This window comes from Ochrobactrum sp. MYb379 (assembly GCF_037479515.1).
Classification (GTDB): Bacteria; Pseudomonadota; Alphaproteobacteria; order Rhizobiales; family Rhizobiaceae; genus Brucella.
This window is the reverse complement of sequence record NZ_JBBGYW010000005.1, coordinates 230,687-346,029: the sequence shown is the minus strand read 5'-3', so window position 1 is coordinate 346,029 and position 115,343 is coordinate 230,687. Positions and strand designations below refer to the sequence as shown.

Below are 115,343 nucleotides of genomic sequence, written 5' to 3'. Positions count from 1 at the left end.
CATCACACTCATGCCGGGCGGCGTGGAACTGGTTCGGACTATGCGCAAGCACGGCGCTTATACGGCACTCGTATCCGGTGGCTTCACATCGTTCACAAAGCGCGTCGCTGAGATGATCGGTTTTAACGAAGACCGCGCCAACACCCTTTTGCACGACGGAAAACATCTAACCGGCACTGTGTCCGACCCAATTCTCGGCCGTGAAGCCAAGGTCGAAAAGCTAGTAGAAATTGCAGAGCGCCTTGGCCTCACAGCGCAAGATGCAATTGCTGTGGGTGATGGAGCTAATGATCTTGGCATGATCCAGCTTGCCGGAACCGGCGTCGCGCTTCATGCAAAACCTGCGGTCGCAGCACAGGCTAAAGTGCGCATCGACCATGGCGATCTGACCGCCCTCCTTTATATTCAAGGCTATCGCAAATCGGATTTTGTCGAATGATTATTCTGGAAACGCCTCGCCTCGTTATTCGCAACTGGGAAAACCGGGATCGCGAACTGCTTCACGAAATTAACTCAGATGCTGAGGTAATGCGTTTCTTCCCGTCTCGGCTTTCACGCGCAGAATCAGACGCATTGTTTGAGCGTCTGCAAAAAATGATCACAGACACAGGGTTTGGCTTTTACGCTATTGAGGAAAAACAAAGCGGGCAATCGATCGGCTTTGCTGGTCTCGCCCTCACAGATCTTGAACCGTGCCTCCCTGACGGCACAGTGGAAATCGGCTGGCGACTTGCACCGCCCTTCTGGGGCAAAGGTTATATGACCGAGGCAGGAAAAGCACTTCTGGCTTACGCCTTCGACAAGCTTAAACTTCCTGAAGTTGTTTCATTTGCTGTCTTCAATAACGACCGCTCCACATCGGTTATGCAGCGCATCGGAATGGTGCGGGATGAAGCCCGCGACTTCGACCACCCCAAGGTGCCTGACGACATGCCCCACCTCAAACGTCACGTCGTTTATTCCGCAGTAAACCCATCGAAAAACTGAATCAAATTCCGAACCAATTCCGGCAAGAGATTCTAAACACAAACAAAAAAGGCGTCGCAACAGTTGCGACGCCTTTCGCATTTCCAGTTTAGGAAGAAGCTAGTCGATACGGATCGTCACAAAGCGCAGCTCGCCAGAGCGCGAAGCCAACATCAAAAGCGCGTTCTTGCGGCCCTCGCGACGCAACGCATCAATCCGCTTTTTAACATCGGCAGGGGCTTTCACAGTAACCTGACCAACATCGACAATCACATCGCCAATTTCGATGCGCTTTTCAGCGGCAGCAGAACCCGGCACAACGTGAAGAACTGCTACGCCTTCAACATCTTCGGCAATGCCAAATTCGCCACGTACATCTTCATTGAGTTCTGATAGCTTCATGCCAAGCACCGTTGCGGCGGCCTGTTCCTGCTGATCTTTCTTCTTGGGATCAACCTTTGGAGCATCCGGAAGCTCCTGCCCCTCTTCGCCATCTTCCATGTCTGGCGGAGGCGCTTGGTCTTCTGTCGCTTCCTCGGTGCTCTTATCGTCTTCGATCAAACGACCGAGCTTAACCTTGACGGTCTGCTCTTTACCATCCCGCACGACAACGACCTCAACCTCATCGCCAACGGCACTCTCGGCAACCAAACGCGGCAGATCACGAGCACGTTCAACCGGTTTTCCGTCATAGCGGATAACAACGTCGCCCGCCTTGATGGCTTTATTATCAACTCCAGAATTCTCGATAATACCAGCGATCAGCGCACCCTTCGCATCTTTCAGGCCAAGGCTTTGCGCAATGTCATCGGTCACTGGCTGAATACGCACACCGAGCCAGCCGCGACGCACTTCGCCAAATTCTTTGAGCTGATCGATAACACCAACGGCCATTTCCGCAGGGATCGCAAAGCCAATACCAATCGAACCGCCCGATGGCGAATAGATCGCTGTATTGATGCCGATCACCTTGCCGTCCATGTCGAACAGCGGACCGCCGGAGTTACCACGGTTGATCGCAGCATCGGTCTGAATAAAATCGTCATAAGGGCCGGACTGAATATCGCGCTTACGGGCAGAAATGATGCCGGCAGTTACTGTGCCGCCAAGGCCAAACGGATTGCCGATTGCAAGCACCCAGTCGCCGATGCGCGCTTTATCAGAATTGCCGAACTCAACAGCTTTGAGCTTATGCTTGGTTGGATCGACTTTCAGCACGGCGAGATCGGTCTTGGTGTCCTTACCGACAAGTTCCGCTTTCAGCTTGGAACCATCGACAAAATTCACTTCTATCTCATCCGCATCAGCGATGACGTGATTATTGGTGACGATAAAACCCTTTTCGGCATCAATCACAAAACCAGAGCCAAGCGACTGTACTTTGCGCGAATCGCCTTTCTTATCGCCGCCTTTTTCATTGAAAAAATCGTTGAAGAATTCTTGAAACGGTGAACCTTCCGGCACCTGTGGCATCGGTACGCCACTGTCTTCTTCGCCGTCTTCTTTAACCGTCTGCGATGTCGAAATATTCACAACCGCATCAAGCAGACCTTCAGCCAAATCGGCAACGGACCCCGGCCCCTGCCTGATTGGAGCAGTTTGCTGAGCAAAAGAGGGAGATATGCCAATCGCAACTGTCCCTGTAAAACTCATCGCTCCGAGAGCAACGGTTGCTAAAAGGGTGCGGCCAAATCCCGCCTTGGATGCAATTGCCATGAAGCTCCGCTCCGTTTTTGTCTGCATGAAAAAGCGAAAAGATTAGATCGCTGCAAAATACGGCCTGTTTACGGCCCCGCATAGAGTGGAGAGCAGAAATATAATGAATGAACTGGCTTATCCCCTAACAAGCCAGACAATAAAGACACCAATCGCCAATGCGCAAAGCCCGGCAATCCGCAACATGCCTTCCGGCGCTTGAGATGCATCACGCGCCAGCTTTTTGGCAATCAAAGGAAAGCCGCCGTAGAGCAGCCCCTCGAATACGAAGAGAAGTCCTACGGCGGCTAGAAAATCGCTCATATGCGATAATCTCTCTTACTGCGCTGGCGCTGTTGCAGGTGCGGTAGTCGGCAACTGCCCAGCGGAATCACGGAAGAACTTGAAGAACTCCGAATCTGGCGAAATAACCAGTGTTGTATCAGGCGTTTCAAGTGCCTTACGATAAGCTGCCATTGAACGATAGAACGAATAGAAATCCGGGTCTTTCGATGCGGATTCAGCAAAGATCGCACTACGCTCTGCATCGCCTTCACCGCGGAGGATTTCCGAGTCCTTACGCGCTTCAGCGACAGTTTCTACAACCTGACGATCAGCAATAGCGCGAATACGCTGTGCTGCTTCACGACCACGCGCACGCAGACGTTCTGCTTCCGCAAGACGTTCGGCCTTCATACGCTCATAGGTCTGCTGTGAGACTTCAGCGGTCAAATCCGTACGACGAATGCGAACATCTTCGATGGTGATGCCAAGCGATGTCGCATCAGGGCGAAGCTGATTTGCAACTTCACGCATCATATCGCCACGTTCTTCGGAAAGTGCAGCTTCAAAGCCGCGCTGACCGTAAACGCCACGCAATGCAGCATCAAGACGCGTACGCAGACGCTGTTCTGCAAGCAAAACACTACCCGATACGGTTTCACGGAACTTGCGCGGATCAGTGATGCGGTAAACGAGGAATGCATCCACGTCGTAGAACTTGCCGCCCGAAACCTGAACGCGAATATCGTCAAGGTCAAAGCGCAGCAGGCGATCATCGATCAGCTGAACCGTATCGGCATCAAGGAAACCGAAAGGCATTTTGAAGTAAATGCCCGGATCGGTTTTCACATCAACGATCTGACCAAAGCGCAGAACGATTGCCTGCTGGCGTTCATTAACGATGAATACCGACGAATAAATTGCGAAAGCAACGATGGCGATAATGCCGAAAATAAACGGAAGCCTGTTATTGGCCATGATTAGTTACCTCCGCTATTCGTCGTTGCGTCAGCGGCACCCGGACGCGGCTGCTGGCGCATAAGTTCACTCAATGGCAGGTAGGGCACGACATCCTTACCAGCTTCCACGATAACCTTCTTGGTGCCAGCAAGCACTTCTTCCATGGTTTCGAGGAACAAGCGGTTGCGTGTTACTTCAGGAGCGTTTTTGTATTGATCGACAACGGAGCTGAAGCGCTGTGCTTCACCTGTTGCATCCTGAACAACACTGTTTTTGTAAGCCGCAGCTTCTTCACGCAGCTGTGCTGCCTGACCGCGTGCCTGACCAAGACGCTGGTTCGAATACTGATTGGACTCTTCTACGAAGCGGTCTTCATCCTGTTCAGCGCGCTGCACTTCATCAAACGCATCTGCCACTTCACGCGGCGGCGCGGCGTCTTCGATGGAAACGGCATTCACCTGAATACCGGTGTTATAGCGATCAAGCGTGGCCTGAATAATTTCGCGTACACTCTGCGCAATTTCAGCACGATTATCACGGAAGACATCCTGTGCAGGACGACGACCAACGATTTCACGAATCGCACTCTCAGAAACCTGCTGCACCATGGCATCCGGATTCTCAACGTTGAAAAGATAATCGCGCGGATTAGCAACACGATAAAGAACCGAGAACTGAACATTGACGATGTTCTGATCGCCAGTCAGCATCAGGCCCTGCGTCGCAGTCCGTGAACCCTGACCACCGATATTGATCTGCTTTTCGACGATCTGAGCCTTTTCAACGGTCTCAACAGGCCAGAAAAGGAAATGCAGGCCCGGCTCGGAAACTTCAGCCTTTGGTTTACCAAAAACGAGCTCAACAGCGAGTTCGTCTGGCTGCACCGTATAGACCGACTGGTAAAGCCAGAGGCCAAGCACTGCTGCACCAATCAGGAAAAATACACCACGATTGCTGCCGCCTTTACCGCCGCCGCCACCTGGGAAAACTTTTTTCAGACGATCCTGCCCTTTGCGAAGAATATCCTCAAGATCAGGAGGCGTGTTCTGGCCGCCATTGCGTGGCCCTTTCGGACCCTGACCCCAAGGGCCACCTTTATCGCCATTGCCGCCATTATTATTGTTGTCGCCGCCGCCACCCCATGGGCCTCCGCCGCCGCCATTCTGATTACTCCAGGGCATCCTCACCTCTCGTCCGGGAGACGGGAAAGCCTGTTCAACTTCCCGTCATCAACTAATGTTACCGTTTTATAGGCATCGCGAGGGCCGCTTTCAACGTGAAGCGGCAAATTTCCTGCGTTATAATTTATATAACGTGTCGGTCGTACCGAATATAACGCGTTGGATGGCTATCTTTCTCGCCCGCGGGCACTTCTTCGGAGCTGACTTCTTGCCAGATTTCCGAATCGATTTCCGGGAAAAATGTGTCACCATCAATGGTCGCGAGAACGCGCGTCAGATGCACACGATCAGCAAATGGCAATGCCTGTGCGTAAATCTTGCCGCCGCCAATGATACAAACCTCATCTACACCAAGTTCAGCCGCAAGCTCGCGCCCCAGTTCAATTGCCGCATCGAGCGAGCTAACAATGGTCGCTCCGTCCGCTTTGAAAGCTACATCCCGCGTCACAATAAGGTTGGGACGGCCCGGCAGCGGGCGACCGATGGATTCCCATGTCTTGCGACCCATAATAACGGGCTTGCCAAGCGTGATCGCCTTAAACCGCTTGAGGTCTGTGGAAAGCTTCCACGGCATATCATTGTCGCGGCCAATGACATTGTTTTCGGACGCTGCAACGACAATCGAAAGAACGGCTTTGCTCTTGGTCATATCTTAAACCGCAATCGGTGCTTTGATTGATGGATCAGCTTCATAACCCACCAGCTCAAAATCGTCGTAACGGAAAGCAAACAGATCTTTCACATCCGGGTTGATGCGCATGGTCGGCAAGGATTTCGGCGTGCGGGTCAGTTGCAGACGCGCCTGCTCGAAATGATTGGAATAAATATGCGCGTCACCCAGCGTATGCACAAAATCACCCGGCTCAAGGCCTGCAACCTGCGCAATCATCATGGTCAGCAACGCATAAGATGCAATATTGAACGGAACGCCTAAGAAAATATCTGCCGAACGCTGATAAAGCTGGCAAGACAGTTTGCCGTCCGAGACATAAAACTGAAACAGGCAATGACACGGCGGCAAAGCCATTTCATCGACCAGCGCCGGGTTCCATGCTGAAACGATCAAACGTCGTGAGTTAGGGTTTTCGCGCAACATCTTCAAAAGATTCGCAATCTGGTCGATATGGCGGCCATCAGGCGCTGGCCATGAGCGCCACTGATAGCCATAGACCGGGCCGAGATCACCGTTCTCATCGGCCCATTCATCCCAGATCGAAACGCCATTTTCTTTGAGATAAGCGATATTGGTATCGCCTTTCAGAAACCACAGCAGTTCATGGATGATCGATCGTAGATGCAGCTTCTTGGTGGTGAGAACGGGAAACCCTTCAGCCAGATTGTAGCGCATCTGATAGCCGAAAACTGAACGCGTGCCTGTCCCGGTGCGGTCGCCACGGTCTGAGCCATTGTCGAGCACATGCTGGAGAAGATCGAGATAGGTGCGCATAGGGGTACTTTCCGGGCCGATTCGTCTTAACCCAATATAAGAAAAACCCCGGCTTTTAACACCGGGGTTTTCAGTCTGGACTGTGGACGACGATTAAAGATCGCCGAGCTTACCAAGCTGCTTCGCAACCAGATAATAGAAGGTGACGCGACCCTTGTTACGATCGCCCTTCATCACTTCGGCCACATGGTCTACCACTTCGACGGCTTTGGCTTCATCAGCAACGCCGAGCTTCTTGTGAACCCAGCTGTCGCGGACGCGCTTGAGTTCTTCAGGATCGGTTGCAGAAACTAGGGAGGAATCGCGATTGCGCAGCGCAATGCCAAGATGCTTTACGATCTTCTCGACAACGGCTTCATCAGCAGCGGCATCATAACGACGGACATCCGCGAGATAGTCACTCATAGATTCACTCTCCTTCGATTGGCTTTAGCCCCGGTTAAACCTCCGCTACAGCCGGACAATGACAATCCCAATCCGGCATGCACCGATAGTCTTGTCAGGATTGACCAGCCTGCGATTGCTGTCAATGAAAAATGAACGCAAAAAGCGAAGACAAACGAGCGCCAACAACCTGTTAAATCATAACTCCCCTCTTCCAATCGCGAAGAAGGACGCCTATATACGTCGTGTCAGCGCAAGCTGACTATGGTGATAAACGGACGATGTAATAAACCTATTGGACCCGGGGGCGGTACCCGGCGCCTCCACCAGAACGCAAGAAGCAGTAAACGCGAGTTGCGCTGTGGCGGGGGCGAAATAGGATCGACAAGGGTGTAAAGATCGCTCTTTTGCTCGGCATGATACCACCGTTATCGGGTCAATTGAGTAGTTGCAAATGACAACAAAGCTCAGGGTTACGCTCTCGCTGCTTAATCGCGGTGCGAGAAACCCAACCTAAGTCCTTCTGGTTAGCACCTTGAGGCGGGGTTCGGAGGCACCTGGCAACAGAAGCCTCCACTTTTCCCATCTTTAGATTGTTGCCACTTCCGCTTCTGGCTGTGCTTTGCGCGCAAACACAACGCGACTAAGCAGGAATGCGATAAGCGCACAGATCGCAATACCACCAATCATCGGCTTCGCTGAACCGTCAAAGAATGCGCCGGTAACGCCGATTGCAATGCCGCCAATGACGAAATGCAATGTGCCCAGAAGTGCCGATGCTGTTCCGGCAATTGCTCCGTGATCTTCAAGCGCCAGCACTGCGGTCGTCGGAATGACAAGTCCGAGAAAACCGTAACCAACAAACAAAAATGCCGCGATCAGCCAAAGGCCGGTATGGCCCATGAGAACTGCGGCAAACATCGCAAGCATAACGGCGGCAAAGCCTGAAACGGCGACCTGCATCACGCGACGCAATCCAAAACGCGCACCCAAGACGCCATTCAGCTGCGAAACGCTGAAGAACGAAACGGCATTAATCGAAAACGCAATTGCATACTGGCTTGGGCTGAGGCCGTAATGATCAATTAGAATAAACGATGAGTTTGCCAGATAGACAAAGAAGGACGCGATGCCGAAGCCGCCAATACAGGCCAACCCCATAAAATAGCGATCTTTGAGCAAGCGGCCATAACCCGCAAGCGCGCTGCTGATATTGCTATCAAGCCGAGCTTCGCTACCCCGCGTCTCTTTAAGCGACGTTGCGATCAGCACAACGCCCACGATTGCTGCCACCAGAACTGCCCAGAAAACACCGCGCCAACCAAAGAAGTCGATAAGCACCGAACCACTCAGGGGTGCTAAAATAGGTGAAATCGAAAAGACGAGCATCAATAGCGACATCAGTTTTGCTGCATCAACACCCGTATGCAGATCACGCACAATCGCACGCGGAATAACCGAGCTTGCCGCAGCGCCCAAACCCTGAATGAAGCGGAACAGGACCAAAATATCGATATTGGTCGCGAGTGCTGAGCCGATACTGCCAACAGCAAACAGGATCAGTCCGCCATAAAGCGGAAGCTTGCGTCCAACCATGTCCGACAAAGGACCAACAAAAAGCTGCGCAATCGCGAGAGCGATGAAGAATGCCAAAAGACTCATCTGCACAGCACCGGTCTCGGCGTGGAGATCGGTAGCGATGGTTGGCAATGCGGGCAGATACATATCAATGGCAAATGGGCCGATTGCCGAAAGAAGACCAAGAATAATCGCGTTACGCACGAGACCTGAAGTGGGAGAGCCTGAACTCATTGGGGGCGTACTTTCATCAATGTTTCGTGAGTCGCCCGTTACGCGTTTGGTTCCGGCGCATCGCTTGGGAGGAAGGGCAAGCCGGGACCAAATAACGCAACTAAGCGACTATCCACATGCTTATGCTACATAATTTCGCGATATTTGCGATGTATCCAGCCCCCAACCGGGTATCGCAGTCTCTCAAAAGCGGGTAGCCATCCCCATAATGGACGAATTACAATAACTGTTTTGACACTACTGTAAAATTAGACACTATTGTCCAAACCGTCAAGCCGCATTATGTTATGAATATGAAACCTACTGACATGCTCGATAGTGCCGTTCTCGCAGACAGACGCCCACTCCTTTCTGAAGGGGCAAATTCTGCGTCCGCAAAATCGGGGTTAAAGCCCGGCCAATGTATGAAGCGCGACTTCATTCTTTGCGCGGCAGCACGCGTTTTTTATCGAGATGGGTTTCAGGGCGCCAGCATCGATCTGATAGCCAGCGAAGCTGGCGTATCACGCCAGACCATTTACAATCATTATAAAGATAAAGAAGCACTGCTGGCGGCTGTTGTTGACGATGCATTCGACAGAATGTCGTCTGGTCTTTTTGCTGTGCTCGCTACTTTTCCTCAGTCTGGCGAAAACCTCGAAGAAAATCTGGTCGCCTTCTCGATCAGGATGAGCCGCAATTGCGTGCATGATTCTTCGACTGTCTTCTTGCGCAAACTGTTTCAGTCCGATGAAGATGCCCTGCCCCTACATGGCAATATATGCAGCAACAAGGGGCCCGCACAGGCAGTTCCAGCCATTGCCGCCCATCTGGCGCGCTTAGCATTGGCCGGTGATCTGGTCATTGAAGACCCCGATTTGGCAGCACGTCATTATCTGGCGCTTATCAATGCGGATATTCATTACCATCTGCTAACCGGCCAGACAGTTGATGATTCAATTATTGAAAAAAGCGCGATCAACGGTGTGCGGACATTTTTAATGGCCTTTGGTGCGCGCGCTTAAGCATTTCCGCACCTCCCCGGGCTCACTTTTTTCTTGATATATTTTAGATTCGTCAGAGAACAAACTTGACATCAACCTGCGAATCCGTGGGATAAGCAATCTATGGTTCAGGATCTCATTCGTTACGATATTCTCGCTCAGGAAGCCCTCCGTGGCGTCATTCGCAAGGTTCTTGCGGAAGTGGCAGCGACTGGCTTGCCTGGCAATCATCATTTCTTCATCACGTTCCTAACAGGGGCGCCCGGTGTACGCATTTCATCGCGACTTAAGGAAAAGTATCCTGAGCAGATGACAGTGGTGTTGCAACATCAGTACTGGGACATGGTTGTCACTGATCAGCTGTTTGAAATCGGCTTGTCATTCGGTGACGTGCCAGAAAAGCTGACAATCCCATTTTCTGCTGTCCGCGGCTTCTACGATCCATCGGTCAACTTTGAACTTGAGTTCGATGTATCGGTTGTGCAGCCAACAAGCGACAATGATGAAGGTGGCAACGTCTCCTCTATCGAATTGATCTCGTCCGAAGATGCGCCTGAAAAGGCCAAGCCTAAATCCAAATCGCGCAAATCTGCTGCTGATAAAGGTGATAGCGCTGCAAAAGACGAACCGGCATCTGAGGATGACGATACAGAAGCCAAGCCATCGGCAGACGTGGTTTCCCTAGATTCTTTCCGTAAAAAATAAGTTTTAACTTCACTGAGAATACCAAACACCGGCTGAACATTCTGCCGGTGTTTTTTTATAGCAGTCGTGCCGCTCTTGACTTCGATCAAAGCATCTCAACAAATGCTCTGTAAAACTGAGATAAACAAAAACGCATCACAGGACAGGCCCCAACATGTTGCGAATTATTGCTCAGATCGTTCTTTGGTTCAGCGGTATCATTGCCGGTTTCTTCGTCGCTAAAGACGCCCCGAACTTTCCGATGTGGCAAATGACTTTCGGGTTGCTGCTCCTCGTGATACTTTCGCTGATCATCTGGTGGATAACCAATCCAAAATCGCCAAACAAATAAGGCGATGCCCACTGACATACTTGGCAGGCATTCATGAGTGAAATTATCAATCTGCGCCAGTTCAAAAAGAACAAGGCGCGTGCCTCGCGGGAAGAACAAGCCGATCAGAACCGCATTCTGTTTGGCCGGACAAAAGCCGAAAAAGGCTTTGCGAAAGAAGAAACGCGCAAAGCCAATAGCTTTCTCAAAAACAACAAGCTTGAGCCAATCAACAAGCCGAAAGCTGAAGAGTGAGCGGCTCCCTCAGCACTACAGGACGGCTTAAAAAGCGCTCTGTGAGTATTCGTGGACATGCAACGAGCTATACGCTCGAAGACCCATTCTTCGAGCTGCTTGAAGAGATCGCAAACACGCGGCAAGTATCTGTCGCATCGCTTGTGACGGAGATCGACGGGCAGCGCGAGCGCAGCGTCAACCTCTCTTCTGCTCTCAGGCTCTACATACTTGACTGGCTAAAATCAAAAATTCGGTCTCAAGGCTGAGAATTCGGCGCAACATTTGGCGCCTGCTCCAGATCTTTCAAAAACTCATTCAGCGACTGACCACCCTCACCATTCAGTTGTGCGGGCTGATTAGTGCCCTCAACGGGTTTCTGCGCTTCCAATGCATTTCTGGCAGCCTGTTCGCGAGCTTCTGCCTCTGCTCTTTTTCGAGCCTCTTCCTCGAGCTGCACACGCTCGCGCGCTTTGGCATCCGATGCTAGCAAGTCCAGCTGGCGTCTCAGCCGCTGCTTTTCCATGATGCTCGCCTGCATCGCTTCAACCCGTTCCTGCTCTCGCTCCAATGCGCGCTGCGTCAGAAACTGAACCAGCGGCTGGCGATCAAATTGAACTGTAGGGTCGTCATAGGTTCCGCCAATTGTATAGCGAAGACTTGCTGTGGTTGAAGGTTGCACATCGTCCGGTTGATCAAATGCGAAGCTGCCTTCACCACTGAGGCCCAGCGTAGAAAGATTAAGCTGCATATCGCCGCTCAATGTGGCGTCGCCCGATGCAAGACTGATCGGTGCAAGTCGTGCGATGCCTCCGGCAATCGTAAAATCAAAGCGCGGATTACCAAGCGCAAAGCGACCCTGACCAATTGCCTTATCGGTCAATGCGCTGAAAGCTTTAGCATCCAGCTGCGTGGCACCTACGGGCTGATCACCCAGACTATCAGCCTCAGTCAGCATTGCCGGAAAAGCCGTTTGATCAAAGCCATTGATTGCGAAATTCTCGACATCAACGCTGCCTGAACCAGCTAACGACGCAACCAGTTCGGCGACATTCGAGCCGCTACCATTCAAAGTCAGAGCAGCCTTAATCGTTCCATCCAATGGGCTGCTACCCGTCGAAGAATGATAGAAATCTTCGAGCCGTGCACCACTCCATTTAAGATCAGAAGACAGCAGCGCGGTTTTATCGTTGTTGCGTAGAGAAATATTGCCAACCAGATACCCGCCAGCCCAGTTTCCCGTCAGCTCATTAAGTGCCAGCCCATCCATATTCTTCTGAACGCGCGTAGAAAAATCGCTCACGGTTCCGAAGCCATCCATGTGTGCTTGCGCTGCAGTCAGCTTCATATCCATTAGCAGCGTCAAAGACGGACGCGTAGCAAATGGCGTATTTGGCCAGATAGAAGCCTTACGCGGCGAAGATGGCTCAAGCGCATCCTGACCAAGCATGATTGCTGCGAGGCTGCCAAGTTCAACAGAGGTCAGCTTTGCTTCACCTTTGATCTGCGGAAGTCCACTATCTGAAAAGTTCGCTTCAAGACGAGCGGAGATATCATCTCCGCCAAGCTTACCCGCAAAATTCGGGAACCGCAGCAAACCTTTGGCAAACTGAAAATCGCTCGATAGATCAGCGGACAGTCCTTCGCCAAATCCCGGAAGCGTGTAACCCGCTGTTGCGATAAAGGGTTGCAAATCGGCAGACTTCACCTGAGCCTTACCGCTCGCCGCAATATCTCCGCCAACCATCGACAAAATGCCATCCGCAACTGCAGATCCATCAGGTGCCGTCAGTTTGAGTTGCGTTCGCATGCCAGCACTTGGCGCGCCCTGCATGGTGAGATCAGCCGTCAATTCGCCAGCAAGTCCGAGCGGCAATGTTGGAACGCCCAATAAAGCCAGAACCGTTTCGCCATTCGTAGACGTTGCAGTTCCGTTGAGCTGCATCTGCATCGGATCGTTTTCAGCGCTTCCGCCGCTGGTCGTGCCGGACAGGTCAAGCTTCATACCGCCTGCTTTGCCCGTCACGCTAAACGACGCCTCGCCACCCTTTGCAGGTGTCTTTGCTGGCACTTCCTTGGCGCGTGATCCTTTGGCACTTCCCGCAACCGGCGCGGCGGTCACACCATTACCGGTGGGTGCCACGGCATTGGCGATGATATTAATCTCCGTGTCCTCAAAGAGACCCGGATAATTATCTGCGCGCGCAGAGAGCGAACGGAAAAATGGAACTTGCGGATGACGATGCGCAGCGAGTGTCAGAAAATGCGACAGATCAGCGGAAAGCAAAGTTGCATCAAGTTTGCCTGACGGCGTTGCTGCAAAAGGCTCATAAGTGCCGGTTGCAGTCAGCGTTGTTCCTGCAACATCATTGACCATCAAACGGTCAAAATCAAAACGGCCATTATGAATACGAACAGCAAGATCAACACTCGCTGCTTCCATATCCTCATATTGAACAGGGCCAGCGGTGAACCCAATATCAAGCGCTTGTCCATCAAGTGAAGCAACGCCATGACCGCCTGAGAAAAAGCCTGTAAATGCACGAAGTGCATTGCTATCAACTGCACCACCTTGCAACCGCAGCGTAATAGCTGGTTCGGCAGAACCTGCTACTTGCCGCAGGAATGTACCTTTCAGCGTCGTTTGGCCCATACCGACTTCAAGGTTATCAATGCTCTGCATGCCTTCACGCAAATTCACTTTGCCTGAAAAGCCCACGCTATCGAGTTTACGGATGGATTCATCAACAGTTTCATTCAGCCATGCTGCAAGACCGGATGGCTGGCGCGAAGCCACAAGCATATCGCCTTCAAAACCGAAATCGCGCCCGACCGAAAGTCTGCCTTTGGCCTCAATCTTTGTACGGCCCGGCAGATCAGCTTCAAACTGACCAATATTCCAGCCATTTCCATCAGGCTCTGCACTGATTGTCACGGAACGAATAGTCGTTCCACCGGCAATCACTGCCGGTAGCCGTAAATCGACATTGCCGGGGATTCCAGGGATCGGCAATTGCTCAAGTATCCGCCGTAATGTCTCAAGGCGCTCGCCATCAGCGACGGGTGTGGGTTGCTGATCCTGCGTTTCAACCGGACCCCAGAATATCTGCTGGCCGTCAGCACTGATTTCAAAATGTGGCTTATCACCGTAATCAATAAGAGCCTTGCCATTCACCACGTAAGGATTGTCGGCCGGTCCCTGCTCCATGCGAAACTCGCTGGCATCGAAATGGATTTTATTTGCAGAAAACTTGCCACTAACACGAAGGTCACTGAAAAATGGCTTCTCTACTGGCTCTTTCTGGTTCTTGGCGACTGACCCCATCGCATCAGCAGAACGGAGTGAAAAGCTGCCAGCATAGTTCAGACGACCATCATCAAGCGTAATGTCACCATCAGTCTCAAACGATGCGGGCACCGCTTCAGGCGATATGCGCGCTCGAAGGCGCAGAGAGCCGTCGGGCTTGGCTTCACCGCTGGTAAGATCAAGCGCCAGCTTCTGACCTTCAATTTCTAAAGTGCCGTTGGCCAGCCATGGCCCTGCAAGACTGTTGGCAGAGAGAACCGCATTTATATCGCTGGCATTGTGAACGCGTCCACTCGCCTCATCGATAAGGGTCGTAGTTCCGTCCGTGATTGAGAGGCGTTCAACCTTGATCTGCGCCGGATCAAGCGGTGTGGAAGGACGGATCGCCCAATCCACCTTGCCATCCTTATCGAGCGAAATAATCGTATTCGGGCGTTCGACACGCATATCGAAAATCAGCAACTGGCCGCGCAAAAATGGCATCAGTTCCGCATCCATCGAAAACGTATCGACCGTCATCACGGGATGCTCATTATCAGCGCCCACACGCACATCGGAAAATGCCACTGAAGGGAACGGCAGCAATCGCGCACTCACGTCGCCTGTCACATGCACTGGACGGCCAAGGATCTGGCTTGCCTCGCGCTCAAACTCGGCACGATAGCCGCTCCAGTCGACAAATGGCGGAACGACCAGCGCTGCGGTCAAAAGCAACACCAGCAATCCACCCACGATGACGAATATGCGGCCCAAGCGAAACTCCGATAATATGCAGAGCGCGAAACAATCCTTGAATCACGCGATTTTTATCGGTGCAACATAGCGGGATCGATCCGGCGATAACAAGGCAAATTGCCTGCGCAATCGCCGATTCAGCCGCGACATTGAATCGCCTTCTTAAAAAGACGATTCAAAGGACTGATTTGAATCAGGAAATCAGGATTTTTCCCGGATTCATAATGTTATCTGGATCGATCGCTTTCTTGATCATCCGCATGTAGTCAGTCGCGTCACCAAGCTCCATTGCAAGATATTTCATCTTGCCCTGCCCGATACCATGTTCTCCGGTACACGTACCCTCCATGGCAAGCGCACGCTTCACCAGGCGATCCATAAAATCTTCTGCGCGCTCCATTTCCGATGCATCGTCCGTATCAAGCAGAAGAAGCAGGTGGAAATTACCGTCGCCAACATGGCCAACAACGGGAGCAATCAATTCGCTTTCAGCCAGATCTTTTTCTGTCTCAGCAATGCAGTCCGCAAGCCGTGAAATCGGCACGCATACGTCAGTCGAAACACCCTTCGCACCAGGGCGCAAAAGGAAAGATGCCAGATAAGCGTCATGCCGCGCGCGCCACAAGCGGTCGCGTTCTTCCGGATCATTGGTCCAGCGGAACTCGCCGCCACCATTTTCCGCAGCAATCTCGCCAAAGATTTCCGCCTGTTCCGCAACGCCGGTTTCGGTGCCATGGAACTCGACAAACAAATAAGGCTGCGCCTCATAGGGCAGCTTGGAATGCATAATCAGTGCTTCCATCTGGAGCTTGTTCACGAGCTCAATACGCGCAACGGGTATGCCCATCTGGATGGTTTCAATAACCGCGCGGCAAGCTGATTCAACATCAGGGAACGGGCAAATCCCGCCCGACACCGCTTGCGGAATACCCTGCAATTTTAAAGTCAGTTCAGTGATAATACCGAGCGTGCCTTCAGAACCGATCAGCAGCCGTGTCAGATCATAGCCAGCCGCTGTCTTCTTCACACGTTTGGATGTTTCGATCAGGCGACCATCGGGCATCACGGCTTTCAGCGCCAATACGTTTTCACGCATTGTGCCATAGCGCACGGCATTGGTGCCAGACGCTCGTGTTGAGGCCATACCGCCAAGGGTCGCATTTGCACCCGGATCGATTGGGAAAAACAGTCCGGTATCACGCAAATATTCGTTCAGCTCTCGGCGCGTAATGCCCGGCTCAATAACGCAATCAAGATCTTCCGCATGAACTGCCAAAACACGGTTCATCTGTGTGAGATCAATCGACACGCCACCGGCAGGCGCATTCACCTGTCCCTCAAGCGAAGAACCAGCGCCAAATGCGATCACCGGCACCTTATGCTCGGCACAGATGCGGACCACAGCCTGCACATCATCGGTTGTCTGTGCAAAAATGACAATGTCGGGCGCCTGCGTCGGCACATAGGTCGTCGTGTGGCCATGCTGCTCGCGAATTGCCTGTCCGGTCTGTGCTCGCTCACCAAACCGCTGCTTGAGGAGCGCAACTGCAGCTGCAATGCCCTCTTCATTACGCTGAAGGGCAACCACATTCTGAAGCGACATCGTTTATTCTCCGTATTTTAATTTATGCTGCAGCTAAGGCCAGCGCGACGGGATCTTGTCCCAAATGTTCAGCAATAGCCCGCACGACAAGATTATGATCTTCACGCTGCGGAAGGCCCGAAACAATTGCTGTTCCGATTACGCCCGCACCTGCGATATGGATGGGGAACCCACCACCCGCTAAAGCATAATCGGCAACATCCAGTGCCTTATGGTCTGCAAACATTTTGTCTTCGCGATTTTGTTCCAGAACAAGGCGATAGCTCGAAGCGTGAAAGCGACGCACGACATTAAATTTACGCCGCAGCCATTCGGTATTGTCAGCGGTGGTTCCAGCAGTTGCTGCAAAAAACAGACGGCGATCCCAAAGCGAAATATCAATCGCAACCGCGAGCTTCTGTTTCACCGCAATATCGCGTATCCGCTGGCCGAGTGAAAATGCATCATTCTCGGTGAAACTTGTGAAAATAAGTGCCTGTTCTTGCCGGATGATCTGCTTGATGTCGTCGCTTTGCGCCATGTTCAACACTCTCCCCAAACATTTATTCAGCTCTTTTGCGCCCTCATTCACATGATTGCAACCGTTGAACCCCACCATCAAACTTGATTGATTGAGCGCAAGCGGCTAGTGGAACTGCATGGCTCAGAACCCAAATATTGATGTACCCGCACAAGGCGACCGCATACCGCAATTTGTGGAGACCGCAGTTTTTAAGCGCGATGTTTTTTCCGAGACACGCGCAGGCTATTTTGCGGGCGATCCCGAGACAAGAATTATTCGTCGGTTGGTGAGTGCAGCCCCTTGGTGGTCGAAGCCTCTGGCATGGATTCTGGCACGACGCGAAATTCGCGGCCTCAAAACCGTGCGCGGCATCGAAGGCGTACCGCAACTTCTCTATACCGACAAAGACGGTCTCTATCGTTCATGGACGGAAGGCACACCGCTGCATCTTGCGCGTCCGGCTCAACTCAAATGGTATCGCACTGCGCATCGCATTCTGCGCGATATGCGCCGCATGGGCGTTACCCACAACGATCTGGCCAAGCCGCAAAACTGGCTGATGACGCCGGAAGGCGAAGCAGCGGTTATCGATTTTCAGCTGGCAAGCGTGCATCGCCGTCGTGGCGGATTTTACCGTTTGCTCGCCTATGAAGATTTCCGTCATCTCATCAAACAAAAGCGCGCCTTTGCACCCGATCTGATGACGCCGACCGAAAAGCGCATTCTGGCACGCCGTTCGCTGCCGTCACGCATTTGGCTCGCTACTGGCAAGAAGGTCTATAACTTTATCACCCGAGGCATTTTCAGCTGGTCCGATGGTGAAGGTACGGGCGACCGTATCGACAATGAAGGCCCAGCTATCATGGCTGCGTTGAAGTCAGACCCGCGTGTAAAAGACGTAGCGCTCGCGCTTTATTCACTGCCAGCCAAGGGCGTGGGCCTCTATGCCTTCGTCGAAACGGCTGACGCGGACGAAAAAAGCCTGCGCGCACGGCTGAAAGGCACAAAGCTTGAACTCATCCAACCGGTTGCGCATTTGCCACGCCGGGCCGATGGCACGATCAGAGACGATATTCTGCGTTTGATCGCCATGAACCAGATGACGGAGCTTGATGAACTGCTACAGCGCGAACCGGAGATGCGCGGCCTTGTCGAAGCGCTTGCTTCACATCGGCTCAATTTCACCGATCGTCGTATCACACAGCTTGAGTAATTTAACGCTTTCGCTGGTTTTTGATCAACGAATCACTACATTCGGTAGCAATGTCTGATTTTCCCGATGATATGCCGTTTTTCGGCAATGAAACTCCTGCCGATCGCGCACCCGCTGCGACTGGCGGAATTGCCGCGCGCGCCATGGCAGCACGCAACCAGCAGCGTGGCGAACCCGATTATTTAAAGGGTCTCAACCCTGAGCAGCGTCAGGCCGTCTTGACCACCGAAGGTCCGGTTCTTGTTCTCGCAGGTGCAGGCACCGGCAAGACCCGCGTGCTCACAACCCGCATCGCGCATATTGTGACGACTGGCCTCGCCTATCCAAGCCAGATTCTCGCTGTGACTTTTACCAACAAAGCCGCCCGCGAAATGAAAGAACGTATCGGCCATCTGGTCGGCGGTGCAGTCGAAGGCATGCCATGGCTCGGCACGTTCCACTCCATCGGCGTGAAACTGCTGCGCAAACATGCAGAACTGGTGCACCTCACTTCTGATTTCACAATCCTTGATACTGATGACGTGATCCGTCTCATCAAGCAGCTTATTCAGGCCGAGGGTCTCGACGACAAGCGCTGGCCGCCCCGCACTTTTGCGAACATGATTGATGGCTGGAAGAACAAGGGCTTTGGCCCAGCGGATATCCCGGAAGGCGATGCGCGTTCGTTTGGCAACGGCAAAGGCCGCGAGCTGTATCAGGCTTATCAGGAACGCCTTCGTACGTTGAACGCATGCGACTTCGGTGATCTTCTGCTGCATCCGATCCGCATCTTCCGCAACAATCCCGACATTCTGCGCGAGTATCACGCGAAGTTCCGTTACATTCTGGTGGACGAGTATCAGGACACCAACACAGCACAATATATGTGGCTGCGGCTACTTGCTCAAAGGCCACAATCGAAAAGCACTGCTCCAGTTCCAGCCGATGGTCGGCAGACATCATCAGGCGTAAGCGACAATAAAGTTAACTTGTGTTGTGTTGGCGATGACGATCAGTCGATCTATGGCTGGCGCGGTGCCGAGGTGGATAATATCCTCCGCTTCGACAAGGATTTTCCGGGCGCAGTTGTTATCAAACTTGAGCGCAACTATCGCTCGACAGCACATATTCTGGGAACTGCCGCGCATCTGATTGCACATAACGAAGGTCGTCTCGGCAAAACGCTTTTCACTGAAGCGCCAAACCCCGACGATCCAAAAGTCAAAATCCATGCAGCATGGGATTCGGAAGAAGAAGCCCGCGCAGTTGGTGAGACCATCGAACAGGCTCAGCGCCAAGGCCATTTGCTCAACAATATGGCGATCCTTGTGCGCGCGTCCTTCCAAATGCGCGAGTTTGAAGATCGCTTTGTGACGCTTGGCCTCAACTATCGGGTTATCGGCGGTCCACGCTTCTACGAGCGCCTCGAAATCCGCGATGCCATGGCTTATCTGCGTGTGGTTGCACAGCCGGCTGATGATCTGGCGTTAGAGCGCATCATCAACACACCAAAGCGCGGACTTGGTGAAGCAGCAATTCGCCTGATCCACGACTATGCGCGCGCACGCGACATTTCGATGTTCGCAGCCGCTTGTGATCTGGTGGAAACGGAAGAACTAAAGCCAAAGCCACGTTCGGCGCTGCGCGAAGTGGTCAATAATTTCCGCCGCTGGCAAACACTTCTCGACAATACCCCGCATACAGAACTCGCAGAAACCATTCTTGATGAGTCGGGCTACACGTCCATGTGGCAGAACGACAAATCGGCAGAGGCGCCGGGGCGTCTTGAAAACCTCAAGGAACTGATCCGTTCCATGGAGGATTATGAGAGCCTGCGCAGCTTCCTTGAGCACATTGCGCTCGTCATGGATGCGGAGCAAAACACCGATATGGATGCCGTCAACATCATGACGCTCCACTCTGCTAAGGGCCTTGAGTTTGAAACTGTTTTCCTGCCCGGTTGGGAAGAAGGCCTGTTTCCGCACCAGCGCGCACTTGATGAAGGTGGTCGCTCAGGCCTCGAAGAAGAACGACGCCTTGCCTATGTGGGCGTGACGCGCGCCAAAAAGAACCTGCATATCTGGTTCGTATCCAACCGCCGCATTCATGGCATGTGGCAGTCAACCATTCCTTCACGCTTTCTGGAAGAGCTTCCCGAACCGCATGTCGAAGTTGCTGAAATGGAAGGCAATTACGGCGGCTATGGCAATAGTGGTTATGGACAATCGCGCTTTGATAAAGCTGATCCATTCCAAAACTCCTATGCAACGCCCGGCTGGCAGCGCGCGCAGCAAAACCGCTCTGATGCAACACGCAACAACTGGGGTTCGCGCTCGGGTGCAAATGTCGAACGCGTCGGCTATGGCGAAACCGATTCTGGCTTTGGTGCTGGTCGCGGGTCGGTAAAAGGACGCACCATTGACGGCGAACTGGTTGCAAAATCAACAACCGATAAGCCGTCTGCCTATTTCGTCGGCGACCGTGTGTTCCACATCAAATTCGGTAATGGCACAATCTCGACCATTGACGGCAATAAACTGACCATCGACTTCGATAAGGCGGGACAGAAGCGCGTTCTCGACAGCTTCGTTCAGCGCGCATAATTCTTAAGAGTAGAAGAGCCGGAGATTACTCCGGCTTTCCTTTTTCCCAGGTCACATCACCCTTGAACAGCGGAACGGTCGACAGCGATGTCTTAGCCGAACCATCCTGCACCTGTGTCGCATGAGCGAGATAAAGAAGCGTGTTGTTCTTCTGATCATAGATACGGGTGATGACCAGCTTCTTCCAGATAAGACTGGTGCGCTCCGCAAAGACCCGCTCACCACCCTTACCAAGCTTAATATCACCGATGGTAATCGGCCCGGACTGCTCGCAGGAAATCGATGCATTGGACGGGTTTTCAAACCAGTTGCCCTTCTGCAGGCGGTCGATAACTCCGCGCGAAAAAGATGCCAAATAGCAGGTCACGCCCTGCACCTTCGGATCCTGAACGGCATCAATCACAATGTCATTTCCCAGCCAGTCCACGCCAACTTTACCGACTTCTTCTGCTGATACCGCAGCCGAAGCTGCAAGCAAAAGCATCGGCGCGACAAGCAATCCCACAAACCTGTTCATCTTTGACATTCGATCTCTCCAGCAACTTCGTTCTCAAAGGTGGAGAAACAAATCAGGCATTGCAAGAGAGCAACCCTCAACCGCCCCACTTTTCCAGAAAGGCCTCAATTTCAAGCGCCTGAATATCAGGAACGGCCTCATAAAGCTTTTCCACCGGCCAATCCCACCAGCACAGAGCCAGCAATCGTTCTATAATTGCATCATCAAAGCGCTTGCGAATGATGCGGGCCGGAACACCGCCGACAATATGATAGGGCGCAACATCTTTCGTCACCACAGCATTTGCGCCGATCACCGCGCCATCACCAATATTGACGCCGGGCGTAATCACCGCACCATGGCCAATCCAGACATCATTGCCGATTGTCACGCGTTTGGCCTGTCGCCGTTCACGGAACGCACCGTCCACGCCCAGATAACGAAAATACTCATTCGGACGATAGCTCACCTTATGAGTCGTAAGCCGTTCCATAGGATGCTCAAGCGCATTGATCCGCACATTGGAAGCAATTGAGCAGAACTTACCGATCTGCGCGTAAATACCTTCCCCGTTGCGCTCGAAATAGGTGAAATCGCCGACTGTCACTTCACGCAGGATTACACGCTCACCTATGTCCGCATAGCGACCAAGCTTGGAGCCTTTGAGCTGAGCTGTCGAGTGAATGCGCGGTTCACTATTTTGGAAACGAAGGTCTTCACCCTGCGTCATTTCAAAACTTTCTGAAATCTTTGTACTCTGCTAGACTGGATCTATCGTTTCAACATAAGATGCGCTCGTTAAATAAGCGCTTTCCTATTGCATAACGATGTAAACACTAAATAGCGTGCTTATCTGCGATAAATGCAAAACAAAATTCAAGGCTGACCGGACATGAAAAAATTCCTGCCCATCTTCATCTTCGCCTTCATCATTGTGATTGTTGGCGCTGCGGGCTTCAATATGATCCGCGACCGTAATTCCGCCGATCAGCCTTTCGGCGGTCCGTTCAATCTCGTGGCTATGGATGGCAAGCCTTTCACTGAAAAAGAACTGCGCGACACACCTTCCGTGGTTTTCTTTGGTTTTACCCATTGCCCTGATGTGTGCCCCACCACGCTCTACGAACTGGACGGATACTTCAAACAGCTCGGACCAGAAGCATCTGACATTAAAGCTTATTTCATTTCCGTGGATCCTGAACGCGACACACAGGAGATTATGAAAACCTATGTGAGCAACGTGTCAGACCGCATCATCGGCGTGACCGGAACACCGGAAAACGTCGCTGACATGGTGAAGTCCTACCACATCTACGCCAAGAAGGTTCTGACCGAAGACGGCGAATATACAATGGATCACACGGCTTCGGTTTTCCTTCTCGACAAGGGCGGTCGCTTCCGTGGAACCATCGCCTATCAGGAGAACCCAGATACTGCTCTGGAAAAGTTGAAGAATCTGGCCAAAGGCCGCACAAACGGGTAAACAAAGCTTCCAATTCGATTTGAGAGCTTATTATCCATGCCCCAATCACGACTCTTCTTTTCGGCTGACAAGACGGAAGCCGAACGAATCTATGACATCATCGAACAAGCATTCGAAGATGAAGCCTTCCCGATTGCAATCACTGAAATCGATGAAGACCGTCAGATTTTCGAAGTTTCCGTCTATACCGAAGATGGAGCCGAGGAACTCGCAGCGCGCATAGACGCGCTGGTGGGTGCTGGCAAATTTGAAACCGAAGAGCTGCCAGACATTGACTGGGTCACACACTCGCTCTCAGTTCTAAAGCCTGTTCGTGCCGGACGCTTTTTTGTGCATGGCTCGCATGACAGCGACAAACTACAAGCCGATGAAATTCCGATTTTGATCGATGCTGGCCTCGCTTTTGGCACCGGACATCATGGCACCACGTCTGGTTGCCTTGAAATGATTGAGGAAGTGGTTGAGCGCGAGCATCCGACCAATGCGCTTGATCTCGGCACCGGCTCTGCTGTTCTGGCAATTGCCATCGCCAAGCTTGCACCAATCCCGGTTCTCGCCACCGATATCGATCCGATTGCAGTCACTGTTGCCGCTGAAAACACCGTTCTCAACGGAGTGAGTGAGCATGTCGTAACGGCGACTGCCGAAGGCTTCGACCATCCGATCTTCCGCTCCTACACCCCGTTTGATCTTATCGTCGCCAATATTCTAGCCAACCCGCTGATGGAACTCGCACCTTCGCTGAAATCACATCTGGCACCAAGCGGCTCAATCATTCTGTCCGGCATTCTCGACAGTCAGCATGACATGGTTCTTGCTGCCTATCAGTCGCAGGGACTTACCCATGAGAAAACCTTCCATCGCGAAGGCTGGGTCACGATTCACCTGAAGTAATAGGTTTCCATTATTTATTGCGAGTTACGCTCATGGCTTTCCAGACTTTTGATGTAACCACCGATCCGGCCAATGGTGCACCACGCGTCGCCAAACTGCGCGAGAAGCTTGTCGAACAGGGACTCGACGGCTTTCTCGTTCCGCGTGCCGATGAGCATCAGGGCGAATATGTGCCGCTGCGTGCCCAGCGCCTTGGCTGGCTCACCGGTTTTACCGGTTCGGCAGGTGCGGCACTGATCCTCAAGGATAAGGCTTTAGTCTTCATCGACGGTCGCTATGAGTTGCAGGTTCGAAATCAGACGGATGGTAACGTGTTTTCTTATGAAAGCCTCGTCACCAATCCGCCTGCGAGCTGGCTCGCGGAAAACGGCAAAGGCCTGACCATTGGCTTTGACCCTTGGCTGCACACGATTTCCGAAGCCTCCGCTCTCCGCGAAGCTTTGGAAAATCAGGGTGGCAAGCTGGTGCCGGTTGCGCATAATCTGGTTGATCTCATCTGGGATGATCAGCCGGAAGCACCACTTGCGCCGGTCACTATTCAGCCAGCCCGTTTCTCGGGCCACGAGGCTGAAGACAAGATCAAGGAAATGCAAAAGGCGGTAGCAGCAACGGGTGCAAGTGCCGCAGTGCTAACTGATCCGTCATCGGTTGCCTGGGTGTTTAACATTCGCGGCAAGGACGTCTCCAACACGCCTCTGCCGCTTAGCTTCGCAATCATCCCGGCTGAGGGTGAGCCAGAACTGTTCATCGACGAGCGCAAACTTGCCATCGAACCCCGCGCCTATCTCACGCAACTAGCGAAACTCTGCGAACCAGCAAAGCTTGAAGGTCACCTGAGTGCGCGCGCAGCAGAAGGCGAAACCATTCTACTCGATCCAGCACTGGCTGCGGAAAAGCTTCGTCTGGCGGTAGAAGCCGCGGGCGGCCATGTCATTCATGGCAAAGACCCTGCCCGCCTGCCCCGCGCGATCAAGAACATGGCAGAACTCGACGGTTCTCGCGCAGCACACGAGCGCGATGGCGTGGCAATGGTCAATTTCCTGTCCTGGCTTGATGGAGAAAAGCCCGGAACGGTTGACGAAATCTCAGCAGCGCAAAAGCTGGAAGCAAGCCGCGATAAGGCTGGCCGCGATTTCCAGATGCCACTTGAAGATATTTCGTTTGATTCGATCTCCGGCGCAGGTCCGGACGGCGCAATCATCCATTACCGCGTCAACACCGACACAAACCGCAAGCTTAACGATGGCGAGCTTTATCTGATCGATTCCGGGGCGCAATATCGCGACGGCACGACCGATATTACTCGCACCGTTGCTATTGGCAGCATCACGCCTGAAACCATCCGCTCGTTCACGCTTGTGCTGAAAGGCATGATTGCCATCACCACCGCACGTTTCCCGAAAGGAACACGCGGACAGGACATTGACGTGCTGGCGCGTATCGCACTCTGGAAACAGGGCTTTGACTATGCGCATGGCACCGGCCACGGCGTCGGCAGCTATTTGTCGGTGCATGAAGGCCCACAGAGCATTTCAAAGAAAGGCGTGCAGGAGCTTTTGCCCGGCATGATCCTTTCCAACGAACCGGGCTATTACAAGCCGGGTGCTTACGGCATTCGCATTGAAAACCTGATCATCGTGAAAGAAGCGGAAGTTCCAGCAGGCGGCGAGCTACCGATGATGAGCTTTGAAACGCTCACCTTCTGCCCGATCGACCGGCGCCTTATCGACAAATCACTGCTCACGCAGGAAGAGCTGGATTGGCTGAATGCCTATCATGGCAGCGTGCGTGAAAAGCTTATCACGCACTTGGATGAGGCACAGGCTAAGTGGCTCGAAGCAGCAACTTCAGAGATTTAAGCCGGAAAGAAATGGCGCAGTGCGATCAACAGCGCTGCGCCTGCAAAAAACATTGTCATCATGCTAACCCGCAATGACAACAACACGCAGAATACCAGCACCAACAATTCGCGCCAACCATGATCCGATGCGGGCGCTGCAACAATTGCTGTCAGAACCGCCGCAGGCACTGCATTCAATGCTGCTTCAACACGATAATGCACACGCTCAAAACGCGATAAGATCATATGCCCGCCAAAGCGGGTAAGATAGGTGCACAACGCACCCGCAAGAATAATCCAGATCGTCGTGGACATGATCTATGCCTTCCCTGTTTGCGGCTTTGCGAGAACAGCGGCCAGTACAACACCACCCATCGCACCGAGCGTTACATGCCATGGCGAGCCGACGAACTTGTAAGCCGCTACTGCGCAGACAGCACTGACAATAACAACCGGCCACCAATGTTCGCGATGGCGAAAACTCATCACCATGCCAAGGAAATAAATCGGCAGCAGAAAGTCGATCCCAAGCGCATAAGGATCAGAAATCAGATTGCCAAACAGCGCACCAATGAGCGTCTCGATCAGCCAGCAGACATAGATTGTGAGACCAAGCCCCATATACCATGCGAAGCTGATTTTCCGGCCCGCCTCAGCACGAATTTCAACTTCGGCATATTGCGGATCGACCAGCAGAAAGAAGGCGAGCGCCTTTTGCATGAAGGTGAAATGGCGAATGCGCCGGCCGACCGTCGCCGAATAAAGCACATGCCGAAAATTGACCGCGAAGATCGACAGCACAATCATCCATGGCGCGATGTTCTGGCCAAATAGATCAAGCCCAACCATCTGGCTGGCGCCTGCATAGATCATTCCACTCATGAAGATGGCTTCAGCAAAGGTAAAGCCGTTGTCGATTGCTACTGCACCAAACAACAGACCAAACGGCGCACCAGCTGCTACGATGGGCAAGCCACGTTTAACACCGCCCCAGAAGTCGCTCCCTGCTGACGCCGGTGCTGATCGAAAACCCTGATCCACGAATATCTCTCCTCACTCATGGAGTGCTTAGAGAATTTCAGGCCAACTTGAAATCAATTTTCGATAAAAATCATACTATTAGAATATACGCGCAGCATTTCAGCATCACTGATAAAAACCAGTGATACTGAAATGAATTATTCTGATGCTTGTGGAACGGTGCCTTCAATCTTCTTGATCCAGTCAATCAGCGGTCGGGACTGTTCGGCAAACTTGACCAGCCGATCAGCAAGATCAGCACGGGTAATGCTCTCCGGGTCAATTTCCATCCGCACAGCAAAATGCCGGTTGCGGATCCCATCAAGAAGATCAGCATCGGTCACGGTTTCAAAACCGCGTGGCGTTCGCTTCAAACGCTCATGATCACTGATCTGCAGGCCGTTTTTCTTGAGCTTTGCCACTACCGCGCGATATTCTTCCGGCTTTTCGACAATTGCCTCGCGGATAGCTTGCAGCAGCTCTTTTTTCGGCCCCCACCACGCCACACCAGCATAACAATCGCGAATGCCCGGCAGACCGATGCAGACATAAAAGCAGCCGCTTTCGTCCCATTTGGTGCCGGAGTTGGACAGAAGCGCCGACAAATGCCGATTATACGGCGCTTTATCATGAGAAAACCGCGTGTCCCGCTTGATGCGAAACTGCGATTTCACGCGATCACCTTTGAAAGGCAATCCGGCTTTTTCAAAGCGCGCCGTCAGTTCCTCAATCAAATCGCCAAGCGGCTCTTTCAGATGCTCTTCAAACAGGTCTTTGTTTTCGACAAACCACTCGCGGTTCTGATGAAAATCGAGCGCTTTAAGAAAAGGAATTGCCTTGTCGCCAAAACCTTTGAACGGAGCCATCAGCCTTCTCCAACCAAGGTTAGCCACGCATCTTCATCGATCACTTCGATGCCAAGCTCTGATGCCTTGGCAAGCTTTGACCCCGCCCCCGGACCAGCCACAACAAGATCGGTCTTTTTGGAAACAGACCCCGCCGTCTTGGCACCGTGACGCTCTGCCATGGCTTTCGCTTCATCACGTGACATGCGTTCAAGACTGCCGGTAAACACCACGGTCTTGCCTTCAACGGGCGATCCGGTTGCCACACGTGCCACTTCATCCAGCGGCGTCACCTCTGCTAAGAGCGCACTCAGCACTTCCTGATTATGTGGTTCTGCATAAAAATCGACAACAGCTTCTGCCACAATCGCGCCGATACCTTCAACGGCAATCAGGTCTTGCCAAGCTTCATTGCCCTTGTCGGTACGGTCACCTTCTTTTGGCGGAACAGCGGTTGTCGCGGCTTCTGCAAACTTCTCATAGGTCAGATAGGCTTTCGCAAAACGCTTGGCATTCACTTCGCCCACATGCCGGATACCGAGGCCAAACAGGAAGCGATGAAGCGCAATCTCACGGCGGTCATTAATCGCATCATAAAGCTTCTTTACCGAAGTCGCGCCAAAGCCATCGATGTTTTCAAGCTTCTTAAAGACTGACGCTTCCTGTCGCTTTTGTAGCGTAAAAATATCCGCAGGTGATTTGATTTTCAAACTGTCATCTTCCGCGTGGAAGAAAAACTCAACCTGCTTTTCGCCTAAACCCTCAATATCAAATGCATTACGGGAAACGAAATGGCGAATACGCTCGACCGCCTGTGCAGCACAGGTAAGCCCGCCCGTGCAACGATAGACCGCCTCGCCTTCTTCGCGCACGGCATGACTGCCACAGACCGGACATTCATGCGGGAAATTAAACGGCAGCGCATCGGCGGGACGCTTTTCCAACACCACATCGACAATCTGCGGAATAACATCGCCTGCACGCTGGACGATTACCGTATCACCGATACGAATGTCGTGATCGTCCTCCCGGATGCGCTCACCCTTAAGACCAAGACCCTTGATGTAATCTTCGTTATGCAGCGTGGCATTGGTGACAACCACACCACCCACAGTAATCGGCTCAAGGCGCGCAACCGGCGTGAGTGCACCCGTGCGTCCAACTTGAATATCGATACCGCGCAGAATGGTCGTTGCTTGTTCAGCCGGGAACTTGTGCGCAATGGCCCAGCGCGGGCTACGCGAGCGGAATCCAAGCCGCGTTTGCAGATCAAGCCGGTCCACTTTGTAGACCACACCGTCAATATCGTAATCGAGCTTGGCACGCTCAAGACCAATGGCGCGATAATGCGCAATCAGCTCATCTGCGCTCTGCAACCGCTTGGTCAGCGGATTGACCGGGAAGCCCCACTTGGCGAACACCTCGACCATGCCATGCTGTGTGTCGGCAGGCATTTCCGACATCTCGCCCCAAGCATAGGCAAAGAATCTGAGCTTACGGCTAGCGGTTACCTTCGCGTCAAGCTGCCGCAGCGACCCTGCGGCAGTGTTGCGCGGGTTGACGTAGGTTTGCTTGCCCTCTGCCACCATCTGCTCGTTGAGTGCGAGGAAGTCGCTCTTGGCCATATAGACTTCGCCGCGCACTTCAACAATCGCAGGAACACCCGCCGGAAGCTTATTCGGAATCTCGCCAATGGTGCGGATATTGGCCGTAACATTTTCACCGGTGGTGCCATCGCCACGCGTGGCAGCACTCACCAGAATGCCATTTTCATAGCGGATCGACATGGAAAGCCCGTCGATCTTCGGTTCGGCCGTAAACGCGATAGAATTATCCGGCAAGTGCCCGAGAAAGCGATAAACGCTGCCGACAAAATCCTGCACGTCTTCATCCGAAAACGCATTGCCAAGCGAAAGCATCGGTCGTGCATGGGTAATCTGAGCGAATTTGGAAACAGGTGCCGCGCCAACACGCAAAGATGGGCTGTCAGCCCGCAGCAGATGCGGAAACCGCTCTTCTATCGCATCATTGCGCCGCTTCAGCGCATCATAGTCAGCATCCGAAATCTCAGGCCGATCATTGGCATGATAAAGCTCATCATGATGCGCTATTTCACGCGCCAGCCGTTCCAGTTCTGCGGCGGCTTCAGGGGCGGTCAGTTGTTCAACGGAAATATCGGACATATGCTTGGCAAAACCTGCTGATTCAATTTTGCCCAACATAGCTAAGAAATGAAGCTGCGCATACAGCCGCGCGCAGTTACAAACATGTGGTCACACTGACAGCGTTCTGTCAGGAGACCAATGCGCTGTTCTCGGCAAGCAAACGCTCGGCCGCTTTGCGCGCTTCATCGGTGATGCTGGCACCGGCCAACATACGTGCGATTTCTTCCTGCCGCTCATCGACACCAATCGACCGGATCGACGTGGACATGCGATCTTCATTGGTTGCAGACTTCGCAATCAGGAAATGCGTTGATGCGCGCGCGGCCACCTGCGGCGCATGCGTAACCGATAGCACCTGCACCCGCGATGATAGACGTGCAAGACGCTGACCAATCGCGTCAGCAACGGCACCACCCACCCCCGTATCGATTTCATCAAACACCAGCGTCGGTGCGGAACCGCGATCAGCAAGCGCCACTTTCAGCGCCAGTAAGAAACGCGAAAGCTCACCACCTGATGCAACCTTCATCATCGGGCCAGCACGCGTACCCGGATTGGTGCGAACCCAATATTCAACTGTATCAATGCCTTCGGCAGCACGAGCGTTGCTATCCGTGGTCATTTCGACGAGGAATTCAGCACGTTCCAGCTTCAGCGCCGGAAGCTCTGCCATAACAGCCGCTTTAAGGTGCTCAGCCGTATCCGTGCGACGTTCAGACAGAACCTTCGCAGCAGCATCGTAAGCCGTACGCGTCTCGGTTGCCTGTGCTTCAAGCTTGATGAGTTTTTCTGCACCGGCATCAAGATCCGCAAGGTCGGCATCCATCTTGTCGCGCAAAGCGGGCAAGCCCTCAACCGAAACAGAATATTTGCGGGCAGCCGCTCTCAGAGCAAACAGCCGCTCCTCAACCTGTTCCAAAACACGCGGATCAAAATCGATCTCGCGCATCGCATGATCGATACCATCCTGCGCAAGCGCCAAATGATTGAGTGCTTCATCAATTGCTTTACAAACAGGCTCAAGAAGATGCGGTGCTTCCGGGATTTTACGCTCAAGACGACGCACAAGGCTTGCGAGCGTTGGCACAGGCGAACCATTGCCTGACAGCAACTCACCGGCTTCGTTCACATCACCGGCGATCTTTTCCGATTTCATCATGATCGCACGACGTTCGGCAAGGTCGTCTTCTTCGCCCGGCTGCGGATCAAGCTTGGTCAGCTCATCAACGGATGAGCGCAGATAATCACCTTCGCGCTCAGCCTGTTCGACTCGCGCACGATGCTTAGACAATGCGTTTTCCGCATCACGCCATGTTTTATAACGCTCGCGAACAGTGGAAGCCTCGGAATCAAGCCCTCCAAAAGCATCCAGCAATGTACGATGAATATCTATGTCGATCAGTGCGCGGTCATCATGCTGACCATGAATTTCAACGAGACGTTTGCCGAGTTCACGCAAAAGCGCAACGCTCGCCGCCTGATCGTTGATGAAAACACGTGTACGACCATCTCCCATTTGAAGACGACGCAGGATGACGTCGCCGTCATCATCAAAACCATTTTCACTTAAGAATTTACGGGCCGGATGCCCACCCGGCACATCGAACACGGCAGTCACCTGCCCCTGATCTGCGCCATGACGCACCAGCGAAGCATCGCCGCGCGCACCAAGTGCGAGCGACAATGAATCAAGCAAGATTGATTTACCGGCGCCGGTCTCGCCCGTAAGCACGGACAAGCCGGTCTTGAACTCGATGTCGAGCCTTTCAATCAGAACAATATCACGGATCGAGAGGTGCGACAGCATGCTTGTATCGGCTTAGTTGCCGCCCGTAATAAGCGAAGATGCCTTGGCCAGCCATGAGCCACCGTTTTCGCGTGGCTCAAGACCACCGCTCTGCAACAGCTTGTAGCTATCCTTATACCAGCGGCTATCCGGGTAGTTCTTGCCAAGCACCGATGCTGCCATCTGTGCTTCAGATGTCAGACCAAGCGCGTAATAGGCTTCGACCAGACGAGCCAGCGCTTCTTCAACCTGACGCGTGTTGGAATATTCCTCAACCACGAGACGGAAGCGCTTAATCGCAGCCAGATATTCCTTGCGCTCAAGATAATAACGACCAACCTGCATTTCCTTGCCGGCGAGCTGATCGCGCGCAACGCGGATTTTGGTCTTGGCATCGTCGACATATTCGGAATTCGGGAAGCGATCGACCACTTCCTGCATCGCAGCAATAGCGCGACGGCTTGCAGCCTGATCGCGGGTCACGTCAGGAATCTGACGGAAATAGCTCAGACCGATGATGTAATAGGCATAGGCCGATTCAGGCGATGTTGGATAAAGCGTGTTGTAACGCTTCGCCATATTGATCGCTTCTTCGTAATTGCCCTGACGGTAATTGGTAAAGGCAGCCATGACGAGCGACTTACGCGCCCATTCAGTGTAAGGGTGCTGACGATCAACCGCTGCGAACTTCTTAGCAGCTTCGCCCAGACGACCAGCATCGAGGTTCGCAAGACCTTCATTGTAAAGCTTATCCGCCGGATCAATCGTCTCAACATATTTGGTTAGATCGATATCGTCGTTTTTGCTGGCACATCCCGCAAGCGGAACAAAAACGGCAAGAGCGCTGACAATCAGCGCAGTTTTCGTCTTCACCGGGAAATTTGAACTCGTCATGCGGTCTCCGGCCATCTGGCAACAACTTTTCTGTAAGGAGCCAAGCAAACAGACGTATCTGCGCTTATTTCCATCCATTCCAATACATCAGCATCAGCACATAGGTAAACATAGCCAAGGCTGTTTTGGCCGTTCATAAACCACATGCTGGCGTAATCGGCAATCGTCTAGCTGCTCAAACGTCAGAAAATGGCATATTCAGAACGGCCTAAGGCATTATCTTTGCAAACCAATTGCTACATCCTCATCCAATGGAGAGGTCTGGCTGTCACTTCACATACGATACACCGACTCATCGCAAACATGACCCGGCGATCACGGCCCAATTATGGCCATAAACGCTAAGTCCTTCGCATCACACCCTTAAAGTGCCCAAGGTGCAGAAATATTCGGACGCACAGTCACCAGATCCGAATTATCAGAATTGCGACGAACACCGCTTGCTTCAACAATATCGTAATTCGATTTGTCGGCCAGAAGCGCCTTTACCGTTTCAGCATTCAACCTGTGACCACCGCGATAGGACCGGAAGCAGCCGATAAACGGCAAACCAGCAAGCGCGAGATCACCTACGGCATCCAGCGTCTTATGACGCACAAACTCATCCGTGAACCGCAACCCGCCCGGGTTGATCACCGAATTATCGTCGCCAATGACAAGCGAATTATCAAGCGATGAACCAAGGGCCAAACCAGCGGCCCACAACCGCTCAACGTCTTTCATGAAGCCAAACGTACGTGCGGTCGATATGTCTTTGCGGAAGACGTCTTCATTGATGTCATTCGCGTATTTCTGGCGACCAATCAGCGGGCATTCAAAGTCGATTTCGACTTCGTAACGCGTACCCGAATAGGGCTGGAATTCACCCCATGAACCGCCCGCTTCCACACGTACAGTTTTCAGAATACGAATGAAGCGGCGCTTGGCATCTTGCGTAACAATGCCGGCTTCATCAAACGCATCAATAAAACGCGCAGACGTGCCGTCGAGAATGGGAACCTCTGGTCCCTCAACCTCGATAATAAGATTATCAATGCCCAGAGCCGCAATTGCAGCCATCAAATGCTCAACGGTATTGATTCGCGCTTCTTGCGGCCCAAGAGCCGTACACAGATCGGTCGCGCCAATCTCGGAAGCATGAGCGCGCGTATCAGGGGCATCCTGAATATCAGAACGACGGAAGACAATGCCCGTATTCGCCTCAGCAGGTATAAAGGTAGCCGACGCACTCGTACCACCATGGACACCAACGCCCGACAACGTGAAAAAACGGCCAATTGTCTTTTGATAAACGCTCAAAACGGGGTCCAATCTATCTTCTATCAAAACTCGATCCCGCATCGGCCTGAACCTTCTTCGCGAGAAAATCAACGTAACCGAGCTTTCTTCATGCCCCTTAAATAAAAGAGATATGGCAAAAATGAGCAACTGTTACACAGAAGTCCGCTCACACAAACATGTAAGCATTCGCTACAAATAGTGGTTGCCTATAGCCGATCAAAATCACGCTTTCTTACAAAGCATAATGAAGTGCCAACAAAAAAAGCCGCAAGGAATCCCCTGCGGCTTTTTATTTCAGACAGCGTTTGCTGATCAGTTAGACTGACGGCGCAGGAACGCTGGAATTTCGAGCTGGTCTTCTTCCGAAGCAGCGCGTGGCTGTGGACGGCCCTGATCGTCAAGCTGGCCGCGACGCGGTGCATAGATCGAAGCGTCCTGCTGCATTGGACGGCGCTGCTCTGGCTGACGCATCGCAGGTTCGCGCTGCTGAGCTGGCTCAAGGCGAGCTGCTGGCTGCTCTTCTTCACGACGGGTCAAACCACGTGTCAGGCGGGAAAGCAGACCCATTGGGCCGCGTTCTTCCTGAACAGGCTGCTGAGGCGCTGCACGACGTGCATTGATTTCTGCCTGTGCAACAGGTGGGAAATCAGAAACAGCTGGCATACGCGGAGCAGGACGTGGCTGAGGAGCCGGTTCTGCATGCATCTGCTGTGGCTGCTGGTAAGCCTGCGGCTGCATGACTGGAGCAGTTGCCTGATTGTGATGCATCTGCGGCTGTGGAGCGACTGGACGAGCAACAGGTGCGCGTTCAAAGCTGTCAGCAGCAGGAGCCTGGAAAATGCGGCTCTGCGGGCGGAACTCAGGTGCCGCAGAGGCGGCTGGGGCCACTGGTGCAGCTGGAATTTCAGTCTCAATCGACTGAGCAACCGGTGCAGGCTGTTCGACGTGACGTGGCTGTTCAACAACCGGAGGGCGCAGAATACCATGCGCAGTCATCGGCTTTGTCTGTTGAGCAACTGGCTTTACCGGCTGGCGAAATTCCAGCGGCGCAGGCGCCGCGTCTCCGATCTTCTTGTCGATGCCAGTGGCAACAACAGAGACGCGAATAACGCCTTCTAGTCCTTCATCAAAAGTCGCACCAAGGATAATGTTGGCTTCTGGATCAACTTCTTCACGGATACGTGTAGCAGCTTCGTCCACTTCGAACAGGGTCATATCGCGACCACCAGTGATCGAGATCAGAAGACCCTTTGCACCGCGCATCGAGGTTTCGTCGAGCAGCGGGTTCGCAATTGCAGCTTCAGCAGCAGCCATCGCGCGGCCGTCGCCCGAAGCTTCGCCAGTACCCATCATCGCTTTGCCCATTTCGCGCATAACCGAGCGAACGTCAGCAAAGTCGAGGTTGATGAGGCCTTCCTTGACCATCAGATCGGTGATGCAAGCAACGCCCGAATAGAGCACCTGATCAGCCATTGCGAAAGCATCAGCGAAGGTGGTCTTGTCGTTGGCAATGCGGAAGAGGTTCTGGTTTGGAATGACGATAAGTGTATCGACGTTCTTCTGCAGTTCTTCGATGCCGAGCTCAGCCGTCTTCATGCGGCGAGCACCTTCAAAATGGAAAGGCTTTGTTACAACGCCAACGGTGAGGATACCGCGTTCGCGTGCAGCACGTGCTACGACAGGAGCTGCACCCGTACCGGTGCCGCCGCCCATACCTGCAGTGACGAAGCACATATGCGTGCCATTGAGGTGATCGACGATTTCGTCGATGCATTCTTCAGCAGCTGCACGGCCAACTTCTGGCTGCGAACCAGCACCGAGACCTTCGGTGACAGCTGCACCGAGCTGGATCATGCGCTCGGACTTCGACATCGTCAAAGCCTGCGCGTCAGTGTTTGCCACAACAAAATCCACACCGCGCAAACCGGCATTGATCATGTTGTTGACCGCGTTGCCGCCGCCGCCACCGACACCGAACACGGTGATGCGAGGCTTCAGCTCGGTAATGTCCGGCTTTTGCAGATTAATTGTCATGGTTCTCGTTCCTCTTAAAGCCTCTCACCGCTTCGCCGCCGCGGTGCTAATTGGTTATTACGCTGATGGTTACGCCCACATCACGCAATGAATCACTCAATGTGTACTCAAAAACTCTCTCTCAGCCATTGGCCGACACGCTGAATTCGCCCGCCCGTACCAGTCATAAGACCGGAGGAAGCTGCTTTCACCGACCGTTCTTCAATCCCTGCCACTTGCGGGTAGATCAGAAGTCCAACAGTCGCGGAGAAAGCCGCACCCTTAGCCGCTTCAGGCAATCCCGCTATTCCTAGCGGACGCCCGATACGCACATTCCTTGCAAGTATCCGTCTGGCTGCTTCTGGCATGCCCGGAAGCTGGCTTGCGCCACCTGTCAGCACCACGCGCTTGCCAACGATGTGTCCGAGGCCCGACTGGTTCAGCCTGTCGCGAACCAGTTCCAGCGTTTCTTCCACACGTGCACGGATGATCCGCGTCAAAACCGAACGCGGATATTGATTGGGGACATCACGCTCGTCATCGCCAATTGGCGGCACCGAGATGAGATCGCGGTCGTCGGCTGCACTTGGCAGCGCCGAGCCGTACATAACCTTAAGGCGCTCAGCATCTTCCATGCGCGTGGAAAAGCCGCGTGCCACATCCATCGTGACGTGCGAGCCGCCGATAGCAACCGCATCGGCGTGAATGAACTTGCCTTCAGAGAAGACGGAAATCGTGGTCGTGCCGCCGCCCATATCGATGCATGCCGCACCCATTTCGGCTTCATCACCAACGAGCGCTGCAAGGCCGCTTGCATAAGGCGTGGCAACGATTGCTTCGACCGAAAGGTGGCAACGATTGATGCACAATTCGAGATTACGAAGCGGTGCCGCATCAGCCGTCAGAACATGCATATCGACGCCGAGGCTGTCACCCAGCATACCAAGTGGATCACGAATGCCGCGTTCGCCATCAAGCGTGTAACCAACAGGCAGCGAGTGAACGAGGTGACGTTCCGCAGCCAATGCCTGCTTGGCACCAGCGGCCAATACGCGACGAATATCGGTCTGTTCAACGTCATGACCGCCGAGATTAACGCTCGCGGTAAAGGTTTCGCTCTTAAGACGACCGGCGGAAATGTTGACGATCAGGCTATCAACTGTCAGACCAGCCATGCGCTCAGCAGCATCAACGGCAAGACGGATCGACTGTTCAGCCGCATCAAGATCGATGATGACGCCAGACTTCACACCACGCGAACGCTGATGGCCAATGCCAAGCACTTCCATGCGATGCGTACGACCCGGAAGCAGCGCACCCGCTTCATGTGGACGCAGACGCGCAATCACGCAAGAAACCTTGCTTGAACCAACATCCAGAACTGTCAGCAGGCGCACCTTGCGCCCTGCACTTCCAGCTTGTGATGAACTTTTTCCGCCAAGAATACTCATACGCGTTTCCCCGTGCGGGCTAATTCTTTTTTACGATCTGCCAGGAACTTCTCACGCTGCTCCATGCCACTCGCTGTCAGCTGAACCGTAACACGATCATCAAGACGCATATCGACCGCAGCAATGTCGCGAGACAGCAGGTGCTTTTCGCTATCCATCTTTTCGACTTCGGCAAGAGCCTTCATCGGCTCATTTTCCGGCAGCATGATGCGAACGCCGTTTTCAAGCAGAATGTCCCAGCGACGATCAGCAACGCGAATATAAGCACGAACCTTACCAGCCAGCGCAGGATAGGCAGCAACCTCGTCTACGAAGCCCTTAACGCGCTTTTCAGCACCTTCACCGACCACGAGCGGGAGAGCGTTGTAACGACCCGGACGGAACGGAACGATTGTATCGCCTGCCGAATCAATCAGTGAAAGTTCCTGACCATTCTGCCAGACCGCGAAAGCTTTACGCTCTTCAAGCGACACCAGCAGCGTGCCCGGATAAACCTTGCGCACTTCTGCGCTTTCAACCCAAGGAAGCTTCGTAATCGCCTGACGCGCAGCCTCAGCACTCAAACCAACGAGCGATGTTTCACCATCCAGCTCAAGCTGACCGAGAATATCAATATCGGAGGTCTCGTTGTTACCAACCACCTTCACATCTTCAATTGCAAAACCAAGGGTCGAAGCAGTTGCCTTGACCATATTCTCGGAGTGACCACCAAGAACCATGCCGTAAACGCCGGTTGCACCGAGAAAACCAAGCATACCAATCGTGCCAGCATAACGCGGCACATTGATGTTTCCCTGAAACAAACGAACAGCAAAGCGGAAGGGCTTGCGCAGAAAGCGCGGCAGAACAAAGGCTGCACCCGATGCATCACGCATCGCGCCAGAACGCCTGTATTCATTTGATCTGCCTTTTAACGCAAACAAGACGCGTCCTCCACCAACCAACTCAACAATTCACCAAAAGAGATACCCGCCGCTTTCGCGATATCAGGTACGAGCGAGGTAGGAGTCATTCCCGGCTGAGTGTTAACTTCCAGCCAAATAACTTCGCCTTCTTCGGAAAAACGATCATCGAAACGGAAGTCTGATCTGCTTACGCCCCGACACCCGATTGCCCGATGCGCCGTAAGGGCCATTATTTGAATTTTTTGGTAAATATTTGGTAAAATTTTTGCAGGACACACATGAGTTGATGCACCCGGCACATATTTTGAATCAAAATCGTAGAACTGATGCCCTACCGGAATGATCTCGCAGACGTCCATCGCGCGATCACCCATCACGGCGCAGGTCAGTTCCCGTCCGGCGATATATTTTTCGACCAGAACGTCCGCACCATAATTCCACTCGGCCGAGCTGATGATTTGCGGAGGATGAGTCTGATCTTCCTGAACGATGACAACACCGAAGCTTGAACCTTCGCGTACAGGCTTCACCACATAAGGCGGCTGCATCGGATGCTCATTGCCGATTTCAAAACGGTTCATCAGGCGCGAAGGAGCAACTGCTACACCTGCAGCAGACGCAACAGTCTTGGCGCGATCCTTATCCATGGCAAGCGCTGAAGCCAGCACACCGGAATGCGTGTAAGGAATTTGGAGATATTCAAGGATACCCTGAATGGTGCCATCTTCACCGAACGGACCGTGCAGCGCATTGAACGCCACATCAGGCTTCAACTCAGCGAGAACACTGGCAACATTGCGATCAACATCAACACGCGTAACGCGGTAGCCGCGCTCTTCGAGAGCCGTAGCACAAGCAGCACCAGACGACAGACTGACAGGACGCTCTGAAGAGAAACCGCCCATCAAAACGGCAACATGCTTTACAGCCTTCTGTCCAGCCACGTTAGTCATCCCCTCTGCGCATCCCCTGCGCTCGAATCAAAAATAGAATCAGGATAGCCCGGCTACACTACGCAGCAGACACCCAAGTCAGAAAACTCTGACGAATCAAATCACTGTACGGTTAACCATAAAGAATCAGAGAGTTGATTCCGTGGCAAGCCCCTATCAAAAGGGGAGCAACTTACGAACGACTCAATAAGCCGAAAAAAGCCCGGAATTTCAGTGGGAAATCCGGGCTTCTTAAAATGTTAATTTTTATAAGAATTCTTTAACTTCCTGTCCTTCACGGAACAAGCCGAGCCGCTTGATCTCCCAATGAAGGCGAATGCCGGAAGTCTCATAAACTTTAGCGCGAACTGTCTCACCGAGCGTTTCGAGATCATATCCGGTGGCGTCACCCGTATTGATCATGAAATTGCAGTGCATCTCCGACATCTGTGCGCCACCAACACGCAAGCCACGACAGCCAGCCTTGTCGATTTCTTTCCAAGCAGACGACCCTTCAAGGTTTTTGAAGGTTGAACCACCGGTTTTCTCGCGCACGGGCTGCACCGTTTCGCGGTGATTCTGCACTTCGTCCATGGCCTTCTGAATGTCTTCACGGTCTCCCGGAACACCTTCAAAGAGCGCTGAGGTGAAAATCAGATCAGGCGATGCTGAGGAATGACGATAAGCATAACCCATATCGGCATTGGATAGAATGTGTAGTTCGCCCTTGCGATCAAGTGCGCGCACTTCTACCACGCGCTCGCGGGTTTCAACGCCATTGGCACCGGCATTCATCCGCAAAGCGCCGCCAATAGCACCCGGAATGCCGTGATAAAAATGGAGACCTCCAAGACCAGCCTCAAGCGCTGCTGCTGCTACACGCTTATCTGGCGTTGCGGTCCCTGCCCTCAACTGCGTTTCCGACACCTGTTCGACACTACCAAAACCCTTGGCTGACAAGCGCACCACAAAGCCCGGAATACCACCGTCACGCGCAAGCAGATTAGAACCAACCCCTACAACCAGAAGCGGAATCTCTTCCGGTACGGCTTTCAGAAACTCGGACAAATCTTCTTCATCTGCTGGCTGAAACAGAACCTGTGCAGGACCACCGGCACGAAACCATGTGATCTTATCCATGCCAGCGTCCGGCATCATGCGCCCGCGAAGGCCAGACAGCCTGCCGTCGAGCTTTTTGAGAAGCGCTTCGCCGCTTTCCATCACTTTTTACCCTGTTCAGCCAGTTCTTTCGGAAGTGCATAAGCCCATTGCGTGATGTTGCCCGCACCAAGGAAAACCACGAAATCTCCGGGTTCCGCGACCGATGCAACAAGCGGCGCCAATGTTTCTGGACCACTGGCATAACGTGCATCGCGATGGCCGGCGGTCTTGATGCGCGAAACGAGCGTTTCCGAATTTACGCCTTCAATCGGGTCTTCGCCAGCGGTATAAACCGGCGCGACAATCACCGTATCGGCATCATTGAAGCACGCTGCAAACTCATCAAACAAGCTGTGCAGACGCGTATAACGATGCGGCTGAACAATACCGACGACACGACCCTTGGTTGCTTCGCGTGCGGCTTTCAGCACTGCGCGAATTTCAACCGGATGGTGTCCGTAGTCATCGAAAATCTCAACGCCATTCCACGTGCCCGTATGGGTAAAGCGACGCTTCACACCACCAAATGCGCCAAGGCCACGACGAATATCATCGGCGGAAATACCCAGCTCATGCGCAACCGCAATGGCTGCCGTTGCGTTGGAAACATTGTGCATGCCCGGCATTGGCAAACGCAGATCCTTAATCTCTGTCGTTTCACCCTTGCGCGAACGGATCAGCACATCAAATAGGCTGACAGCGCCTTCCATGCGATGATTAACAAAACGCACATCGGCCTGCGGATTTTGACCGTAGGTTACGATGCGGCGATCCTCAATGCGGCTTACCAGAGCCTGCACTTCAGGATGATCAAGACACATAACGCCAAAGCCATAAAATGGCACATTTTCAACGAACTGCGCGAAAGCTGCGCGCACATTATCAAAATTGCCGTAATGATCGAGATGTTCCGGATCAATGTTGGTCACGACAGCAATATCGGCAGGAAGCTTGAGGAATGTGCCGTCGCTTTCATCCGCTTCGACAACCATCCAGTCACCATCGCCCATACGGGCATTGGTGCCATAGGCATTGATAATGCCGCCATTGATAACCGTCGGATCCAGATGTCCCGCATCAAGCAAAGCTGCAACCATCGACGTGGTGGTGGTCTTGCCATGGGTGCCGCCAATGGCAACCGCGCGGCGGAAGCGCATTAGTTCGGCCAACATTTCGGCGCGGCGAACAATCGGCAAAAGCTTTTCGCGCGCTGCGGACAATTCTGGATTGGTCTTCTTGATCGCAGTTGAAACGACGATCACTTCTGCATCGCCGAGATTCTCAGCCTTGTGACCGACGAAGACTTCAATGCCCTTCTCACGCAGACGCTGCACATTGGCGCTGTCCGACTGATCCGAGCCCTGAACCTTATAGGCAAGATTGTGCAGCACTTCCGCAATGCCGCTCATGCCAATGCCGCCGATCCCGATAAAATGGACAAGCCCGATGTTGAGCGGCATTTTCATGGCCGAGTTCCTTCTTTAAATTCCTGAACTGATTGTCCTGCTGCAATAGCCTCTGCGAGATCAGCAAGCAACTGCGCGGCATCAGGCTTACCAACGCTTTTTGCAGCTTTGGCCTGTTGTTCAAGCCTTTCTGGCTCGTTAATCGCCGCACTGATGATGTCAGCCAATCGCTGTGGCGTTAGCTCTGCCTGTCGGACAACTTCGCAACCGCCAGCGCTCGCAAGAGCTGCGGCATTCGCTGCCTGATCATGATCAAGCGCATGCGGGAAAGGCACCAGTATTGCCGGACGGCCAATGGCTGCAATTTCGGAGACGGTCGAAGCCCCCGAACGTGAAATAACAAAATGCGCATCGGCAATGCGTGCTGGCATATCGTTGAAGAACGGCGCAACATCCGCAAGAATACGCAGCTTTTGATAAGCAGCGCGAACAGCCGCTTCATCTTCTTTGCGTGCTTGCTGGGTAATCAGCAGCCTTGCCCGTTCACTGTCTGGCAAAAGCGCAATCGCTTCGGGAATAGCTTGTGAGAAAAACTGCGCACCCTGACTGCCACCAAATACCAGCAGACGAAAACGCTGCCCCTCTTTGGCTGGTCGATAGGATGTTTTGGCAGCTGCAAGCACAGGCGGACGAACCGGATTGCCCGTCGAAATAATCTTATCGGCAAAAGAACCAGCAGTTTCTGGCAAGAACCCGCCAGCAATTGCCTTCACGCGCGAAGCCAAACCCTTATTGGCACGGCCCATGACGGCATTCTGCTCATGCACCATTGTCGGGATACCCATATTGCTCGCAGCATAAAGCGGCGGCAACGTCGGATAACCGCCAAAGCCAGCAACCAGTTTCGGTTTCAGGCGACGGAACAGTTTGCGGCTGTCGAGATTACCCTGCCACAACGACCAAAGCGTACGTGCCAGCGCAATCGGATTACGCCCGGCAATGGTTGCTGAACGGATCACATGCACATGATCCTCCGCGAAGGCTCCGGCAAAACGCTGCGCGCGAGCGTCCGTTGCCAGATGCACATCCCAGCCGCGAGACTTCAACTCATGCGCCAGTGCTTCAGCTGGAAACAGATGGCCGCCAGTCCCCCCAGCAGCCAGTACAATTACGCCTTTGCCCATAGTTCCCTCACAAAACCGGAATGCGCCTGTTCACATCGGCACCCATGCTCACCGTATGCGTCATACGCGCTTCCGGACGACGGCGTGTCAACGCCAGCAGAATACCCATTGTGATTGCAATCGCTACAAGCGATGAACCACCATAAGATATGAATGGCAGCGTCATACCCTTTGCAGGCATCAGATGCAGATTAACCGCCATGTTGATGATTGACTGGAAGCCAAACAGGATCACGATGCCGGAAACAGCAAGACGCGTGAAAGCATCACGCTCACGAAGCGCAATCGACAAGCCACGGATCACGATAAACGCAAACAGCGCCATGATGATCATGCAAAGAATGATGCCATATTCTTCAGCAGCCACAGAGAAAATAAAATCGGTATGACTATCAGGAATGATGCGCTTAACGGTGCCTTCGCCCGGTCCCTGACCGAACCAGCCGCCACGCAAAATGGCTTCGCGACCTGCATCCACCTGAAACGTGTCGCCCTCGCCGGTCATGAATCGATTCACACGGCCCGCAACGTGATCCAGCGTCATATAAGCACCAAAAGCGCCTACGACTGCGATACCGCCAAGAACGAGAATCCAGAACATCGGCAGGCCAGCGAGAAAGAACATCGCGCCCCATGTGCCAGTGGTCAGCATGGTTTGCCCGAAGTCAGGTTGCAACATCAGCAATCCTGCGGTCACGCAGAACAACGCCATGGCCAAAAAATAACCCGGCATATGTCCACCGCGCTCGCGCTCTGAGAAAAGCCACGCACAAATCACCACAAAAGCAGGCTTCATAAACTCGGACGGCTGAATGGAAACACCCGCAAGGCTGACCCAACGACGCGCGCCTTTAATCTCAATACCCACGAACAAAGCCGCAAGCATCAGGAAGAGCGATGCCCCCAGCAGCAGCAATGCAAAACGTCTGACCTGACGCGGCGACAGGAATGACACGCCAATCATCACCGCCACAGCGGGTATCATAAAGAATGTCTGACGCTCAACAAAATGAAAGCTGTCAAGACCAATGCGCTGCGCAACCGCAGGACTTGCCGCAAAGGAGAGCAGCACGCCAAGGCCCATCAGACCCAAACATGCAGCGAGAAAGTAACGGTCGATTGTCCACCACCAATTGGCAACAGCACCACGGTCAACGCGACTTACCATCAGCTTTTCCCTCCGATTGGCTCAATACCCGGGAGTGCGAGAACGGCGCTGCGGAATGCATCACCGCGTTTTTCAAAATTCTGAAACTGATCAAAGCTTGCGCAGGCTGGCGAAAGCAGAACTACCGGCTCGCTTGAAGCGTCATTGCCAGCATCACGTGCCGCATGTTCAACAGCCGCAGCCAAAGTGTCGGAAATTTCAAACGACACCGCATCGCCAAGTGTGGCAGCAAATTGCGCCGCAGCTTCACCGATCAAATAGGCTTTGGTGATACGCGGGAAAAATTCCGACAAAGCGCTGATGCCACCAGCCTTGGGTACACCACCAGCAATCCAGTAAATATGATTGGCAAAAGATGACAAGGCTGGCGCGGTTGCTTCGGCATTGGTCGCCTTTGAATCATTGACGAACAGGACTTTACCGCGATGGCCCACTTGCTCCATGCGATGCGCGAGACCAGGGAAGCTTTTCAGACCAGCACGAATTTCTTCGATTGAAAGACCAACCGCAAGACAGGCAGTGATAGCTGCAAGCGCGTTCTGCGCATTATGCGCGCCGCGCAGCGAACCAATACCTTCAAGCGAAGCTAAATCCTCAACGCCACCAGCTTTAGCGGAATAGAGCTTTGCACCATCTGCAAACGCACCATTCTCAAGGCGTTTGTCCTTGGAAATTTGCGCGACTTTTACGCCAGTGCTTTCGAGACGATCTGCAATGCTGAGGCAATAGTCGTCATCGACGCCAATGATTGCCACGCCGCTTTTCGCAACCAGCCGCTCCTTGATTGCGGCATAGTTTTCCATCGAACCATGGCGATCAAGATGATCCGGCGTCAGATTAAGCAAAATTCCAGCAGTCGGATTAAGCGATGGCGCAAGATCAATCTGGTAAGACGAACACTCAACCACATAGAAACGGTTTGGCGCAGGCGCGTCCAATGTCAGGATCGCTGTGCCTATATTGCCACCAAGCTGCATATCGCGGCCTGATGCCTTGATGATATGCGCAATCAGCGCGGTCGTGGTCGATTTGCCGTTGGTGCCAGTGATAGCAATAAACGGGCAATCTGGCGCGATATGATTACGCTCGCGTACGAACAGTTCAACATCGCCGATAATCTCAACGCCAGCAGCGCGTGCCAGATCCACCGTCCAGTGTGGCTTTGGATGGGTCAGCGGAACACCCGGCGAAAGCACAAAGGCAGCGAACTGTGACCAGTCCGCCTGCCTCAGATCACCTGTTGCAATGCCTGCGCTTTGCGCGCGGGCCACACTGTCGGGATTATCATCCCAAGCAATGATCTTCGCGCCACCAGCCACAATAGCCTTGGCCGTTGCAATGCCCGACCCACCCAATCCGAAGAGGGCAACAGTCTTATCTTTAAGGGCGGTGATCGGGATCATTCGTCTGCCTTATCTCAGCTTCAGTGTGGAAAGGCCGATCATGGCAAGGATAATCGCCACGATCCAGAAACGGATCACGACCTGACTTTCCGTCCAGCCCTTCTTTTCAAAATGATGATGAATGGGTGCCATCAGAAACACGCGCTTGCCGGTAAGCTTGAACGAGCCAACCTGAATAATTACCGAAAGCGCTTCCATGACGAAGAGACCGCCAATGATCGCAAGAACGATCTCGTGCTTGGTGGCAACAGCAACAGTTCCGAGCATGCCGCCAAGTGCCAGCGAACCCGTGTCACCCATGAAGATCGCGGCAGGAGGTGCATTGAACCAAAGGAAGCCAAGCCCCGCGCCAATCACTGCACCCAGAACGACAGCCAGTTCACCTGTACCCGGAACAAAGTGGATTTGCAGGTAATCCGCAAAGATCGCGTTACCCGAAAGATAGGCAATAAAGCCAAACGAAGCCGCAGCCACCATCACTGGCACAATTGCGAGACCATCAAGACCATCGGTCAGGTTCACCGCATTGCCTGCGCCAACCATCACGAAGGCCGCAAAGGGAATGAAGAACCAACCGAGATTAAGTACGAACTGCTTCACAAACGGGAATGTCAGCGACGACGAGAACGGCTCCTGCCCTGCGCGCATGATGATGAAGGCTGCAATAGCGGCAATGAAGAACTCGATTGCCAGACGCGACTTACCGGAAAACCCTTTATCCGACTGCTTCGTCACTTTCAGATAATCATCGTAAAAGCCGATTGCGCCAAAGCCGACCGTGACCATCAAGACAACCCAGACATAAACGCTGGAGAGATTAGCCCAGAAGAAACATGACACGAGAATGCCGGTCATAATCATCAGGCCGCCCATGGTGGGCGTACCCGCTTTCTTGAAGTGGGTCTGAGGACCGTCGGCACGGATTGGCTGACCCTTTCCCTGTCGCGCACGCAGCGAATTGATGATCGCAGGACCAAACAAGAAAACGATCAGTGCCGAAGTAATCATCGCGCCGCCGGTGCGGAACGTGATGTAGCGAAACACGTTGAACGGAGTCACATGATCGGCAAAAACTGCAAGAAGCATCAACATACGGAGAAAAATCCCTCAAACACGCCTATTCGGCAGGCACCACCGGTGGAAACTGGTTTGTCAGCGCCTTGACGATCTTAGCGAAACCGATCCCTTTGGAGGATTTCACCATGACAACATCACCGGGGCGGACTGCTTTCATCACCAATGGCAATAATTCCTCGGTGCTCTGCCTGTATTCGACGTGAATTTCAACCGGCAAGGCGTTTTTCAGCACCGACATTTCACGGCCACCGATATAAAGTACGTTCACTTCCGCATCGACAATCGGGCGCGCAAGGTCAGCATGAAGCTTGCCGGACTGACGGCCCAGCTCCAGCATATCGCCCAAAATTGCGATGCGGCGACCGCGTGGACCTTCCGGCGGCGTTGCCTGCAAAAGTGAAAGCGATGCGCGCATCGACGTTGGATTGGCGTTATAGCTTTCATCAATCAGTGTGAAAGAACCACCGTCCGGGTGTTCCAGCACATGGCGCGCGCCGCGCCCACCTTCAGCGGTCAACGTTGCCATAGCAATGGCAACCTTTGCCGTATCAGCGCCGACAAGATGGGCAGCACCCAGAACGGCAAGCATGTTCTGCACAATATGGCGTCCCGGCATGCCGACTTTGACGACAGCTTCTTCATTGCCTATTTTAACGGTCATGCATGAACAGGTCGGATGCATTTTGACTTCACGCAGACGATAGTCCGAACGCGCATTTTCACCAAACGTAACAATATGCTCAACGCCTGCCTTTTCAGCCAGCTCTTCAAGCTGTTTGAAGCGCTTGTCGTCGCGATTAAGCAGCGCATAACCGCCCGGCACAACGCCTTCAAAAATCTCAGCTTTTGCTACTGCGATTTCTTCAAGATTTGCAAAATGGCCAAGATGCGCAGGCGCGATCAACGTAATCAGCGCCACATGCGGACGCACCATCTTCACCAGCGGACGAATTTCGTCATGATGATTCATGCCGATTTCAAACACACCGTAATCGGTATCGGCTGGCATACGCGCAAGCGTCAGCGGCACGCCCCAATGATTGTTGAATGAGGCAACCGACGCATGAACTTTGCCACTATCGGCAAGCACATGACGCAGTGCTTCCTTAGTTGTCGTCTTACCGACTGAGCCTGTGACAGCAATAATCTGCGCTTTGGAGCGTTCACGCGAGGCAAGCCCAAGCTTGGTCAAAGATTCAAGTACGTCTTCCACGACGATCATCGGGACTTTGAGATGACCAAGCGCCGGAAGGCGGGATTCGTTTACCACGAGAAGACCTGCACCAGCGGCCATGGCAGCCGTTGCAAAATCATGCCCGTCAAACAAATCGCCCTTGATCGCGAAGAAAGCTTCGCCTTCTTTCAACGTGCGGCTATCGATGGAAATTCCGGTGATCCCCGCAGGCAACGTACCAAAAGGCCGGCCTTCCATGGCCTCCACCATATCGGCAGATGTCCAAAGCCAGTCACTCATCCCTTATGCTCCTCAAGGCGCGCGCCAAGTGCTGCCGCCACTTCCGTATGATCAGAGAATGGCAACGTAATATTGCCAACGATCTGACCTTCTTCATGTCCCTTGCCCGCAACAACCAGTGTGTCGCCAGGCATCATCATCGAAACTGCTGTGAAAATCGCCTCGCGACGGTCACCGATTTCGGTCGCTCCCGGAGCCGCGGCCATAATTTCCGAGCGAATTTGCGCCGGTACTTCTGAACGTGGGTTGTCGTCGGTAACAATTGCCACATCAGCAAGACGCGCTGCGATTTCGCCCATGATCGGGCGCTTGCCCTTGTCACGGTCGCCGCCGCAACCAAACACCACGATCACGCGGCCAGTTGTAAACGGGCGCACAGACGTCAGCACATTTTCAAGCGCTTCTGGCTTATGGGCATAATCCACATAGGCGGGTGCACCCTCTTCAGTCGCACCAACGAGATCAAGACGCCCCGGCGCACCTTTGAGGCGTTCAAGTGCACGCATTGCAGCCGCAGCCGGAACGCCGGTCACCATTGCAAGGCCAGCCGACACCAGCGCATTCGCAACCTGAAAATCACCAGCCAGTGGCAGTTCAATTTCAAAGATTTCGTCAGCGATACGCACTTCCACATGCTGGCGGAAACGCTCATGTTCAACGCGCTTAATGGTGATGAAATCACCCTTACGGCCAACAGTCTTTACATCGCAGCCAGCGGCCTTCGCAGCTTCAATAGCCTGCGGAGAAAACTGATCATCCGCAAAAATAATCGCAGGCGAGCCTTTTGGCAAAAGCGTATCAAACAGGCGCATCTTGGCATGCAGATATTCTTCAATCGTGGCGTGATAATCCATGTGATCGCGACCAAGATTGGTGAAGGCGCCAGCGGCAAGCTTCACACCGTCAAGGCGACGCTGGTCAAGACCATGCGACGAAGCTTCCATCGCAGCATGGGTCACACCTTCATCGGCAAGCTCGGCCAGAAGGCGCTGCAACTCAACCGGATCAGGCGTGGTCAGCGAATTATAATCGCTACGCGTTGGCGAGAAAACGCCAGTGGTCCCAATGTTGGCGGCAGGAAAACCAGCATATGCCCAAATCTGACGCGTAAATGAAGCGACCGACGTTTTGCCGCTTGTACCTGTGACTGCAACCATAACTTCCGGCTGCTTGCCATAAAATTGAGCGCTAGCTACCGCGAGCGCATGGCGGGGATCGTCTACATGAAGGACAGGCACGTCGAGATTTTCGAGAACGGCACTCTTGCCTGCGATAACTGCAACTGCACCACGTTTGACCGCATCAATCGCATAGGCTGAGCCATCCGCCTTAACGCCTTTCAGAGCTGCAAACAGAAAGCCCGGCTCCACTTTGCGGGAATCCGATGTAACGCCAGTAATTTCGAAATCACCTGCGGAACCGGAGGTAAGATCCTTAAAAAGTGCGATGTCTTTCAACTTCATGGTCATACCAATTCCAGATAAAGGGACGTATCACGCGTTACAGGCAATTACACAAATCAGTCATTTGCAGAATCAACAGAAGCGATCTCCGACTCTGCTGGCGCAAATTCCTGTTTAAAATCGGGCTTAACCCCTAAAAAAGTGGCTGAGCGGCGAATAATATCAGCAACCATCGGTGCAGCATTCAGACCAGCGGTCGCGCTGTACTTACCTTCTTCAGGCTTTGGCTCGTCAATAATGGTCAAAACCACATAGGTTGGATCATCCATCGGGAACGATGCAAGGAAGGCATTAAAGCGCACATCTTTCGAATAGCGGCCATGAACGACCTTTTCCGCCGTGCCGGTTTTTCCGCCGACGCGATAGCCCTGAACCGTTGCGCGCTTACCCGAACCACCCTGTGCAGTCGCATTCAGACGATAGAGATAACGCATATCGGCAGAGACTTGGGGATGGATAACCTGCTGGGCGACTTGATCGGCCTGAGCCTGTGTACGCGCCAGGAAAGTTGGCTCAATCAGCTTGCCGCCATTCATAAGCGCCGCCGCACCAACCGCCGTCTGCAATGGCGTGGTCATCATGCCGTGACCAAACGAAATGGTCATCGAATGAACTTTCTTCCAAACGCGCGGCTCAACCGGGCGCGCAACTTCTGGAAGCTCTGTCTGCATACGATCCAGAAGACCAAGCTTTTTCAAGAACGCGCGATGCCCTTCAATACCAACCACATTGGCTTCGTGACCCGAACCAATATTGGATGAGAAGATGAAAACTTCCGGCAGCGTCAACACACGGCCCTTACCGTGGAAGTCGCGGATGGTCTGACGACCAATAACCAGCGGACGCGAGGCATCGATCTTCGAGTTCAGCGTAAACTTGCCAGAGTCGAGCGCCATCGCCGTGGTGAAGCTCTTAATCGTCGAACCCATTTCATAGGTGCCCGCCGACATACGGTTAAGGCGATCCTTATCCAGCGCATTCACTGGATTGTTCGGATCGAAATCCGGCACGGACGCCATAGCAATAACTTCACCGGTCTTCACGTTGAGAACAACAGCACCCGCAGCAATAGCGCGGTAGCGTTCGACCGCTTTGACGAGTACGTCGCGCATAATGTGCTGAACACGAATGTCAATCGACAGCTTGATTGGTTCAAGTGATTGCGCGGTGGCCATGCCAGCCGCTCGCAAGTCGCTTAAGCCCTGACTGTCGACATATTTCTCCATACCGGCAATGCCCTGATTGTCGACATTGACGAGACCAAGAATATGCGACGCGGTCGGACCACCCGGGTAGAAGCGGCGCTTTTCGGTACGGAAACCAATACCGGGCACGCCAAGCGCCATGATCTGGCTCTGCTGACGTGGTGTGAGGCCACGCTTAATCCATACGAACCCTGCGCCACCCTTCAAGCGACGATAAGTGGCTTCCCAATCAAGATCAGGAATAACAGTTGAAAGCAGTTCAATGGTTTCGTCAGGATCAACGATTTTGCGCGGTTCGGCAAACAGCGACGCGGTCTTAATATCGGTCGCGAGTATCTCGCCGTTACGGTCCAGAATATCGGGACGCGATGCAAGCTGATGCACAGCAGGACCGTTGGAGTCATCGTCTTCACCACCAATGACGCCGAAATAGACGAGCTTTCCACCGATAACGCCATAAATGCCGACGAAACAGACAATGGCCATCCACAAACGATTGCGCGCACGATTACCGTGTTTTTTGCGCGAACCCACAAACGCCATGTTGCCGGCCAGCTTTTCATTGCCAGCCGGCGTGTTGCCGTCATCAATCGTATTTTTGTTCTTCATGGAAAATCCGAGCTTCAGCCGCATGATCAGTGCCTCGCTCCATTCTTTTTAACGCTTCCGGTGGTCGTTGCGTCTGGTTCCAGAACGCCGCTCGCGACCAGCTCGTCGCTGCCGGAAATCAATTTCTGAATATCATCAAGCTGGCGCTCAGGAATATCTTCGACACCCATAGCCAGCTGCTGCGCCTCAATCGGCTCAAGCTTCAACTCTTCCGAGTAAACCCCAACGAGGCTCTGCAAACGTCCCGGCTGGTTCATCAATGCCCAGTCTGCGCGCAGAAGCGTAATCGTGTCCTTCTCAGAATTGATCTGGCGTTGAAGTTTAGCAATAACCGAGATCTGCCTCTCCGCATCATATTTGATGGTATAGGTGATCGTTGCTGCTACCAGCATTGCCGCAATCATGATGAGTTCAAAAGTACGCAGCACTCGTTCAACTCCGGGCCAGTTCGTGCGTTTCAGGCAGCTTAGGCAACCCAAAAAGCGTCAAATCATCTTCAAGAGGCGGATTTTCAGTTCGCACACCTGCACGTAATTTTGCGGAGCGCGAGCGAGGATTGCGCTCTTCTTCTTCTGCCGTTGGGCCGACAGCGCCCTTCACTGCAGGCGTAAAGCTTGGCAGCCGCACATGCGTTTCCGGCAAATGCCGCGATCCAGCACTGCCGCCGGAACGATCTGCAAAATAGCGCTTAACCATACGATCTTCGAGCGAATGGAATGTCACAACAACAAGACGCCCGCCGGGCTTCAAAACGCGCTCGGCAGCAAGCAATGCGCGCGCAAGTTCGCCCAATTCGTCATTCACATATATGCGTAACGCCTGAAATACACGCGTTGCAGGATGAATTGGCACCTTTGGATTTCGTCCGACCAGCGCTTCAATCGCATTGGCGAGATCGAGCGTACGCGTGAAAGGCTGTGCTTCGCGGCGCTTTTCGATCATCCGCGCAATGCGGCCTGCATTACGTTCTTCACCCAGAAAATTAAAAATGCGCGCAAGGTCGCCCATCTTAAGACGATTCACGACGTCAGCAGCACTCGGCCCCTTACGCGACATGCGCATATCAAGCGGACCATCTTTCTGGAAAGAGAAACCGCGCTCGGCTTCATCAATCTGCATCGAAGAAACGCCGATATCGAGAACAACGCCATCAACCGTGGCACCCGCTCCCAATACCTGTTCAACCGCTTGATCCAGCACCGAGAAACGGCTCTCAACAAGATCAAGCCTGCCGTCAAACTCTTTCACCATAACCTGCCCTGCGGCAATCGCAGTTGGGTCACGATCAATAGCAATCACATTCGCGCTCTGCTCAAGAATGCAACGCGTATAGCCGCCAGCACCAAAGGTGCCATCGACAATTACTTTGCCGGTTTCGGGTTTCAGAGCGTCAATCACTTCGGAGATAAGCACCGGAACGTGACGGACCTGAGCCCCTTCGGCTTGAGATTGGTCTCCGCCGAGGCTAGCCATCATCACGGTCCTTTCTCGGGATCACGTCCCGCTATCCTGTGTTTTACGCATCATTCCGGCCAATTTCAGACGGGTGTCGATTTGGCGGATTCGTTCAAACAGTTATCGGATATTAAGCTTAATGAACCGTTATCCTTTGACGGCGACCTTCATAAATCCGTCTTGTGTGAAAAGTTTTCCCCGCAATAAATTGAAGCACTTTTGTTTGCTCTTATCCTCGCCGCATCAGAGCAGGTTTAGCCGACAATGCATTCATCCAATATCCGGCATGCACGATCACATAGTTATGAAGAGCGCACTTCCCACCACCGTTGACGAAATCACCACACAGGATTATTAACTGCAAATAATTTGCAATTGCATTTTGGAAGCTTAAAGCATGGCATTTAAGATGGCCCAAGAGGATACGACGACGCCCGCAGCAGCCCAAGACGTTACTTTTGAAGGTTGGCGTCGGGATCGCGGCGAAGCTTCGATGTCAGATGTTCATCGCTCGATACGGGTCAGTCGCTCCGGTTCAAAACTCCGCCGCGCCATGGCTTTCTTCGGCCCCGGCTATTTGGTTGCAGTCGGCTATATGGACCCCGGCAACTGGGCAACATCGCTTGCGGGCGGCTCGCGCTTTGGCTATGTGCTGCTGTCGGTCGTGCTGATTTCAAATCTCATGGCTGTTCTTTTGCAAGCGCTCTGCACCCGACTGGCAGTTGCGACAGGACGTGATCTTGCTCAAGCCTGCCGCGATGCCTATCCGCGTTTTCTTGCTTGGCCTTTATGGTTGCTCGCAGAACTTGCCATCTGTGCCACCGATCTTGCTGAAGTCATCGGCACAGCCATTGGTCTCAATTTGCTGTTTGGCATTCCGCTCGAAATCGGCGTCATTCTAACTGCCGCCGATGTGCTTTTGGTTCTTTATCTCCAAAACAAAGGCTTTCGTCGTGTTGAAGCGCTTATCATTGCGCTGCTGGCTGTCATTGCTATCTGCTTTCTGATCCAGATTTTGATGGCGGACCCAAATTGGGGCGACGTTATCCGTGGCTTTGCACCCACCACTGAAATCCTGCGCAATCCAGATATGCTATATATTGCACTGGGCATCATTGGTGCGACGGTCATGCCGCATAATCTCTATCTGCATTCGGGCATCATCCAGACCCGCGACTATGGCCAAACAATACCGGAAAAGCGCGAGGCAATCCGCTATGCCACGCTTGATTCCACCATCGCTCTGACATTTGCACTGCTGGTCAATGCTTCAATCCTGATCCTCGCCGCCGCAAGTTTCCACGCGACCGGCAATACAGGCGTCGAAGATCTCGACAAGGCTCATTCCCTGCTCAATCCACTGCTTGGCTCAGCGTTGGCACCAACGCTCTTCGCAATAGCTTTGCTGTGTTGCGGTCTTAATTCTACGATTACAGCGACTATGGCTGGTCAGATCGTGATGGAAGGCTTCATCGACATCAAACTGAAGCCATGGCTTCGTCGCGCTATCACACGCTTTGTCGCGATTGTTCCGGCTGCCATCGTTACAATCATGTATGGATCACAGGGAACCAGCGAGCTTCTGATCTTGTCTCAGGTGGTACTTAGCCTGCAATTGCCGTTCGCCGTCATTCCGCTTGTGATGTTCACGGCAGAAAAGAAAAAGATGGGCGCGCTGGTGGCACCGCGCTGGGTGACAGTCCTTGCTGCAATTACCGCCGCGATCATCGTCGTTCTGAACATGAAGCTCATCTACGACTTCTTCACTGGTGTACCGATCTAAAGCGCGTTTCGATCTGATTAAGTCAGATCGGCGCTCTCAATAGTTATCTTAACGCGCATCCTTTCCGAAAACCGGTTCCCACTTTTCGGGATGCGCTAAACAGATAAAGTGTCAGTCGGTCTATAAGCCGGGTTTTGTATGGCCGGACTTGCGTCCAACGTGGCAGCCATTCATCTGGGACGGATGTCGCCACCCGCCTCTTGCAACCCACCCGGACGACTGATCCGGAAACTGATTGCCGGTCCTTGCGAACCGGCGCGCCGTCCCTATTCGGTTTTGCTCCCAATGGGGTTTACCGTGCCGCCTGTGTTGCCACCGGCGCGGTGGGCTCTTACCCCACCCTTTCACCCTTACCCCGTCATCCCTGCCGCTTAGACAAGCGGTACGGAAGACGGGGCGGTTTACTTTCTGTGGCACTATCCCTAGGGTCGCCCCCGCCGGGCGTTACCCGGCATCGTATTTCCATGGAGCCCGGACTTTCCTCACCTGCCGTCTTTCGACATATGACAAGCGCGGCTGCCCGACCGACTGACGGCGCGTATATAGCATGATCGGACAAAGTGGGAACCGTGTTTCGAAAAAATCTCCACACAACAAAAAAGCCGGCAGCGAACACGCTACCGGCTTATCAATCACATCATCGGCCTGAAACTCTACGCGACCGATAACATGAATTCAGATGTTACAGACCAGCCATATAAGACTTAACCGAGCTGCAATATTTTGCAGATGTTGGGTTCATACGCTTTGCGCCATGACCGGCATTATACTTGAGGATCGTGCCGCAAGTGCTGCCGCCACCAAGCTTCTGGGCTTGTGCAAGATATTTCATGCCAAACTGAATATTGGTCGAAGGCTCATAAAGACCTTTTGCCGAACCCGTGTAGCCAAGACCGCGAGCGGTCGAGAGCTTGATCTGCATGAGACCAATTTCACCCGCTGCACCGCGCACATTTGGCTGAAAGTTGCTCTCATGACGAACAACAGCATGCGCCAGCGAAGATGGAACGCCATAGGTTGATGCGTAACGATTGATGATCTGCGAGTAAGCCTTACCGCCAACCTGTGCAGTCTTTGATGCGTCTGCACGAGCCTTGGAACGCTTTGCGCTCTTTGCAGCGGGCGCTGCGCGCTTGGTGATAACAGAGGCCTTCTTAGCCGTCTGCTTCGTTTCTGTGCGGGCGGAACGCGAAGCCTTTTCTGACTTGTTGGCTTCCACAGCCTTGTTCTGTGCACGGGCTTTCAGAAGGTCTGCGAGATTGGTTGGCTCGTTTACCGGCGCACTCATTGCAGAATTTAGACCAAAAGAACTCATGGCGCCAATGAGGGCGCAAACAACTACAAATTTTGACTTCATAACCTACCGTCTTGGATCGTTTTTATGGGGCTTTGCTGGTCTTGGGGGCAGCATTGCCGTTTTATTTATGGTCCCGCTCAACAAGCATTTCACACGCTCATCACCGCCGGGAATGGCAGATCATGTGATGGGGAAATGCAGCCGAAGATTGGTAGGGGAAGTAAAATAGTCTTACAGGTTGTAATAAACGCTGTCACATTTCGTGATGCGCGCATGAGTGGAAAAAGATCAGCAATCAGCACGACTTCCGGTCTAATTTAATGAAATTGCTACAGAAATATGAAATATTGGTCGTGGAACACCCTAAAAAATAGCGATGCTCACGCGGTAACATTTTGCAGCGAAAAAATAAGCCTGTAGAGGGTATCTATAGTAGATACATCGGCTACACCATCCACATTTTGTGTCCGAAAATGCCGCTGAAAGGCCTTAATCACGATCTCAGTGGCCTCATCGAACGCACCATTGATCTCAATTTTGTATCCGTAAAGCGCAAGCATCGATTGCAAAGCCTCGACTGGCTGGCCTTGTTCGCCGCGTGCGAGAAAACGACCGCCGCGTATCGGCGTTGGCTCAATGTAATGGCCAATGCCTGCCTCATGCAGTTGCTTCCATGGGAAGTTGTGCCCCGGATCGGTCTTGCGCTCTGGTGCTATGTCTGAATGCGCAAGCACGTTTTCGGGACGGATTTCGTAGCGCGAACAAATGCTGCGGCACAATTCGATAACCGCCGCGATTTGCTGTTCAGCGAATGGTGGATAGTTTTCCAGATTGCCTGGATTGACGATCTCAATGCCGATAGAAGCCGAATTAATATCGGTCTCGCCTTTCCAAAAGCTATTACCCGCATGCCATGCGCGCGCCTTTTCAGACACCATCTGCACAACACGTCCATCTTCATGAACCAAATAATGTGCCGAGACTTCCCGTTCAGGAGACTTGAGAACCTCAAGTGCCTCCTCTGCTGTCTCCAACCCCGTATAGTGCAGGATCAGATAAGTCGGCGTTTTGCCATCCTTGCGAATACCGAAGTTCGGCGAGGCATCAATAGTAGCGGTCGGATAATCCGGCTTCTCCAACGCGAGCGCTGCTAAGTCATCTGACGGTTTGATAACTGAACCACTCATGCGGCCTCCAGTTGTTTCACTACACTGGCCCAAGCGCTGTTGATCGCAGCGAGGCGCGCATTTGCAATATTAATGAATTCCAGCGGAAGCCCCTCCGCAACAAGTCTGTCCGGATGATGCTCTTTGACCAGCGCACGATATTTTTTGCGCGCTTCTTCAAATGAAACACCACGTTTCAGTCCAAGAATGGCAAAGGGATCGCCCTCGCCGCGACTGACATGCCGCAAAGCGATGCGGTCAAAGCCTTCTTCGTCATAGCCAAAAATTTCGGCAACATTCGACAGGAACGCCATTTCCTTTTCATGCACATAGCCATCTGCGGTCGCTATATGGAACAGCCCATCGAGAATATCTTCTAACAGGTGACAATTCTCATCGCCTTCGCGACAAAGCCCCGCAAGCTGACGTGCATAGCTCTCATAACCGGCGACATCCTGCTGTGCGAGATTATAGAGGCGCACAACGTGCGCATGCTCTTCTTCTGGTACGGAGAAAATCCTTTGGAACGCGCGAAACTCGTCCTGTGTCACAACACCATCTGCTTTAGCCATTTTGGCGGAAAGCGCGATCATGGCGATGGAAAATGCAACACGTCTGCGCGTGTCTGCATCGCCTTCGAAAACTGTTCGCACAGCTTCAATCACGCTAGAAATAGCGCTGAGCGTTATAGAGGTGAAGAAATCACCGATTTGAACCCAGATCGACATGAATCGTTTCTATAGAATTACGTAAAGGCTGGAAACATCAACACGTAACAATCGACGAAAAAACAATAATTTAGCAATAAACAAAATAGTTATTGGGACTGACGTTCTGAAAAAGAACGCTGCGCGGAACTTGCAGCAGCTTCACCTGCAGCTTGAGCCTGTTGTTCGTTTTGCCCAACTGCTTTGGCTGCGGCTTCTGCATTGCTGCGGGCACGTTGAACAGCTGCAGCCTGCTGTTCTGGTGTCATCACACCAGAATTATCTTCCAAGGCCTTAATCAGATTAGGGCCATCCTGCTCTTGCGCGGCTTGCGCAGGAGTGGAGGTTTCTTGCTCTGGCTGAGCGGATACTGCGTTCGTATCGTCACTACCCTTACCGCAAGCAGCAAGTGCAACAAGAACAACAGCGGAAATCAAAAACAAGAAATTACGGCTCATGACAAAAGCCATAACCGAAGAAAGACGACGTTTAAACTCCGAAAACGCGCTCATCTCATCTTTGTTTTCAACAATCGCAGAATTTGTCACCAGTTCTGCTCCTTTCGAGGCAAATAGCGGCCCGAAACCGGACCGCCATCTGAAACCAGCGAATGCCATGGGCATTCACGTAAACCTAACTGCAATTTAGTTTGCAGGTGGCGTACCTGTTGTACCCGGCGTCGAAGGCGCAGGGGTAGCAGGGGTCGTTGTCGTATTGTTAGAAGGCGCGGCTGGCGCTTCAGGCGCTGGTGCAGCCGGAGCATTGCTGGTGTCTTTTGAATTGTCGCTACAAGCTGCAAGACCTAAAAACGATACGGCAGCAACTGAAGCAATCAAAAACTTCTTCACGGTGGCTCTCCTTACCCTAAATTGAAGCGTTGCGGGGATATAGCCAACGCTTTCTGATTTATTGTGCGTGACCGGTTTAGCGGCCAATCACCTCGAAAAGACATTCGTCACATCACGCTTTTGTCCCCATAGCTATTTCCAAGCGATCTGTTTGACGACGCCAACATCACGTTAGAAAACGGCGAGCATGCGGAAAGGTTCTCTCAAATAGTCTTACGAGCGGTAACAAACCGCCATAATAACAAAGTGCTAACCATAACTTTCTGCGTCACGCGCCTGTTACCCGACAATGTTTAACTCAGCCAAACAAATCCGGATTCGCCAGTGATTTGGCGCTAAAAGAACGGGGAACATGGCATGAAAAAGCAAAGCGCCAACGATACGATCCTCAAGCGCGCGGTCACTCAAAACAACGCGCTCTCAAAAGACGGTGTTTCCGAAAGACTCTTTGCTTGGCTATTCAAAGGGCTGGTCTATCCGCAAATTTGGGAAGACCCAGAGGTCGACATGGCAGCGCTTGCCATTGAACCCGGCCATCGCATCGTGACAATAGCGTCAGGCGGTTGCAACGCGCTTTCTTATCTGACTGCTGATCCGGCTTCGGTCGAAGCGGTTGATCTGAACAGCGCCCACGTTGCATTCAACAGGCTTAAACTCGGCGCTTTAAAGCATTTGCCGGATTATGCGAGTTTCTACCGCTTCTATGGGAAAGCCGATGACAAGGCCAATCTTGCGGCCTATCAGCGCTTCATCCAACCACATCTCGACAGTGAAAGCCGGGCCTATTGGGAAAAGCGCAAATGGAGCGGCCGCCAGCGCATCTCGATTTTCTCCCGCGATCTATACCGCCATGGTCTGTTGGGCGTCTTCATTGGTATGGGCCATCGCGTTGCCCGTCTTTATGGAATTGATCCACGCGACATTCTAAAAGCGCGCACGATGGAAGAACAGCGCACGTTCTTCGACACAGCTCTGGCACCTTTATTTGAAAAGCGCATGGTGCGCTGGGCCACAGCGCGCAAGTCATCGCTTTTCGGCCTCGGCATTCCGCCACAGCAATATGATGCTTTAGCGACAGCCGGAAATGGCGATATGGCATTCGTTCTTCGCGCGCGACTTGAGAAACTCGCCTGTGCGTTCCCGCTGAATGAAAACTATTTCGCATGGCAGGCATTTGGCCGAGGATATAGTAACGACGATGAGACCGGCCCGCTGCCGCCCTACCTCTCGCGCGCTAACTTCGACACTGTGCGTGCACGCGTTGATCGCATGAGTGTTCGAAATGCGAATTACACGGAGTTTCTCGCCAAAAAGCCTGCTTCATCGGTGGATCGCTATATTCTTCTCGACGCTCAAGACTGGATGAATGACGCACAGCTCAACGCGCTCTGGAGCGAGATCACACGCACAGCAGCGCCCGGTGCACGCGTCATCTTCCGCACGGCAGCTGAGCCAAGTCTGTTGTCGGGCCGGGTTGATCCCTCAATACTCGACCATTGGGATTATCGCGCTGATCAATCTCGTGCTTTGCATGACCGCGACCGCTCTTCTATTTATGGCGGCTTTCACCTCTATGTTCTGAAAGACGCATAGTATGAGCGTTCATCAAAAACATAGCAGCGGCGTAGACCACGCCAGCCTGATGGACCGCGTTTATCGTCACCAAAGATATTTCTACGATGCGACGCGCAAATATTATCTTCTCGGGCGGGATACGATGATTGCTGGCCTGAACGTCCCTGAAGGCGGCAGCGTATTGGAAATCGGCTGCGGTACGGGACGCAACCTGGTCAAAACCGCAAAGACCTACCCTCGCGCGAAGCTCTACGGCATCGATATTTCAGCCGAGATGCTCGACACCGCTCATGCGGCTGCAAAGCGTGCCGGAATTGCGGAACGCACAAAACTCGAACGCGCCGATGCCACACATTTTGATCCCAGCTTACTTTTCAACGTAGGTAGCTTCGACCGCATATTCATTTCTTATGCCGTCTCAATGATCCCACAATGGCAATCGGTTATTGCTGAAAGCATTCGACACTTAAAGCCGGGCGGCGAAATGCATATTGTCGATTTTGGCAATCAACAAGGACTACCGCGCTGGTTCAAAAAAGCACTTTTCACATGGCTTAACTGGTTTCATGTGACGCCTCGCGAAAATCTTTTCACCGTTTCAGAGCAACTCGCAAAAGAACAAGTCGCTCATATGAAACAAAAAGTCTTGCATCGCGGCTTTGCATGGATCGCTATTATCTGCGCCAACACATAAACAGTGCGACACAATATATATTGAGCAAAGTTTTGCGGCCTCAGCGGGTGACGCAGACAACGGTATCGCGTAACCCTAATCAAGACTGATTCGCGACACCGGGACCATTGTATGAACGCTATCGCCAGCCGCTGCTTTCTTGCCCTCGGGGCGTGTCTTCTGTCCGCTTGTACGACAGTGGATTATGATTTCGCCGACGTTAAAAAGTCAGGCAATTCGATGCAGCAGATGGCGCGGCCATCCGGCGCGGTTAATGCGCCGCGCTTTGGTGATCGCAAGCCGTTCGAATGGACGGGTCGCACACCTTGGCATTATCCGATCCACGGCACCGATGTCTCCAAATATCAGGTGGATGTTGACTGGAACGCGGTGCGACGCAGCGGCATTTCCTTTGCCTTTATCAAAGCAACAGAGGGCGGCGACCGCTTCGACGATCGTTTCACTGAGCACTGGAATGGTGCAAAACAAGCTGGCATTCCGCGCAGCGCCTATCACTTCTATTATTTCTGTCGCCCTGCAATTGAGCAGGCGCGCTGGTATATCCAAAATGTACCGCGCGATCCAAACGCATTGCCACCCGTGCTCGACATGGAATGGAATGCACATTCGCCCTCGTGCAAGCTGAGGCCGAATGAAGTCGTCGTGCGCAAAGAAATGAAGATTTTCCTTGATGCCGTCGAAAAGCATTATGGCAAGCGCCCAATCATCTACACCACCGTCGACTTCTTCGATGAGAATAACCTAAACCAACTAAGCGGCTATCCGTTCTGGTTGCGCTCGACTGCCGGTCATCCGACTGAGAAATACGGCCCGCATCCCTGGACTTTCTGGCAATATACCGGAACCGGCACAATTCCCGGTATCAAGGGTGATGCGGACATCAATGTCTTCGCAGGCAGCGCGGGAGCATGGAAAAAGTGGCTGGAAAGCAACAAGGTCCGTTAACTGAGCAATAAACGGGAACTCACACTAAGTTTCGCTTCATTTCCATGACGTGATGAGGCAATAGCTTAAAAAACAAATGGGGACGTTATTTCCCTTTTAATTGTGAGTTCTCTCGATGAAACTTATCGCTTCAGTGATGGCTGCCGCTTTACTGGCATCAACTGCAATTTCCCCTGCTCTCGCTTCTCCAGCACCGACTGCTGCGACGGATACGGCAAATATGCCGAAGCCCGAATGCGAAATCGATTATGGTCAGTGGATGGACAATCTGACCAAAGAAGCGCGCGAAGCGGGCGTTGGCGAAAAGGGCATTGCTGAACTGCACAAGGCAACGCTCGAACAAAAGGTTCTGGATCGCGACCGCAAGCAGACTGTTTTCAACCTCACCTTCACCGAATTTTCCAAGCGCCTGATTTCGGAAGCACGCCTGAAGAATGGCCAGAACAATCTGGCCAAGCATGCAGATGTGTTCAAAAAAGTTGAAGAGACCTATGGCGTTCCCAGCCCGGTTCTCGCAGCCTTCTGGGGACTGGAAACAGATTACGGCGCTATTCAGGGCGATTTCGATACGCTGAACGCGCTTGTCACCCTTTCTTACGATTGCCGCCGCCCGGACCTGTTCCGTCCACAATTGATCGCGCTGCTTAAGCTTTTCGATACCGGCGTTGTCGATGCAGCAACAACCGGCGCTTGGGCTGGCGAAATCGGCATGATGCAGCTTCTGCCAAAGGACTATCTGGAACGCGGCGTTGATGGCGACGGCGATGGTAAGGTCGATCTGAAGAATAGCATCCCTGATGCGATGATGACCGCTGGCCGCATGATCTCCGAGCTTGGTTGGAAGCGCGGCGAGCCATGGCTTGAAGAAGTGCGCATCACGCAGGATCTGCCGTGGGAAGAATCCATCCGCACCAATCGCAAGCCGCATTCATGGTGGGCGCAGCACGGTGTAACGGGCCTCAATGGTCCACTCGGCCCCGATGATGGCGATGCATCGCTTCTGCTGCCATTGGGCCGCAAAGGTCCCGCGTTTCTTTCCTATGCAAACTTCGACATCTTCGTTGAATGGAACAAGTCGATTGTTTACGCAACGACCGCTGCCTATTTCGCGACCCGTCTTGCAGGTGCACCAGCCTTTAATGCTGGCAATCCTGATCAAGGCCTGACGCAGGAGCAGATGAAAGAACTCCAGACCAAGCTACAGGCGCGTGGCTATGAGATGGGTAAGATTGACGGCGTCTTCGGTGTTTTAACCCGCGATGCCGTTCGCACCGAGCAATTGCGTCTGGGTATGCCTGCCGATTCATGGGCAACGCCAGAACTTCTCGACAAGCTCTGATTATACTATCAAAAGGCGCGGACGGCCTCCGCGCCTTTTCAATTATTATAAGCTGATCCCCCACCATGCTTTCAACCCTGATTATCGTTTTGCCCGTCTTCGCCCTCATCTTTTCCGGTTGGGGTGCCTTCAAGCTGAACATATTAGGCCCGCATGCCATAGCAGAACTCAACCGTTTCGTTGTCTATCTCGCCCTGCCCGCTCTGCTGTTTGATATCATGGCCAACACCCATGGCAGCGATCTCTGGCAGCCGGGCTTTATCAGCGTCTTTCTACTCAGCAGCGCTATTGCCTTCGTACTTCCATTCCTTATTCGCCTTCGAGGCCAACTGTCGCTTGCTGACAATGCACTCGACGGTCTGAACGCCGCCTATCCGAATACCGGCTATATGGGCATCCCGCTTTCGATGATTGCATTCGGCTCAGGTGTCCTTGCTGCAACGACGATCTCGATCATCATCACGGTCTGCGTGACTTTTGCTTTTGCGATTGTGCTGATTGAAATTGGTCTGCAAACAGAGAAGAAGCCGCTGCGCCTTATCTGGAAAGTGGCGCGCTCGCTGGTGCGTAATCCGCTGCTCGTTGCCCCGTTTCTCGGCGCATTGATGCCTGTGACCGGCCTTACCATTCCCGCCCCTGCTGAAACATTTTTGAAAATGTTGGGCGGTGCTGCTTCACCTTGCGCATTGGTAGCGCTTGGACTGTTCCTCGCACAACCACGCAAGATTGAGCGCGAGAGCATCAACGCCATCGCCTTCCTCGTCTCGGTCAAACTCATTGTTATGCCATTGGCTACGTGGCTGCTTGCGGTTTACGTTTTCAATCTGCCAACACATCTTGCGCAAAGCGCTACATTGCTTGCAGCCCTTCCTGCCGGAACTGGTCCGTTCATGCTGGCAGAACATTACCGTCGCGAAGCTGCAATCACGTCGAATGTCATCCTCTATTCGACGGTTCTTTCGGTGCTGACTCTCTCGGCTTTCCTCGCCTTGATCCGCTAAAACAGCAAAAGCCACCCTCAAAATTGGCAGTTTCGTGGCTTTTTCATGAAATGTGAACAAATTTTTACAGGCAAAAATTTCAAAGACTTAGGTGGTAAACAGAAGGTTTTTTTCGCAATCACTGCATATTGCAGTAAGAAATCTTCTTTTGTTTAAACCGTTTTGCGCTTAGATTCAGGTTCTCTACCAGCGCGCATTCGACCAGTCATTGGCTCGTCGGGTGCATAGAAGGAGACAGACCGATGGGACTTACACGATCTTTGAACGTCCTCATGATCTGTGCAGCATTTGCATTTGTTGCAGCGTTGATAGCAGGCGTCATTCCCTGAATGAGGGATAGCCTAAGCCATTAGACGGCATCAGTTTTTGAGGATGAACTGATGTGTCTTACTTAAAGAAAAGCCCGGTTTTTAAACCGGGCTTTTTTCATATCATGCGACTTCAAGCGCAGGCTCTATTTTAGGCCGAATGCCAATCATATGGCAAATCGCAAACGGCAGATCAGCGCGGTTCATCGTGTAGAAATGGAAATCCTGCACACCGCGCTCAATCAGGTCCATGACCTGTTCGGCAGCAATTGCAGCCGCAACAAGCTGATGGGTCTGCGGGTCTTTATCCAATCCATCAAAGCGTTCTGCAAGCCAGGCCGGAATATGGGTTGCTGAGCGCGCGCAGAAATTGCTGACCTGCTTGAAATTATGCACCGGCAGAACACCTGGAACGATTGGGATATAAATGCCTGCACGGCGCACACGCTCGACATAACGCTCATAAAGATCGTTATCGAAGAAAAACTGCGTGATCGCCCGCGTTGCACCATTATCGACCTTGCGCTTAAGCATATCGATGTCGGTCGCAAAATCCGGGCTTTCAGGATGCTTTTCCGGATAAGCCGAAACAGAAATATCGAAATCAGAAAGCGTGCGCAGACCACCAACAAGTTCCGCGCCATTCTGATAACCGCCCGCTGTCGGTACGTATTTTTCGCCAATGCCGCTGGCAGGATCGCCACGCAGCGCCACAAAGCGATTAACGCCAAGCGCCGCAAATTCTTGCGCAACGCGATCAACTTCCTCACGCGTTGCGTCAACGCAGGTCAGATGTGCCGCAGGCTGAATATCGGTTTCTTTCAAGATACGCGCGACCGTGCGGATCGTGCGCTCACGCGTCGAACCACCCGCACCATAGGTCACAGAGACAAACTCAGGCTTAAGCGGCGCAAGCCGCGTTACTGTTTCCCACAGGCGCTGTTCCATTTCTTCCGACTTAGGCGGGAAGAATTCGAACGATACCCGGGTGGTCTGGCCGATATCAGGTCGGCGGGAAAGACCATAAAAGCCCATTAGACTGTCTCCGTCATGCTTGCATTACGCGGTGCCGGATCAGCAATCAGCAAACGCGGATCATGGGCAAGCCAAAGCTTGACCGTCAGTCCGTCGTCACCATTTGCAGCCTTTGGCGCCAACTCAGTTGTTTTTGCAGGTTCCAGCCCTGCCTCTTTCATCCAGCCCAGCATCTGCTCATCACTGAAGCCAAGCCGTAAATGCGCGTGCTCTTCGCGCAAAAATTCGAGAAGATGCGGGGCAAAATCGACAATCAGCAATCGACCGCCCGGACGCAGCGCACGCGCCGCTTCACGAATTGCAGCCAATGGGTCATCGAGAAAATGCAGCACCTGATGGATTGTCACCAGATCGAAATTCTCGCGCTCAACAGGTAGCGCATAGACATCACCCTGCCGCACCTGCGCATTGGCAACCGATGCCAAATCAAGGTTAGCACGCGCCACAGCCAGCATGTCGCGATTGATATCAATACCAAGCCCACGCACATATAGCGGTGAGAACAGCTCCAGCAAACGACCTGTGCCCGTGCCTACATCAAGCATAGCCTGAAACGGCCTGTCGCCGATGATGCCCTTGAGAGCGACTTCAACAGCATTCTCCGACACATGCAGCTTGCGGATTTCATCCCAACTCACTGCATTGGCGCTGAAATAAGCTGCGGCCCTTTCCTGACGACTGGATTTGACCTGCAAAAGCCGCTCCATATCGCGCTCAAGCAGCGCATCGGAAATATCAAGCTTCGATAAGAGATTGCGCGCAACCTCGCCACAAGCGGCACTCTCCGACAGCCGGAAATAGGCCCATGCGCCTTCCTGATAGCGATCAATCAGATCTGCCTCACCAAGAAGCTTGAGATGCCGCGATACACGCGGCTGCGACTGTCCGAGAATGGTTGTGAGGTCTGAGACTGTCAAATCGCCCTTGGAAAGAAGTGCAAGGATACGCAAGCGGCTTGGTTCAGCCACTGCTTTTAACACATCCACCATCTGATCGAGCTGCATGCGCAAATCGCAATCTCCATACTCTCAAACATATAAAGATATGTTTATGTGAATTATAGAAATCGCGCAAGCGATTTTCACACACCCATGCACAGCAAAACTGCTGTGAAACTCTGGTAGCCGTTTGAGTGAAATAATAAGCAGAGTATGCTTGTTACGAATCTCGCTGAAAGCCGGAAAGGAAGACAGCCATGGGTGCAAGCACTGTACGACAGAAGGCAATAGCAAAGTCGCTTACGCTTTTGCTCCCTGCAGTCCCCTATTCTGATTCAGAGCCAATTCGCGCGGCAGCCTTAGCGCCTCACATGAAAGCGCTTCCTCCATCCATTGCCGTATGGCTTGCAACAGTTGCACATGTCCGCCACTCGCATACTGACTATGACGCCCTGCGTGATGATGGCTATGACAAGGATTCAGCACGCTTTTTCGTGATGGACTCAATCAATAAAAAGCTCACCGAATGGCGCGCAACACGGCTCGTCACCGCAGACGATGATGAGAAAGTGGAAATATAAACGCCGCCCGAAGGCGGCGTCTAACAGATTTAAATATCAGTGGGTTCCGTGGCCCTGCAGATAACCGTGTTTGCGTGGATCGGGCATGACTAGACCGACGATGAACACGATCACCATCATGATGGTTACATACCAGAAGAACCCGCTTTCAAAGCCGACCTTCTTGAACCACAGCGCCACATATTCAGCAGTACCGCCAAAAATTGCATTGGCAATCGCATAGGAAAAGCCAACGCCCAAAGCCCGCACTTCAGCCGGAAACAGTTCCGATTTCACGATGCCGCCAATCGACGTGTACATGCTCACAATTGCCGAAGCGATAGCAATATAGATAAACGCCATTGTCGGGCTTTGTACAGAGCCAAGCACTGTGAGCAAAGGAATCGTCGTCAACACCGATACGCCGCCAAACGCGATCATCATTGGTTTGCGACCAACCTTGTCGGAGATATAGCCAAACAGCGGCTGCATAAGCATGAATGCAAACAGCGCAACGGTCATAACCTCGCTGGCCGTTTCCTGGTTCATACCCGCGGTATTGACCAGATATTTCTGCATATAGGTCGTGAACGTATAGAAGGTCAGCGAACCGCCAGCCGTGAAGCCCACAACAACCAGAAATGCCTTGCGGTGATGCTTCCAGATCGTGGCAAAGCTACCAGCAGCCTTATTGTTACGGGATTCTTCTGTCGACGTTTCATGCAATGTTCGGCGTAGATAAAGCGCAACAATTGCAGCCAGACCGCCAATAGCAAACGGAATGCGCCAGCCCCATTCATGCAGCTGCTCAGTCGTTAAGAAGAATTGCAAAATGACCAGAACCAGCACGGCCAGAAGCTGACCGCCAATCAAAGTCACATACTGAAAAGACGAGAAGAAACCACGACGCCCGGCAAGTGCGACCTCACTCATATAAGTGGCAGTCGTGCCATATTCACCGCCAACCGACAGACCCTGTAAAAGTCGGACGAGTAGCAGAAGGAGCGGAGCCCAGAGACCAATCGTTTCATAGGTTGGCAGGATCGCGATTGCAAAAGAACCAAGGCACATCATGCTAACCGAAATCAGCATGGAAGTACGACGACCGAGCCTGTCAGCCACACGGCCAAACAACCAGCCACCGATAGGTCGCATAAGAAAACCAGCTGCAAAAATTGCAGCCGCATTCAACAACTGACTGGTTTGATCCGCAGCCGGAAAAAACTGTGACGCGAAGTAAAGCGCGCCAAAGGAATAGACGTAAAAGTCGTACCATTCGACCAGATTGCCCGAGGCGCTTGCAACGATCGCGTAAATTCTTCGGCGCGTATCGTGAGCGTCGTGTTTCTCCTCGATCTCACCATTGGCATCGCTGTGCATTTGTGCATTGCTCATTGTAAAACTCCCGATAGCAGCCGCAAAAGGGGATACGACTGCATGATTACTCGCCTTGCTTGGGAGAGAGCAAAACCAGTAATCGTTGATCTCTGAATCAATATATTCGGCAGGTTGGTCAGGCCTCAGATTTCAGTCTGCAACTCCGCATGGTTCAACCAAGAAGGCTGCACAGTCCATGAAGCTGACCTTGACGTAGCATCTTTGAAAAACAGATTTCGCCACTCCCAATCAAGCGATCCCAGCGGGCATCAATAATTGTTTGGAACTACCTCCGATATCGCGAAATCATAGGAGCAATATCGTTTGTATGCAATCTATTATCATGCACTACTATTGTAGTAGAAACTCATCAGCAGTCGCATAAGAACTTGAAATTTAACTGTTTTACCGGATACGCAATTTACAGATCCGGTAAAATCTTTGTGAAATAAGGTCTCCGCCACAGAGCAGAGAAGGCCCGCTAAAGCGTTTGACTATTTTCTGGCGACGATGAAAATGCGCGGGAACCGCAGCAGCACACGACCATCATTCAGCGTGGGATAGAACGCCTCAAGCCGTGCTTTATACGCTTTCAGATACTCGCGCTGCTCATCATCATTCAATGGATCGAGAAATGGACGCAGCCCAGTGGACTTAACCCATTCAATGATTGCATCCACATCGGCGAGTTGATGATTATAAATCACATGCCAAATATCGACGTGGGATGCATACCCGATCAAAGCGTTATAGTAGTCTGCTGCTGGCGGCAGTGGCGCTCTGCCCTTATCGCCAATCTTATCGTTAAAAGGCTCGGTTTTGGCAACTTCACGCATTAAAACATGGGTCGGTTCAGCCATGTTATCCGGCATTTGCACTGCCAGATAAGCACCTGTCTGAAGCTCGGACACTAGCCTTTGCATCTGTTCAATATGATCAGGGACCCACTGAAAAACCGCATTGGAAAACAACACATCCGTTTCAGAATCTGGCACAAATTTGGTGAGATCACCGAGAGCGAACTCTACTTGTGGCAAGCGCGCCTTCGCCTTCTCGATCATATCCGGCGATGTATCAAAGCCCGACATCTTCGCATTCGACCAGCGCTGAACCAAAAGCTCTGTAGAATTTCCCGGTCCACAACCAATATCGACCACCTTGCGAGGACTATCGATCATAATCTGCGCCAGAAGATCAGCCGCCGGGCGACTACGTTCATCTTCAAACTTCAGATATTGCTTCGCGGACCAGTCACGCATGTTGGTAGCCTCACCTGTCATTGCTCTCATGTTGTAGAGAATTTTAATATTTCATATCAATCAATGGCGTTACGAAAAAATATTAGAAAAAAGAAAATCGTCAATTCATAAAAGGAATTGTTATGTTCATAGAACTAAGAAGAGTAGATGGATCTTTATTTACTTATAACTTTGATTATTTAACGGCTTTTAGTGAAGCAAACGTAGGAACTACATTAGCATTCACATGGGGAATATCTGCGGTTCAAGAGACATATGAAGAAGTAAAAGCCCTCATAGAGAGATAGAAATAAAGAACAACCCCAAGAAAATACTCTTGGGGTTGTCCATTCCAAAATAAACCCTTAATTAGATCAGGTTTAATCGTTATATTCAGCGTGTCAGCGGCTTGTAAGTAACCCGCTTTGGATTGACACTTTCAGGTCCGAGACGACGAACCTTATCCGCTTCATAATCCTCGAAGTTGCCTTCGAACCATTCAACATGGCTATCGCCTTCGAATGCCAGAATATGCGTTGCCAAACGATCGAGGAACATACGATCGTGGGAGATGATAACAGCGCAGCCAGCGTATTTTTCTAGCGCATCTTCAAGCGCTGCCAGCGTTTCGGTATCAAGATCGTTGGTCGGTTCGTCAAGCAGCAGAACGTTGCCGCCTGCCTGCAACATCTTGGCAAGATGCACGCGGTTACGCTGACCACCGGAGAGATTACCGACTTTCGCCTGCTGATCGCCGCCCTTGAAGTTGAACGCACCGCAATAAGCGCGGGAGTTCATTTCAAACTTGCCGAGCTTTATGATATCGTTACCGCCGGAAATTTCTTCCCAGACATTCTTGTTCGCATCGAGATGATCGCGGCTCTGATCGACATAACCAAGGTGAACCGTGTCGCCGATACGGATCGAACCGGAATCCGGCTTTTCCTGACCAGTAATCATCTTGAACAGTGTCGATTTACCGGCACCGTTCGGACCGATAACACCAACGATACCACCCGGAGGCAGCTTGAATGTGAGATTTTCGATCAGCATACGCTCGCCAAACGACTTGGTCAGACCTTCGGCTTCGATAACCACCTGACCGAGACGTTCACCAGCCGGGATCAGAATCTGGGCATCGCCCGGACGCTGATTGTTGGCAGCTTCAACCAGCTGATCATAGGCCTTGATACGCGCCTTCGACTTCGACTGACGAGCCTTCGGGCTAGCGGCTATCCACTGGCGTTCGCGCTCAAGTGCCTTCTGACGCGAATCGTCTTCACGGCCTTCCTGAATCATACGCTTGGACTTGGCTTCCAGATAGGCGGAATAGTTGCCTTCGTAAGGAATGCCGCGACCGCGATCAAGTTCGAGAATCCAGCCGGTGACATTGTCGAGGAAGTAGCGATCGTGCGTGATGAGAAGAACAGCGCCTTCATATTCACGCAAATGCTTTTCGAGCCATGCAGTGGTTTCGGCGTCAAGGTGGTTGGTCGGTTCGTCGAGCAGCAGCAAATCAGGCTTCGAAAGAAGCAACTTGCAAAGTGCGACACGACGACGCTCACCGCCCGAAAGCTTGGTAACATCGGCATCAGCTGGCGGGCAGCGCAGGGCTTCCATCGCCATTTCAACCTGACTGTCGAGATCCCAGAGATTCTGGCTGTCGATGACGTCCTGAAGAGCCGCACCTTCGTCTGCGGTTTCATCAGAATAATTCATCATCAGTTCGTTGTAACGGTCGAGAATAGCTGTCTTTGATGCTACACCTTCCATAACATTGCCGAGAACGGTCTTTTCTGGATCCAGATGCGGTTCCTGAGCAAGATAGCCGCAAGTCGCACCTTCAGCGAGCCAGGCTTCGCCGGTGTAATCCTTGTCCATACCGGCCATGATCTTGAGGATCGTCGATTTACCGGCACCGTTTGGACCAAGAATACCGATCTTAGCATCTGGGTAGAATGACAGATGAAGGTTTTCGATAACCTTTTTAGCACCATAGGCCTTGTTCAGCCCGGACATATGATAAATGAATTGGCGTGCCATAAAGCGCGTCGTCTCCACGAGTTAGAGAGCGTGAACAGCGATAACGCCGAACCGCAGGGAAATTTCTGAAGGGTATGTAGGCGAAATAGAGCGCGGAAGCAAATATCATCGCGCAAACTTCAGCTTGAAAAGCTTCCAAACAAAATGAAACCGGGCGCGGATATTTCCGTCACCCGGTTTCCCCTCTGGCCACCACTCGGGAAAGTATCCTCCCTTTCGCCGAATGGCCTGCTAGTTATGCCCTAATACCGAAATTTAACGCCTCTGGATTTCCTTCAAAACTCCGTCGACATCCTCTGTTGGAGATAGATTTGCCTAGGTTTTTACGGTTTTCAAGCGGAATTTGCTCAAAAATTACATTTGCCTAAAATTAATTCACTCAACCTCTGGATGCCTTTTTAAACGACACCACCAAAAGAGGGTTTGACTATTTGCGCAGCATAAATTCAGATGCTTCCATGTCGTTTGAAACCATCCATCTCTTACCGCTTAATAGCGGAATCGAATTGCCATTTCGGCAATCGCTGATCGCTGCACCAAGGGCTGCCGTGCACATCTGCCACGGGCTTGCAGAGCACTCTGCGCGCTATGCGCGGTTTGCAACCGCCCTGAACGCAGCAGGTTACAACGTCTATGCGCATGATCATCGCGGTCATGGCGCAAATATTGGCGCATATGCGCCAAAAGGAATATTCGCGCAAAAAGACGGCTATAGAGTGGCAATTGATGATGTTCTTGCCCTAAACCGCCATATTCATGCCTCGCACCCTGTCTTGCCGGTGGTTTTATTCGGGCACTCCATGGGCGGACTGATCGCGCTCAATTATACACTCATTCACTCTGAAACAGTTGACGCTGCAGCTATATGGAATGCCAACTTCAACGGAGGCGTTGAGAACAGCGCGGCGATGGCAATTCTTAAAATCGAGCGCATGCTCAAAGGCTCAGACGTTCCAAGTTCGATCCTGCCAAAGCTCACCTTTAGGGCTTGGGGCAACGCTATCCCCAACCATCGCACCGCGTTTGACTGGTTATCGCGTGACGCCTCAGAGGTTGAAGCTTATGCTAACGATCCACTCTGCGGTTTTGATGCAAGCGTGGCGCTCTGGATCGACGTATTCCGCATGATTAAGGCTGGAGCAACCGACCGCAATTTTGCAAATATTCGCCGCGGCCTGCCGTTTAATCTGGTTGGCGGTGGCGAAGACCCTGCAACAGATAGAGCCAAAGCCACCAAAAAACTCGCGCACAGAATGCAGGCGATGGGCTTTAGCAAAGTAACTTGCACAGTCTATCCCAACACACGGCACGAAAGTCTCAACGACCTAAACCGAGATGAAGTGACGCAGAATTTTCTGGATTGGCTCTCGGAAGCTCTTCCGTCTGGCAACAAGTCCGGCTAAAAGCGGCTTATATTCTGAGAAACTGGTCAAGCTCACGATTTCTTGAAACACTTGGTTTGCCCGGCAATCAATGGTATGGAGCCCGCCTTGCGCGCTACAGGGCACCTGTACTGAGATATTACGCACACTGATTTACGGTAAATGCGCAAGGAATGAAGGAACTCCGCTTGTCAACACCGACGATTTCTGTGGTCATCCCCTGCCGCAACGAAGCCGACAATCTCGCTTTTCTGCTCGATGAAGTCGATAGCGCCATGCTGGGCCGCGCCTATGAAGTCATTGTCGTAGACGATGGCTCAACAGATTCAACCAGCGATGTGCTGGCTGGCCGCATCCATGCTGGCAAGCCGCTGCGCCATATCCGCCATGACCGCTCATCCGGCCAAAGTGCTGCTTTGCGCTCCGGCGTTTTTGCAGCGCGTGGCCAGATTGTTGTGACAATGGATGGTGACGGGCAGAACAATCCTGCCTATCTGCCAGCACTTGCAGACGCCCTGATCAATGCCGGCCCTGCTTTTGGCATTGCCGCCGGGCAGCGCCTCAAGCGCACTGATACCAAGCTCAAGCAGCTTTCATCACGCTTTGCCAACAATCTGCGCGGCGCGATCCTCAAAGACAAAACACGCGATTCCGGTTGCGGCCTCAAGGCGCTGCACACCGACCTGTTCCGCGAGCTGCCATTCTTTGATGGCTGGCATCGCTATCTGCCTGCGCTCGCTCTACGCGAAGGTTTTGATGTCGTGCATATCGATGTCACCGACCGCGAACGCCGCCACGGCAAATCGAATTACGGCATTCTCGACCGCGGCCTGCGCGGTGTTTTAGACCTTTATGGCGTGTGGTGGCTGCGCAAGCGCCGCAAGGTTGTGCCGCGCGTGACGGAGATTACCCATGACTGATATTTTCAGCAGCTTCATCCAGTGGTTACACGATGTGTTCGTAGCACAGTGGGACGGCTGGATTATTCTAGGCTTCGTGGCTCAGGCCTGCTTTACCATGCGCTTCGTCGTGCAGTGGCTGGCATCGGAAAAAGCCAAGAAAAGCGTAATGCCGGTGGCATTCTGGTTCTTTTCGCTCATTGGTGGCGTGCTGCTCTTGGTTTACGCCATCCAGCGCAAAGACCCCGTTTTCATCGCAGGTCAGGGCTTTGGCCTGATCGTTTATATCCGCAATCTCTGGCTTATTGCCAATGAGAGGAAGCGGTTGAAGGCAGCGAGTTAATTCGTTTCACCAAACAAAAACGCCGATCTGAAATCCTCAGATCGGCGTTTTGAATTTTAAAACATGTATTTGTCCCAAAACCGGTTCCCACTTTTGGGAGACATGCGCTAACTCTTTAAAGTCCGCCCTACTGAGCGATAATCCAATCCGGTTCCGGCAACATCGTCCGCTTTATAGACATTGCGCAGATCAATCAGCACATTGCCATCCATCGCTTTTGCGACACGCTTCAAATCAAGCGCACGATAAGCATTCCACTCGGTCAAAAGCGCCGTAACACCCGCGCCTTCTACTGCCTCATAAGCAGAACCGCACCAGATAACCTCCGGCAAAACTGCTTTGGCAGCATCCATTGCTTCCGGATCGTGCGCACGCACAGAAATGCCTGCTTTTTGAATAGCGGCAATAATGTCAATCGCAGGCGATTCACGAATATCATCGGTGTTCGGTTTAAAAGCTACGCCCAGCACAGCAACCGTTTTCGTTCCACTCTCACGAGCAGCGGCAATGATACGATCCGCCATCGATAGCTTGCGCGCTTCGTTGACAGTGATCACCTCTTCGATCAGCGACTGCGGCGCATCATACTTTTTGCCTGTCGCAGCAAAAGCGCGGGTATCCTTCGGAAAGCACGAACCACCAAAGCCCGGCCCCGCATGGAGGAACTTCGAACCAATGCGGTTATCCATGCCGATTGCACGTGCAACTTCCTGCACATTGCCGCCGGTCTTTTCGCAAAGATCAGCCACCTGATTGATGAACGTCACTTTCATAGCGAGAAAAGCATTGGCTGCATATTTGATGATTTCAGCATTTTCAAGCGAAGTAACGACCATCGGCGTTTCACGCAGATAAAGCGGACGATAAAGCCGCTGCATCGCCGCCTTGCCGCGCTCATCATCTACGCCAACGACAACACGGTCGGGACGCATAAAGTCTTCAATCGCTGAACCTTCACGCAGAAATTCAGGGTTTGAAACCATCGAAAACTCAACACCCGGACGCGCTTCCGCAATGCGGTCGCGAATACGCGCATTGGTTCCGACAACGACCGTCGATTTAATAACGACCACAGCACCCGGCTTCATGGCAGCCGCAATTTCATCCGCAGCAGCTTCAATATATTGCAGGTCCGCTTCACCATCTCCGCGACGCGAAGGCGTGCCGACTGCAATCAGGATCACATCAGCATCGGCAACACTGGTTGCAAGATCGGTACTGAATTCAAGGCGGCCATCACGGATATTACGCCCCATAAGCTCATCAAGGCCCGGCTCGAAAATCGTGACCTTACCCGCTTCAAGCCGTTCGATGATCGACGGGTTCTTGTCGACACAGGTGACGTGAAAGCCAAACTCGGCAAAACACACACCTGAAACCAGACCCACATAGCCCGTTCCGATCATCGCCAGCTTCATACGTTCAGTCCTTTTTCGTTCATCGCAAGCTTGCTGAACCTGTTGAGATTTCGGTTATGGTCTGTCGAAAATGGTATTTTTCGAGAACCGGCGCGCCGCGTACTTAAAGGTACGTGAGCACCGGAAGCGCAGAAAAGTGCCATTTGCAGACGGGCATGGCCGAAATATCGGTGGGTTCAGAGCCATTTATCATAGTCTGACACCAAAAGGTGTAATGGCTTTTCGTTCTCTTCAATATCGGAAAAGCGGCCAATCGGCTCACGGAAAATATTGTCCGTCAGATCGTCATTAACGGTCGATACTTCACCGATCAACACATCGCCGCCCTCACCCCAGAAGGCATGCCAGTTACCCGGCAGCAGCGTAACGCTTTCACCTGGGCTTAGCTTCAAATGCGCACCAGCTTTCTGCGTCACCAGACGACCATCAGTCGCAACCGTTACATCAGTTTCTTCATCAACACTGCCATCGGCGCGTGAATTAAACAGTTCCAGTACCAGCGTACCGCCACCACGATTGATAATGTCTTCGGCCTTCAATGCATGGCGGTGCATCGGCGAAATCTGGTTTTTGCATGAGATCATGATCTTCTCAGCATACAGCATGCCAGTGCCACGCTTGAGATCTTCGACATTACCGTTGCGTGTTGTGAACAGGAACAAGCCGAGATCGGCAAAATTGCCCTGACCATAATCAGTAATGTCCCAGCCAAGGCGCCCATCGAGAATAGCCTTCGCATCGCTTGACGTGTGCTGTTTCAGCTCTTCCGGCGTCCAATAGGCGAATGGCGGCATGATATAACCAAAAGAACGGATGAAAGCATCGCTCTCGCGGATAATCTCATTAACTTCTGAACGTTTCATGGCCTGCTAGCCTCCCATGGAATGAAACCGAATATGTCAGGCAGCTTGGTAACTGGCTTTCTCCCATCTTGGCAATCCCGCGCGCGCAACTCACACATATTTGCGAAGAACTGCGCGAATGCGCGCGTGTCGTCTTTACGCGAAAATCATGTCGCATCCCAATGCGCGTTTAGAACATTTCAATGATTGAATCATGACAACGGAAGCCAGTCTGAACATGAGCCAATGAACAGACAAGCCATTGAGATAATGGGAAAGCGCAGCTTCCGGAGGATAAAGGGAACATTCGGTCGAGCAAGCGTCGCTGAGAGAACAGCACCAGCCCGACTTTGATACGGACGCAAAGGTTTGATTCTATGGACGTTCGCAACGAAATGCTGGGGCTTTTGACCGGGCGCGACCCAAATTTCAGCCTTGAGCAGAAGTTTTACACCGATCCGGATTTCTACAAGCTCGATCTGGAAAACATTTTTTATCGCGACTGGCTCTTTGTCGGTCACGATTGCGAACTGCCCAAGACCGGCTCGTATATGACCGTGCAGGTCGGCGCTTATCCAGTTGTGATCGTGCGCGATTCACAAGGGACTATCCGAGCGTTCCACAATTCCTGCCGTCACCGTGGTTCGCGCATCTGCGCGGCTGAAAAAGGCACAGCAGCCAAGCTCGTCTGCCCTTATCACCAGTGGACCTATGAACTTGATGGCCGCCTGTTGTTCGCGCGACAGGTTGGACCAGATTTCAAGCCCGCCGAATATGGTTTGAAGCAAGTGCATTGCGAAAGCGTCGCGGGCTATATCTATGTTTGCCTTGCAGACGAAGCGCCCGATTTCAACAGCTTTCGCGCCTTGGTCGAGCCTTACCTCGCACCGCACAACATTAAGGACGCCAAAGTCGCCTTTGAAAGCTCGATCATCGAGAAGGGTAACTGGAAGCTCGTTTGGGAAAACAACCGCGAATGCTATCACTGCGCGGCCAACCACCCCGAACTCTGCCGCACCTATCCCGAAGCACCTAGCGCTACGGGCGTTCAGGGTGTGATGGAAGACCCGGAAATCAACCAGCTCTGGAAAAACTGTGCTTCTATCGGCTTGCCTGCCGAGTTCAATATGTCGGAAGACGGCCGCTATCGCATTACCCGCATTCCCTTGCTGCGTGACGCAGTGAGCTACACCATGTCCGGAAAGCCAGCGGTCAAAAAGCCATTGAGCGATCAGGTTTCAGGCGACACCAATATCGGTGCGATGCTGCTCTTCAACTATCCTTCAACGTGGAACCATTTGATGGTCGATCACGCCATTTCCTTCCGCGTTATGCCAATCAGCGCCGAGGAAACCATGGTGACAACCAAGTGGCTTGTTCACAAGGATGCGATTGAAGGCGTCGATTATGATCTCGATGAACTGACCCATGTGTGGATTCAGACCAATGATCAGGATCGGCAGATCGTCGAAGAAAATGCCATTGGCATTCGCTCACCCGCCTATCAGCCCGGTCCTTATTCGGTCGAGCATGAAGGTGGAGTGATGCAGTTCCTTGAATGGTACACCAACACCATCACGCCTCGCCTGAAGGGCGAGACGGCAAAGCTCAGCCGCGTCGCATAAAACAAAGCGCATCCCGAAAAGTGTGAAGCGGTTTTCGGAATAAGATGGGCGTAAAACGAAGCATTTTAAGAAGTGAGAAGGCCATGCAGCCTCTGAAATATCTGGATGAGATGCTGCCGTGGAACGACAGGTTGCAGATGCTGCAGTGCATCTCGGCCATCGAAGAAGCGCCAGACGTCATGACCTTCTCCTTCAAGACACTCGAGGACAACTGGTTCCGCTATACGCCGGGCCAGTTCGTCACGCTTGAATTGCCAATAGAACGGGCCGATGGACTGGGACCGGTGCTGCGCACCTACACACTGTCATCGACCCCTTCCCGGCCCTACCATATCTCGGTCACTGTCAAAGCGCAGAAGGACAGCATTGGCACCCGCTGGATGCTGGATCATCTGCGTCCGCCCATGAACATCAAGGCCTATGGTCCCAATGGCGACTTCTCGCTCGCCAATCATCCAAGCGAGAAATATCTATTCATCTCGGCTGGATCTGGCATAACGCCGATGGTCTCCATGACACGCTGGCTGTTTGATTGCGCACCGGCAACCGATGTCGCCTTCATCAACTGCGCGCGTTCACCCGATGATATTATTTTCCGCAAAGAACTGGAGCTGCTTTCAGGCCGAATGGAAGCCATGCGCCTTGCATTCATTGTGGAACAATCATCGGCACGGCATGTCTGGCTAGGACTTCATGGCCGCATCGACCAGCCAAGGCTTGAACTGCTGGCACCAGATTTTCTTCATCGCAAAGTGTTCTGCTGCGGACCAGAACCATTCATGAATGGCGTGCGTGGTCTCTTGGAGCAATCTGGCTTCAACATGGCCAATTACCATCAAGAGAGCTTCCAGCCTGCCAGCGAAATTTCTGCTGTACCTTTGCCATCGACACTCGCTGCAACCAGCCAAAAACCTGCGGCTCCCGCAAAGCCCGCCGTCCTACCTGCAACTGTTGTCTTCACGCTTTCTGGTGTTGAAGTCGAATGCACCGAGAACGACACTATTTTGCTCACTGCCCGCAATGGTGGCCTTAAAATCCCAAGCGCTTGCGAATTTGGTATTTGCGGCACCTGCAAAGTCAAATGTATCGGTGGTGAAACCGAGATGACCCACAATGGCGGCATTCGCGATGACGAGGTGGCGGAAGGCTACATCCTTGCCTGTTGCAGCCGTCCGCGTGGTCGTGTCGAAATTGATGCCTGATTAGGCTTTCTTGAGAAATTCAGTGCGCAGCACGAGGCCTTTGACCTGCTTTGTGCTGCAATCAACTTCGTCAGGGTTGCCCGTCAGGCGAATACCCTTCACCAGCGTACCGCGCTTGAGCGTCGTCGAGGTCCCCTTAACTTTCAAATCCTTGATAAGCGTAACGGAATCGCCGTCATTGAGCTGTGCGCCGTTGCTGTCACGCGTAATTTCATCGGTCATAATCATCCCCTGTCCAAGTAAAGCATGTCGCGGAAAAGTGGGAACCGGTTTTCCGATAACGGCATGCTCAAAATAACAACCCAAAGCTGCTCGGTAGCACCAAAGACAATGTAATACCAGAACGCGCATAATCACTGGCATCGCCCCTGATCGCTGACTATAATTGCGGCAAAGAATTCAGGAGCGTTTTATGATCGGACATGCCCTTCTCGTCGTTGATGTGCAAAATGACTTCTGTCCCAGTGGTGCACTGGCCGTCGATAAGGGGGATGAAATTCTACCTGCGATCAACCGCCTGATTGACGAGAGCGAACATGTTATCCTGACACAAGACTGGCACCCCGCAGGACATTTGAGCTTTGCAAGCAGTCACTCCGGGAAAAAACCTTATGATAGTGTTGAGATGCCATATGGCGAACAAACGCTATGGCCTGACCATTGTGTTCAAGGCACGTACGGTGCCGACTTTCATCCAGATTTGCAATGGACACGCGCACAACTCGTCATTCGCAAAGGCTTTCGCATCGGCGTAGACAGCTATTCATCTTTTTATGAAAACGACCGCAAAACGCCGACAGGTCTGTCGGGTTATTTGCGTGACCGCGAGATTGGTTCTCTGACAATCGCAGGACTGGCTACGGATTTCTGCGTCGCCTATTCCGCACTTGATGCAGTGGCGCACGGTTTTCAGGTGCGCGTAAGGCTGGATGCTTGTCGCGGCATCGACATTGGCGGATCAATGAATGCCATGCTCGATCAGATGCAAAAGGCGGGCGTTGAACTTATCAACGAACCCGCCCTTGCATCTCATTTCATCTGATTATTTCTCGATCTCGCCATCCGGCAAAACGACATAGATCAGCACGGCAATGATCGTGATGAAGAAGCGAAATGCGGACTCAATTCCGTTCCATGTGGACGACATCCACATGCCGAACCATTCGCCGCCAATCGACATGAAGCCAACCTGCCAGACGAGAAAGCCGACCGAAAGACCAGCAATGCCCCACTTCTTGGAGTGATTGAAGCTCTTTGCATCGCCACTTAAACGACCGAGCATCGCGAAAGCACCAATCCAGCAGAGAATGGCTGTCAGCGTTTCAGCAGCAATGATCAGAATATAGCCCGCATTGTGCAGAGTATTACTCTCGATAGCACGATATTTGATCGTCGCATCCGGGAAAATCGTATCCATCAGCAACACATGCTGAACGAAAGCGAAATTGCTGCCGTAATCGGTAATATTGCCGAAGGCGACCAGCGTTGCAAAGAAAGCGATTGCCGCAACAAATGCGGTTTTGCTCAAACGAGTAACGACCATGGAAAACCCCTCTCCAAAAAAGTCGTAGCCGTAGTCTTTCCAAACTTACGGCATATGAAGATACGCTCCGACGGGCCTTGTCGCGAGCAGGTCAACGCTTGCCAACTCTTTTGATTCGGTCAACAAAAAAGGCGGCCACAGCCGCCTTTCTCACTATTAAGCAGTGCGCCTTAATGCAACGCCGCTTCATCGGCTTCATTCTGCCAATCAGGATTCCGCTTGTTATAGCGAATAGATGAATAGAGGGAGAGACCGATCAACACAGCACCAATCAGGCCCGTGATAACTTCCGGAATATGGAAAAGCGTCTGCACATACATGATCACAGCAAGCACCAGAATTGCATAGAATGCGCCATGTTCGAGATAGCGATACTGACCAAGCGTCTTCTTCTCAACCAGCATAATGGTCAGCGACCGGACATAGAACGCACCGATACCAAGACCAATTGCAATCACGAACAGGTTCGTCGTCAGCGCAAAGGCACCAATCACGCCATCAAACGAGAAGCTGGCATCCAGCACTTCCAGATAGATAAAGGCGCCTAAGCCCCCGCGATGCACCATATCAACCTGTTCCTGCGACGCATCGAGAACCGCACCCAAGCCCTCAACGGCTAGGAAGGTCAGAAGACCAAACAGTGCAGCTACGAGGAACGTGTGCGAATGCTCTGCATCAAGCTGGTATGAGAAAAACAGGATCAGCGCAATTGCAACGCCGATCTCGATGCCCTGAACAGATGCAAACTTCGACATTTGGCTTTCGATGACTTTGACCCAATGCACGTCTTTTTCGACATCGAAGAAGTATTTCATGCCGACCATCAGCAGGAATGTGCCGCCGAAGGCCGCAATACCTGTGTGAGATTCCGCAATCACCCGCGCATATTCATCCGGCTGCCAGATCGCGAGTTTGAGCGCTGAAATCGGATCAGTCCACATGGCTACCGCAACAATCGCAAGCGGAAAGATAATCCGCATACCGAAAACGGCGATTATGATGCCCCATGTTAGAAACCGATGCTGCCATTCAGGTGTCATATCGCGCAGGATGCGTGCATTAACGATAGCATTATCAAACGAAAGCGAAATTTCGAGAACACTCAACACCGCACAGATGATGAAAACGGAAATCATGCCGCCGATCGTGCCGGTCGTCGAATATCCGAGCCAGAGCGCACCCAGAAGGCCAATGACCGTGAAAATCGCAGGCCAAATGAAGTATTTATAAGTGGTCATCGCAAACCGTATAATTATTGTGTCTGTGAGGCAGGCCGAACTATCGATCTGAAAATTCTCCAGATAAACGGCGCTACTCCTGCGGGGCTTATGTTATGTAAGAAGCCCCACTGCCGCGAACAAGAAAAACAATGGCAAAATTGTGTTCACGAAAAAACGCAAAACTCAAGATTACGTGATCAGTCATGCTCTCTGCCACCTTACGCAAAAAATATGTGGCAATTATCGTGTTTGATCATAAGCTCGTTACAGCATGCAAAAACTATAAGACATGATTGAACCGGAGAATAATATGCTTACAGGCCCTCAATGCCGCGCTGCTCGAGCGCTCGTAGAATTCTCCCGCGATCGACTTGCACAACTCTCGGGCATTGACGCTACTGTCATCGAGCACTTTGAGCGTAAGATCGGTACACCGACCACGGAGCAAAAACAGGCTTTACAGGATACGCTTGAAAGGGTCGGCGCTCAATTTATCTGGGAAAACGGTGGCGGCCTCGGCGTGAGGTTAAAATTCAACCGTTCTGAAGCAAAACGAATTGCCAGCTTGGAAAACGAAGGCGGTATTCCGGGTTATGACGACGTTCCATGAATGTAGACGGGACGGCCTCACCTTCGCTTCCCGACTATCATCAGACCCCCTCTAAGCTTCAATGATACAGGCGGGGTAAAACCGTTCAAAATTCAATTTTTTGGTTTATTTCTGGGCATGATTAACATATTGATACGAATAGACCTTTTGAGGTTATACTTTCATTTTTTCTAAATTACGCTCCAAGGGGATTGATCCGTGATGAAGCTAAATTCAAGCATATATAGCAGGAATTTTGCGGGTAAGACTGTGCGTAATATTGCTTTCATGAGTACCTTTTTTATAGCACCAACAGCTTCTGCTCTTGCCGCAGACGTAATCGCGCCTGCGCCTGCTCAGTCAGAGTTTCAAGATCAACAACGTTGGAGGGTGATTTTTAGCCCTTATGTCTGGGGCGCTTCATTGACTGGCAATGCCGGTTTAATGGGCCGCTCGACCAGTGTTGACGTGCCCTTCAAAGACATACTCAATAATCTCGATATGAGCTTCATGGGCAATATCGAAATTACGAACGGAACTTACGGCGCTTATTTTGACGGCCAATACACAAAGACCAGTCAGAAAGAGGATGTTCTTGACAGGCAGCTCGGCCTCGACATCACTTCGACTACTTTGACTGGCGGTGTTTTCTACCGAATTTATCAACATGATCTTGATGGTCTGACCTATTACGGTCGTCAGCGTGTATTTGCGATTGAGCCGACAGCGGGCATCCGCTGGACTCAAATCAAAGCAAAATTGAATGTCGATCCATTTACTGAAAGCCGGCAGGCAAACTGGACAGATCCCTTCATCGGTACGCGTGTATTGTATGACATCGGTGAACGCTGGAACATATCTGCCGAAGCTGACATCGGCGGATTTGGAGCTGGAACGAAGTTAAGTGCAAATGGCCAGATCTATCTCGGCTATCGTACGAGAGTATTCAATCTTCCAACAATTTGGCGTGTAGGCTATCGCGCGCTTTATCAAGATTATCACGACGACGACAGCCGCGAAAAGTTCAAGTATGACGTAACGCAGCACGGCCCGGTTGTCGGCTGGTCAGTTCAATTTTAAGAACACCACGGGTTGAAATTGCAAAGAATTAAGCCGCCTCACACCATTGGCGGCTTTTTCTTATTAAAATAAGCATAATTGAAAATTCATAGTTGCAACATTTTTCGTTCTCACTTCAACTTGAATAATGGGACCCATTTTTAAGAAATATGCATTAATGCATGATCTATATCAAAGCGCCCAATGCACTGGAGAATGAATGTCGTTGATCTTTGAGCTTCCAGTTTACGCATCTTTTTTTGTCTTTGTTATATTGGGCGTAGGCGTTTTCCTGATTGGGCGAGCGGCGCTTTTCATTCTTTTCAAACATGCAAGCCATGACATCCTCTCCATACCAATTGGCGCCTTTATTGGTACAATCGCGACTGCATGGGCGCTTTCTTTAGGGTTCGTTGCAGCAGATATATGGGCTGCAAATTCAAAAGCTGATCAGGCAACGAGCGAAGAAAGGTCATCAATTTCGAGGCTTATTGGCACCTCAAGTCCTGATATTTTGAACGAGGCTGCATTACGAAACGCTCTTATTGAATATCGCGAAGCTGTTGTGAAAGATGAATGGCTTAAAAATAACAATATCGAGCCAGCGCCACAGGTGGAGATCGCACTGCAAAATATCCGCCGTGAAATCGTTAGTCTTGCGAGGACTGATATACCCTCGCCAATTATTTCCCAGATCGTCCATGATTTCGATGAATTGCAGGATGCACGTAATACCCGCCTATCAGTAGGATCAGCGTCTATTGATATGTATAAATGGTATTTGCTATTATTCTTAACAATTCTGACCGCTATTACTATAGCAACCACCCATGCAGACAGAGTAGTGGCAGGCATAAAGGCGCTGATAATCTACTCAACCACGGCCTCTTTTTGTCTCTGGATCCTGGCAATTCATGCAAATCCTTATCAAGGGATTGAGCGGATTGAGCCATCTCTTCTTTTTACCAACCATAAAATCGGATAGGCCACCATCATCAAGCTCATGAAAAGAAACGGCCTAATAGGACCATCCCTCGTAGCTGTAGCGGCAGCCGTTTTGTGCATGGCGCCGTCGCAGTCTTCAGCGGCAACTTTTCGAGTATGTCACGGCTACGACTGCTACTATCAAACGAAAGTCATTTTAAGTGCAAAGGATTTGAGTCGCATTCGGGACTTGCTGCATAAAGGTTCCAAGTCTCCAGCTCTTGAGCGCGAAGCACTGCGCAAGGCCATTGCAATCTTTGAAGAACGCAGCACTGCTACAATTGGTGTACGGGACAAGCCTCGTATGCAATTTGGTAAAGCACGCATCAAAGGTCAGATGGATTGTGTGGATGAATCCACCAATACGGATAATTTTATACGCTACCTTCATTCTCAAGGCCGGCTGAAATATCATCAGCCTACGCGCAAAACGACACGCGGCAGTTTTTTTGATGGGCGCTACCCACACTGGACCGCTGTCATGCAAGACAATGAAGGCCTGAAATGGGCTGTAGATTCATGGTTTGAGCCAGGCGGAGGACTACCCGATATTATGCCTCTCGCTGAATGGAAACGCCGCGGTTACGGTGGAGAGAGATAAGTATCTGCATGTCGTATTTCGCATAAGCGACGACTTACAGATTTAACATTGATAACGCATAGTAAGTTAACTGCATCACCAAGGGGGTAACTATGACTATTTTGAAGAAGTCCTTTGCCGCAGCTTGCACCAGCGCGCTCGTCGCTGTCAGTATGTTTGCAGCACCTGTTGTCGAGGCCTGCACACGCGTGGTTTACCTCGGCGCGAATGATCACGTGATCACCGCTCGCTCGATGGACTGGAAGGTTGACGTCGGCACAAATCTTTGGATTTTCCCACGCGGTATGGCCCGCACCGGCGAAACAGGTCCAGATTCCATCAAGTGGACCTCCAAATATGGCAGCGTCATCGCTTCTGGCTACGATATCTCGACAACTGACGGCATGAACGAAGCAGGGCTTGTTGCAAACGTTCTCTGGCTGGTCGAATCCGAATATCCAAAATTCGATGGTACAGGCCCTGGCCTTTCAATCGCAGCATGGGCACAATATGTGCTGGATAATTTCGCAACAGTTGATGAAGCCGTACAAGAGCTTAGCAAAAACCCATTCACAATTGTAACGGATGCCGTGCCGGGCGAAAGCCGCTTGGCAACGCTGCATCTTTCGATTTCTGACGCCAGCGGCGACAGCGCAATTGTTGAATATATCGATGGCAAGCAGGTCATCCATCACAGCCCGACCTATCAGGTGATGACCAACTCCCCGACGTTTGAGCAGCAGCTTGCGCTGCATTCCTACTGGGAGCAAATCGGCGGGACGGTGATGCTTCCAGGTACAAACCGCGCTTCAGACCGTTTCACGCGTGCTGCCTTTTACATCAACGCCATTCCAAAATCAGAAGATCCTGTTGAAGCCATCGCCAGCGTGTTTGGCGTCATCCGCAACGCTTCTGTTCCTTTTGGCATTACAACTCCAGATGAACCGAATATTTCCTCAACGCGCTGGCGCACCGTGTCTGACCAAAAAGAAAAGCTTTATTTCTTTGAATCTGCACTCACGCCAAACGTTTTCTGGGTGGATCTAAAGACTATTGATTTTTCGGCTGACAAGGGAAAAGTCCAGAAGCTTGATCTCGGACCAGATCAGAAAAATATTTTTTCTGGTGTCGTGAACACTGAATTTAAGGATGCTAAGCCGTTCAAATTCCTAGGAATTTGATTGGCCTAGAATGACATTCGCATTTTCTCGCGGAGAAAAATCTGAACCAATCGCCTGCTAGAGCATTGTCTTAGTACAACAAACCAGAACGGAGGAAATCCAATGGACTGGAATCGCGTAGAAGGCAATTGGAAGCAGGCTAAAGGCAAGGTCAAGGAACAGTGGGGCAAACTCACTGATGATGACCTTGATCAGATTAATGGTCGCCGTGAGCAGCTGGAAGGCAAGATTCAGGAGCGCTACGGCATCGCCAAGGATCGTGCGAAGTCTGATATTGATGACTGGTACAAGCACCAGCAATGGCTTTCTTAGAAGCCGTAGTACCTATTTAACAATGAAGCCCCGCCTTTGGCAGGGCTTCATTTTTTATATGCGCTTAGCAGCGATCAACGCGCTGAAGCGAAGCAGACAATCCCATCAGTGAGAAAGTGTAACGGGTCTGCGTACCGCGTGCAGAAGTGGCTTGGACATTGACCGATTTGCCCGACCGCATAGCACTTAAAATACGAGCCTCATCACCAACATTCTGTGCCCATGCGCGGTTGCCTTCGCTAAAGAAGGGGAATTGCGCGCCGTCAACCATAACGTTGACGCGGCTATCTGCTTTCAATTGATAGCCCATAACAAGCTGCGGGCTATAGCTTCCGCCAGACTTGGAAATAATTATGAAATTGTCACCATGCTGCACTCCTGCCGGAAGGAAGCTCGACGGCACAGTCAATGCGTAGCATTTGTTTCCGGGCAATTGCGTGTTCTGATAGACACCCCAATCCCTGAATTCGCCGATATGGCTTGTCTTAGCCGAAGCCGCGAGAGAACTCGCCACCAACCCTGCAAGCGCCAACGCAACAGCGGTTGTTTTTCTAGTCATTGCCTGAGACCTCCTAAATTAAATTCACGTGACATGAAAAATTGTTTCATTACGTTACTATTTCTTTAACAAACTCCTAAAAACTTGTTGAACGCGCAAATTCCATAGGCGATGCGGCTAAAGCACAAAGGTTTATCGCAGGATATTTGGTAAATTTGTTTAAGAGAAAATGGTGGGCTCGGAGGAACATGAACACGGGCTTTAACTAATTGATTTAACTAGATTTTCTAGGTAGAAAGGTCGGGTGATGCCAACGCTGATGCCAACACATTTTGGGCTGCTATGGGACTTCTGTGGACGATCAGCTCAAAATGAACGCTCGCCAGGTATCCCAGTCACTCTCCCACTCCGGTGGCCTATCTGTTGCTATGATACTCTGGACAGAACAACTGGCGTCCGAAAAGCAGCCACAGCCGCCTATCTCCGACGGATCGAATTCGCCGCCGCGCTCCAGATGCTCGCGATACTGTTTAAGGGTGAGGTAATGGGTGACTTTGTTGCGGACGATCCGCAGGAATGGCCTGACCGTGGGTACAGCCTCCATTAGCCGTTCCTGTTCCTTTTCGTGGCGAGTGTAGACCTCCGGCAATTTTTCTAGCAGGTTGGCGAAGTGGGACTGCCCCGCCTTCACACAGAACCCTCCGCAGTTGTTATGGACGAACCCCATTCCGTAGAGCCTCGGAAGTTCGATGTCATAGTCGTCGATAATCTGGTGGACTTGGGCCTTGCTCAAATACGGCGGCGCGCAAAGCAATGCTTCGCACAGATACGGGTCCCAATTTTTCCTCGCTTCCTTGAGACGGTGCTCCTCGTACCAATCAAAACCGAAATGCAATACGCACTCACTCGGCTGATAGGTTGCTGCTAACCACCGAGCGAAGGTCTTACCTTTTAGCTCGACCGTACAGTGGGCCGTTCGCGTGTTGCCCTGATACCGAACGTCTCGGAAGACCTCCCACGGATCACGGCCATCCGCCAGCCTAAGAAGTTCGCACCCAAGTGCGCGTGAACCCTCTTCGATAAAACGATAGAGATCCGGGTCTTCAATTAGCGTGTCGCAAAACACCAGGAGAACGTTTTCTCTGCCGTATTTTTCTACGGCCAAGTGCGCGGCAACAAATGAAGCGGCGCCGCCACTGAAGGAGACGATGTGCTTGATGGGCATGTGAGTGATTACCAGAAAAGATGTCGATTCGATTCTACTACACCACAAGTAGCCTATTCAACTAATCGTTGAATATCTGTCGTTCAACCATCACTTGGGGTGCGCGGCCGGTGCCAACAATTTTCGGCGCTGCCCTGGGTAGGAAGGACTCGAACCCACAACGGGTGGGACTCTTAATATTAGTTTCACAACAGATTCTTTAATGAATTGAATCGCTTAGAGAAACTGGAGCTTTGTTGGCATCACTCAAAACCACCGATTTGATGCCAACAAATACGCCAACAAATTCCGCGAGCGGGACCCACATTTGCCTGCTAAGTCATTGATTTTATTGGATAAAAAAGTCATTGGTGGGCCCGGAGGGACTCGAACCCCCAACCAAGCGGTTATGAGCCGCCGGCTCTGACCAATTGAGCTACAGGCCCACACAACACTGCAACTACCTTAAAGAAACATGGGACACAAGCTGTCAATTACACAAGTTGCCCTAATACGCACATATTCGATTGCCATTCATGCAACTCAAGTCACAATTGATCTCATTTGAAACAGTTGATTGCAATTCAACTGCATTTCAGATCAGATAATGTGGCGTTTTGCTTTAGAGGAAACTTAAATACACGAGCAACAAAGCAGAAATAGCACTATAGCAAAGAATGCTTTGTAAAAGCTGCCTCAACATTCTCTACAGGAGATCTCATGAAAAACCGCGCTACTACTCTTCTTGCCACCTCCATTTCGGCAATCATGCTTGCAGGCATACTTGCACTGCCAGCCAAAGCGCAGGAGAATCAGATGACGAAGCAGCCCGCACGCATCGCCGTTACCGGCGAAGGCAAGATGAACTCTGCACCAGACATGGCTATTCTGAACCTCACTGTTTTACGTGATGCAGAAACTGCACGCGAAGCAATGACCGCAAACAATGAAGCGATGGCCAAAGTTCTCGATGCGATGAAAATGGCTGGTGTTGAAGAGCGTGATCTCCAGACAAGCGGCATCAATATTCAGCCACGTTATGTTTACCCAGACGACAAGAATGGCCTGAAAGAGCCAAAGATCAGCGGCTATAGCGTTTCGAACAGCCTGACAGTCCGCGTGCGCGATCTGGCCAAGGTTGGCAATGTTCTCGATGAATCCGTGACGCTCGGCGTCAATCAAGGCGGCGATCTGACCTTTGTAAACGACGATCCAGCATCGACAATCAACGAAGCACGCAAGCGCGCCGTCGCTGATGCTATTGCCAAGGCGAAGACCCTTGCCGATGCCGCAGGTGTTGGCCTTGGTCGCGTCGTTGAAATCAACGAACAGAGCCGTGGATATATGCCGATGCCAATCGCACGCCAGGCCAAGATGATGGCAGCAGCAGCGCCTGAAGACTCAGTTCCAGTTGCAGCTGGCGAAAACAGCTACAACGTTTCGGTCAACGTCGTCTTCGAAATCAAAGAATAAAGAAAGGGCGCTCTAGTGTGGTGGATTTGAAGTTCCTATCATTGGTGTTGCATTCACGTTTAGGAACTTCAAATCCGTAGACCACACTAGATTCAAAAGCTTACTAGTATGGCTTCGAACCCGAAATTCGCTTCGAGAGCTGCTTCTAGGTGATACGAATTTCGGGTTCGCCATACTAGCGCCCTCCTCTTCTTTTCCGTCTTCAAACAAAAAAGCCAGCCTGAAATTCAGGCTGGCTTTTGTTCATATTAGGCGACCGTTAGCGGATGATTGGGCAACCGCGTGCATTGGCAAAGACAACGCCGGTTGGGCGACCATGACGGATGCCGCGCACCTGAACCGACTTTCCACGATACGCAACACGAGCACTACGAATGCCCATACGATGCGCTTTCATCTTGGCATTTTCAACCGAGCACGCAGGGCCACGATAAGCGGGGCGGCCATGATGACGATTGCCACGATGATCAATCTTGATCAAAGGCGAATGCGCCGACGTGCTAAACGCTGGAGCGGAAGAAGGCGATGCAGCATTTGCAGATGCACCCGCTGAGAAGACGGCAGCAAGACCAATTGCAGCAGTAACAACAAGCGACTTGAACGAAATTGCGGACATCTTGAAACCCTTTCAAACTTTTATCAGGTGATGCTCACCTGAGACGCTTAATAAGTAGTCCATGAAAGATGAACGGAAAGCCAAGCCACCGTTCATATCGCGTTCAGTTTCATAAGCATCACAAAACAATCGCGCGCGACACGACGAATATAATTCATATAAAGCAATGGCTTATTCACACTCCGTGCGTGAACAGGTGCTTACAGACTTCAATATTAAACTTAATTAATGTGCAGCAGACGCGGTTCAGTCCAGCGGAACCATGTGCTGGATATACTCTTCTTCATCGGCCAGCTCATGATCAAAGGCTGTTACTTTTCCGCGGATAGAGACGCCTGCTTCGTAGATCGTGTCCGGAGAGCCCGACACTAGCGGATGCCACCAGTAAAGATCAGCACCTTCCGCAACGAGACGATATGCACAGGTCGCAGGCAGCCAATTAACCTCATAAACAATCTCAGGCGTCAGAAACACGCAGTCAGGCACCGTCTTGCGGCGGTTGGGATAATCGCTGCACTTGCAGCTATCCTTGTCCAGCAGCGTACAGGCAACCGTCGTCCAATAGACTTCCTCGGTATCGTCATCGAGCAATTTATGCAGGCAGCATTGACCACACCCATCGCACAGGCTTTCCCATTCCTGTCGGTTGAGTTCTTCAAGAGATTTGGTCTGCCAGAAAGGTTTCTTATCCATGGGGCTGCATATAGAGCATTTGCAGCAAAAGTGCGTAGCGGTTTTGCCTTGAATAGCGTGGGCAAATCGCCGCCCTTCGCTATTGAAACAAAAGCCATGCTGCGATACATAACGCGCATCATCCTTATGATCGTAAGCGTCTTACGTTAAGCAACGCATCAATTCTGCCGGGAACGGCTATTCGCTTTGATGTTTCGTTGCGCGTTCCCCGCATAATATTCAGGAATACACATGTCTCAGTTGAACGGTTCACGCCGCAGAAAACTGCCAGCGCGTTATGCATCTGTTGTGATGCCGCTTATTCTTTCAATCATGATGACATTCGTTGTCTCATTGATCGCAACCGCAAAAAGCCTCGGCTTTACGCATCCAGATCTCGCTTATAGCTGGATGACTTCGTGGGCGCTCTCATGGGCCATCGCGTTCCCGGTCCTGCTGGCTATCCTGCCAATGGTCCGCAAGATGGTCAGCTTCGTCTGCCATCCGCACTAATAACAAATAAAACCGCGCATTATTCATGCGCGGCTTTTTTCAAAACTAGCAAAACTGATTATCGAAAAATCGTTTCACCCTGCTCATCGATAATCTGGCGACCCTTGTTGAGCGAAATGCTTGCAGCATCTTCAATGCCCGGGCAACGATCCGCACGCACAAATCGATGCTCTTTCAGTTCGCCATCAATGGTCTTGGAGATCACACCACACACCTGATACTGGCCGCCTTCACTATAAGGCGTTGCAACAATCAGGAAGTCTTTGTGCTCAAGGCGTCCGGCTTCTTTTGGTGCTGCTGGCGTTTCTTCTGCTGAACCACCGCCAAAAAGGCGTTTCAAAAAAGACATAACGCTCCCTCTCTTTCGAGCGCGTTTCGATCTGACTCTATAAGACCAGCGCTCTAAGTCTTTGTTTTGACGCGTATCCCGAAAGCCGTTTCGTACTGTGCGGAATGCGTCCTCATAAAATCGCCCGAAACCATGTCTGGCATCGGGCGAAAAGGTCTTAGCTGTCGAGGAACGAACGCAGCTTGCGCGAACGGCTCGGATGCTTGAGCTTGCGCAGTGCTTTCGCTTCAATCTGACGAATACGTTCACGCGTAACCGAGAACTGCTGACCGACTTCTTCAAGCGTGTGGTCAGTGTTCATGCCAATACCGAAACGCATACGCAGCACGCGTTCTTCACGTGGCGTCAGCGATGCCAGAACACGGGTGGTCGTGTCACGAAGATTGGCCTGAATGGCAGCATCGATTGGAAGCAGCGCATTCTTGTCTTCGATGAAGTCGCCAAGATGTGAATCTTCTTCATCACCCACTGGCGTTTCAAGCGAAATCGGCTCCTTGGCAATTTTCAGAACTTTGCGCACTTTTTCAAGCGGCATGGCCAGCTTTTCAGCCAATTCTTCCGGCGTCGGTTCACGACCAATTTCATGCAGCATCTGGCGCGATGTACGAACGATCTTGTTGATCGTTTCAATCATGTGCACCGGAATACGAATGGTGCGCGCCTGATCAGCAATCGAGCGGGTGATTGCCTGACGGATCCACCATGTCGCATAGGTCGAGAACTTGTAACCACGGCGATATTCAAACTTATCAACCGCCTTCATCAGACCGATATTGCCTTCCTGAATAAGATCAAGGAACTGAAGGCCACGATTGGTGTACTTCTTGGCAATCGAAATAACGAGACGAAGGTTGGCTTCCACCATTTCCTTCTTGGCGATGGTTGCTTCGCGTTCGCCCTTCTGAACCTGATTGACGATACGGCGGAATTCACCAATCGAAATCGCGGTTTCAGTGGCCAGCATCTGAATTTCAGAACGCAGACGATCAATCGCGCGTTCTTCTTTTGCAGCGAAATCTTTCCAGCCACGAGCCGAGAGAACACTGACGCGTTCTACCCAGTTCGGATCAAGTTCATGGCCCTGATATTCTTTCAGGAACTCCTCGCGACGAACACCAAAGGATTCAGCCAGACGTAGCAACTTGCCTTCGTTCTGAACGAGACGCTTATTGATGTCATAAAGCTGTTCAACGAGCTGCTCGATACGATTCTGGTTCAGCGAAAGCGACTTAACCGCTTTAATCAGCTGATCTTTCAGTTCCTTGTAACGACGTTCCTGGCTCGACGACAGATCAGCCGAAGCAAGCAGGCGGCTTTCAACCTGTTGGTCCTGCAACTTGCGAAGCTTGCGGTAAGTATCGGCGATCAGATCGAGCGTTTCCATAACCTGTGGGCGCAATTCGGCTTCCATAGCCGCCAGCGACAGGTTGGCTTCGTCCTCGTCTTCTTCCTCTTCTTCCGAAGAAACGTCACCACCTACATTGGTGATGTCATCATCGTCACGCGAACGGCGCGGAGCCTTGTCGTCACGTGGCTTTTCTTCTTCCACGCGCTCAACAATCGGCGCCTGCTTGGCTTCTGGGCCAGCATAAGTGGTTTCAAGATCGATGATTTCACGCAGCAGAATGTTGGATTCATTGAGCTGTTCGCGCCAGATGATAATCGCCTGGAATGTCAGCGGGCTTTCACAAAGCCCAGCGATCATCGTTTCACGACCCGCTTCAATGCGCTTTGCGATGGCAATTTCGCCTTCGCGCGACAGAAGCTCAACCGTTCCCATTTCACGCAGATACATTCGGACAGGATCGTCGGTGCGGTCGGTCGGCTCTTTCTTGGTGGTGGTGGCAGCAACGGCGGTGCCACTGGTTTCAGCCAGTTCGCCGCCTTCTTCCTGCTCGTCATCACTGCTGTTTTCGTCACGATCAGCTTCCTGCTCATCGTCTTCAACAACATTGATGCCCATATCCGACAGCATAGCCATCGTATCTTCGATCTGCTCAGATGTCACTTCTTCGGAAGGAAGCACAGCGTTCAGCTCGTCCATTGTGACGTAGCCGCGCTTCTTCGCAACCTTGATCATCTTCTTGACAGCATCGTCAGAAAGGTCGAGAAGCGGCCCGTCGGTCGCACCTTCGCGCTCGACTTCGGCTTCTTCGTTTTCCTTAGCCTTCGTTGCCATATTGCTCGTCTCCAGGCGACACCAGTCGCTTCTAAGATATATAGAGTGGCCAAACGGTTTTGCGAGAGCGCCGTTTAACTGTTGATTCTGCGAATAGCTGATTTCACGTTAATGCCGAATTAACCCTGCGGTTATTAACGAGCCCTGTTGGTTCTAAAATCCTGTGGGTTGATCCGGGAACACTGGTCGCCTTGAAGGCCCTGCCCGCTCTTTAATTCTTGCCCACTCAGGATGATTTCAGAGATCCACTCAGGGAATATTGATCAATATCAGTTCTTTAAATCCTTGCTCGAACTGTCGTGATTCCGTCATTTGTGCCGCACGTCAAGAGCGACTCACCTGATTCGGGTCTAAAAAGCGAATCATTTATTGTCGCGGCCCATTCTCTGGGCTTTTACGCAATGATACTTTCTATAAACGGCATTCCCAGCAGGTTTGAAATGCAAACTCGAAACTCTGGCGTTCGAAAGTGATTCGCCCGTTTCGAATTACGAAGCACTGGGGGCACGTCCCGACGAAAGTCCGAAACCATCAATAAGAGCTTCGGTGGCCTCTGCCTGCGCAATCTGCTTTTGAATGTCGATAAGCCGAGCAAAAACTTCGCCTGTTTCATCCGTATCAAGCGATGCTTCGACGGCGCGCAGTTCCCTATGTAGGGTGCGCGCGCGCTGATGCAAGTGAAGCGCCTGTTTTAAAGCTTCGCGCACATCATCTTCTGCGGCCTGTGCCATCGCGGTCCATTCGCGTGTACGACGGACCATGGCTTCCAGTGTTTCAATCAGTTCACCATGACCGGCTGCGACCAGCGCCTTGCGCATGGCAAAGCCGTCCTGAACATGATCGGATGCCAAAACATCAAGCATGGCGAAATGCAGTACCCTCAAAGCGTCGTGTTCAAAATCGAGCGTCGACATCGCCTCGAAATCTTCTTCGATAAGACGTGGGTGATTAAGCAACATCAAAACGATTGCCGTTTCACGCGCTGGTGCATTGCGGCCTTTGACCATGTTCGAACGCGTCAGGCTGTCTGAAAATGCCATACGCCCACCAAAGGCAGCGCCGCCACGACCTTGCTGCTGCGGCCCACGTCCCTTGCCTTTGTCGCGATTGAACGAACTGCCACCATTGCTCTGCCGCCTTTGGCCAAAAAATGCCTGCGCTCTGTCACGCATTTCCTGGCTATAATGACGCCGAATGTCCTCATTCGCGATACGATTGGTGATTTCGCGCAACCGGGCTTCGAGCTCGGCACGACGCTCCGGCGTATCAAAAACACCTGATGCCGTTTCCCGCGTCCAGACCATATCGACCAGCGGCTTTGCATCCCGCAACACAGCATAGAACGCCGACGGACCTTCCGCCTTGACCAGATCGTCCGGGTCTTGTCCTTCCGGCAGCATTGCAAAGCGAAGTGACTTTCCCGGCTGCAAAGTCGGAAGCCCAAGATCAGCCGCACGATGCGCTGCACGCACACCTGCACCGTCACCATCAAAACACAGGATCGGCTCAGGGCTGATGCGCCACAGTAATTCAAGCTGCTCTTCGGTCAATGCAGTGCCCAGTGGAGCGACGGCCTGGTGGATGCCAGCCTGCGCAAGCGCAATCACATCCATGTAGCCTTCAACCGCGATGATTGGCTTTGCCTCTTCACCGCCCTGTGGCTGACAAGCTTTTCGCGCGCGCAAACCGTTATAAAGGATGCGGCCTTTGTGAAAGAGTTCGGTCTCTGGGGAGTTCAGATATTTCGCAGGCGCATCGGCGGAAAGCGCACGGCCACCAAAGGCAATGATACGTCCGCGCAAATCCTCAATCGGAAACATGATGCGGTCGCGGAAGCGATCATAGGAAACGGCAATGCCTTCGCCGTGCACTACAAGACCACAGGCCTCAATCTGATCTTTTGCAACGCCTTTAGACGCCAAAAACTCTTTCAACGCATTGCGTGATTCAGGCGCATAGCCAATGCGAAATGCTTGTTGAGTAGCACTCGAAAGCCCACGGTCGCGCAAATAGGCACGCGCTTTCGCACCGGCTGCAACCTGCAACTGGCCTTCAAAAAACTGCGCCGCAAGTTCCATCACATCGAATAGCGTCGCACGTTGCGCCTCGCGCTTTTCCATTTCAGGATCGCGCTCAGGCATCGGCACGCCTGCCATATCGGCAACGCGTTGTACGGCTTCAGGAAAGCTTGCACCTTCCAGTTCGGTCAAAAACTTGAAGTGATCGCCGGTAACGCCGCAACCAAAGCAATGGTAACGGCCCTTGCGATCTTCGCAGTGGAAGCTTGGCGACTTCTCGCCATGAAACGGACAACAGCCCCAGAAGTCACCTTTCGAGGTGTTGCTTTTCTTACGGTCAAAAGAAACGCGCGTTCCGATCAGCGTCGAGATCGGCACGCGATCTCTGATCTCATCAAGGAATGAAGGCGGAAAACGCATTACAAGTGTCTCTTTCGGGTCAGCAAACTCTACGGTTTAAAGACTATATAGGCTCGCGCGCACACGCAGTCCATCGCCCGCGCCAAACGCTCCCCGTTAATCACATGCTCCAAGCAGCCATTTGGACATGCTGTTTTGTCACAAAACTGTCATATAACTTTCACATGTCAGTAGCCCGGCTTGATTTTAAGGGACTTCAGGCCCATATTCTCTTAATTATATGATTAGCCGGAACATATTTTTTCTCTTTTTGTTGCGTAGACTTAACTGAAATAGTTGTTCCCCCGCCTCCAAACTGAAAGGAGTTCCCGTGAACGGTTCTCTGGTCCTTTTGCATCTTGCTGGTGCTGTTGCTCTCCTTCTTTGGGCGACACGCATGGTGCGAACGGGTGTGGAGCGTGCCTATGGTGATCGTCTGCGCCGTCGTTTGCGCAACCAGATGCAAAACCCGCTGCTCTCCATCGCCTTTGGTCTTGCGCTTGCAATCGCGCTGCAAAGCTCGACGGCTGTAACGCTTCTGGTCGGCTCCTTTGTCGGATCAGGCATTGTCGGTGGCGTCGCAGGCCTTATGGCTGTGCGCGGTGGTGAGCTTGGCTCAGCACTTGTCGTCAAAATTTTGAGCTATGATCTGACTATTCTGGTGCCGCTCTGCCTTGTATCGGGCACCGTCATTTTTATGACGACGGAACGCCGCGACTGGCGACAGATCGGGCGCATTCTGGTCGGTATCGGCCTGCTTATCATGTCTCTGGAAATGACAGGTCATGCGACTGAACCGCTCCGCCAAAGCGAGCTCCTGCCAGTCATCGTCGATTATCTTTCAAGCGATCCGGTTACAGCTTATCTTCTGGCTGCCTTGATGACATGGCTGTTTCACTCAAGCATTGCCGCCGTCATTCTGCTCACCACATTTGCTTCGCGTGGATTGATCACACCCGAACTGGCCGTGGTTATGGTGCTGGGTGTCAATCTCGGCTCGTCGATCATCGCACCAATTCTCACCCGTCAGGCACCGCCAGAAACGCGTGTCGTGCCGCTCGGCAATCTGTTGATGCGTGGCGCAGGCTCACTTGTCATGCTCATCCTGTTTGAGACATTCAAACCCTCGATTGCTTTCTTGGGTGGCGACCCCGTCTCGCAGGTGGTCAACGCGCATATTCTCTTCAACGTCATCATCATGCTCGCTGGCATTCCACTCTCAGGACTGGTTCTGCGTGCAACGGAAGCATTGGTGCATCTCAACACTGATAAAAATGCCCCAACGCAACCGCTTGAAGTCGAAGAATATAGTGCGCTGGATAACGCCGTCCTCGACCGGCCGTCACAAGCACTGGCGAATGCGACGCGTGAAGTTGTTGGTGTCTGCGACACGATTGAAGTCATGTTGCGCCGCATTATCGACCTCTATGAAAAGCCCGATCAGGCGCGCATCCACGAACTCGCGGCACTCGATGACCGCGTGGATAAGAAACATGCCGCCATCAAGCTTTATCTAACCAGGCTTGCCAGCAAAAACCTCGATGAGTTTGAAGCACTGCGCATGCAGGAATTGATGGGCGCTTGTGTGAAACTTGAACAGGTTGGCGATATCATCGTTCGCAACATGCTCGCGCATGTGCAGAAAAAAATGGATCACAATCTCGAATTTACCGAGGAAGGCTGGAAGGAACTAAGCCATTTCCACGCCATGGTGCTTGCCAATGCGCATATGGCCTTTAACGTGATTGTTTCGCGTGACGGACACACGGCACGCCAGCTCGTGCAGGAAAAGGACAATCTACGCGATCTGGAAAAACAGACGAGCATGCACCACTTCTCGCGCCTTCGCGATGGTTCAACACGCAGTATCGAGACCAGTACGATCCATCTCGATACAATCCGCGATCTTAAGCAGATCAATTCACTGCTGGCATCAATGGCCTATCCAGTCCTTGAAGAACAAGGATTGCTCGGCACCACCCGCTTGAAAACAATCAAGCAAAGTTCATAAAAAACGTTCAGAAAGGTTACCGCCTTTCTGAACGCACAAAACATAATTTTACCTGACCAATGAATGATGCGGTTGCGCTAGAAATCGATCACGACTGAAGGTGCGCTACGCTGTGCCTCGCCATGGAATACGGCCTCAATATTATTGCCATCGGGATCAAGAACAAAGGCCGCATAATAATCAGGATGATAAGGACGCTCGCCGGGGGCACCATTATCCTGTCCACCATTATCGAGTGCGGCACGATAAAAGGCATCCACGGTCGCGCGATCTTTTGCCTGAAACGCCAAGTGATGCCGCCCGGTTAAGACGCCAAGCGCCGCCGGACTGTCTGCCGAGGAGACAACAAGTTCATCGGCCCAGAAGTAACCGTCAGATGTCGCATTGATGGGAATATCCAGTACAGCCAGAACAGCCGTATAGAAATCCTCACTGGCCTTTAAGTCGCGTACGACAAGCTGAATATGGTCGATGAGCCGACCACGATGAAGTTGATTTGTTTCCATGGCCGTTCATCCCATTTTTATATGTGCAACATCACAGAAACCAACTGTTCTGAGAGCCGTGAACAACCAGAATGCTTCAAGAAGATATTTCCGGCAATATAATATGCTCGAAACACACATCATGCGCAGCAATCAAAATACATTACGCATGTCACGTTAGGGACGGCCCACTCATGGGCCATCCCAAGCGGTTTACTGAAGGAGCGTTTTCACGAGAGCGCTTGCTTTCGTGAAATCCATCTGTCCGGCATAGCGTTCTTTCAGCGCTGCCATGACCTTGCCCATATCGCGCAAACCGCTCGCGCCAATATCAGCAATGACAGCTTCACAAGCCGCTTTGGCTTCGTCATCGCTCATCTGAACCGGCAGAAAGTCACTGATAATGACAATTTCAGCGCGCTCGCCTTCCGCCAATTCAATGCGATTGCCTTCTTCATAGATGCGAGCAGACTCTTCGCGCTGCTTGACCATCTTTCCCAAAATGCCAAGCAATTCTTCGTCGCCAACGGGATCTTTTCCCGCACCGCGATTGGCAATATCGCGATCCTTGACCGCAGCCATGATCAGACGCAGTGTGGACAAGCGAAGCTTATCCTGCGCCTTCATAGCGGCGGTCATTGCATCAGAAATCTCTTGGCGCAGCATATGGTTCTCCTAAAATCTGTAAACTGTTCAATTAAACCCGCTTCTATTCTAAAAGCGGGGGCATAAGCAATCACACGCTTAAATCCAACATTTCCCGAAAAGCTTGCATTCAGGCGATTGACCCGGCGTACAAGTTTCTCTATTTCTCAAAGCTTAGCAGGACATCGGCATGTGCTCACGGCGGGAAGTTTAATCCCCGCTGCGTTTTGGCGCATATATGGCCCCGAAAACACCGGTTTTCAAGTTGCTCAGCCTTGAGTGGCTGAAACTCGGATACATGCCGCATGACTGATAAACCGCAAACGCGCGCCAGACGGCAGCGCGAAACCACGCAGGAGTGCACGCCATGACCGAAGCCCCATCGAAGACAGCACCCTGGACAATTGCCAAGCGAACCGCCGTTCTCGTGCTGGCAGACGGCACCGTCATCGAAGGTCAGGGCGTTGGCGCAACCGGCGCAATTGAAGCGGAAGTCGTCTTCAACACTGCCCTCACCGGCTATGAAGAAATCCTGACCGACCCTTCCTATGCAGGCCAGATCGTCACTTTTACCTTCCCGCATATTGGCAATGTCGGCGCAAACCCAGAAGACATTGAAGACCTGACACCAGCCAACCGTCACGGTGCTGTCGGCGCGATCTTCAAGGCAGACATTACAAACCCGTCCAATTTCCGCGCCTCAGAACACCTTGATGCATGGCTGAAGAACCGTGGCGTTATAGCATTGACGGGTATCGATACACGCGCCCTCACCTCTCTCATTCGCGAGCGGGGAGCGCAGAACGCTGTCATCGCGCACGACCCGGAAGGCAAGTTCGACATTGATGCCCTGAAAGCGCGTGCTGCTAACTGGAGCGGTCTTGAAAATCTCGATCTTGCGAAAGATGTCACCATTGGCCAGAGCCAGACTTGGGACCAAACCCCATGGACCCTCGAAGATAGCTTTGGCGCACAGACCGATGCGCAATATCACGTTGTCGCACTTGATTTTGGCGTGAAGCGTAACATTCTGCGTCTGCTTTCAGGCCTCGGCGCAAAAGTTACCGTCCTGCCTGCAACGGCCACGGCAGAAGACGTGCTGGCCTATAACCCAGATGGTATTTTCTTGTCGAACGGTCCTGGCGATCCGGCTGCGACAGGTGCATATGCCGTGCCAACAATTCAGAAGCTGGTTGATAGCGAATTACCTGTTTTCGGTATCTGCCTCGGCCACCAGATGCTTGCTTTGGCACTCGGTGCAAAGACCGAAAAGATGCATCAGGGCCATCATGGCGCAAACCATCCGGTCAAGGATTACACCACCGGCAAGGTTGAAATCGTCTCCATGAACCATGGCTTTGCGGTTGATTCCGACAGCCTGCCTGAACATGTCGAAGAAACCCATGTGTCGCTTTTTGATGGCACCAATTGCGGCCTTCGCGTTATTGGTAAACCTGTCTTCTCCGTGCAGCACCACCCAGAAGCTTCGCCCGGCCCACAGGACAGCCACTATCTGTTCCGCCGGTTCATCAATCTGATCCGCGAAAACAAGGGCGAAGCCCTTCTGCCTGAACGCGAAGAAGCTGCATAAAGCTAGAAACAAAAAAGCCGGGATAAAATCCCGGCTTTTTCTTTGTCCATATTTATTAGCGATCAAATATCCCCGCTGAATGTATCGCAGGAATCGATCTTTCCGCTGTCAAACCCACGCTGGAACCATTTAGCGCGTTGCGCCGACGTGCCATGATTGAAGCTCTCCGGCACCACATAACCCTGAGAGCGCTTTTGCAGCGTATCATCACCAATCTGATGCGCGGCATTGATCGCTTCTTCAAGATCGCCAGCTTCCAGAATGCCCTTCTGGTCAGTGTAATAACCCCAGACACCCGCAAAGCAGTCTGCCTGCAGCTCAACACGCACCGACATCTGATTGGCCTGCGCCTCGTTCATCTGCTGACGCATCTGATTAAAGCGCGGCAGGATCCCAAGCAGGTTTTGCACATGGTGTCCGACTTCATGCGCAATCACGTAAGCATTGGCGAAGTCACCCGATGCGCCAAACTTGGTTGCAAGCTCATTGAAGAATGCCAGGTCAATATAAAGCTTTTTATCGCCGGGGCAGTAGAATGGTCCTGAAGCAGACGATGCCATGCCACAAGCAGAACGCACACCGTCAGAGAAAATAACCATTGTCGGCGGAGCATAGGTTTGTCCACGCGACTGAAAAATGCCGCTCCAAGTATCTTCGGTTTCCGCCAGAATAGTGCGTGCGAACTGCGTCGCCTCGTCATTGGCAACCTTGCCACCAGTGCTTTGCTGCGAAGTCTGGGTCGGGTTGATGCTGCCGTCACCAAACAGGAACGGCATTGGATCAATACCAAAAGCACGCAGCGCAAAGAACATCACAACCAGAATGAGAATACCGGAAATACCGCCGCCGCGCATGATGCGAAAACCGGGGCCACCGCCCATGCCGCCGCCGCGAAAGCCTCCGCCTCCGCTCTGTTGTCCACGAACGTCTTCGACATTATCGCTTTGTCTACGGCCTTGCCAACGCATGGACCAACTCCCCTTCACCGTGCCACCTGTGAACAGCGGCACCAAACTAACGCTTACAATTGTCGCACAAACAGTTGGTACAGCAACATAAAAAGTAAATGCGCATGAATCACAAACAAAGACGCATCTGCAACAAATGCGTCTACAAACCGGTATTACAACCAAGCTTGCCCATAAGTTTTGGTGAATGCCCGCATTTTCTTTGAAATAAGGGCATTTGTGGGGTTCCGCTTTGGCTCATCATTGCCTATAAGGCCCACTTAGCCCAAAGAATATACTTCTGCCAACCCGCCGGAAATCCGTGCGGGCTTTTCTGGCAGGCTAAAACCGAAGATAGGATGCCCCCATGCCGAAACGTACAGATATCAAGTCAATCCTGATCATCGGCGCGGGCCCAATTGTCATCGGTCAGGCTTGTGAGTTCGATTACTCCGGCACGCAGGCTTGTAAGGCGCTGAAAGAGGAAGGCTATCGCATCATCCTCGTCAACTCCAATCCGGCCACAATCATGACCGACCCGGATCTGGCAGATGCGACATACATCGAGCCGATTACACCTGAAGTCGTTGCTAAGATCATTGCCAAGGAACGCCCTGACGCGCTGCTGCCAACAATGGGCGGACAGACCGCTCTTAACACTGCATTGTCGCTCCGCCGCATGGGCGTTCTTGAGCGTTACAATGTTGAAATGATTGGTGCACACGCAGAAGCCATCGACAAAGCAGAAGACCGCGCGCTTTTCCGCGAAGCCATGGAAAAGATTGGTCTTGATACGCCGAATTCCATGCTGGCCAATGCCACCGAAATTAAAGACGAAGACCGCAAGCGTCACGAAGCCAAGCGCAACGAAGTAAAGTCGCAACACACGGGCGACGACCTCGACAAGGCGCTCGACAAGCTCGAAACCGAATGGCAGCTCGGCGAAGTCGAACGCAAGCAGCGCTATATGAGCCATGCGCTTGCCAAGGCTGCACAGGCGATGGATTTCGTTGGTCTTCCAGCAATCATCCGCCCAAGCTTTACGCTTGGGGGCACCGGCGGCGGCATTGCCTATAACCGTCAGGAATTCTTCGAGATCATCGAGCGTGGTCTTGATGCGTCGCCAACCACCGAAGTGCTGATCGAAGAATCGGTTCTTGGCTGGAAAGAATATGAAATGGAAGTGGTCCGCGACAAAGCGGATAACTGCATTATCATATGCTCGATCGAAAACCTCGATCCAATGGGCGTTCACACAGGCGACAGTATTACAGTAGCCCCAGCGCTTACGCTCACCGACAAAGAATACCAGATCATGCGTAACGCTTCGATTGCAGTATTGCGCGAGATCGGCGTTGAAACCGGCGGCTCAAACGTTCAGTTCGCGATCAACCCGGCGAATGGCCGTATGATCGTAATCGAAATGAACCCGCGTGTATCGCGTTCGTCGGCTCTTGCGTCGAAGGCAACCGGCTTCCCGATTGCCAAGGTCGCAGCCAAGCTTGCAGTCGGCTACACACTGGATGAACTCGACAACGACATCACCGGCGGCGCAACACCTGCATCGTTCGAACCATCGATTGACTATGTCGTCACCAAAATCCCTCGCTTTGCCTTTGAAAAATTCCCCGGCTCTTCACCAATCCTGACCACCGCTATGAAGTCGGTCGGCGAAGTGATGGCCATTGGCCGTACTTTTCAGGAAAGCTTGCAGAAAGCACTGCGTGGTCTTGAAACCGGCCTCACCGGTCTTGATGAAATCGCCATTCCGAACATTGAAGAAGGCGACGAAAAGAACGCGATCCGTGCGGCCATCGGCACACCAACGCCAGACCGTCTGCGTATGGTTGCACAGGCAATGCGCCTTGGCCTGACCACCGAACAGATTCACGACGTATCGAAGATCGATCCTTGGTTCCTTGAACAGATGGAAGAGATCGTTCTGACGGAAGCCCGCGTCCGTGAACATGGTCTGCCAAAAGATGCAGAAAATCTGCGTATGCTTAAAGCCATGGGCTTCTCTGATGCGCGCCTTGCAAGCCTGATCGGCAAGGATGCCGAAGATGTTGCAAAGCTGCGTAACGAGCTGGATGTGCATCCGGTTTACAAGCGCATCGACACTTGCGCGGCAGAGTTTGCATCGCCAACGGCCTACATGTACTCGACTTATGAAACGCCTTTCGTTGGTCAGCCGCGTTCGGAAGCAGAAGTTTCGGATCGCAAAAAGGTTGTCATTCTCGGCGGCGGTCCAAACCGTATCGGTCAGGGCATCGAATTCGATTACTGCTGCTGCCATGCAGCTTTCGCACTCAATGATGCCGATTATGAAGCCATCATGATCAACTGTAATCCGGAAACAGTTTCCACGGATTATGACACATCAGATCGTCTCTACTTTGAGCCACTGACTGCCGAAGACGTGCTGGAAATCCTGCGCGTTGAGCAGGAAAAAGGAACATTGCACGGCGTCATCGTCCAGTTCGGCGGTCAGACACCGTTGAAACTTGCGACGGCACTCGAAAAGGCTGGTATTCCGATCCTGGGTACCTCGCCAGATGCAATTGATCTTGCAGAAGATCGCGACCGTTTCCAGAAGCTGCTGATCAAGCTCGGCCTAAACCAGCCAAAGAACGGCATTGCCTATTCGGTTGAACAGGCTCGCCTGATTGTTGCTGACCTCGGCTTCCCGCTGGTTGTGCGTCCGTCTTATGTTCTGGGTGGTCGAGCTATGCAGATCATTCATGATGAGCGCGGCTTGCAGACCTATCTGCTCGACACTGTTCCTGAACTGGTGCCAGAAGACATCAAGGCGAAGTATCCAAACGATAAGACCGGCCAGATCAACACGCTTCTCGGCAAAAACCCGCTTCTGTTCGATACCTATCTAACACAGGCCATCGAAGTGGACGTCGATTGCCTTTGCGATGGCAAAGACAGCTATGTGTCCGGCATCATGGAGCATATCGAAGAAGCTGGCATTCACTCCGGCGACAGTGCCTGCTCGCTGCCAGTGCACACGCTTTCGCCGACAATCGTTGCCGAACTTGAACGCCAGACAGCATTGCTTGCAAAGGCGCTTAATGTCGGTGGCTTGATGAACGTGCAGTTCGCCATCAAAGATGATGAAATCTTCATTCTTGAAGTCAACCCACGCGCATCGCGTACCGTTCCATTCGTCGCAAAAACCGTTGGTACACCAATTGCCAAGGTTGCAGCCCGCATCATGGCTGGCGAAAGCCTTGAAGAAGCGATTAATGCCTATGGTGGCAAGCCACAGCCAAATGCGCGCCCGCACATCGCGGTTAAGGAAGCCGTATTCCCGTTTGCACGCTTCCCCGGCGTCGACACGTTGCTCGGACCGGAAATGCGCTCGACCGGCGAAGTCATGGGCCTCGACTACGACTATGCACTGGCTTTCGCCAAGGCGCAGCTTGGCGCAGGCGTAGAGCTTCCGCGTGAAGGCACGGTATTTGTCTCGGTTCGTGACGAAGACAAGGAACGCGTACTCGGTCCAGTCCGCAAGCTGGCAAGCATTGGTTTCAAGGTCATGGCGACTGGTGGAACACAGCAATTCCTCGAAGCCAATGGCGTGGAAGCAGTTAAGATCAACAAGGTGATCGAAGGTCGTCCGCATGTTGAAGATGCGATCCGCAATCGTCAGATCCACCTGGTCTTCAACACGACCGACAGTGCGAGCGCTGTTTCGGATAGCAAGTCGATCCGTCGTGCAACACTGATGCAGAAACTGCCTTACTACACCACCATGGCGGGTGCAGAAGCTGCGGCAGAAGCCATTGCAGCACTCAAGGCTGGTTCAATGGAAGTTCGTCCGCTTCAGGATTACTTCCGCGCATAAGCTGTATATGAGCAATTAACAAAGGCCGCAGATGAAAATCTGCGGCCTTTTTATTTTTAAGCTCTTACTTAGGATTGATGCGGCAAGCGCAGTGGCGTGGCGTTCAAGTCGATCTCAAGATGAAGCTTGGTCGGAAACAAGCCGTTATGGCCTAATCCCTTACCGATATGGATTACGGACGCAGCTTTCAGCGGCCCTTCCAGAATGGTATAGGCACGCTTTCGCGCATCTTCATCCATCCCATCCAGCGTCCCATCAATCACAATCCAGCTCGGATTTTGCAGCACCAACCGCGCCAGTGCTAGGCTTTGTTGCTCGTCAGCTGTTAGCGTCCGGTCCCAGCGCACAACACGGTCAATTTGCGGCACAAGTCGCTCAAGCCCGGCTAGTCTCAAAACTTCAGCGACCTGATTTTTTGAAAAGTCGGTAGCGTTGAGTGGATAGACAACCGCATCATGCAGATTACCGGGCGGGATATACGGCGCATGGGGAATGAACACCACGCGGTCGCCCGCAGGCAATCCAATCCGCCCACTGCCCCATGGCCATAACCCACCGAGTGCACGGAAAAGCATACTGCGCTCAGATTCTGTGGCACCCGTTACGAGTAGACGCTCACCGGGATTAATGACCACATTTTTCTCAACCAGATTGAGACAACCGTCCGGCGCTGCAATCGACAGATTGTCAATCGTCAATTGCTCCTCCGTATTGGTCTCAACGGTAATTTGTCGATCAAGATGGCCAATTTCATCCATACGCAAAATCGCCTGCCGGAAGCTCGCGACACGCAGCAGCGTTGCACGCCAATCGGCAATCGCACCAAAATTATCGACAAACCAGCGCAGCGAATTATGCACCTGCGTGAAAGCACCGACCGCCATCATCAGACCGCCAAATGTCAGACCACCGGAGAAATAAACCGGGGCTGCGACGAGAATGGGCGCAACGATGGTAAACCAGCCATAGCCTGCCGTAACCCATGTGAGATTTGTGGTCGCAATGACGATGCGTTTGATAGCAAGCAGCACCGCATCAAGATCACGGTCCAGTCTGCGACGCTCATCGGCCTCACCACGCGCCAGCGTCACCGCGTCAATATGCTCGTTCACGCGCATTAGCGAAAAACGAAAATCGGCCTCTCGCGCATAGCGATCTGCATTGTGATTGACAAGGCTACGCCCCACAAACCAGGATAGCAGCGAAGCGGAGCCTGCGTAAAACACAGCCGCCCAAACCATGTAACCGGGAATAGAAAAACTATAGCCCCAGACATGGAAGACAAAGCCGCTCGAAAGCGACCACAGCACACCGACGAAGCTTACAAGAATGACCGTCGATTGCAGCAGGTTGATGCCGAGGTCGCTGGTTGTTTCCGCAAGGTGCCGCGCATCTTCCTGCAAGCGCTGATCGGGATTGATACCAATTTCGCCCGCTTTCGCCAGACGAAACGCCCGCCCCGGCTGCAACCATTGACCAACGAGATCGCGTGCCAGCCCATCACGCAATTTCAGCTTGAACATTTGGTTCAGCCAAGTCTGCGACACATTGAGAATGAGAACCGTGCCTGCAATGGCAAAAAAGATCAGCAACTGGTGGAAGAAAGCACTCAGATTACGATCGGACAACGCATTGTAAAAAGGCACATTCCAGCGATTGATAGCGACCTGCCCAACTGCAATCAGAACGATCAGCGCAAATATGCCGGTTCCCAGAGCAATAAGCTGATTACGCACCGGTGACACCCAGAATGCGCTCATCATCATGCGCGACTGCGAGAAAAGATCGTTACCGTCCGACAGCACTTCACCTTGCGGCTTCGTGAGAAGACGATCAGCGCCTTGCGGCTCATCCTGCTTAACTTCGGATACCAAGTCTTTCCTCATCGTATGTACGATTTCACGTTACCGCTATTACTGGCGAAATATAGTGACCAAAACCAGACGGAACCCCGTCGTTTTCAACAGCTCGCGCGTTCTTGAGCGCAGATATCATGTAACTTTCATGCGAGGGCAATCGGGAAGCTCTAAAACCTTCGGAAAATCGCATTACCGCCAAAACTCTCTTCATAGACGTCCCTCCTAATTGGGCCGACGACATGAGAAAAACTATTACGAAAATAGGCCGCCAGAGAGTGCAAAGCCTATCTTGTGTTGGTCAAATTTGTCGCATATAGTTTCTCTATCGATTTTTCGGTCAAGTGACTTTGCGACCCGCCCGGCCTGCCGTGCTTCCTGACGATCTCCTGTCCATAATTTCGATCCACAGGGACGTGTGCGAAGCATACGGACTATCGACTACTAATGTTACAAAGGAATTTCCCATGGCTACGGGAACAGTTAAGTGGTTTAACACAACCAAGGGCTTCGGCTTCATTCAGCCTGATCAGGGCAACACAGACATTTTCGTTCACATCTCTGCCGTTCAGCGCGCTGGTCTGACCACGCTTGATGAAGGTCAGAAGGTTTCGTTCGAAATCGTAGAAGACCGTCGTTCGGGCCGCTCGTCTGCTGACAACCTCGTCGCAGCTTAAGTTTCGCCGAATAGGCTAAAGCATGTCTCCCAAAAGTGGTAATCGGTTTTGAGATCAAGACATGCGTTTAAATAAATGAAGGCGGGGTAATACCCCGCCTTTTCTTTGTCCCGAGCATGTCACGAAAAAGTGGGAACCGCCTTCGCGGGAAAATCAGTCCACCGGACTGATTTCTGATCCCGCTTCGATCCGACAACGCCATGGGTTATAAAACATTGCTCACGGCAACCAATCCATGGTCACATGTCCCTCGTCAGCAGCAACGCGCGCAAGCCATGCCTGAACAGCCGGATATTGGTCCATATTAAAGCCACCGCGATGGGCCTCATGCGTATAAGCATAAAGCGCAATATCCGCGATGCTTAACGCATCCCCTGCCAGAAATGGCGTTTTCTTGAGCTGCGTTTCCATCACGCTGAGCGCCTTGTCGCCACCCTCAAGCGTAGATGCCAATCGTTCAGGCGTCGCATCACTTGCGCGCTCTGGATAAACCATCAAAGCACGACGCACCGCAACATATGGCTCATGGCTATATTGCTCGAAGAACAGCCACTGATAGACAAGTGCTCGCTCGTAAGCATCTTTGGGCAGATAGGCTGTGCCTTCTGCGAGATGGAGAAGAATAGCATTTGATTCGGCTATGAACCGCCCGTCTTCGAGTTCGAGCAACGGAACCTTGCCGTTTGGATTTTTGGCCAGATATTCCGGCGTTCGGGTTGAACCATCAAGCGCCGAAACAGTGACGTGCTTAAACGGCTTGCCGATTTTCGCAAGCAAAAGCCGTGGCTTATAACAATTTCCAGAATCTGGCTGTGAGTAGATCGTGAGCATCTGCTTCTCCTGTACCGCTATAACATGTCGATCCGGCTACACCCTGTCCAATCAGTTTCGTTGAACGAATATGCGCGGATCACTGATGGATCAGAACTTTTAAGCAACACAATTGCGCGAGACCACGGAATTTGTTGCGAAACTGCAAAGCTTTTGTTGCGATTCGTGCGCCAATGCGACATAGAAAGCCCGCAAGACCGGACCACGCCCGGTGCCGGTTATCTGATCCTGCCATCTATGGAGATCTATCATGGCATTTCTCGCCGACGCCCTTTCTCGTGTAAAACCATCTGCGACCATCGCGGTCAGCCAGAAAGCACGTGAACTGAAAGCCAAGGGCAAGGACGTGATTGGTCTCGGAGCGGGTGAACCCGATTTCGATACACCAGACAATATCAAGCAGGCTGCTATCGACGCGATCAATCGCGGCGAAACAAAGTATACCCCAGTTGCTGGCATTCCTGAGCTGCGTCAGGCCATCGTTGCTAAGTTCAAGCGCGAAAACGGTCTCGATTATAAGCCAGAACAGGTCATCGTCGGCACAGGCGGCAAGCAGATCCTGTTCAATGCCTTCATGGCAACCCTGAACCCAGGCGATGAAGTGATCGTCCCTGCACCATACTGGGTAAGCTATCCAGAAATGGTTGCGATCAACGGCGGCACGCCGGTTTTCGTTAACACGAAGATCGAAGACAACTTCAAGCTGACCGCTGCGGATCTCGAAAACGCGATTACACCAAAGACCAAGTGGCTGATCTTCAACTCGCCATCGAACCCAACCGGCTCGGCATACACAGAATCCGAACTGAAGGCACTGACCGACGTTCTCGTGCGTCATCCGCAGGTCTGGATTCTCACCGACGACATGTATGAACATCTCGTTTATGGCGATTTCGTCTTCACGACGCCGGCACAGGTTGAGCCTTCGCTTTATGACCGCACGCTCACCATGAACGGCGTTTCAAAAGCCTATGCGATGACCGGCTGGCGTATTGGTTACGCAGCAGGTCCGCTGCAACTCATCAAGGCTATGGACATGGTGCAGGGTCAACAGACCTCCGGCGCTTGCTCCATCGCTCAGTGGGCGGCTGTTGAAGCATTGAACGGCACGCAGGACTTTATTCCGAAGAACAAGGAAATCTTCCAGGCACGTCGCGATCTGGTCGTATCCATGCTCAATCAGGCAACCGGCATTCATTGCCCGACACCTGAAGGCGCGTTCTACGTCTATCCGTCATGCGCTGGACTGATCGGCAAGAAGACAGAAGCTGGCAAGGTGATTGAGTCTGACGAAGACTTCGTAACCGAACTGCTTGAAGCAGAAGGCGTTGCCGTTGTTCACGGTTCGGCTTTCGGCCTCGGACCAAACTTCCGCATTTCCTATGCGACTTCGGACGAACTGCTTGAAGAAGCCTGCTCACGCATTCAGCGCTTCTGCGCAAGTCTGCGTTAAACACTTCTATATAGATTGACGAAGGGGCCGAAAGGCCCCTTTTTCGTCTCTGCATTTCTCGTAAAATCATATGCCCCGGCGTAAAGCCAAAAAAAAAGCCAGACAAATGTCTGGCTTTGAGTTTTGAAGGTGCCATTGAGGCAAACCTCCAGAGGGGAACACTCAGCGCGCGCAAATGGGAGGAGGAAACGCAGCGCTGAGATGACTCTTATATGCCTTGTGATTATTGTTTTTGCAACTCAACTTTAGCACAATGCAGCCATGCATTTTTTGCATAGCTTCGCCATTCAATATTATCAATTAAAATCAATAGCTTGCACATTAACCAACCAATCATGTTTCTTCATACTGCATTAATGAGCCGCCTAAACGAAAGGCACATAGCCATCATGCATGCCTCATAAAATGGCAAGAAATCACATGGAAGACCAAATCAGACCACCTGACGTCTGTCATCAAACAATCATCCAACTGCAACCTATCTGTCATGAGAGGCTCCTAGATACCGTTTAAAATTCGCAGCCTCTCTCCCCCATCGCGCTGCGCCGGAGCCTATCTTGCGGATCATCCAGATTACCGACACACATCTCAGTCCAACCAAGCTGCACTTCAACGGCAACTGGTCGCCGCTTATTGACTGGATGGCTGATCAGAAACCAGACCTCATTATCCATACCGGCGACTTCACGGTTGATGGCGCTGATGTGGAAGATGATCTGATCTTCTGTCGTGAATTGATGGCAGACCTTCCCGCTCCGATGCTCTGCCTGCCGGGCAATCATGACATAGGCCATTTACCGGCAAGCAGGCAGCCGGTTAATACCGAACGCTTACAACGCTGGCGCGACCACTTCGGCCCCGAATACTGGACGCTGAATTTCGGACAGTGGCTGCTAATTGGCCTCAACAGCCTGATTATGGGCGATGGCTCCGTGCTGGAAGAAAAGCAATTCCATTGGCTCGAACAACAGCTCAACCATAGCGAAGGCTGCCCTGTCGCTATTTTTGCGCACAAGCCGCTGTTTATCGACAGCCCAGATGAAGGCGAAACCGGGCTCTGGGGCATCCCACCTGTTCCACGCCAGCGTTTGATGGAGCTTTTCGCACGCCATCACGTGCAGCTTCATGCCAGTGGCCACCTTCATCGGGCATGGTCCGGTGAAGCGGCAGGAATAAGCTATGTCTGGGCACCGTCAGCGGGCTTTGTTGCGCATGCAATAGATCGTGAACTTCCCGGCGACCGGATTGTCGGTGCTGTCATTCATGATCTTGATGACACAGCGACAAGCAAAATCGTTGAGATCGAAACACTTAGCCATCACGTCATCGACGATGTCATGCATGAGGTTTACCCAAGCAATCTCAATCGGGAAAAGCTAAAGCCTCAAGAGAACCTGCCCGCTTAAGAACATCCAATAAAAAGGCCGCGTAAGTAAACTCACGCGGCCTTTTCTCGACCTTTGAAACAGATCAATAGGTCCAGTTACGCGCCTTTGAAAACAGGAAGTCGCGGAACGCATGAAGCTTGGCCGAATTCTTCAACGCTTCCGGGTAGCAGAAGAACGTGTCGAAGGATGGAATTTCCTCAAGATCGGGCAAAAGCTGCACCAGACCGGATTCCTTGTCGGCCATATAATCAGGCAAAACTGCCATGCCGACGCCACGCTGCACAGCACGACGCACCGACAGAAGGTTATTGACCTGCAAAACCGGAATACGCGAACTGCCATCTGTACGACCGGCAATTTCCAGCCAGTTGAGCCCAGTCAGATAGCTTGGCGCAGGCTCACCGAACGTCACCACGCGATGCTGGTCGATTTCTTCAATGGAATTGAGCTTCCCGTGCTTGGAAACATAACCCGCCGATGCATAGACGTGCATATGCACGGTGAACAGGCGACGCTGGATCAGGTCCGGCTGCTGCGGCTGACGCAAACGAATTGCGCAATCCGCGTGGCGCATGGTCAGATCCAGTTCCTCATTGTCGAGGATAAGCTGCAACTGAATATCCGGGTAAAGCTCGACGAACTCTTGAATACGCTCGATCAACCAGCCAGAACCAAGACCAACCGTTGTGGTCACGCGCAGGCGACCTGTCGGCTTTTCCTTGCTCTCTGCAAGCTTGGAGCGGACATTTTCGAGCTTCATCAGCACGTCATGCGCTGTGCGATAGAGCGTTTCGCCCTGCTCCGTCAGAATAAGGCCACGAGCGTGGCGATGGAACAACGGAACTCCCACATCCTGTTCCAACGCACTGACTTGGCGCGAAATAGCTGACTGCGACAGATGCAATGTCTGTGCGGCATGGGTAAACGACCCCGCTTCCGCGGCGGCATGAAATATGCGCAGTTTATCCCAGTCGAGTGGTGCAACCACCTTCTCCCCCTCTCATTACTCCGCAGCTTCGTGCAGCGGTTCCTGTGCAGCCAGATAGCGCTCGGATTCAAGCGCCGCCATGCAGCCCATACCAGCGGCAGTCACTGCCTGCCGGTAAATATCATCGGTAACGTCACCAGCAGCAAAAATGCCCGGAACATCCGTCGCCGTCGAATCAGGCGCAGTCCACAGATAACCGTTTGGCTTCTGCTTAAGCTTGCCTTCGAACAAAGAAACGGCAGGAGCATGACCGATGGCGACGAAAACGCCATGTGCATCGAGAATATGCGTTTCGCCTGTAACAATGTTCTTGAGGCGCACACCGGTCACCGTCGCGCCCACTGGTGGCTTTGCTTCTGTGCCGACGATTTCATCGATCACGCTGTTCCAGACAACATTGACATTTTCACGCGACAGCAGGCGATCCTGCATGATCTTTTCAGCGCGGAAGCCTTCACGGCGGTGAACAACTGTCACGCTCTTTGCGATATGCGAAAGATAAAGTGCTTCTTCAACAGCGGTATTGCCGCCACCAACAACCACAACATCCTTGCCGCGATAGAAGAAACCGTCACAGGTCGCACAAGCAGAAACGCCGCCGCCCATGAACGTCTGTTCGCTTTCAAGACCAAGCCACTTGGCCTGTGCGCCGGTCGCGATAATTAGCGCATCGCAGGTATAAACCGTGCCACCATCGCCAATCAGGCGGAAGGGACGCGATTTGGTGTCAACTTCAGTGATGATGTCATAGACAATTTCCGCGCCGACTTTTTCAGCCTGTGTTGCCATCTGCTCCATCATCCATGGACCCTGAACAGGTTCGGCATAGCCCGGATAGTTTTCAACATCAGTGGTGATCATCAACTGACCGCCCTGCTGCAAACCTGTGATGATGATCGGTTTAAGCATCGCACGCGCTGCATAGATTGCGGCGGTATAACCCGCCGGACCTGAGCCGATGATGATAACGGGCGCGTGACGCTGTGACATAGGGAAATCTCCGGTCCAAAAATCGTTTCAGGCCATTTTCGGCAAGTGAGAAAAACGATCCTGCACCCTGCTTTGCCAATATCCTGATATTGTTTGACAAGGTAGGTTCACAAACCCGCCTTTGCAAGGTTTGAGCGGCGTTTGTCGGCCTTAGCCCACAGCTTGTGACCTTTCAGCAAGCCTATAAGTCACAGGTGCATTGCAGCGGGCAAATTCCCGCGTTAAAGACACAGAATACATCGCGTTTATAAAAGACGCTGGGCGCTTTCAAAAAACGCTGGAGCCGACCGCCATTTATAAGACAGTCGCCAATATCTGTGCGCGTTTCGGCCTCGTTATGGCTGTTGCAATGCTGCTGCCTGCGGCTATCGACCTGCGCGACGGCAGTGACGATTGGCTGATCTTTATCCGATCAGCTGCGGCAACCGGCGCTTTATCGTTGCTGATTCTGCTCGCCACACAAAACCAGAATACGCGCTTTACCCCGCGCCTTGGCTTTCTGCTGACAGCGTGTCTTTGGCTGACAGCAAGCTTTCTTGGCTCGATCCCGCTCTATTTCTCACATCTGCCGATCAGTTATGCGACGGCATTCTTTGAAGCGATGTCAGGCGTCACCTCGACGGGTGCGACCGCTCTGACCGGTCTTGATGATATGCAGCGCGGCATTCTGCTCTGGCGTTCACTCTTATGCTGGATCGGAGGCGTCGGCTTCATCGGCTTAGCGCTTTTGATGCTGCCATCGCTGCGCGCTGGTGGCTTGGCGCTTTTCCATATGGAAAACTCCGACAAGTCTGAGAAGATTTTGCCGCGTATGAATCAGATCGCGCTTGGCATCGTCATAGCCTATCTCAGCCTGACAGCTGCTTGCATGATCGCTTATTTTGCGGTCGGCATGAGCATCTTCGATGCGGTCAATCATGGTCTGGCAACTGTCGCCACCGCAGGTTTTTCTACCCACGACAACTCGTTTGCCTATTATGAAGGCAACCGAATGTTGCTAGTGGTTTCGACCATATTCATGGTGCTATCGGCCCTGCCCTTCATTCTCTACATCAAAGCTTTCATGCCGCGGCGCACCGAACTGTTAAAAGATCCGCAGGTGAAGCTCTTTTTCACCATCGTGATTGGTTTCAGCTTCATTCTTGCGGTCGTCTTACGC

General features: G+C 52.2%; 104 protein-coding genes, 1 tRNA gene, 2 other RNA genes and 1 pseudogene (2 of these 108 running past the window's edge). 42 read left to right on the top strand and 66 right to left on the bottom strand.

Annotated features, from left to right (window positions below):
• Positions 1-439, top strand: partial view of a phosphoserine phosphatase SerB gene (gene serB, locus WH356_RS13970; protein WP_339511751.1) — the final stretch only. It extends 461 nt beyond the left edge of the window; the window shows 439 of its 900 coding nt (coding positions 462-900); its start codon lies beyond the left edge, outside the window; the stop codon is at positions 437-439.
• Positions 436-987 carry a GNAT family N-acetyltransferase gene (locus WH356_RS13965; protein WP_339511749.1) on the top strand — a complete coding sequence of 184 codons (552 nt, stop codon included), beginning with the start codon at positions 436-438 and terminating at the stop codon, positions 985-987. Before serB ends, WH356_RS13965 begins: the two co-directional genes overlap by 4 nt.
• Positions 988-1,086: 99 nt before the next feature.
• On the opposite strand, the gene WH356_RS13960 is transcribed toward WH356_RS13965, so the two are convergent.
• From WH356_RS13960 to WH356_RS13930, 7 genes are all read right to left on the bottom strand, one after another.
• Positions 1,087-2,682 carry a Do family serine endopeptidase gene (locus WH356_RS13960; RefSeq protein WP_339511747.1) on the bottom strand — a complete coding sequence of 532 codons (1,596 nt, stop codon included), beginning with the start codon at positions 2,680-2,682 and terminating at the stop codon, positions 1,087-1,089.
• Positions 2,683-2,799: 117 nt separating this feature from the next.
• The gene (locus WH356_RS13955; protein WP_339511745.1) at positions 2,800-2,985 is read right to left on the bottom strand and encodes a DUF2065 domain-containing protein; all 186 of its coding nucleotides are present in this window, start codon (positions 2,983-2,985) and stop codon (positions 2,800-2,802) included.
• A gap of 15 nt (positions 2,986-3,000) precedes the next feature.
• Entirely contained in the window at positions 3,001-3,921 is a 921-nt protein-coding gene (hflC, locus tag WH356_RS13950) for a protease modulator HflC (RefSeq protein ID WP_339511744.1), read from the bottom strand.
• Positions 3,922-3,923: 2 nt separating this feature from the next.
• Positions 3,924-5,084, bottom strand: coding sequence for an FtsH protease activity modulator HflK (hflK, locus tag WH356_RS13945; RefSeq protein WP_339511743.1), 1,161 nt, complete (start codon positions 5,082-5,084; stop codon positions 3,924-3,926).
• 124 nt (positions 5,085-5,208) lie between these two features.
• Positions 5,209-5,733: a dihydrofolate reductase gene (locus WH356_RS13940; RefSeq protein WP_339511742.1), complete on the bottom strand. Its 525-nt coding sequence runs from the start codon at positions 5,731-5,733 to the stop codon at positions 5,209-5,211.
• A 3-nt stretch (positions 5,734-5,736) separates the two neighbouring features.
• A complete protein-coding gene (locus tag WH356_RS13935; RefSeq protein WP_339511741.1) occupies positions 5,737-6,531 on the bottom strand; it encodes a thymidylate synthase in 795 nt (264 codons plus the stop codon).
• Positions 6,532-6,624: 93 nt separating this feature from the next.
• Entirely contained in the window at positions 6,625-6,936 is a 312-nt protein-coding gene (locus WH356_RS13930) for a DUF2853 family protein (RefSeq protein ID WP_339511740.1), read from the bottom strand.
• A 187-nt stretch (positions 6,937-7,123) separates the two neighbouring features.
• Between WH356_RS13930 and ssrA the strand changes: the two genes are divergently transcribed.
• Positions 7,124-7,493: a transfer-messenger RNA gene (gene ssrA, locus WH356_RS13925) on the top strand.
• Between the two features lie 10 nt (positions 7,494-7,503).
• On the opposite strand, the gene WH356_RS13920 is transcribed toward ssrA, so the two are convergent.
• Positions 7,504-8,727 (bottom strand): multidrug effflux MFS transporter, encoded by a 1,224-nt coding sequence (locus WH356_RS13920; protein ID WP_339511739.1) that lies wholly within the window; start codon positions 8,725-8,727, stop codon positions 7,504-7,506.
• Between the two features lie 287 nt (positions 8,728-9,014).
• Between WH356_RS13920 and WH356_RS13915 the strand changes: the two genes are divergently transcribed.
• The 5 genes from WH356_RS13915 to WH356_RS13895 all read left to right on the top strand — a co-directional run bounded on the left by WH356_RS13915 (position 9,015) and on the right by WH356_RS13895 (position 11,228).
• Positions 9,015-9,731 (top strand): TetR/AcrR family transcriptional regulator, encoded by a 717-nt coding sequence (locus tag WH356_RS13915; protein ID WP_339511738.1) that lies wholly within the window; start codon positions 9,015-9,017, stop codon positions 9,729-9,731.
• 102 nt (positions 9,732-9,833) lie between these two features.
• Positions 9,834-10,415 carry an SspB family protein gene (locus tag WH356_RS13910; RefSeq protein ID WP_339511737.1) on the top strand — a complete coding sequence of 194 codons (582 nt, stop codon included), beginning with the start codon at positions 9,834-9,836 and terminating at the stop codon, positions 10,413-10,415.
• 154 nt (positions 10,416-10,569) lie between these two features.
• Positions 10,570-10,746 carry a hypothetical protein gene (locus WH356_RS13905; protein ID WP_339511736.1) on the top strand — a complete coding sequence of 59 codons (177 nt, stop codon included), beginning with the start codon at positions 10,570-10,572 and terminating at the stop codon, positions 10,744-10,746.
• Positions 10,747-10,779: 33 nt separating this feature from the next.
• Positions 10,780-10,980: a DUF4169 family protein gene (locus tag WH356_RS13900; protein WP_339511735.1), complete on the top strand. Its 201-nt coding sequence runs from the start codon at positions 10,780-10,782 to the stop codon at positions 10,978-10,980.
• The gene (locus tag WH356_RS13895; RefSeq protein ID WP_339511734.1) at positions 10,977-11,228 is read left to right on the top strand and encodes a ribbon-helix-helix domain-containing protein; all 252 of its coding nucleotides are present in this window, start codon (positions 10,977-10,979) and stop codon (positions 11,226-11,228) included. The genes WH356_RS13900 and WH356_RS13895 overlap by 4 nt, the downstream gene beginning before the upstream one ends.
• Here the strand turns inward: WH356_RS13895 and WH356_RS13890 are convergent.
• The 3 genes from WH356_RS13890 to WH356_RS13880 form a co-directional block, all read right to left on the bottom strand.
• Positions 11,219-15,019 carry an AsmA family protein gene (locus WH356_RS13890; RefSeq protein ID WP_339511733.1) on the bottom strand — a complete coding sequence of 1,267 codons (3,801 nt, stop codon included), beginning with the start codon at positions 15,017-15,019 and terminating at the stop codon, positions 11,219-11,221. The two genes, WH356_RS13895 and WH356_RS13890, sit on opposite strands and share 10 nt — an antisense overlap.
• Positions 15,020-15,194: 175 nt before the next feature.
• Positions 15,195-16,604: an FAD-binding oxidoreductase gene (locus WH356_RS13885; RefSeq protein WP_339511732.1), complete on the bottom strand. Its 1,410-nt coding sequence runs from the start codon at positions 16,602-16,604 to the stop codon at positions 15,195-15,197.
• Positions 16,605-16,626: 22 nt separating this feature from the next.
• Entirely contained in the window at positions 16,627-17,124 is a 498-nt protein-coding gene (locus tag WH356_RS13880) for a heme-degrading domain-containing protein (RefSeq protein WP_339511731.1), read from the bottom strand.
• Positions 17,125-17,242: 118 nt separating this feature from the next.
• Between WH356_RS13880 and WH356_RS13875 the strand changes: the two genes are divergently transcribed.
• Both WH356_RS13875 and WH356_RS13870 read left to right on the top strand, forming a co-directional pair.
• Positions 17,243-18,319, top strand: coding sequence for a serine/threonine protein kinase (locus tag WH356_RS13875; protein WP_339511730.1), 1,077 nt, complete (start codon positions 17,243-17,245; stop codon positions 18,317-18,319).
• A gap of 50 nt (positions 18,320-18,369) precedes the next feature.
• Positions 18,370-20,901 (top strand): ATP-dependent helicase, encoded by a 2,532-nt coding sequence (locus WH356_RS13870; protein ID WP_339511728.1) that lies wholly within the window; start codon positions 18,370-18,372, stop codon positions 20,899-20,901.
• 25 nt (positions 20,902-20,926) lie between these two features.
• Here WH356_RS13870 and WH356_RS13865 read toward each other — a convergent pair whose 3' ends face one another.
• Entirely contained in the window at positions 20,927-21,427 is a 501-nt protein-coding gene (locus WH356_RS13865; protein WP_339511726.1) for a CreA family protein, read from the bottom strand.
• Positions 21,428-21,494: 67 nt separating this feature from the next.
• Positions 21,495-22,127 carry a DapH/DapD/GlmU-related protein gene (locus WH356_RS13860; RefSeq protein WP_339511724.1) on the bottom strand — a complete coding sequence of 211 codons (633 nt, stop codon included), beginning with the start codon at positions 22,125-22,127 and terminating at the stop codon, positions 21,495-21,497.
• A 162-nt stretch (positions 22,128-22,289) separates the two neighbouring features.
• On the opposite strand from WH356_RS13860, the gene WH356_RS13855 reads away from it, so the two are divergent.
• Genes WH356_RS13855 through WH356_RS13845 form a run of 3 tightly spaced genes read left to right on the top strand, consistent with a single transcriptional unit; the run spans position 22,290 to position 25,633 of the window.
• A complete protein-coding gene (locus WH356_RS13855; protein ID WP_250038868.1) occupies positions 22,290-22,880 on the top strand; it encodes an SCO family protein in 591 nt (196 codons plus the stop codon).
• Between the two features lie 36 nt (positions 22,881-22,916).
• The gene (locus tag WH356_RS13850; RefSeq protein ID WP_339511721.1) at positions 22,917-23,774 is read left to right on the top strand and encodes a 50S ribosomal protein L11 methyltransferase; all 858 of its coding nucleotides are present in this window, start codon (positions 22,917-22,919) and stop codon (positions 23,772-23,774) included.
• A gap of 32 nt (positions 23,775-23,806) precedes the next feature.
• Positions 23,807-25,633: an aminopeptidase P family protein gene (locus WH356_RS13845; protein ID WP_339511719.1), complete on the top strand. Its 1,827-nt coding sequence runs from the start codon at positions 23,807-23,809 to the stop codon at positions 25,631-25,633.
• Here the strand turns inward: WH356_RS13845 and WH356_RS13840 are convergent.
• The 22 genes from WH356_RS13840 to rsmH form a co-directional block, all read right to left on the bottom strand.
• Complete coding sequence (locus WH356_RS13840; protein ID WP_339511717.1) at positions 25,630-25,929, bottom strand: AzlD family protein; 300 nt, start codon at positions 25,927-25,929, stop codon at positions 25,630-25,632. The two genes, WH356_RS13845 and WH356_RS13840, sit on opposite strands and share 4 nt — an antisense overlap.
• A 3-nt stretch (positions 25,930-25,932) precedes the next feature.
• Positions 25,933-26,655 (bottom strand): AzlC family ABC transporter permease, encoded by a 723-nt coding sequence (locus WH356_RS13835; RefSeq protein ID WP_339511715.1) that lies wholly within the window; start codon positions 26,653-26,655, stop codon positions 25,933-25,935.
• Between the two features lie 137 nt (positions 26,656-26,792).
• A complete protein-coding gene (locus WH356_RS13830) occupies positions 26,793-27,500 on the bottom strand; it encodes a DUF2461 domain-containing protein (protein ID WP_339511713.1) in 708 nt (235 codons plus the stop codon).
• Positions 27,500-29,662, bottom strand: coding sequence for an NAD-dependent DNA ligase LigA (gene ligA, locus WH356_RS13825; protein WP_339511711.1), 2,163 nt, complete (start codon positions 29,660-29,662; stop codon positions 27,500-27,502). Before ligA ends, WH356_RS13830 begins: the two co-directional genes overlap by 1 nt.
• A 109-nt stretch (positions 29,663-29,771) precedes the next feature.
• On the bottom strand, positions 29,772-31,451 hold the full coding sequence (gene recN, locus WH356_RS13820; RefSeq protein ID WP_339511709.1) for a DNA repair protein RecN: 1,680 nt from the start codon (positions 31,449-31,451) through the stop codon (positions 29,772-29,774).
• A gap of 12 nt (positions 31,452-31,463) precedes the next feature.
• The gene (locus WH356_RS13815; RefSeq protein WP_339511707.1) at positions 31,464-32,324 is read right to left on the bottom strand and encodes an outer membrane protein assembly factor BamD; all 861 of its coding nucleotides are present in this window, start codon (positions 32,322-32,324) and stop codon (positions 31,464-31,466) included.
• A 363-nt stretch (positions 32,325-32,687) separates the two neighbouring features.
• The gene (gene lpxC / locus WH356_RS13810; protein ID WP_445253669.1) at positions 32,688-33,623 is read right to left on the bottom strand and encodes a UDP-3-O-acyl-N-acetylglucosamine deacetylase; all 936 of its coding nucleotides are present in this window, start codon (positions 33,621-33,623) and stop codon (positions 32,688-32,690) included.
• Positions 33,624-33,917: 294 nt separating this feature from the next.
• Complete coding sequence (gene ftsZ / locus WH356_RS13805) at positions 33,918-35,639, bottom strand: cell division protein FtsZ (RefSeq protein ID WP_339511703.1); 1,722 nt, start codon at positions 35,637-35,639, stop codon at positions 33,918-33,920.
• 107 nt (positions 35,640-35,746) lie between these two features.
• On the bottom strand, positions 35,747-37,069 hold the full coding sequence (gene ftsA / locus WH356_RS13800) for a cell division protein FtsA (RefSeq protein WP_339511701.1): 1,323 nt from the start codon (positions 37,067-37,069) through the stop codon (positions 35,747-35,749).
• Positions 37,066-37,992 (bottom strand): cell division protein FtsQ/DivIB, encoded by a 927-nt coding sequence (locus WH356_RS13795; RefSeq protein WP_339511699.1) that lies wholly within the window; start codon positions 37,990-37,992, stop codon positions 37,066-37,068. The genes ftsA and WH356_RS13795 overlap by 4 nt, the downstream gene beginning before the upstream one ends.
• Positions 37,980-38,927 (bottom strand): D-alanine--D-alanine ligase, encoded by a 948-nt coding sequence (locus tag WH356_RS13790; protein ID WP_421565820.1) that lies wholly within the window; start codon positions 38,925-38,927, stop codon positions 37,980-37,982. Before WH356_RS13790 ends, WH356_RS13795 begins: the two co-directional genes overlap by 13 nt.
• A 246-nt stretch (positions 38,928-39,173) precedes the next feature.
• Positions 39,174-40,127 (bottom strand): UDP-N-acetylmuramate dehydrogenase, encoded by a 954-nt coding sequence (gene murB / locus WH356_RS13785; RefSeq protein WP_339511697.1) that lies wholly within the window; start codon positions 40,125-40,127, stop codon positions 39,174-39,176.
• A complete protein-coding gene (murC, locus tag WH356_RS13780) occupies positions 40,127-41,533 on the bottom strand; it encodes a UDP-N-acetylmuramate--L-alanine ligase (protein ID WP_339511695.1) in 1,407 nt (468 codons plus the stop codon). Before murC ends, murB begins: the two co-directional genes overlap by 1 nt.
• A complete protein-coding gene (gene murG, locus WH356_RS13775; protein ID WP_339511693.1) occupies positions 41,530-42,657 on the bottom strand; it encodes an undecaprenyldiphospho-muramoylpentapeptide beta-N-acetylglucosaminyltransferase in 1,128 nt (375 codons plus the stop codon). The genes murC and murG overlap by 4 nt, the downstream gene beginning before the upstream one ends.
• Before the next feature lie 7 nt (positions 42,658-42,664).
• Complete coding sequence (ftsW, locus tag WH356_RS13770) at positions 42,665-43,825, bottom strand: putative lipid II flippase FtsW (RefSeq protein ID WP_339511691.1); 1,161 nt, start codon at positions 43,823-43,825, stop codon at positions 42,665-42,667.
• Complete coding sequence (gene murD / locus WH356_RS13765; RefSeq protein WP_339511689.1) at positions 43,825-45,228, bottom strand: UDP-N-acetylmuramoyl-L-alanine--D-glutamate ligase; 1,404 nt, start codon at positions 45,226-45,228, stop codon at positions 43,825-43,827. Before murD ends, ftsW begins: the two co-directional genes overlap by 1 nt.
• A 9-nt stretch (positions 45,229-45,237) precedes the next feature.
• The gene (gene mraY / locus WH356_RS13760) at positions 45,238-46,320 is read right to left on the bottom strand and encodes a phospho-N-acetylmuramoyl-pentapeptide-transferase (protein WP_339511687.1); all 1,083 of its coding nucleotides are present in this window, start codon (positions 46,318-46,320) and stop codon (positions 45,238-45,240) included.
• 25 nt (positions 46,321-46,345) lie between these two features.
• Positions 46,346-47,779, bottom strand: a complete 1,434-nt coding sequence (locus WH356_RS13755; RefSeq protein WP_339511685.1) for a UDP-N-acetylmuramoylalanyl-D-glutamyl-2,6-diaminopimelate--D-alanyl-D-alanine ligase — start codon at positions 47,777-47,779, stop codon at positions 46,346-46,348.
• Positions 47,776-49,248, bottom strand: a complete 1,473-nt coding sequence (locus tag WH356_RS13750; protein ID WP_339511683.1) for a UDP-N-acetylmuramoyl-L-alanyl-D-glutamate--2,6-diaminopimelate ligase — start codon at positions 49,246-49,248, stop codon at positions 47,776-47,778. Before WH356_RS13750 ends, WH356_RS13755 begins: the two co-directional genes overlap by 4 nt.
• Positions 49,249-49,298: 50 nt before the next feature.
• Positions 49,299-51,080 (bottom strand): peptidoglycan D,D-transpeptidase FtsI family protein, encoded by a 1,782-nt coding sequence (locus tag WH356_RS13745; RefSeq protein WP_339511681.1) that lies wholly within the window; start codon positions 51,078-51,080, stop codon positions 49,299-49,301.
• Positions 51,081-51,082: 2 nt separating this feature from the next.
• Positions 51,083-51,484 carry a cell division protein FtsL gene (gene ftsL / locus WH356_RS13740; RefSeq protein ID WP_310009820.1) on the bottom strand — a complete coding sequence of 134 codons (402 nt, stop codon included), beginning with the start codon at positions 51,482-51,484 and terminating at the stop codon, positions 51,083-51,085.
• A 4-nt stretch (positions 51,485-51,488) separates the two neighbouring features.
• A complete protein-coding gene (gene rsmH / locus WH356_RS13735) occupies positions 51,489-52,532 on the bottom strand; it encodes a 16S rRNA (cytosine(1402)-N(4))-methyltransferase RsmH (protein WP_339511678.1) in 1,044 nt (347 codons plus the stop codon).
• A gap of 388 nt (positions 52,533-52,920) precedes the next feature.
• On the opposite strand from rsmH, the gene WH356_RS13730 reads away from it, so the two are divergent.
• A complete protein-coding gene (locus tag WH356_RS13730; protein ID WP_421565866.1) occupies positions 52,921-54,294 on the top strand; it encodes an Nramp family divalent metal transporter in 1,374 nt (457 codons plus the stop codon).
• A 107-nt stretch (positions 54,295-54,401) separates the two neighbouring features.
• Here the strand turns inward: WH356_RS13730 and rnpB are convergent.
• From rnpB to WH356_RS13700, 6 genes are all read right to left on the bottom strand, one after another.
• Positions 54,402-54,826: RNase P RNA component class A (rnpB, locus tag WH356_RS13725), an RNA gene on the bottom strand.
• Positions 54,827-54,976: 150 nt separating this feature from the next.
• Entirely contained in the window at positions 54,977-55,651 is a 675-nt protein-coding gene (locus WH356_RS13720) for a lytic transglycosylase domain-containing protein (RefSeq protein WP_339511676.1), read from the bottom strand.
• Positions 55,652-55,971: 320 nt separating this feature from the next.
• Entirely contained in the window at positions 55,972-56,778 is an 807-nt protein-coding gene (locus WH356_RS13715) for an N-acetylmuramoyl-L-alanine amidase (protein WP_339511674.1), read from the bottom strand.
• Positions 56,775-57,485, bottom strand: a complete 711-nt coding sequence (locus tag WH356_RS13710) for a DnaJ family molecular chaperone (RefSeq protein WP_339511672.1) — start codon at positions 57,483-57,485, stop codon at positions 56,775-56,777. Before WH356_RS13710 ends, WH356_RS13715 begins: the two co-directional genes overlap by 4 nt.
• Positions 57,486-57,574: 89 nt before the next feature.
• Complete coding sequence (locus tag WH356_RS13705; RefSeq protein WP_339511670.1) at positions 57,575-58,012, bottom strand: hypothetical protein; 438 nt, start codon at positions 58,010-58,012, stop codon at positions 57,575-57,577.
• A gap of 96 nt (positions 58,013-58,108) precedes the next feature.
• Positions 58,109-58,312, bottom strand: a complete 204-nt coding sequence (locus WH356_RS13700; protein WP_339511668.1) for a hypothetical protein — start codon at positions 58,310-58,312, stop codon at positions 58,109-58,111.
• Between the two features lie 357 nt (positions 58,313-58,669).
• On the opposite strand from WH356_RS13700, the gene WH356_RS13695 reads away from it, so the two are divergent.
• The 5 genes from WH356_RS13695 to WH356_RS13675 all read left to right on the top strand — a co-directional run bounded on the left by WH356_RS13695 (position 58,670) and on the right by WH356_RS13675 (position 63,866).
• The gene (locus tag WH356_RS13695; RefSeq protein ID WP_339511666.1) at positions 58,670-59,905 is read left to right on the top strand and encodes a DUF3419 family protein; all 1,236 of its coding nucleotides are present in this window, start codon (positions 58,670-58,672) and stop codon (positions 59,903-59,905) included.
• 1 nt (position 59,906) lies between these two features.
• Positions 59,907-60,581 carry a class I SAM-dependent methyltransferase gene (locus tag WH356_RS13690; RefSeq protein ID WP_339511665.1) on the top strand — a complete coding sequence of 225 codons (675 nt, stop codon included), beginning with the start codon at positions 59,907-59,909 and terminating at the stop codon, positions 60,579-60,581.
• 111 nt (positions 60,582-60,692) lie between these two features.
• A complete protein-coding gene (locus tag WH356_RS13685; RefSeq protein WP_339511664.1) occupies positions 60,693-61,526 on the top strand; it encodes a glycoside hydrolase family 25 protein in 834 nt (277 codons plus the stop codon).
• Between the two features lie 115 nt (positions 61,527-61,641).
• Positions 61,642-62,865, top strand: coding sequence for a lytic murein transglycosylase (locus tag WH356_RS13680; RefSeq protein ID WP_339511663.1), 1,224 nt, complete (start codon positions 61,642-61,644; stop codon positions 62,863-62,865).
• A 65-nt stretch (positions 62,866-62,930) separates the two neighbouring features.
• Positions 62,931-63,866, top strand: a complete 936-nt coding sequence (locus WH356_RS13675) for an AEC family transporter (protein ID WP_339511662.1) — start codon at positions 62,931-62,933, stop codon at positions 63,864-63,866.
• A 431-nt stretch (positions 63,867-64,297) separates the two neighbouring features.
• Here WH356_RS13675 and metF read toward each other — a convergent pair whose 3' ends face one another.
• Both metF and WH356_RS13665 read right to left on the bottom strand, forming a co-directional pair.
• Entirely contained in the window at positions 64,298-65,209 is a 912-nt protein-coding gene (gene metF, locus WH356_RS13670; protein WP_339511661.1) for a methylenetetrahydrofolate reductase [NAD(P)H], read from the bottom strand.
• Positions 65,209-66,213 (bottom strand): ArsR/SmtB family transcription factor, encoded by a 1,005-nt coding sequence (locus WH356_RS13665; protein ID WP_339511659.1) that lies wholly within the window; start codon positions 66,211-66,213, stop codon positions 65,209-65,211. The genes metF and WH356_RS13665 overlap by 1 nt, the downstream gene beginning before the upstream one ends.
• A gap of 191 nt (positions 66,214-66,404) precedes the next feature.
• Between WH356_RS13665 and WH356_RS13660 the strand changes: the two genes are divergently transcribed.
• Complete coding sequence (locus WH356_RS13660) at positions 66,405-66,728, top strand: DUF2293 domain-containing protein (RefSeq protein WP_339511657.1); 324 nt, start codon at positions 66,405-66,407, stop codon at positions 66,726-66,728.
• 36 nt (positions 66,729-66,764) lie between these two features.
• Here the strand turns inward: WH356_RS13660 and WH356_RS13655 are convergent, their stop codons facing one another.
• The 3 genes from WH356_RS13655 to ettA form a co-directional block, all read right to left on the bottom strand.
• Positions 66,765-68,102: an MFS family transporter gene (locus WH356_RS13655; protein WP_339511655.1), complete on the bottom strand. Its 1,338-nt coding sequence runs from the start codon at positions 68,100-68,102 to the stop codon at positions 66,765-66,767.
• A gap of 476 nt (positions 68,103-68,578) precedes the next feature.
• Positions 68,579-69,343, bottom strand: a complete 765-nt coding sequence (gene tam, locus WH356_RS13650) for a trans-aconitate 2-methyltransferase (protein ID WP_339511653.1) — start codon at positions 69,341-69,343, stop codon at positions 68,579-68,581.
• 372 nt (positions 69,344-69,715) lie between these two features.
• The gene (gene ettA / locus WH356_RS13645) at positions 69,716-71,365 is read right to left on the bottom strand and encodes an energy-dependent translational throttle protein EttA (RefSeq protein ID WP_339511651.1); all 1,650 of its coding nucleotides are present in this window, start codon (positions 71,363-71,365) and stop codon (positions 69,716-69,718) included.
• Between the two features lie 458 nt (positions 71,366-71,823).
• On the opposite strand from ettA, the gene WH356_RS13640 reads away from it, so the two are divergent.
• The 3 genes from WH356_RS13640 to WH356_RS13630 all read left to right on the top strand — a co-directional run bounded on the left by WH356_RS13640 (position 71,824) and on the right by WH356_RS13630 (position 73,989).
• The gene (locus tag WH356_RS13640; protein ID WP_339511649.1) at positions 71,824-72,768 is read left to right on the top strand and encodes an alpha/beta hydrolase; all 945 of its coding nucleotides are present in this window, start codon (positions 71,824-71,826) and stop codon (positions 72,766-72,768) included.
• Between the two features lie 167 nt (positions 72,769-72,935).
• On the top strand, positions 72,936-73,667 hold the full coding sequence (locus tag WH356_RS13635) for a glycosyltransferase family 2 protein (RefSeq protein WP_339511647.1): 732 nt from the start codon (positions 72,936-72,938) through the stop codon (positions 73,665-73,667).
• A complete protein-coding gene (locus WH356_RS13630; RefSeq protein WP_339511645.1) occupies positions 73,660-73,989 on the top strand; it encodes a lipid-A-disaccharide synthase N-terminal domain-containing protein in 330 nt (109 codons plus the stop codon). The genes WH356_RS13635 and WH356_RS13630 overlap by 8 nt, the downstream gene beginning before the upstream one ends.
• Before the next feature lie 107 nt (positions 73,990-74,096).
• Here the strand turns inward: WH356_RS13630 and WH356_RS13625 are convergent, their stop codons facing one another.
• A complete protein-coding gene (locus WH356_RS13625; RefSeq protein WP_339511643.1) occupies positions 74,097-75,407 on the bottom strand; it encodes a UDP-glucose dehydrogenase family protein in 1,311 nt (436 codons plus the stop codon).
• Positions 75,408-75,583: 176 nt separating this feature from the next.
• Positions 75,584-76,270 carry a D-lyxose/D-mannose family sugar isomerase gene (locus WH356_RS13620; RefSeq protein ID WP_339511641.1) on the bottom strand — a complete coding sequence of 229 codons (687 nt, stop codon included), beginning with the start codon at positions 76,268-76,270 and terminating at the stop codon, positions 75,584-75,586.
• A gap of 356 nt (positions 76,271-76,626) precedes the next feature.
• Here WH356_RS13620 and WH356_RS13615 point away from each other — a divergent pair, with 356 nt between their 5' ends.
• Both WH356_RS13615 and WH356_RS13610 read left to right on the top strand, forming a co-directional pair.
• The gene (locus WH356_RS13615; RefSeq protein WP_339511639.1) at positions 76,627-77,874 is read left to right on the top strand and encodes an aromatic ring-hydroxylating oxygenase subunit alpha; all 1,248 of its coding nucleotides are present in this window, start codon (positions 76,627-76,629) and stop codon (positions 77,872-77,874) included.
• 83 nt (positions 77,875-77,957) lie between these two features.
• Positions 77,958-79,076 (top strand): hybrid-cluster NAD(P)-dependent oxidoreductase, encoded by a 1,119-nt coding sequence (locus WH356_RS13610; RefSeq protein WP_339511637.1) that lies wholly within the window; start codon positions 77,958-77,960, stop codon positions 79,074-79,076.
• Here the strand turns inward: WH356_RS13610 and WH356_RS13605 are convergent, their stop codons facing one another.
• Positions 79,077-79,298 (bottom strand): alkylphosphonate utilization protein, encoded by a 222-nt coding sequence (locus WH356_RS13605; RefSeq protein WP_339511635.1) that lies wholly within the window; start codon positions 79,296-79,298, stop codon positions 79,077-79,079.
• A 190-nt stretch (positions 79,299-79,488) separates the two neighbouring features.
• Between WH356_RS13605 and pncA the strand changes: the two genes are divergently transcribed.
• Positions 79,489-80,118 (top strand): bifunctional nicotinamidase/pyrazinamidase, encoded by a 630-nt coding sequence (pncA, locus tag WH356_RS13600; RefSeq protein WP_339511633.1) that lies wholly within the window; start codon positions 79,489-79,491, stop codon positions 80,116-80,118.
• Here the strand turns inward: pncA and WH356_RS13595 are convergent, their stop codons facing one another.
• On the bottom strand, positions 80,119-80,619 hold the full coding sequence (locus tag WH356_RS13595) for a DUF2165 family protein (protein WP_339511631.1): 501 nt from the start codon (positions 80,617-80,619) through the stop codon (positions 80,119-80,121).
• Positions 80,620-80,789: 170 nt separating this feature from the next.
• Positions 80,790-81,857 carry a DUF475 domain-containing protein gene (locus tag WH356_RS13590; protein ID WP_339511629.1) on the bottom strand — a complete coding sequence of 356 codons (1,068 nt, stop codon included), beginning with the start codon at positions 81,855-81,857 and terminating at the stop codon, positions 80,790-80,792.
• A gap of 292 nt (positions 81,858-82,149) precedes the next feature.
• Here WH356_RS13590 and WH356_RS13585 point away from each other — a divergent pair, with 292 nt between their 5' ends.
• The 6 genes from WH356_RS13585 to WH356_RS13560 all read left to right on the top strand — a co-directional run bounded on the left by WH356_RS13585 (position 82,150) and on the right by WH356_RS13560 (position 86,544).
• Complete coding sequence (locus WH356_RS13585; RefSeq protein ID WP_339511627.1) at positions 82,150-82,449, top strand: XRE family transcriptional regulator; 300 nt, start codon at positions 82,150-82,152, stop codon at positions 82,447-82,449.
• Positions 82,450-82,647: 198 nt separating this feature from the next.
• The gene (locus WH356_RS13580) at positions 82,648-83,508 is read left to right on the top strand and encodes a hypothetical protein (RefSeq protein ID WP_421565825.1); all 861 of its coding nucleotides are present in this window, start codon (positions 82,648-82,650) and stop codon (positions 83,506-83,508) included.
• Positions 83,509-83,707: 199 nt separating this feature from the next.
• Entirely contained in the window at positions 83,708-84,472 is a 765-nt protein-coding gene (locus WH356_RS13575) for a bestrophin-like domain (RefSeq protein WP_339511625.1), read from the top strand.
• Positions 84,473-84,550: 78 nt separating this feature from the next.
• Positions 84,551-85,072 (top strand): hypothetical protein, encoded by a 522-nt coding sequence (locus WH356_RS13570; protein ID WP_339511623.1) that lies wholly within the window; start codon positions 84,551-84,553, stop codon positions 85,070-85,072.
• 92 nt (positions 85,073-85,164) lie between these two features.
• The gene (locus WH356_RS13565) at positions 85,165-86,232 is read left to right on the top strand and encodes a linear amide C-N hydrolase (protein WP_339511621.1); all 1,068 of its coding nucleotides are present in this window, start codon (positions 85,165-85,167) and stop codon (positions 86,230-86,232) included.
• Between the two features lie 102 nt (positions 86,233-86,334).
• A complete protein-coding gene (locus tag WH356_RS13560) occupies positions 86,335-86,544 on the top strand; it encodes a CsbD family protein (RefSeq protein WP_339511619.1) in 210 nt (69 codons plus the stop codon).
• 64 nt (positions 86,545-86,608) lie between these two features.
• Here WH356_RS13560 and WH356_RS13555 read toward each other — a convergent pair whose 3' ends face one another.
• The 3 genes from WH356_RS13555 to WH356_RS13545 all read right to left on the bottom strand — a co-directional run bounded on the left by WH356_RS13555 (position 86,609) and on the right by WH356_RS13545 (position 88,693).
• Positions 86,609-87,103, bottom strand: coding sequence for an invasion associated locus B family protein (locus tag WH356_RS13555; RefSeq protein WP_339511618.1), 495 nt, complete (start codon positions 87,101-87,103; stop codon positions 86,609-86,611).
• Between the two features lie 301 nt (positions 87,104-87,404).
• Positions 87,405-88,268, bottom strand: coding sequence for a phosphoadenosine phosphosulfate reductase domain-containing protein (locus WH356_RS13550; RefSeq protein ID WP_339511616.1), 864 nt, complete (start codon positions 88,266-88,268; stop codon positions 87,405-87,407).
• A 348-nt stretch (positions 88,269-88,616) separates the two neighbouring features.
• Positions 88,617-88,693 (bottom strand) — tRNA-Ile (locus WH356_RS13545).
• A 274-nt stretch (positions 88,694-88,967) separates the two neighbouring features.
• Here WH356_RS13545 and WH356_RS13540 point away from each other — a divergent pair.
• Positions 88,968-89,720, top strand: coding sequence for an SIMPL domain-containing protein (locus WH356_RS13540; protein ID WP_339511614.1), 753 nt, complete (start codon positions 88,968-88,970; stop codon positions 89,718-89,720).
• A 259-nt stretch (positions 89,721-89,979) separates the two neighbouring features.
• On the opposite strand, the gene WH356_RS13535 is transcribed toward WH356_RS13540, so the two are convergent.
• Entirely contained in the window at positions 89,980-90,336 is a 357-nt protein-coding gene (locus WH356_RS13535; RefSeq protein ID WP_339511612.1) for an antifreeze protein, read from the bottom strand.
• 246 nt (positions 90,337-90,582) lie between these two features.
• Complete coding sequence (locus WH356_RS13530; protein ID WP_339511610.1) at positions 90,583-91,029, bottom strand: YcgN family cysteine cluster protein; 447 nt, start codon at positions 91,027-91,029, stop codon at positions 90,583-90,585.
• Positions 91,030-91,260: 231 nt separating this feature from the next.
• Between WH356_RS13530 and WH356_RS13525 the strand changes: the two genes are divergently transcribed.
• Positions 91,261-91,521 (top strand): DUF2798 domain-containing protein, encoded by a 261-nt coding sequence (locus WH356_RS13525; protein WP_250038813.1) that lies wholly within the window; start codon positions 91,261-91,263, stop codon positions 91,519-91,521.
• A gap of 58 nt (positions 91,522-91,579) precedes the next feature.
• On the opposite strand, the gene WH356_RS13520 is transcribed toward WH356_RS13525, so the two are convergent.
• The 3 genes from WH356_RS13520 to dnaG form a co-directional block, all read right to left on the bottom strand.
• On the bottom strand, positions 91,580-91,870 hold the full coding sequence (locus tag WH356_RS13520) for an HlyU family transcriptional regulator (RefSeq protein WP_339511607.1): 291 nt from the start codon (positions 91,868-91,870) through the stop codon (positions 91,580-91,582).
• A gap of 157 nt (positions 91,871-92,027) precedes the next feature.
• The gene (gene rpoD / locus WH356_RS13515; protein WP_339511605.1) at positions 92,028-94,049 is read right to left on the bottom strand and encodes an RNA polymerase sigma factor RpoD; all 2,022 of its coding nucleotides are present in this window, start codon (positions 94,047-94,049) and stop codon (positions 92,028-92,030) included.
• Positions 94,050-94,537: 488 nt separating this feature from the next.
• Positions 94,538-96,487, bottom strand: coding sequence for a DNA primase (gene dnaG / locus WH356_RS13510; RefSeq protein ID WP_339511603.1), 1,950 nt, complete (start codon positions 96,485-96,487; stop codon positions 94,538-94,540).
• A gap of 310 nt (positions 96,488-96,797) precedes the next feature.
• Between dnaG and WH356_RS13505 the strand changes: the two genes are divergently transcribed.
• Positions 96,798-98,477 carry a Na/Pi cotransporter family protein gene (locus WH356_RS13505; RefSeq protein WP_339511601.1) on the top strand — a complete coding sequence of 560 codons (1,680 nt, stop codon included), beginning with the start codon at positions 96,798-96,800 and terminating at the stop codon, positions 98,475-98,477.
• 77 nt (positions 98,478-98,554) lie between these two features.
• On the opposite strand, the gene WH356_RS13500 is transcribed toward WH356_RS13505, so the two are convergent.
• Positions 98,555-98,983, bottom strand: coding sequence for a VOC family protein (locus tag WH356_RS13500; protein ID WP_339511599.1), 429 nt, complete (start codon positions 98,981-98,983; stop codon positions 98,555-98,557).
• 192 nt (positions 98,984-99,175) lie between these two features.
• On the bottom strand, positions 99,176-99,628 hold the full coding sequence (locus tag WH356_RS13495) for a GatB/YqeY domain-containing protein (RefSeq protein ID WP_339511597.1): 453 nt from the start codon (positions 99,626-99,628) through the stop codon (positions 99,176-99,178).
• 346 nt (positions 99,629-99,974) lie between these two features.
• On the opposite strand from WH356_RS13495, the gene carA reads away from it, so the two are divergent.
• A complete protein-coding gene (gene carA, locus WH356_RS13490; RefSeq protein WP_339511595.1) occupies positions 99,975-101,198 on the top strand; it encodes a glutamine-hydrolyzing carbamoyl-phosphate synthase small subunit in 1,224 nt (407 codons plus the stop codon).
• Between the two features lie 62 nt (positions 101,199-101,260).
• Here the strand turns inward: carA and ypfJ are convergent, their stop codons facing one another.
• A complete protein-coding gene (gene ypfJ, locus WH356_RS13485) occupies positions 101,261-102,166 on the bottom strand; it encodes a KPN_02809 family neutral zinc metallopeptidase (RefSeq protein WP_339511593.1) in 906 nt (301 codons plus the stop codon).
• A gap of 346 nt (positions 102,167-102,512) precedes the next feature.
• Here ypfJ and carB point away from each other — a divergent pair, with 346 nt between their 5' ends.
• Positions 102,513-106,001: a carbamoyl-phosphate synthase large subunit gene (gene carB / locus WH356_RS13480; protein WP_339511591.1), complete on the top strand. Its 3,489-nt coding sequence runs from the start codon at positions 102,513-102,515 to the stop codon at positions 105,999-106,001.
• A 68-nt stretch (positions 106,002-106,069) separates the two neighbouring features.
• Here the strand turns inward: carB and WH356_RS13475 are convergent, their stop codons facing one another.
• Positions 106,070-107,806: an ABC transporter ATP-binding protein/permease gene (locus WH356_RS13475; protein ID WP_445253671.1), complete on the bottom strand. Its 1,737-nt coding sequence runs from the start codon at positions 107,804-107,806 to the stop codon at positions 106,070-106,072.
• Positions 107,807-108,324: 518 nt separating this feature from the next.
• Here WH356_RS13475 and WH356_RS13470 point away from each other — a divergent pair.
• Positions 108,325-108,534, top strand: coding sequence for a cold-shock protein (locus WH356_RS13470; RefSeq protein ID WP_339511587.1), 210 nt, complete (start codon positions 108,325-108,327; stop codon positions 108,532-108,534).
• Between the two features lie 219 nt (positions 108,535-108,753).
• Here the strand turns inward: WH356_RS13470 and WH356_RS13465 are convergent, their stop codons facing one another.
• Positions 108,754-109,365 carry a glutathione S-transferase family protein gene (locus tag WH356_RS13465; protein WP_339511585.1) on the bottom strand — a complete coding sequence of 204 codons (612 nt, stop codon included), beginning with the start codon at positions 109,363-109,365 and terminating at the stop codon, positions 108,754-108,756.
• A 250-nt stretch (positions 109,366-109,615) separates the two neighbouring features.
• Between WH356_RS13465 and WH356_RS13460 the strand changes: the two genes are divergently transcribed.
• The 3 genes and pseudogenes from WH356_RS13460 (at position 109,616) to WH356_RS13450 (ending at position 112,224) form a co-directional block, all read left to right on the top strand.
• Positions 109,616-110,818 (top strand): pyridoxal phosphate-dependent aminotransferase, encoded by a 1,203-nt coding sequence (locus WH356_RS13460; protein ID WP_339511583.1) that lies wholly within the window; start codon positions 109,616-109,618, stop codon positions 110,816-110,818.
• A 15-nt stretch (positions 110,819-110,833) separates the two neighbouring features.
• A pseudogene (locus WH356_RS13455) lies at positions 110,834-111,023 on the top strand (hypothetical protein).
• A 352-nt stretch (positions 111,024-111,375) separates the two neighbouring features.
• Positions 111,376-112,224, top strand: coding sequence for a metallophosphoesterase family protein (locus WH356_RS13450; RefSeq protein ID WP_339511581.1), 849 nt, complete (start codon positions 111,376-111,378; stop codon positions 112,222-112,224).
• 64 nt (positions 112,225-112,288) lie between these two features.
• Here WH356_RS13450 and WH356_RS13445 read toward each other — a convergent pair whose 3' ends face one another.
• Together WH356_RS13445 and trxB are read right to left on the bottom strand one after the other, a co-directional pair.
• Positions 112,289-113,194, bottom strand: coding sequence for a LysR family transcriptional regulator (locus WH356_RS13445; protein ID WP_339511579.1), 906 nt, complete (start codon positions 113,192-113,194; stop codon positions 112,289-112,291).
• 15 nt (positions 113,195-113,209) lie between these two features.
• A complete protein-coding gene (gene trxB / locus WH356_RS13440) occupies positions 113,210-114,184 on the bottom strand; it encodes a thioredoxin-disulfide reductase (protein WP_339511577.1) in 975 nt (324 codons plus the stop codon).
• Positions 114,185-114,521: 337 nt separating this feature from the next.
• Here trxB and WH356_RS13435 point away from each other — a divergent pair, with 337 nt between their 5' ends.
• Positions 114,522-115,343, top strand: partial view of a TrkH family potassium uptake protein gene (locus WH356_RS13435; protein ID WP_339511786.1) — the 5' portion only. The gene runs 579 nt beyond the window's last position; the window shows 822 of its 1,401 coding nt (coding positions 1-822); it begins with the start codon at positions 114,522-114,524; the stop codon falls past the right edge of the window.

Bases quoted from the DNA above. Each gene is read 5' to 3' on its own strand.
- WH356_RS13965 (WP_339511749.1), top strand. From the start codon at position 436: ATGATTATTCTGGAAACGCCTCGCCTCGTTATTCGCAACTGGGAAAAC.
- WH356_RS13960 (WP_339511747.1), bottom strand. From the start codon at position 2,682: ATGGCAATTGCATCCAAGGCGGGATTTGGCCGCACCCTTTTAGCAACC.
- WH356_RS13955 (WP_339511745.1), bottom strand. From the start codon at position 2,985: ATGAGCGATTTTCTAGCCGCCGTAGGACTTCTCTTCGTATTCGAGGGG.
- hflC (WP_339511744.1), bottom strand. From the start codon at position 3,921: ATGGCCAATAACAGGCTTCCGTTTATTTTCGGCATTATCGCCATCGTT.
- hflK (WP_339511743.1), bottom strand. From the start codon at position 5,084: ATGCCCTGGAGTAATCAGAATGGCGGCGGCGGAGGCCCATGGGGTGGC.
- WH356_RS13940 (WP_339511742.1), bottom strand. From the start codon at position 5,733: ATGACCAAGAGCAAAGCCGTTCTTTCGATTGTCGTTGCAGCGTCCGAA.
- WH356_RS13935 (WP_339511741.1), bottom strand. From the start codon at position 6,531: ATGCGCACCTATCTCGATCTTCTCCAGCATGTGCTCGACAATGGCTCA.
- WH356_RS13930 (WP_339511740.1), bottom strand. From the start codon at position 6,936: ATGAGTGACTATCTCGCGGATGTCCGTCGTTATGATGCCGCTGCTGAT.
- WH356_RS13920 (WP_339511739.1), bottom strand. From the start codon at position 8,727: ATGAGTTCAGGCTCTCCCACTTCAGGTCTCGTGCGTAACGCGATTATT.
- WH356_RS13915 (WP_339511738.1), top strand. From the start codon at position 9,015: ATGAATATGAAACCTACTGACATGCTCGATAGTGCCGTTCTCGCAGAC.
- WH356_RS13910 (WP_339511737.1), top strand. From the start codon at position 9,834: ATGGTTCAGGATCTCATTCGTTACGATATTCTCGCTCAGGAAGCCCTC.
- WH356_RS13905 (WP_339511736.1), top strand. From the start codon at position 10,570: ATGTTGCGAATTATTGCTCAGATCGTTCTTTGGTTCAGCGGTATCATT.
- WH356_RS13900 (WP_339511735.1), top strand. From the start codon at position 10,780: ATGAGTGAAATTATCAATCTGCGCCAGTTCAAAAAGAACAAGGCGCGT.
- WH356_RS13885 (WP_339511732.1), bottom strand. From the start codon at position 16,604: ATGTCGCTTCAGAATGTGGTTGCCCTTCAGCGTAATGAAGAGGGCATT.
- WH356_RS13880 (WP_339511731.1), bottom strand. From the start codon at position 17,124: ATGGCGCAAAGCGACGACATCAAGCAGATCATCCGGCAAGAACAGGCA.
- WH356_RS13875 (WP_339511730.1), top strand. From the start codon at position 17,243: ATGGCTCAGAACCCAAATATTGATGTACCCGCACAAGGCGACCGCATA.
- WH356_RS13870 (WP_339511728.1), top strand. From the start codon at position 18,370: ATGTCTGATTTTCCCGATGATATGCCGTTTTTCGGCAATGAAACTCCT.
- WH356_RS13865 (WP_339511726.1), bottom strand. From the start codon at position 21,427: ATGTCAAAGATGAACAGGTTTGTGGGATTGCTTGTCGCGCCGATGCTT.
- WH356_RS13860 (WP_339511724.1), bottom strand. From the start codon at position 22,127: ATGACGCAGGGTGAAGACCTTCGTTTCCAAAATAGTGAACCGCGCATT.
- WH356_RS13855 (WP_250038868.1), top strand. From the start codon at position 22,290: ATGAAAAAATTCCTGCCCATCTTCATCTTCGCCTTCATCATTGTGATT.
- WH356_RS13850 (WP_339511721.1), top strand. From the start codon at position 22,917: ATGCCCCAATCACGACTCTTCTTTTCGGCTGACAAGACGGAAGCCGAA.
- WH356_RS13845 (WP_339511719.1), top strand. From the start codon at position 23,807: ATGGCTTTCCAGACTTTTGATGTAACCACCGATCCGGCCAATGGTGCA.
- WH356_RS13840 (WP_339511717.1), bottom strand. From the start codon at position 25,929: ATGTCCACGACGATCTGGATTATTCTTGCGGGTGCGTTGTGCACCTAT.
- WH356_RS13830 (WP_339511713.1), bottom strand. From the start codon at position 27,500: ATGGCTCCGTTCAAAGGTTTTGGCGACAAGGCAATTCCTTTTCTTAAA.
- ligA (WP_339511711.1), bottom strand. From the start codon at position 29,662: ATGTCCGATATTTCCGTTGAACAACTGACCGCCCCTGAAGCCGCCGCA.
- recN (WP_339511709.1), bottom strand. From the start codon at position 31,451: ATGCTGTCGCACCTCTCGATCCGTGATATTGTTCTGATTGAAAGGCTC.
- WH356_RS13815 (WP_339511707.1), bottom strand. From the start codon at position 32,324: ATGACGAGTTCAAATTTCCCGGTGAAGACGAAAACTGCGCTGATTGTC.
- ftsZ (WP_339511703.1), bottom strand. From the start codon at position 35,639: ATGACAATTAATCTGCAAAAGCCGGACATTACCGAGCTGAAGCCTCGC.
- ftsA (WP_339511701.1), bottom strand. From the start codon at position 37,069: ATGAGTATTCTTGGCGGAAAAAGTTCATCACAAGCTGGAAGTGCAGGG.
- WH356_RS13790 (WP_421565820.1), bottom strand. From the start codon at position 38,927: ATGACTAACGTGGCTGGACAGAAGGCTGTAAAGCATGTTGCCGTTTTG.
- murB (WP_339511697.1), bottom strand. From the start codon at position 40,127: ATGGAAAGCGGCGAAGCGCTTCTCAAAAAGCTCGACGGCAGGCTGTCT.
- murC (WP_339511695.1), bottom strand. From the start codon at position 41,533: ATGAAAATGCCGCTCAACATCGGGCTTGTCCATTTTATCGGGATCGGC.
- murG (WP_339511693.1), bottom strand. From the start codon at position 42,657: ATGGGCAAAGGCGTAATTGTACTGGCTGCTGGGGGGACTGGCGGCCAT.
- ftsW (WP_339511691.1), bottom strand. From the start codon at position 43,825: ATGGTAAGTCGCGTTGACCGTGGTGCTGTTGCCAATTGGTGGTGGACA.
- murD (WP_339511689.1), bottom strand. From the start codon at position 45,228: ATGATCCCGATCACCGCCCTTAAAGATAAGACTGTTGCCCTCTTCGGA.
- mraY (WP_339511687.1), bottom strand. From the start codon at position 46,320: ATGTTGATGCTTCTTGCAGTTTTTGCCGATCATGTGACTCCGTTCAAC.
- WH356_RS13755 (WP_339511685.1), bottom strand. From the start codon at position 47,779: ATGAGTGACTGGCTTTGGACATCTGCCGATATGGTGGAGGCCATGGAA.
- WH356_RS13750 (WP_339511683.1), bottom strand. From the start codon at position 49,248: ATGACCATGAAGTTGAAAGACATCGCACTTTTTAAGGATCTTACCTCC.
- WH356_RS13745 (WP_339511681.1), bottom strand. From the start codon at position 51,080: ATGCGGCTGAAGCTCGGATTTTCCATGAAGAACAAAAATACGATTGAT.
- rsmH (WP_339511678.1), bottom strand. From the start codon at position 52,532: ATGATGGCTAGCCTCGGCGGAGACCAATCTCAAGCCGAAGGGGCTCAG.
- WH356_RS13730 (WP_421565866.1), top strand. From the start codon at position 52,921: ATGGCCCAAGAGGATACGACGACGCCCGCAGCAGCCCAAGACGTTACT.
- WH356_RS13720 (WP_339511676.1), bottom strand. From the start codon at position 55,651: ATGAAGTCAAAATTTGTAGTTGTTTGCGCCCTCATTGGCGCCATGAGT.
- WH356_RS13715 (WP_339511674.1), bottom strand. From the start codon at position 56,778: ATGAGTGGTTCAGTTATCAAACCGTCAGATGACTTAGCAGCGCTCGCG.
- WH356_RS13710 (WP_339511672.1), bottom strand. From the start codon at position 57,485: ATGTCGATCTGGGTTCAAATCGGTGATTTCTTCACCTCTATAACGCTC.
- WH356_RS13695 (WP_339511666.1), top strand. From the start codon at position 58,670: ATGAAAAAGCAAAGCGCCAACGATACGATCCTCAAGCGCGCGGTCACT.
- WH356_RS13690 (WP_339511665.1), top strand. From the start codon at position 59,907: ATGAGCGTTCATCAAAAACATAGCAGCGGCGTAGACCACGCCAGCCTG.
- WH356_RS13685 (WP_339511664.1), top strand. From the start codon at position 60,693: ATGAACGCTATCGCCAGCCGCTGCTTTCTTGCCCTCGGGGCGTGTCTT.
- WH356_RS13680 (WP_339511663.1), top strand. From the start codon at position 61,642: ATGAAACTTATCGCTTCAGTGATGGCTGCCGCTTTACTGGCATCAACT.
- WH356_RS13675 (WP_339511662.1), top strand. From the start codon at position 62,931: ATGCTTTCAACCCTGATTATCGTTTTGCCCGTCTTCGCCCTCATCTTT.
- metF (WP_339511661.1), bottom strand. From the start codon at position 65,209: ATGGGCTTTTATGGTCTTTCCCGCCGACCTGATATCGGCCAGACCACC.
- WH356_RS13665 (WP_339511659.1), bottom strand. From the start codon at position 66,213: ATGCAGCTCGATCAGATGGTGGATGTGTTAAAAGCAGTGGCTGAACCA.
- WH356_RS13660 (WP_339511657.1), top strand. From the start codon at position 66,405: ATGGGTGCAAGCACTGTACGACAGAAGGCAATAGCAAAGTCGCTTACG.
- WH356_RS13655 (WP_339511655.1), bottom strand. From the start codon at position 68,102: ATGAGCAATGCACAAATGCACAGCGATGCCAATGGTGAGATCGAGGAG.
- tam (WP_339511653.1), bottom strand. From the start codon at position 69,343: ATGCGTGACTGGTCCGCGAAGCAATATCTGAAGTTTGAAGATGAACGT.
- ettA (WP_339511651.1), bottom strand. From the start codon at position 71,365: ATGGCACGCCAATTCATTTATCATATGTCCGGGCTGAACAAGGCCTAT.
- WH356_RS13640 (WP_339511649.1), top strand. From the start codon at position 71,824: ATGTCGTTTGAAACCATCCATCTCTTACCGCTTAATAGCGGAATCGAA.
- WH356_RS13630 (WP_339511645.1), top strand. From the start codon at position 73,660: ATGACTGATATTTTCAGCAGCTTCATCCAGTGGTTACACGATGTGTTC.
- WH356_RS13625 (WP_339511643.1), bottom strand. From the start codon at position 75,407: ATGAAGCTGGCGATGATCGGAACGGGCTATGTGGGTCTGGTTTCAGGT.
- WH356_RS13620 (WP_339511641.1), bottom strand. From the start codon at position 76,270: ATGAAACGTTCAGAAGTTAATGAGATTATCCGCGAGAGCGATGCTTTC.
- WH356_RS13615 (WP_339511639.1), top strand. From the start codon at position 76,627: ATGGACGTTCGCAACGAAATGCTGGGGCTTTTGACCGGGCGCGACCCA.
- WH356_RS13610 (WP_339511637.1), top strand. From the start codon at position 77,958: ATGCAGCCTCTGAAATATCTGGATGAGATGCTGCCGTGGAACGACAGG.
- WH356_RS13605 (WP_339511635.1), bottom strand. From the start codon at position 79,298: ATGACCGATGAAATTACGCGTGACAGCAACGGCGCACAGCTCAATGAC.
- pncA (WP_339511633.1), top strand. From the start codon at position 79,489: ATGATCGGACATGCCCTTCTCGTCGTTGATGTGCAAAATGACTTCTGT.
- WH356_RS13595 (WP_339511631.1), bottom strand. From the start codon at position 80,619: ATGGTCGTTACTCGTTTGAGCAAAACCGCATTTGTTGCGGCAATCGCT.
- WH356_RS13590 (WP_339511629.1), bottom strand. From the start codon at position 81,857: ATGACCACTTATAAATACTTCATTTGGCCTGCGATTTTCACGGTCATT.
- WH356_RS13585 (WP_339511627.1), top strand. From the start codon at position 82,150: ATGCTTACAGGCCCTCAATGCCGCGCTGCTCGAGCGCTCGTAGAATTC.
- WH356_RS13575 (WP_339511625.1), top strand. From the start codon at position 83,708: ATGTCGTTGATCTTTGAGCTTCCAGTTTACGCATCTTTTTTTGTCTTT.
- WH356_RS13570 (WP_339511623.1), top strand. From the start codon at position 84,551: ATGGCGCCGTCGCAGTCTTCAGCGGCAACTTTTCGAGTATGTCACGGC.
- WH356_RS13565 (WP_339511621.1), top strand. From the start codon at position 85,165: ATGACTATTTTGAAGAAGTCCTTTGCCGCAGCTTGCACCAGCGCGCTC.
- WH356_RS13560 (WP_339511619.1), top strand. From the start codon at position 86,335: ATGGACTGGAATCGCGTAGAAGGCAATTGGAAGCAGGCTAAAGGCAAG.
- WH356_RS13555 (WP_339511618.1), bottom strand. From the start codon at position 87,103: ATGACTAGAAAAACAACCGCTGTTGCGTTGGCGCTTGCAGGGTTGGTG.
- WH356_RS13550 (WP_339511616.1), bottom strand. From the start codon at position 88,268: ATGCCCATCAAGCACATCGTCTCCTTCAGTGGCGGCGCCGCTTCATTT.
- WH356_RS13540 (WP_339511614.1), top strand. From the start codon at position 88,968: ATGAAAAACCGCGCTACTACTCTTCTTGCCACCTCCATTTCGGCAATC.
- WH356_RS13535 (WP_339511612.1), bottom strand. From the start codon at position 90,336: ATGTCCGCAATTTCGTTCAAGTCGCTTGTTGTTACTGCTGCAATTGGT.
- WH356_RS13530 (WP_339511610.1), bottom strand. From the start codon at position 91,029: ATGGATAAGAAACCTTTCTGGCAGACCAAATCTCTTGAAGAACTCAAC.
- WH356_RS13525 (WP_250038813.1), top strand. From the start codon at position 91,261: ATGTCTCAGTTGAACGGTTCACGCCGCAGAAAACTGCCAGCGCGTTAT.
- WH356_RS13520 (WP_339511607.1), bottom strand. From the start codon at position 91,870: ATGTCTTTTTTGAAACGCCTTTTTGGCGGTGGTTCAGCAGAAGAAACG.
- rpoD (WP_339511605.1), bottom strand. From the start codon at position 94,049: ATGGCAACGAAGGCTAAGGAAAACGAAGAAGCCGAAGTCGAGCGCGAA.
- dnaG (WP_339511603.1), bottom strand. From the start codon at position 96,487: ATGCGTTTTCCGCCTTCATTCCTTGATGAGATCAGAGATCGCGTGCCG.
- WH356_RS13500 (WP_339511599.1), bottom strand. From the start codon at position 98,983: ATGGAAACAAATCAACTTCATCGTGGTCGGCTCATCGACCATATTCAG.
- WH356_RS13495 (WP_339511597.1), bottom strand. From the start codon at position 99,628: ATGCTGCGCCAAGAGATTTCTGATGCAATGACCGCCGCTATGAAGGCG.
- carA (WP_339511595.1), top strand. From the start codon at position 99,975: ATGACCGAAGCCCCATCGAAGACAGCACCCTGGACAATTGCCAAGCGA.
- ypfJ (WP_339511593.1), bottom strand. From the start codon at position 102,166: ATGCGTTGGCAAGGCCGTAGACAAAGCGATAATGTCGAAGACGTTCGT.
- carB (WP_339511591.1), top strand. From the start codon at position 102,513: ATGCCGAAACGTACAGATATCAAGTCAATCCTGATCATCGGCGCGGGC.
- WH356_RS13470 (WP_339511587.1), top strand. From the start codon at position 108,325: ATGGCTACGGGAACAGTTAAGTGGTTTAACACAACCAAGGGCTTCGGC.
- WH356_RS13465 (WP_339511585.1), bottom strand. From the start codon at position 109,365: ATGCTCACGATCTACTCACAGCCAGATTCTGGAAATTGTTATAAGCCA.
- WH356_RS13460 (WP_339511583.1), top strand. From the start codon at position 109,616: ATGGCATTTCTCGCCGACGCCCTTTCTCGTGTAAAACCATCTGCGACC.
- trxB (WP_339511577.1), bottom strand. From the start codon at position 114,184: ATGTCACAGCGTCACGCGCCCGTTATCATCATCGGCTCAGGTCCGGCG.